The 115,343-nt window shown below is 47.2% G+C and carries 82 protein-coding genes and 5 pseudogenes (2 of these 87 cut by a window edge); 48 read left to right on the top strand and 39 right to left on the bottom strand.

The window, feature by feature from the left end; all coding sequences use genetic code 11:
• Window positions 1-1,226, top strand: partial view of a tetratricopeptide repeat protein gene (locus KO473_RS10575; protein WP_005821169.1) — the 3' portion only. It extends 973 nt beyond the left edge of the window; the window shows 1,226 of its 2,199 coding nt (coding positions 974-2,199); its start codon lies off the left edge, out of view; its stop codon occupies window positions 1,224-1,226.
• A gap of 218 nt (window positions 1,227-1,444) precedes the next feature.
• On the top strand, window positions 1,445-1,954 hold the full coding sequence (locus tag KO473_RS10570) for a DUF3836 domain-containing protein (protein WP_005821171.1): 510 nt from the start codon (window positions 1,445-1,447) through the stop codon (window positions 1,952-1,954).
• A 334-nt stretch (window positions 1,955-2,288) separates the two neighbouring features.
• Here the strand turns inward: KO473_RS10570 and KO473_RS10565 are convergent, their stop codons facing one another.
• Both KO473_RS10565 and KO473_RS10560 read right to left on the bottom strand, forming a co-directional pair.
• Entirely contained in the window at window positions 2,289-3,125 is an 837-nt protein-coding gene (locus KO473_RS10565; protein WP_005780598.1) for a glycoside hydrolase family 16 protein, read from the bottom strand.
• A 165-nt stretch (window positions 3,126-3,290) separates the two neighbouring features.
• Window positions 3,291-4,208, bottom strand: coding sequence for a hypothetical protein (locus KO473_RS10560; RefSeq protein WP_005821175.1), 918 nt, complete (start codon window positions 4,206-4,208; stop codon window positions 3,291-3,293).
• Between the two features lie 216 nt (window positions 4,209-4,424).
• Between KO473_RS10560 and KO473_RS10555 the strand changes: the two genes are divergently transcribed.
• The 5 genes from KO473_RS10555 to KO473_RS10535 are packed head-to-tail and all read left to right on the top strand — an operon-like array spanning window position 4,425 to window position 9,136.
• The gene (locus KO473_RS10555; RefSeq protein WP_005821177.1) at window positions 4,425-5,948 is read left to right on the top strand and encodes an amino acid adenylation domain-containing protein; all 1,524 of its coding nucleotides are present in this window, start codon (window positions 4,425-4,427) and stop codon (window positions 5,946-5,948) included.
• A 13-nt stretch (window positions 5,949-5,961) separates the two neighbouring features.
• Entirely contained in the window at window positions 5,962-6,204 is a 243-nt protein-coding gene (locus tag KO473_RS10550) for an acyl carrier protein (protein WP_005807656.1), read from the top strand.
• 3 nt (window positions 6,205-6,207) lie between these two features.
• Window positions 6,208-7,590, top strand: a complete 1,383-nt coding sequence (locus KO473_RS10545; protein ID WP_005821179.1) for an MBOAT family protein — start codon at window positions 6,208-6,210, stop codon at window positions 7,588-7,590.
• Window positions 7,591-7,608: 18 nt separating this feature from the next.
• On the top strand, window positions 7,609-8,700 hold the full coding sequence (locus KO473_RS10540) for a hypothetical protein (RefSeq protein WP_005821181.1): 1,092 nt from the start codon (window positions 7,609-7,611) through the stop codon (window positions 8,698-8,700).
• Window positions 8,701-8,743: 43 nt separating this feature from the next.
• The gene (locus tag KO473_RS10535) at window positions 8,744-9,136 is read left to right on the top strand and encodes a hypothetical protein (protein WP_005807659.1); all 393 of its coding nucleotides are present in this window, start codon (window positions 8,744-8,746) and stop codon (window positions 9,134-9,136) included.
• 152 nt (window positions 9,137-9,288) lie between these two features.
• On the opposite strand, the gene KO473_RS10530 is transcribed toward KO473_RS10535, so the two are convergent.
• From KO473_RS10530 to KO473_RS10505, 6 genes are all read right to left on the bottom strand, one after another.
• Window positions 9,289-9,870: a Maf-like protein gene (locus KO473_RS10530; protein ID WP_005821183.1), complete on the bottom strand. Its 582-nt coding sequence runs from the start codon at window positions 9,868-9,870 to the stop codon at window positions 9,289-9,291.
• 31 nt (window positions 9,871-9,901) lie between these two features.
• On the bottom strand, window positions 9,902-10,423 hold the full coding sequence (locus tag KO473_RS10525; protein ID WP_005807661.1) for an HAD family hydrolase: 522 nt from the start codon (window positions 10,421-10,423) through the stop codon (window positions 9,902-9,904).
• An 18-nt stretch (window positions 10,424-10,441) separates the two neighbouring features.
• Window positions 10,442-11,233, bottom strand: coding sequence for a Rossmann-like and DUF2520 domain-containing protein (locus KO473_RS10520; protein ID WP_005780614.1), 792 nt, complete (start codon window positions 11,231-11,233; stop codon window positions 10,442-10,444).
• Window positions 11,230-11,562, bottom strand: coding sequence for a hypothetical protein (locus KO473_RS10515; RefSeq protein ID WP_005780616.1), 333 nt, complete (start codon window positions 11,560-11,562; stop codon window positions 11,230-11,232). The genes KO473_RS10520 and KO473_RS10515 overlap by 4 nt, the downstream gene beginning before the upstream one ends.
• Window positions 11,563-11,564: 2 nt before the next feature.
• Entirely contained in the window at window positions 11,565-12,101 is a 537-nt protein-coding gene (locus tag KO473_RS10510) for a nitroreductase family protein (RefSeq protein ID WP_005780618.1), read from the bottom strand.
• A gap of 125 nt (window positions 12,102-12,226) precedes the next feature.
• Window positions 12,227-12,769 (bottom strand): carbonic anhydrase, encoded by a 543-nt coding sequence (locus tag KO473_RS10505; protein WP_005780619.1) that lies wholly within the window; start codon window positions 12,767-12,769, stop codon window positions 12,227-12,229.
• Between the two features lie 116 nt (window positions 12,770-12,885).
• On the opposite strand from KO473_RS10505, the gene KO473_RS10500 reads away from it, so the two are divergent.
• From KO473_RS10500 to KO473_RS10445, 12 genes are all read left to right on the top strand, one after another.
• Window positions 12,886-13,869: a GNAT family N-acetyltransferase gene (locus KO473_RS10500; RefSeq protein ID WP_005780621.1), complete on the top strand. Its 984-nt coding sequence runs from the start codon at window positions 12,886-12,888 to the stop codon at window positions 13,867-13,869.
• Window positions 13,870-14,080: 211 nt separating this feature from the next.
• Window positions 14,081-14,485 (top strand): methylmalonyl-CoA epimerase, encoded by a 405-nt coding sequence (gene mce / locus KO473_RS10495; protein ID WP_005780623.1) that lies wholly within the window; start codon window positions 14,081-14,083, stop codon window positions 14,483-14,485.
• Window positions 14,486-14,610: 125 nt separating this feature from the next.
• Window positions 14,611-16,164 (top strand): acyl-CoA carboxylase subunit beta, encoded by a 1,554-nt coding sequence (locus KO473_RS10490; RefSeq protein ID WP_005821186.1) that lies wholly within the window; start codon window positions 14,611-14,613, stop codon window positions 16,162-16,164.
• Between the two features lie 19 nt (window positions 16,165-16,183).
• Window positions 16,184-17,098 carry an OadG family transporter subunit gene (locus tag KO473_RS10485; protein WP_005780627.1) on the top strand — a complete coding sequence of 305 codons (915 nt, stop codon included), beginning with the start codon at window positions 16,184-16,186 and terminating at the stop codon, window positions 17,096-17,098.
• 25 nt (window positions 17,099-17,123) lie between these two features.
• On the top strand, window positions 17,124-17,555 hold the full coding sequence (locus KO473_RS10480) for a biotin/lipoyl-containing protein (RefSeq protein WP_005780629.1): 432 nt from the start codon (window positions 17,124-17,126) through the stop codon (window positions 17,553-17,555).
• Between the two features lie 2 nt (window positions 17,556-17,557).
• Entirely contained in the window at window positions 17,558-18,718 is a 1,161-nt protein-coding gene (locus KO473_RS10475; RefSeq protein ID WP_005780630.1) for a sodium ion-translocating decarboxylase subunit beta, read from the top strand.
• 152 nt (window positions 18,719-18,870) lie between these two features.
• Complete coding sequence (locus KO473_RS10470) at window positions 18,871-20,205, top strand: lipopolysaccharide assembly protein LapB (protein ID WP_005821189.1); 1,335 nt, start codon at window positions 18,871-18,873, stop codon at window positions 20,203-20,205.
• Window positions 20,206-20,225: 20 nt separating this feature from the next.
• Window positions 20,226-21,524: a tetratricopeptide repeat protein gene (locus KO473_RS10465; RefSeq protein WP_122130173.1), complete on the top strand. Its 1,299-nt coding sequence runs from the start codon at window positions 20,226-20,228 to the stop codon at window positions 21,522-21,524.
• A 166-nt stretch (window positions 21,525-21,690) separates the two neighbouring features.
• Window positions 21,691-23,541, top strand: coding sequence for a glycoside hydrolase family 13 protein (locus KO473_RS10460; RefSeq protein ID WP_122130174.1), 1,851 nt, complete (start codon window positions 21,691-21,693; stop codon window positions 23,539-23,541).
• Between the two features lie 123 nt (window positions 23,542-23,664).
• Complete coding sequence (locus KO473_RS10455) at window positions 23,665-24,105, top strand: MarR family winged helix-turn-helix transcriptional regulator (RefSeq protein WP_005780636.1); 441 nt, start codon at window positions 23,665-23,667, stop codon at window positions 24,103-24,105.
• A 14-nt stretch (window positions 24,106-24,119) separates the two neighbouring features.
• Window positions 24,120-25,187, top strand: coding sequence for an HlyD family secretion protein (locus KO473_RS10450; RefSeq protein ID WP_005807672.1), 1,068 nt, complete (start codon window positions 24,120-24,122; stop codon window positions 25,185-25,187).
• 4 nt (window positions 25,188-25,191) lie between these two features.
• A complete protein-coding gene (locus tag KO473_RS10445; protein ID WP_122130175.1) occupies window positions 25,192-26,787 on the top strand; it encodes an MFS transporter in 1,596 nt (531 codons plus the stop codon).
• Between the two features lie 485 nt (window positions 26,788-27,272).
• Here KO473_RS10445 and KO473_RS10440 read toward each other — a convergent pair whose 3' ends face one another.
• Together KO473_RS10440 and KO473_RS10435 are read right to left on the bottom strand one after the other, a co-directional pair.
• Window positions 27,273-28,277, bottom strand: a complete 1,005-nt coding sequence (locus KO473_RS10440) for a class II fructose-bisphosphate aldolase (protein WP_005780641.1) — start codon at window positions 28,275-28,277, stop codon at window positions 27,273-27,275.
• Between the two features lie 179 nt (window positions 28,278-28,456).
• Entirely contained in the window at window positions 28,457-29,476 is a 1,020-nt protein-coding gene (locus KO473_RS10435; RefSeq protein WP_005780642.1) for an endonuclease, read from the bottom strand.
• Between the two features lie 362 nt (window positions 29,477-29,838).
• Between KO473_RS10435 and KO473_RS10430 the strand changes: the two genes are divergently transcribed.
• Complete coding sequence (locus KO473_RS10430) at window positions 29,839-30,090, top strand: type B 50S ribosomal protein L31 (protein WP_005780644.1); 252 nt, start codon at window positions 29,839-29,841, stop codon at window positions 30,088-30,090.
• A gap of 286 nt (window positions 30,091-30,376) precedes the next feature.
• The gene (locus tag KO473_RS10425) at window positions 30,377-31,552 is read left to right on the top strand and encodes a peroxiredoxin (protein ID WP_250716564.1); all 1,176 of its coding nucleotides are present in this window, start codon (window positions 30,377-30,379) and stop codon (window positions 31,550-31,552) included.
• Here the strand turns inward: KO473_RS10425 and KO473_RS23450 are convergent.
• Window positions 31,512-32,672, bottom strand: coding sequence for a HAMP domain-containing sensor histidine kinase (locus KO473_RS23450; protein ID WP_250716565.1), 1,161 nt, complete (start codon window positions 32,670-32,672; stop codon window positions 31,512-31,514). The two genes, KO473_RS10425 and KO473_RS23450, sit on opposite strands and share 41 nt — an antisense overlap.
• Window positions 32,669-33,883 carry a hypothetical protein gene (locus KO473_RS23445; protein WP_250716566.1) on the bottom strand — a complete coding sequence of 405 codons (1,215 nt, stop codon included), beginning with the start codon at window positions 33,881-33,883 and terminating at the stop codon, window positions 32,669-32,671. Before KO473_RS23445 ends, KO473_RS23450 begins: the two co-directional genes overlap by 4 nt.
• 202 nt (window positions 33,884-34,085) lie before the next feature.
• Here KO473_RS23445 and KO473_RS10415 point away from each other — a divergent pair, with 202 nt between their 5' ends.
• Entirely contained in the window at window positions 34,086-35,612 is a 1,527-nt protein-coding gene (locus tag KO473_RS10415) for a M48 family metallopeptidase (protein ID WP_032540164.1), read from the top strand.
• A 109-nt stretch (window positions 35,613-35,721) separates the two neighbouring features.
• Here the strand turns inward: KO473_RS10415 and KO473_RS10410 are convergent, their stop codons facing one another.
• The 4 genes from KO473_RS10410 to KO473_RS10395 form a co-directional block, all read right to left on the bottom strand.
• The gene (locus tag KO473_RS10410) at window positions 35,722-38,580 is read right to left on the bottom strand and encodes an alpha-amylase family glycosyl hydrolase (RefSeq protein ID WP_122130176.1); all 2,859 of its coding nucleotides are present in this window, start codon (window positions 38,578-38,580) and stop codon (window positions 35,722-35,724) included.
• A 174-nt stretch (window positions 38,581-38,754) separates the two neighbouring features.
• Window positions 38,755-40,353, bottom strand: coding sequence for a SusF/SusE family outer membrane protein (locus tag KO473_RS10405; protein WP_005821207.1), 1,599 nt, complete (start codon window positions 40,351-40,353; stop codon window positions 38,755-38,757).
• Between the two features lie 34 nt (window positions 40,354-40,387).
• Entirely contained in the window at window positions 40,388-42,007 is a 1,620-nt protein-coding gene (locus tag KO473_RS10400; RefSeq protein WP_005821209.1) for a RagB/SusD family nutrient uptake outer membrane protein, read from the bottom strand.
• Between the two features lie 11 nt (window positions 42,008-42,018).
• Window positions 42,019-45,027: a TonB-dependent receptor gene (locus tag KO473_RS10395; RefSeq protein WP_005821210.1), complete on the bottom strand. Its 3,009-nt coding sequence runs from the start codon at window positions 45,025-45,027 to the stop codon at window positions 42,019-42,021.
• A gap of 490 nt (window positions 45,028-45,517) precedes the next feature.
• Here KO473_RS10395 and KO473_RS10390 point away from each other — a divergent pair, with 490 nt between their 5' ends.
• Both KO473_RS10390 and KO473_RS10385 read left to right on the top strand, forming a co-directional pair.
• Window positions 45,518-46,528, top strand: coding sequence for a LacI family DNA-binding transcriptional regulator (locus KO473_RS10390; protein WP_005780657.1), 1,011 nt, complete (start codon window positions 45,518-45,520; stop codon window positions 46,526-46,528).
• 151 nt (window positions 46,529-46,679) lie between these two features.
• Window positions 46,680-47,996, top strand: coding sequence for an SLC45 family MFS transporter (locus KO473_RS10385; protein ID WP_005821212.1), 1,317 nt, complete (start codon window positions 46,680-46,682; stop codon window positions 47,994-47,996).
• 166 nt (window positions 47,997-48,162) lie between these two features.
• Here KO473_RS10385 and KO473_RS10380 read toward each other — a convergent pair whose 3' ends face one another.
• Window positions 48,163-50,475, bottom strand: a complete 2,313-nt coding sequence (locus tag KO473_RS10380; RefSeq protein WP_005821213.1) for a PL29 family lyase N-terminal domain-containing protein — start codon at window positions 50,473-50,475, stop codon at window positions 48,163-48,165.
• 600 nt (window positions 50,476-51,075) lie between these two features.
• On the opposite strand from KO473_RS10380, the gene KO473_RS10375 reads away from it, so the two are divergent.
• From KO473_RS10375 to KO473_RS10360, 5 genes and pseudogenes are all read left to right on the top strand, one after another.
• Window positions 51,076-51,390, top strand: coding sequence for a hypothetical protein (locus tag KO473_RS10375; protein WP_005807684.1), 315 nt, complete (start codon window positions 51,076-51,078; stop codon window positions 51,388-51,390).
• A gap of 115 nt (window positions 51,391-51,505) precedes the next feature.
• Window positions 51,506-51,727: pseudogene (locus tag KO473_RS23670) on the top strand (Lin1244/Lin1753 domain-containing protein); the annotation flags it as partial.
• 72 nt (window positions 51,728-51,799) lie between these two features.
• The gene (locus KO473_RS10370; RefSeq protein WP_232303487.1) at window positions 51,800-52,483 is read left to right on the top strand and encodes a hypothetical protein; all 684 of its coding nucleotides are present in this window, start codon (window positions 51,800-51,802) and stop codon (window positions 52,481-52,483) included.
• A 401-nt stretch (window positions 52,484-52,884) separates the two neighbouring features.
• Entirely contained in the window at window positions 52,885-53,799 is a 915-nt protein-coding gene (locus KO473_RS10365) for an Rpn family recombination-promoting nuclease/putative transposase (RefSeq protein WP_216035116.1), read from the top strand.
• A 237-nt stretch (window positions 53,800-54,036) separates the two neighbouring features.
• Window positions 54,037-55,905 carry a bifunctional DNA primase/helicase gene (locus KO473_RS10360; protein WP_032543175.1) on the top strand — a complete coding sequence of 623 codons (1,869 nt, stop codon included), beginning with the start codon at window positions 54,037-54,039 and terminating at the stop codon, window positions 55,903-55,905.
• Window positions 55,906-55,923: 18 nt separating this feature from the next.
• Here KO473_RS10360 and KO473_RS10355 read toward each other — a convergent pair whose 3' ends face one another.
• Complete coding sequence (locus KO473_RS10355; protein WP_005780666.1) at window positions 55,924-56,169, bottom strand: DUF4248 domain-containing protein; 246 nt, start codon at window positions 56,167-56,169, stop codon at window positions 55,924-55,926.
• Between the two features lie 372 nt (window positions 56,170-56,541).
• On the opposite strand from KO473_RS10355, the gene KO473_RS10350 reads away from it, so the two are divergent.
• The 12 genes from KO473_RS10350 to KO473_RS10295 all read left to right on the top strand — a co-directional run bounded on the left by KO473_RS10350 (window position 56,542) and on the right by KO473_RS10295 (window position 77,806).
• Window positions 56,542-57,021 (top strand): HU family DNA-binding protein, encoded by a 480-nt coding sequence (locus KO473_RS10350; RefSeq protein ID WP_227559558.1) that lies wholly within the window; start codon window positions 56,542-56,544, stop codon window positions 57,019-57,021.
• 28 nt (window positions 57,022-57,049) lie between these two features.
• Window positions 57,050-57,145, top strand: coding sequence for a smalltalk protein (locus KO473_RS10345; protein ID WP_005807693.1), 96 nt, complete (start codon window positions 57,050-57,052; stop codon window positions 57,143-57,145).
• A gap of 140 nt (window positions 57,146-57,285) precedes the next feature.
• Window positions 57,286-59,601 (top strand): family 65 glycosyl hydrolase domain-containing protein, encoded by a 2,316-nt coding sequence (locus KO473_RS10340; protein ID WP_032537669.1) that lies wholly within the window; start codon window positions 57,286-57,288, stop codon window positions 59,599-59,601.
• 283 nt (window positions 59,602-59,884) lie between these two features.
• Window positions 59,885-60,937 carry an efflux RND transporter periplasmic adaptor subunit gene (locus tag KO473_RS10335; protein ID WP_005807695.1) on the top strand — a complete coding sequence of 351 codons (1,053 nt, stop codon included), beginning with the start codon at window positions 59,885-59,887 and terminating at the stop codon, window positions 60,935-60,937.
• 160 nt (window positions 60,938-61,097) lie between these two features.
• Window positions 61,098-64,133: an efflux RND transporter permease subunit gene (locus KO473_RS10330; protein ID WP_122130179.1), complete on the top strand. Its 3,036-nt coding sequence runs from the start codon at window positions 61,098-61,100 to the stop codon at window positions 64,131-64,133.
• A 26-nt stretch (window positions 64,134-64,159) separates the two neighbouring features.
• The gene (locus tag KO473_RS10325) at window positions 64,160-65,434 is read left to right on the top strand and encodes a TolC family protein (RefSeq protein ID WP_005780676.1); all 1,275 of its coding nucleotides are present in this window, start codon (window positions 64,160-64,162) and stop codon (window positions 65,432-65,434) included.
• 228 nt (window positions 65,435-65,662) lie between these two features.
• Window positions 65,663-66,955: an LruC domain-containing protein gene (locus KO473_RS10320; protein WP_122130180.1), complete on the top strand. Its 1,293-nt coding sequence runs from the start codon at window positions 65,663-65,665 to the stop codon at window positions 66,953-66,955.
• Between the two features lie 274 nt (window positions 66,956-67,229).
• On the top strand, window positions 67,230-68,549 hold the full coding sequence (locus tag KO473_RS10315; protein WP_122130181.1) for an LruC domain-containing protein: 1,320 nt from the start codon (window positions 67,230-67,232) through the stop codon (window positions 68,547-68,549).
• A gap of 238 nt (window positions 68,550-68,787) precedes the next feature.
• Complete coding sequence (purL, locus tag KO473_RS10310) at window positions 68,788-72,492, top strand: phosphoribosylformylglycinamidine synthase (RefSeq protein ID WP_005807706.1); 3,705 nt, start codon at window positions 68,788-68,790, stop codon at window positions 72,490-72,492.
• Between the two features lie 172 nt (window positions 72,493-72,664).
• On the top strand, window positions 72,665-76,660 hold the full coding sequence (locus KO473_RS10305) for a two-component regulator propeller domain-containing protein (RefSeq protein ID WP_005821233.1): 3,996 nt from the start codon (window positions 72,665-72,667) through the stop codon (window positions 76,658-76,660).
• A 29-nt stretch (window positions 76,661-76,689) separates the two neighbouring features.
• Window positions 76,690-77,232 (top strand): chromate transporter, encoded by a 543-nt coding sequence (locus KO473_RS10300; protein ID WP_005807708.1) that lies wholly within the window; start codon window positions 76,690-76,692, stop codon window positions 77,230-77,232.
• Window positions 77,233-77,257: 25 nt separating this feature from the next.
• Window positions 77,258-77,806, top strand: a complete 549-nt coding sequence (locus tag KO473_RS10295) for a chromate transporter (RefSeq protein WP_005780686.1) — start codon at window positions 77,258-77,260, stop codon at window positions 77,804-77,806.
• A gap of 143 nt (window positions 77,807-77,949) precedes the next feature.
• Here the strand turns inward: KO473_RS10295 and KO473_RS10290 are convergent, their stop codons facing one another.
• Window positions 77,950-79,458, bottom strand: coding sequence for a glycoside hydrolase family 10 protein (locus KO473_RS10290; RefSeq protein ID WP_005807709.1), 1,509 nt, complete (start codon window positions 79,456-79,458; stop codon window positions 77,950-77,952).
• Between the two features lie 169 nt (window positions 79,459-79,627).
• Here KO473_RS10290 and uvrA point away from each other — a divergent pair, with 169 nt between their 5' ends.
• The gene (gene uvrA, locus KO473_RS10285) at window positions 79,628-82,405 is read left to right on the top strand and encodes an excinuclease ABC subunit UvrA (protein WP_005780689.1); all 2,778 of its coding nucleotides are present in this window, start codon (window positions 79,628-79,630) and stop codon (window positions 82,403-82,405) included.
• Between the two features lie 85 nt (window positions 82,406-82,490).
• Here uvrA and KO473_RS10280 read toward each other — a convergent pair whose 3' ends face one another.
• Genes KO473_RS10280 through KO473_RS10270 form a run of 3 tightly spaced genes read right to left on the bottom strand, consistent with a single transcriptional unit; the run spans window position 82,491 to window position 84,658 of the window.
• Window positions 82,491-82,973 (bottom strand): outer membrane beta-barrel protein, encoded by a 483-nt coding sequence (locus KO473_RS10280; protein ID WP_005780691.1) that lies wholly within the window; start codon window positions 82,971-82,973, stop codon window positions 82,491-82,493.
• Between the two features lie 7 nt (window positions 82,974-82,980).
• Window positions 82,981-83,211 carry a hypothetical protein gene (locus KO473_RS10275; RefSeq protein WP_005780694.1) on the bottom strand — a complete coding sequence of 77 codons (231 nt, stop codon included), beginning with the start codon at window positions 83,209-83,211 and terminating at the stop codon, window positions 82,981-82,983.
• Between the two features lie 37 nt (window positions 83,212-83,248).
• Window positions 83,249-84,658, bottom strand: coding sequence for a carbon starvation protein A (locus KO473_RS10270; protein ID WP_122130183.1), 1,410 nt, complete (start codon window positions 84,656-84,658; stop codon window positions 83,249-83,251).
• Window positions 84,659-84,914: 256 nt separating this feature from the next.
• Here KO473_RS10270 and KO473_RS10265 point away from each other — a divergent pair, with 256 nt between their 5' ends.
• The gene (locus KO473_RS10265; RefSeq protein WP_122130184.1) at window positions 84,915-86,423 is read left to right on the top strand and encodes a glycoside hydrolase family 10 protein; all 1,509 of its coding nucleotides are present in this window, start codon (window positions 84,915-84,917) and stop codon (window positions 86,421-86,423) included.
• A gap of 6 nt (window positions 86,424-86,429) precedes the next feature.
• Here the strand turns inward: KO473_RS10265 and KO473_RS10260 are convergent, their stop codons facing one another.
• The gene (locus KO473_RS10260; protein WP_181996017.1) at window positions 86,430-87,611 is read right to left on the bottom strand and encodes a hypothetical protein; all 1,182 of its coding nucleotides are present in this window, start codon (window positions 87,609-87,611) and stop codon (window positions 86,430-86,432) included.
• 775 nt (window positions 87,612-88,386) lie between these two features.
• Between KO473_RS10260 and KO473_RS10255 the strand changes: the two genes are divergently transcribed.
• From KO473_RS10255 to KO473_RS10240, 4 genes are all read left to right on the top strand, one after another.
• Window positions 88,387-89,565: an ATP-binding protein gene (locus tag KO473_RS10255; RefSeq protein WP_005780701.1), complete on the top strand. Its 1,179-nt coding sequence runs from the start codon at window positions 88,387-88,389 to the stop codon at window positions 89,563-89,565.
• A gap of 18 nt (window positions 89,566-89,583) precedes the next feature.
• Window positions 89,584-90,144 (top strand): DUF4870 domain-containing protein, encoded by a 561-nt coding sequence (locus tag KO473_RS10250; RefSeq protein WP_122130185.1) that lies wholly within the window; start codon window positions 89,584-89,586, stop codon window positions 90,142-90,144.
• Between the two features lie 36 nt (window positions 90,145-90,180).
• Window positions 90,181-93,735 (top strand): pyruvate:ferredoxin (flavodoxin) oxidoreductase, encoded by a 3,555-nt coding sequence (gene nifJ, locus KO473_RS10245; protein WP_005807720.1) that lies wholly within the window; start codon window positions 90,181-90,183, stop codon window positions 93,733-93,735.
• Between the two features lie 201 nt (window positions 93,736-93,936).
• Window positions 93,937-94,440 carry an acetyltransferase gene (locus KO473_RS10240; RefSeq protein WP_032529962.1) on the top strand — a complete coding sequence of 168 codons (504 nt, stop codon included), beginning with the start codon at window positions 93,937-93,939 and terminating at the stop codon, window positions 94,438-94,440.
• A 41-nt stretch (window positions 94,441-94,481) separates the two neighbouring features.
• On the opposite strand, the gene KO473_RS10235 is transcribed toward KO473_RS10240, so the two are convergent.
• The 16 genes and pseudogenes from KO473_RS10235 to KO473_RS10170 form a co-directional block, all read right to left on the bottom strand.
• Window positions 94,482-95,339, bottom strand: a complete 858-nt coding sequence (locus KO473_RS10235; protein ID WP_101603398.1) for a glycine betaine ABC transporter substrate-binding protein — start codon at window positions 95,337-95,339, stop codon at window positions 94,482-94,484.
• A gap of 18 nt (window positions 95,340-95,357) precedes the next feature.
• Window positions 95,358-96,182, bottom strand: a complete 825-nt coding sequence (locus KO473_RS10230; protein ID WP_101603399.1) for a proline/glycine betaine ABC transporter permease — start codon at window positions 96,180-96,182, stop codon at window positions 95,358-95,360.
• The gene (locus KO473_RS10225; protein WP_101603400.1) at window positions 96,179-97,405 is read right to left on the bottom strand and encodes a glycine betaine/L-proline ABC transporter ATP-binding protein; all 1,227 of its coding nucleotides are present in this window, start codon (window positions 97,403-97,405) and stop codon (window positions 96,179-96,181) included. The genes KO473_RS10230 and KO473_RS10225 overlap by 4 nt, the downstream gene beginning before the upstream one ends.
• A 341-nt stretch (window positions 97,406-97,746) precedes the next feature.
• Window positions 97,747-98,082, bottom strand: coding sequence for an MGMT family protein (locus KO473_RS10220; protein ID WP_101603401.1), 336 nt, complete (start codon window positions 98,080-98,082; stop codon window positions 97,747-97,749).
• 30 nt (window positions 98,083-98,112) lie between these two features.
• Window positions 98,113-98,877 (bottom strand): annotated as a pseudogene (locus KO473_RS23785) (response regulator); the annotation flags it as partial.
• Window positions 98,878-98,967: 90 nt separating this feature from the next.
• A pseudogene (locus tag KO473_RS10215) lies at window positions 98,968-100,836 on the bottom strand (substrate-binding domain-containing protein); the annotation flags it as partial.
• Window positions 100,837-101,092: 256 nt separating this feature from the next.
• A complete protein-coding gene (locus tag KO473_RS10210) occupies window positions 101,093-101,983 on the bottom strand; it encodes a carbohydrate kinase (protein ID WP_005780717.1) in 891 nt (296 codons plus the stop codon).
• 172 nt (window positions 101,984-102,155) lie between these two features.
• Window positions 102,156-103,322: an MFS transporter gene (locus KO473_RS10205; protein ID WP_005780718.1), complete on the bottom strand. Its 1,167-nt coding sequence runs from the start codon at window positions 103,320-103,322 to the stop codon at window positions 102,156-102,158.
• A 31-nt stretch (window positions 103,323-103,353) separates the two neighbouring features.
• Window positions 103,354-105,222, bottom strand: coding sequence for a GH32 C-terminal domain-containing protein (locus KO473_RS10200; protein ID WP_122130216.1), 1,869 nt, complete (start codon window positions 105,220-105,222; stop codon window positions 103,354-103,356).
• Between the two features lie 125 nt (window positions 105,223-105,347).
• Window positions 105,348-107,636 (bottom strand): TonB-dependent receptor, encoded by a 2,289-nt coding sequence (locus KO473_RS10195; RefSeq protein ID WP_181996018.1) that lies wholly within the window; start codon window positions 107,634-107,636, stop codon window positions 105,348-105,350.
• A 250-nt stretch (window positions 107,637-107,886) separates the two neighbouring features.
• Window positions 107,887-108,243 carry a helix-turn-helix transcriptional regulator gene (locus KO473_RS10190; RefSeq protein ID WP_122130217.1) on the bottom strand — a complete coding sequence of 119 codons (357 nt, stop codon included), beginning with the start codon at window positions 108,241-108,243 and terminating at the stop codon, window positions 107,887-107,889.
• Window positions 108,244-108,388: 145 nt separating this feature from the next.
• The gene (locus KO473_RS10185; protein WP_122130187.1) at window positions 108,389-109,162 is read right to left on the bottom strand and encodes a BT1926 family outer membrane beta-barrel protein; all 774 of its coding nucleotides are present in this window, start codon (window positions 109,160-109,162) and stop codon (window positions 108,389-108,391) included.
• 53 nt (window positions 109,163-109,215) lie between these two features.
• A complete protein-coding gene (locus tag KO473_RS10180; protein WP_122130188.1) occupies window positions 109,216-110,907 on the bottom strand; it encodes a hypothetical protein in 1,692 nt (563 codons plus the stop codon).
• Window positions 110,908-112,250: 1,343 nt separating this feature from the next.
• A pseudogene (locus tag KO473_RS23435) lies at window positions 112,251-112,561 on the bottom strand (helicase); the annotation flags it as partial.
• Window positions 112,557-112,841: pseudogene (locus tag KO473_RS10175) on the bottom strand (helix-turn-helix domain-containing protein). The pseudogenes KO473_RS10175 and KO473_RS23435, both read right to left, overlap by 5 nt.
• A gap of 10 nt (window positions 112,842-112,851) precedes the next feature.
• Window positions 112,852-113,937, bottom strand: a complete 1,086-nt coding sequence (locus KO473_RS10170) for a YhcG family protein (protein WP_227560177.1) — start codon at window positions 113,935-113,937, stop codon at window positions 112,852-112,854.
• Window positions 113,938-114,548: 611 nt separating this feature from the next.
• Here KO473_RS10170 and KO473_RS10165 point away from each other — a divergent pair.
• Window positions 114,549-115,343, top strand: the 5' end (the start) of a protein-coding gene (locus KO473_RS10165; RefSeq protein ID WP_122130189.1) for an ABC transporter permease. The gene runs 1,515 nt beyond the window's last position; only the first 795 of its 2,310 coding nucleotides appear in the window; it begins with the start codon at window positions 114,549-114,551; its stop codon lies beyond the right edge, outside the window.

Below are 115,343 nucleotides of genomic sequence, written 5' to 3'. Positions count from 1 at the left end.
CCGGACTGGGTGACAAGTTGCGTGAAATGAACGAATTGCAACTGGAAGGTGCCGATGTATATATGAGCACATTTGCACAACTTAAAAGCTATCCGTTCTTCAGAGAAATCTCCAATTGGTTCTATCCTTTCGACAGACAACAATCGGCTGTCATTAAAGAGTTTCGTAACCGGGAAACAGAAGGAGGAAGTCTGTTGGAAATCATCCTGCAGTCGGGTTTCTTCTGTAACAGTGACAAGTATTCGCTGTTCTTCACCATGCAGCAATTACCGCAATCACAGCGTGACATGATGTTGAGCCAGCTCACGGAACAACAAATGGAAGAATTGGCAGATCAGTCGAAAGCCGAAACACTGAAGAAATTTTCCGAACGCCCCGATACGGTAAGTAACCAATATCTGCACGACTTATACCGCTTCTTCAAATTGAATATGCGAAGACAGGAATTTCGCGACTTGTTCAAAGAGGCCATCTGCCTGTACAGCAATCCGGCATTGGAAGACATGTTGTTCAACCCGGATGCTCTGCTGGCTTTAGCCAACTTTCACTTCAGAAAAGAGCACTGGGAAAAAGCAGCCGAAGCCTATGACAAAGTCGCCTACATGGTCCCACGAGAGAATGAAGCTGAAGTTTACCAAAAGCAGGGCTACTCTCTGCAAAAACTGAAACGATATACACAAGCCATCGAAGCCTATCGGAAAGCAGATACCCTCAAACCGAACAACTTATGGACTAATCGCCATTTAGCCATTTGTTATCGTCTCGACCGACAATTCCGCAAAGCTTTGGAATATTACCGAAAAGTGGAAGAAGTATTGCCGGAAGACACTAAAGTAATTTTCTATATTGGCAATTGCCTGGCAGAGACATGGAATTACGAAGAAGCACTGAACTACTTCTTCAAACTCGATTTCCTGGAAAGTGATTGCATCAAAGCATGGCGTGCCATCGGTTGGTGTTCGTTCATGACAGGAAAACGTGAACAAGCCATGAAGTACTATGATAAAGTGATTGCCCAAAAGCCGATGCCGGTAGACTACCTGAATGCCGGTCATGTGGCATGGTCATTGGGAGATATAGAGAAAGCCGTGCCTTTCTACTCCAAAGCCGCAGAACTCTATGGCAGTAAAGAGCAGTTCCTTGAGATGTTCCGCAAGGACGAGGATATCATCATAGGAAAAGGTATTACCCCCGATGATATTCCATTGGTTCTCGATCTGATTTAAAACAAACAAGAAAGAAAAAACGAACAGGGTGTCCGATTGTGGACACCCTGTTTTTTTTATAATCTATTAATAATGAAGCTTCTAAATTCTGGCATACCTATTGATTCTTACTCTACAGAAAATAATCTGAAAAAAGATTGTATACCCGTGCAACTTAAATTCAAGTAACAACGTCTAACAAACAAAGAAAGATATAAACTAATTAAATAATAAAGGATATGAAAACAATTACATTTTTCAAAAGAGTATTAGCCTCTGCAGCATTAGTTTCGGTATGTGGATTTGCTTGTGCAACAAACAACGGTAAACAGTTTGTCCATAACGATACGATGGAGAAGGGAAGACTCGTCTGCCGTGAAATATATTCTATGGACAATCCTGTTTCAGGCATACTCAGTCCGGTAAAAATGCATAAATACAGCTACGATACCGACCATCAGAGAACGGTGAAATCCACCTATACATGGAATGTATTTAAAAACGCATGGGAAAAAGAATCTTTGACGGTTGTCTCCCGGTATGAAACAGAAACTTCGGTAGAGTATTCTGTATGGAATAAAGAAAAAGAATCATTTAGCCCATCAGAAAAATATATATACATCACCAACAGTAATAACCAACTGATAGCCCAATACGCATACAAAATGAACTCCCGCACCAACCAATGGATATTGGAGAAAGATGCCTTAGTACCCATTTACGAGAACATTTATGCAACAACCCGTTAATGGAGATTCCGGATTTCACAGATACGGAAAACTCAGGTAACATAATCAAAGAAACCAGAACATCAAAGAGAAAGAATTTAAATCCGGAAGTTGATAAAAAAGTAGTTATCCCCATCTCCTCTTTGCCAAGACTCTCTTGGGAGTTCAGAACATCGAATCAAGACAAAGCATTTATAACCAAACAGATAAATACACTTGGTATCTGAGTATAGAAAGTTAGTTTTAACACTGTATTAAAGTTGGTTCTTCAAACGCAAACAACAAGTCTTTTGCATGCAAAAGACTTGTTGTTTATATTCGGGAAAGTAAAAACGGAAATTATGTATTAACAATGTTAACGATCCACAGGTTGACTTACTTTTACCCAGTCTATCTCCATCTTCGCAGGCAGTTCACTATCCGTTATGGTACCAGGCCAAGTACCTGCACCGCCCAAAGCATAATTTAAAATCAAATAAAAAGAAGTATCGAACGGCCATTGCTTTTTGACGCTCTCATCGGCCAAATGTAAGTTAGGATAGACTAAAGTGGTAGCTCCATTCACTTTAAAAGTAAGAGACTCGGGAGTCCACTCGATACCAAATACATTGAATTGCCCTTTATTGTAAGGAACTGTTTTTGTTGGAACAGGCTTAGTGAATCCCAAGTCATTTTTGTAGTGGCTGTGAATTGTTTGATATACAATGCCGTCATGATTCAACTGCTCCATAATATCTATTTCACCGCAAGCAGGCCATCCACTGTAAACGGGTTTGGCAGGCATCATCCAGATGGCAGGCCATCCACCCTTTGCCGTCTTGGTGAAACGGGCACATATCTCTATTTTACCATATTGAAATTCTGCTTTACCTAATGACTGCACCCCTCCCGTCTTATATACTCCATTCACTTTCTCGGCAATCAGTACTAACTTCCCATCGTGTACATAAGCCTGATCATAACTTTCGGATAAATATTTGCTCCAGGCAGGACTACCTTTTTTGCACAAGCCCCATTTTGTTTTGTCGGGAATACTATCTGTCTGATTGAAGTCATCTTGAAAAACTATCTTTTCCGAAACAGCATCTGACCTTGTCAGAGGTGTAACCATCGAATCATCAGAAGACGAACAAGCATAGAAAGAAAGTACCGACATGACAGCACCGCATGATAAGACAAGAGATCTTTTCATAATACTAAGGTTTTAGAGTTAAACATAAAATTACTGATAAATAACAAACTGTATATTTATTTAGTTCATCAACTCTCTGTGATTTTTTATACGATTTAATAGGGACAATCTAATCTGACTTACCAGAATCCATAAAAGGTATCAATAAAGAGAGCGTCGTTTATGTCATTCAAAACTATAAGAAACATTACACCAAGCTATTTCATCATTCTCAGATGTCATCTGATTAAGATCTTCAAATACAGGATAATAATAAAAAAAATCAGAATAGTTGGCTATAAAGCCGCCATCATGTCCCCTCCCAAAAGAAGTGAAATGCCCGGTCGAACTGTAAGTCCAGAAATGAATTGAGTAGGTCAGCTGTAATTGATCACTATTGACATTATGATTTACCTTACCATAAAATTCCCAACGATTTTCGGCATGGGAACGCATGAAAAGAGAATCATTCCGCATCTGAAAATACTTTTCGTATGAAAGTGAAGTACCATCTTCAAAGTCGGAAGAGAATCTCAACTTATCAACAGATATAAACTCAATCTTATCATTTGGAAAACCCTTAATAAATCCATCCGAACTATTGAAACGGCTTTCCCAATAACTGTCTATCTCCGGAAAGATTTCTACACCTCCTTTACTACTGCCTTGATAGCATCTGAAACCTTCAAGTCGGTATTGTCCGCTATAAGCCACAGACCGGGACGCAACAACCACCGGAATAATATGCTCTTCTCCCCGATAAGATACACAGATATGAGTTTTTCCAACCCCAGCCACACGAACTTCAATGCATCTTTTTCCTAAGTAATACGGATTATACGTAGCGTCGACCACCGCAGTATCTTCCGAACGGACTTTTATCTGATCTCCGGATGCAGCTTTCAGAAAAATCATAGCCGGTGTTTGCAAAACATCCATCAAGAGTCCCTCTTCTCCCAGGAGACGCTCTTCAGAACCATTACCGGTATAAAAACGAATTTCATTTTCATCATCTTTCTCACAACCGCTAAGCACTATCACAACTACCGTAGCAAAGAGAACATAGTACAGACTTTTAAGTAAGGGTAAGGTTACAGGTTTCATATTATTTTCAGTTTTAGTAAAATCCCTATTCGGATAAAATGCAAATATAACGAATTAAAGAAGGAAAGCAAGGTTAAGAATACGTTATCACACAATTAACGTTCTTTAATTCATTGCCCGTAGGGAGATTAGTTCATTTCTCTGTCTTTTTAATAAATGATCTCAAGAAGATAGAAGGAATTCCTAACCCCAAAACATGAATAAAAACTAATGGATATGACAACATCTCCCCGGAAGGATATTACCAATGATATTCTTTCCGCCATGCAACGTTATCCCGAAAACGAAGCATTTATCATTGACGGTAAACATTATACTTATGCCCAACTTGGCAAAATAACAGCCTCCGTCGCCCATTCGCTATCAGAGATAGAAGATGAAAGAATCGGGATCATTGCGGAAAACCGGATTGAAACCTACGCAGCCATTCTGGCGGTACTGGCCAGTGGAAAAACATATGTCATTCTGCATCCTGCTTACCCGGAAGAACGTAATCTCAAAATAGCCGGACTGGCCGGATTGCATACTTTGCTCTGCACAAGCCATGTCGAACGCCCGGCATTCGGAACCGACCTCTTCAGAGTAATCAACACAGACAAGCTGTCGGGAAAAGCACCGTCGGAATTGTCAAGGCTGCAATTCTACCCGCCGGAAGAAGAAAGAAACGCTTATATCATTTTTACATCGGGAAGCACAGGCGAACCCAAAGGAGTCCCCATCACACGTGCCAATCTGAACACTTTTTATCAGGCATACGATTCCCTTAACTGGAACCTGGATGAACACGACCGCATGTTACAAATGTTTGAGCTGACATTTGACGTATCCGTCGTATCATTACTTTATCCCCTGACTTTAGGAGCTTCCGTTTATACAGTGGCCCATCAGGATGTAAAGCATTTCAAGGTGTTCGAACTTCTGGAGAAGTACGAGCTGACCTTCGCCACGGTCACCCCCTCTCTATTACAACTTCTTTCACCCTATTTCGATGAAATCAGCCTGCCTGCTCTGAAATATCTGGGAGTATCGGCAGAGGCTTCGCAAACCGAACTGTTGGAACGATTCAGAAAATCGGCACCCAACGCAGAGTTCGTCAACCTGTACGGCCCGACAGAGGCTACGATTTACTGTACCTGTTACCGTATTCCGGCTTCCGGTACATGCAAGCATTACAACGGAATGGTGGCTATCGGAAAACCATTTCCCGGTATCCGCGTCATCATTGTTAACGAAGAAGGAAATGGTCTGCCTCAGGGAGAGACGGGAGAACTTTGGGTATCCGGTCGGCAAGTAATGAAAGGCTATCTGGATGATCCGGAAAAATCGGCATCGGCTCTAATACACCGTCCTGACGGACAAATTTATTACCGAACCGGAGACCTGTGTATTTTAGACAACGATGGGGATATCATTTATTGCGGCCGTAAGGACTATCAAGTGAAAATACAGGGCTTCAGAATAGAACTAAGCGAAATAGAATACACTGCCCAGTCGTTTTTCAAGACTCCTTGCAACGTGGCTGCCCTTCCGTTAATCTGTGACGGAATTTGCAACGAACTGCATCTGGCAGTCGAAACGACCGAATGTGACCAAAACACATTGATAGAATATCTGAAAGAAAAGCTGCCACAATACATGTTACCGAAACAAATTCATTGTATCCCTCAGTTTCCGGTAACCAATAGCAATAAAACAGATCGAAAAAAAATTGTTGAACTGATAAGAGAGAAGGAACTCTAAAAACAATATAAATATGAACCGAGAAGAAGTATTAAAACAACTACAAAGCATTTTCCGTGATATTTTAAAGAAGGACAACGTCTGTATCAGCGAATCATCCACCTCTCAAGACGTAGATGGCTGGGACTCACTGACCCATATGCAAATTATAGCCCAAATCGAGAAACGTTTCGGAGTACGTTTCAACTTTCGGGAAGTAATTAAATTCAAGAATGTCGGCGACCTATGTAGTGCCTTATTAACCAAAATGGAATAAATCATGCAGTTTCTCTCCTTTAGTTTCCTGGCTCTGATTACTCTCTGTTTCTTTCTCTACTATGCAGTCAAAGGACGTGCCCGCAACTTCATACTACTGGCAGCCAGTTGCATCTTCATCGGATGGTATTATCTGCCATTCCTGTTGACAGCAGTAGTGGTGGCACTGTTCACCTTCTTCTGGGCACAATGGATGGAAAACAGGGCGAAATCCGGGAAAAAGACCAAAGTAATCTATATCGCAGGAATCATCGGTCTGATAGGCGGATGGCTCCTACTCCATGGCACAGTGATAGATAACATCATCTTTCCACTCGGAATGTCATTCTACACATTCCAGGCCATCGGTTATCTGACAGATGTGTACTGGCAGGAGCAACGTGCCGAAAGAAACTGGGTAGATTTCCTGATCTATATGCTTTTCTTCATGAAATTCCTCTCCGGCCCCATCGAACGGGGTGGAGACTTGTTGCCACAACTGAAAGATCCTCGCCCGTTCATCTACTCGAACGCAGTGACCGGACTGAAATATATTTTGCTGGGACTGATAAAGAAACTGCTTATAACCAATCAGATAGCCCCGCAGACGGATATCATGTTTCATTCGATCCATGACCTTTCGGGTGTCCAACTACTGATGACCTGCCTGCTCTATCCTATCGAACTATATGCCGATTTCTCCGGCTATACGGACATCGCCATCGGAGGAGCCTACCTGTTCGGCATCAAGCTATCGCCAAACTTCAACCGCCCGTTTGCCGCACGTTCCACCGCCGATTTCTGGCGCCGTTGGCACATGTCACTCTCTTTTTGGGTACGCGATTATCTCTATGTGCCGTTAACCGCCGGTACCCGTAACTGGGGACAGTGGGGAGTCTACTTCAGCCTTATCATCACCTTTCTGGCATTGGGATTATGGCATGGCTCCGGATTAACCTTCGCCATATACGGACTGATTCAGGGCATATTGATCTGCTGGGAAATGAAAACCTCTGCTTTTCGCAATAAGTTGCCCCAATATATCGGGAAATATGCATCCGACAGCCTGTTGATAATCCGTACCTATCTGTTGTTTGCGCTCTCACTTATTTTCTTCCGTGTACAATCATTGAGCGATGCCTGGTATTTTTTACGGAACATCTCGTTCGAAGTACATTCTTCCTGGAAGGAAATGAACATCGGCATACGCGACCACAATTGCATTGTAGCAGGTTCGGCCCTGTTACTGGTATTGATCTATGAATATTATGCATCTAAATATAACCTGATGGAAACACTCGAACGCCAGCCCGCATGGCTACGGTGGAGTGTTTACTATCTGCTGGTATTCGCCCTGCTGATGTTAGGTAAGTTCGATACGGAAACTTTTATCTATTTACAATTTTAACCGAAACCAATTACACCTATGCTACATTCACCGAAAATCTCTCCCAAAACACGTTTCTGCCTGAAACTCCTGTTATTGGCATTACCGCTTTTCCCGATAGTGGCCATCTATTTCATTTTCGACCCTTATATGGTGCTGCACTCCTACAAACGATTCGATAACTCTCCCGTGCTGCTCAACGAAGCGCATGTGGGATGGCAGAATTATCTTCAGAATCGTGATTCGATAGCCTATAACTCGTTTATACTCGGCAACTCCTGTACCATGGCATTCCTGACAGGAGAATGGGAGAAGTATCTGGATAAGGACGATCATGCCGTGCGCTTTTATGACAACTGGGAAAGCCTGGGCGGTGTGCGCCAGAAGCTTCAAGCACTCGATTCCGTAGGTGCCCCTCTGAAAAATGTATTAGTCGTTTTGGATAAAAAAGCACTGGATAGAAGTAAGCCCCTGTCAGGCAACGACCATCTGTTTTCGGCTGAGGCAGCCGGTATCAGCCAGTTGGGATTCCATCTGAGATTTTTGCAGGAATTCCTCTATCCTGACAAAACAATTCCTTACATAGGCTACCTGATCGGACATAAGTATGCTCCTTACATGAAAGGGGTCATAAATCCGGGAGATCCCATTCGGGAACCTTACACGAACAACTTTATCAATCCCAGAGAAAAAGAGATCGGACAGGATGGCGAATTGTACTGGACCCATCATGAAAAAGAATTCAAAAAACGAACGGATGCAGGCAAAGAAGAACTACCGGCTGTGTCTGTCAGCCAGATTCAAGTACTTCGTGCCATTAAAAAAATTTGTGATAAGCATCATACAAACCTGAAATTCATTATTGGCCCGGATTATTTTCAGAAAAAAACGAACCGGGAAGACATCAAAAGAATGAAGGAGATACTGGGTGCTTCTGCCGTATGGGATTTCACGGGAACTAATGAATATACAGCCGATATACATCATTACTATGATCCCGGTCATTATCGTCCTCTGCTGGGGGCACGCCTGCTGAAAGTTATTTATCAAGATTCGGCACCTGCCGGCTATGAAAACAACCCCATAGCAACATCAAACAACCCCAAAACATCTTTTACACCAAACAGATAAATATATCAGAGAAAATAATTATATAACATCAAAAACTTAATTTATGAAAAAGATTTTATTATTAGTATCCATCTGCATTTCATGTTCATCTTGCTGTACACTATTCAGCAGTTCCAAACAAGACATCACCTTTACGGGAATGAATGGAACTAAAATCTACGAAGCATCGACCAAACAGAAAATAGCGGAAATCAAAGAAGACAACAGTGTTACCGTCCAGATCAAAAAGAAAAGAGAAGACAAACAGCTATTGGCCAAAAAGGAAGGATACCAAACCACTCCCTTTGTCCTGGAATCTACTTTCAACAATGCCTGCCTGTGGAATATTTTATTCTGGCCGGGCTTCTTAGTCGACCTGGGCACGCAAAAGATGAACAAATGGGACAACACGATTATCAACATCGAAATGGAGAAAGAGAATACAGAAAACAAATAATCAACTCTCAGGATAGTGACCGTTACACAACTCAAGTTACCATCCTGATCCCTCCAAGGCAATAAACACGTATGGCATTCTCCTCCTTCCGATGAACGAGGAAAATGCCATACGAAATCAAGCGATATGAAGTTAGCGTCAGAAACAGCCTCCTACAGTTGTTTCAACTCCCGGTATAGCCTCTGGATAGGAAGCCCCATTACATTGAAGTAACTGCCGGAAATGGATTCAACCCCGACAAAACCGATCCACTCCTGCACGCCATACGAACCGGCTTTGTCCATTGGCTGATAGTGATCGACATAATAAATAATTTCGTCTTCATCAAGTGTTGCGAAACGGACATCTGTCACAGCAGCGAAACTCTTTTGCCACTCACAGGTGGTGAGGCATACCCCGGTGATCACCTGATGAGACTTACCGGAAAGATTTCGCAACATCTCTATGGCATCTTCACGTCCGGAAGGTTTCCCAAGTGCCTTACCTTCGTGCCAGACTATGGTATCGGCAGTTATCAAAAGTTCCTCCGGGTGCATCGCAGACTGATAAGCGGCCGCTTTCTTACGGGCTATGAACAGCGGAATCTCTTCGCCTTGCAGAGAGTCGGGATAAGACTCATCGACATCAAGCAATGTTTTTACCACATAATCTACCCCCAAGCCGGTCATCAACTCTTTCCGTCGTGGAGAATTAGATGCCAATACGATTTTATAACGATTCAAGTTAGCAAGCATACTAATAAATTAAAGAGTTATATACTAAAAATCACCACCCGAAAGCATCATCCGACAACCACTTGCCTTGCGCTTTAAGTACTTGCTCCACCACATCACGTCCGCAACCGTATCCGCCGTCGGCATATGAAATGTAGCGGGCAACGGCTTTCACCTCGGGAGCGGCATCTTTGGGACAACAGGGCAATCCGCACTCACGCATCACTTCCATATCGGGAACGTCATCGCCCATGTAGAGTATCTCCTCGTCCGCGAGTCCATGCTTGTCACGGAAATCACGATAATCGTGTATCTTTATGGCAGAGCCTAAATAGAGATCGGATACCCCCAATCCGGCAAAGCGCTTCCGCACCGCATCGGTCCGTCCACCTGTGATAATGGCAATATGAAGACCTTTTTTCACAGCCAGCTGGATCGCATAGCCGTCTTTTATATTTACCGTACGCATCGGTTCACCCGACGGATGGAGTGGAATCACATCTGCACTCAACACTCCGTCTACATCAAAAGCAAGTGCTTTAATCCGGGTGAGGTCGTAATTGATAGTACTCATTCTTATTTATATTTGGGGTTAATGTCTTTCGTGGATACTTCGGCTAAGTAATTCATATAATTGTTGCATCCCGGGATCATCGGCAAGCATCCGCAAATGATTGCCGATGACGTTCTCGTCATAACGGATCGCAGGTCCCGTCTGTGCTGCTTTAGGTTCCAATTCGTGCACTTTACGAGCCGTTTCATCAATTAGCGGCAACATCACGTCGAACGGCAAGTTATATTTCTTAAGCAGTTCGGCGGCAAGGGCATACATGTGATTAGTGAAATTGCATGTGAACACAGCAGCCAGATGAAGGCTCTTGCGTTGTTCCGAATCGGCATCATATACACGGTTCGACAAGGTAGACGCAATAGCTTTCAGAAATGCGGCATCTTCGGTCGACGAAGCTTCTATAAAGAAAGGAATCTCCTTAAAATCGACTTCCCGTTGCTTACTGAAAGTCTGCATAGGATAGAACACCCCATAATGTGACGCATGTCCTTCCCAAATACTCATCGGAATGCTGCCTGCCGTATGCACCATCAATGCCTCTTTCCGTTTACCGGCTACGATAGCGGGAAGAAGTTCGGCAAAGGCGGAATCTTTGAGCGAAATGATATACAACTTTGCATATGGATTCACCTCTTCAAGGCTCGTCGTATACTCAGCTTCTACTTTCTGCGCCAGCTCACGGGCCGACTCTTCCGTACGGCTATATACCTGTACGATACGGAATCCTTTCCGATAAAGAACCTTTGCCAGATTTGTGGCAAGATTTCCGGCACCGATAAACACAATCGGTGTATCTTCTATACTTCTTTTCATCGTGTTGAAATCAAATACAATATACCTCCGATTATCAATAAAGCCAAGGGCAGCAGGTAACCGGACATCGAACCAAGCAGTGAGACAATCAAGCCGATATTCAGCACCAGCCACAATCCGAGCAGCACCAGACCGACGGATTTGTCCCGTTTGATAAACAGGAAAATAACCGCAGTGTAGAGCAAAAGATTATCTTTATTCATCACCCAGGGTATACCCAATGCAGAAAAGTGTATCAGTTTGTCTATCAGATAGAGCATCCCTATCACAATAAGGGTGACTGCCGTGGCTTTATATGTATCTTTATTGTTTGCTTTTACCGCACTCACCGCTACTTGCCTCCAAACTTATTAATATGGATTTTCTCCCATTGCAGATTATCTTCATTGAAGGGCTTGCGCTCCATGCCTTTGTGCCCGATCGCAATAATGGACAACACCTGTAATTGCAAAGGAATGTCGAGCACACCACGCACAAACTCATCGGAAGGCATTCCGGCAGCAGTATAACGCTCGCGTACCTGCACCCAGCAACTGCCCAATCCCAAGTCTTCGGCCTGAAGCTGAATCATGATGGAAGCAATGGAAGCATCTTCAATCCAAACATCGCTTGCCAAAGGATCGGCAGTAACCACAATTGCCAGCGCAGCATCGGCAATGAAAGCAGAAGCCTGCTCTTTACAGTGCGAGAGTTCGCCAAGCAGCTTTTTATCATCGACCGCGATAAACTGCCAACTATTGCTACGTTTAGAAGTGGGAGCCATCAGAGCCGCTTTCAGCAAAGCGACTACCTCCTCCTGAGAAAGTTCTTCTCCTGTAAATTTCCGCATACTGCGGCGTTTCTTTATCAGTTCACTGAAATTTTCCATATACTATAAATGCATTGTTTTTAATAAACGAACATTTACCGCAGACTTATACAGAACCATAATAAAAAGTCCGATCTGTATGAATCTGCATAACCGGTAATGATTTCCCTGCAAAGATAGGCAATTTATTCCACTCTCGTCAATTCACCGGTCAGTGAATCGATGATAAAGCCATGCACCCGGACGTCTTTCGGGATCAGCGGATGGTTCTCGATAGAACGGACCGTCCCCCTGACAGACTCAACCGGATCGTCGAAACCTCCCAGCCACGAACTGAAATCAACACCGCAGTAGCGTATCATGTCGATCGTTTCAGATTTGATTCCCCGCTCTTTCATGTGGGCAATCATTTCATCACTGTTCATGTGGCAAGCACCGCAATCCGAATGGGCAATGACCATAATTTCTTCCACCCCCAGTTCGATGATGGCTACCAACAAGCTACGGATGACACTGCCGAAAGGATGGGAAATGACGGCACCGGCATTCTTTATAATCTTCACGTCTCCGTTGTGGATTCCCAAAGCAGCAGGCAGCAACTCAGTCAGACGGGTATCCATACATGAAAGGATGGCGATCTTCTTATCGGGGTACTTGTTAGTAATATACTTTTCGTATCCCTTGTTCTCAACGAACTTTTTGTTGAATTCAAGAATTTCTTCTAACATAATCGAAACGGATTTTATTGTAGTATATCTACAAAGATAATCACAAAATAACAGGTCAACAAAATAAGCCCCGCAAATGTTGTAAAGAGAAATAAAAAATGTAAATTTGTCCCGATATGCCATTAAAACTGACTACATATTACCGAGGGAGTGAAATTCCGGATTTTCCCGGAACCAATACATTTCATTCAAAGGAGTTATTTCAGATTTATGAAGAAACTCCGGGCTACACTCCGCTCCTGATCATGGCTTCGGAAGATGGAAAACCAATTGCCCGGCTGCTTGCCGCCATCCGCAAAAGCATACGCATGTTTCCTCCTTCCCTTATCAAGCGATGTGAAGTTTATGGCACCGGCGAATATCTGACAGCAGAAGCCGATAAGGAAAAAATATTCGGTGAAATGCTGGAGCATCTCACCACAGAAGTATTGCGGAGTTCGTTCCTGATAGAATTTCGCAATCTTGAAAATGCCATGTTCGGTTACAAATACTTCCGGTCGAACAAATACTTCCCTGTCAACTGGCTGCGGGTACGCAATTCACTACACGGCACCGAAAGTGCGGAACAGCGTTTCAGCCCTTCCCGTATCCGCCAAATCAAGAAAGGCCTGAAAAATGGCGCATCGGTAGACGAAGCACACACGATAGAAGAAATCCGCGAATTCTCGAACATGCTGCGACATCTCTACTCGTCCCGCATCCGTAAGCACTTTCCCAATATCATCTTTTTCCAGCACATGGACACACGGCTGATCCACAGCAAGCAAGGTAAAATTTTCATTGTCCGCTACAAAGGAAAAATCATCGGAGGATCTGCCTGTATCTATTCAGGCAACGATGCCTACCTGTGGTTCTCGGGAGGTATGCGGAAAACCTATGCTCTGCAATACCCGGGTATACTGGCTGTATGGAAAGCTTTACAAGACGCACATCAAAACGGGTTCCGTCACATGGAATTCATGGATGCCGGACTCCCCTTCAAGAAACACGGTTACCGCGACTTCGTACTCCGCTTCGGCGGCAAACAAAGCAGTACCCGACGCTGGTTCCGCTTCCGCTGGCAGTGGCTGAACAATCTGCTGATCAAAATATATGTCTAAAAATCAAGCATCCTCTGGGTTTAAAACCAAAGAAGAATTGGCTTGAAACCAACAATGCCTACCTTTTAAAGTAACGCCCCTTGGGTTTTAAACCTATTTTCACCATAATTAATTGCAGAAAAATTTCTTTATTAAACAAGAATTGATTTTCTTTGTGCTGTTTTATACCATTCCAAAAAGACGATTAAAACCAAAATTAAAAAATATAGTTATGAAGATTTCACACATTGAACACTTGGGCATTGCCGTAAAAAGTATCGAGGAAGCCCTTCCGTATTATGAAAACGTATTAGGTTTGAAATGCTACAACATCGAAACTGTAGAAGATCAAAAAGTAAGAACAGCCTTCCTGAAGGTAGGTGATACCAAAATCGAATTACTGGAACCGACATGTCCGGAAAGTACCATCGCCAAATTCATCGAAAACAAAGGCGCAGGTGTTCATCACGTTGCATTTGCCGTTGAAGACGGTGTGGCTAACGCTCTGGCAGAAGCCGAAAGCAAGGAAATCCGCCTGATCGACAAAGCCCCGCGCAAAGGAGCCGAAGGCTTAAATATCGCTTTCCTTCACCCGAAATCAACTTTGGGCGTACTGACCGAACTCTGTGAACACTAAAAAAGAGATACGACTTGACAAGCACAGAATGTATGATTGAAAACACCTTTGGTTATCAATTTTCAACCGTACATCGCAAATCGTCTAATCGTAAATATTATAACCCTTTAAATTAAGAAAAACTCATGAGTAACCAGCTTGAAAAAGTAAAAGAGCTTATTGAACTTCGCGCTCAGGCTCGTTTAGGTGGTGGCGAAAAGGCTATTGAAAAACAACACGCCAAAGGCAAATATACGGCCCGCGAGCGTATTGCACAGTTGCTTGACGAAGGTAGTTTCGAAGAACTGGATATGTTTGTTCAACACAGATGTACTAACTTCGGACAAGACAAGAAACATTTCCTCGGCGACGGTGTAGTAACCGGTTATGGAACAATAGAAGGTAGATTAGTATATGTTTTCGCACAAGATTTCACCGTATTCGGTGGTTCACTGTCGGAAACCATGGCACAGAAGATCTGTAAAGTAATGGACATGGCCATGAAGATGGGTGCTCCTGTTATCGGTATCAACGACTCGGGTGGCGCACGTATTCAGGAAGGTATCAACGCTCTGTCCGGTTATGCTGAAATTTTCCAGCGTAATATCATGGCGTCGGGTGTTATTCCACAGATTTCGGGTATTTTCGGTCCGTGTGCCGGAGGTGCGGTTTACTCTCCTGCCCTGACAGACTTCACGCTGATGACCGAAGGTACATCTTACATGTTCCTCACCGGACCTGCTGTAGTAAAAACAGTAACAGGTGAAGACGTATCTCAGGAAGACCTGGGAGGTGCAAGCGTACATGCCAGCAAGTCGGGTGTAACCCACTTCACAGCCGAAACCGGAGAAGAAGGTCTGGCGATCATCCGCAAACTTCTCAGCTTTATCCCGCAAAACAATCTGGAAGAAGCCCCATTGGTGAACTGTACCGACCCGATCGACCGTATGGATGACCTGTTGAACGAAATTATCCCCGACAGCCCGAACAAACCGTACGATATGTACGAAGTGATCGGTGCCATCATCGACAACGGTGAATTTCTGGAAGTACAGAAAGACTACGCGAAAAATCTTATCATCGGTTTTGCCCGCATGAACGGACAGTCGGTAGGTGTGGTTGCCAACCAACCTAAATATCTGGCAGGCGTGCTCGACAGCAATGCATCACGCAAAGGTGCCCGTTTCGTTCGTTTCTGCGACGCATTCAACATCCCGCTGGTAACATTGGTAGACGTTCCGGGATTCCTTCCGGGCACAGGTCAGGAGTACAATGGTGTGATCCTGCACGGAGCCAAATTACTGTATGCTTACGGCGAAGCCACTGTACCTAAAGTGACCGTAACCCTGCGTAAGTCTTACGGTGGTTCACACATCGTAATGAGTTGCAAGCAACTCCGCGGTGACATGAACTATGCATGGCCGACAGCCGAAATCGCCGTAATGGGTGGTGCCGGTGCAGTAGCGGTATTGTATGCCAAGGAAGCCAAAGATCAGGAAAACCCTGCTCAATTCCTGGCAGACAAGGAAGCCGAGTATACCAAACTCTTCGCAAACCCGTACAATGCGGCCAAATACGGCTACATCGACGACGTTATCGAACCGAGAAACACTCGTTTCCGCGTGATCCGCGCTTTGCAACAGCTGCAAACCAAGAAATTAACCAACCCTGCTAAAAAGCACGGTAATATTCCATTGTAACAAATAAAAATCGATTGTTATGAATAAGAAAAGAATCGGGATATTTATCGCTCTGCTGGCAATGGTTTGCATGGGGCTCAGGGCGCAAAGTGCCACCAGTCTGAAAATCAATGAAGTTTTGGTCATCAACGACCAGAACTATCAGGATGATTACGGACTGCACAATGCGTGGATAGAGATATTCAATACCTCTTTCGCTTCGGTAAATCTGGAAGGTTGCTTTCTGACGAACGATAAAAACAATCCGACCAAATATCCTATTCCCAAAGGCGACGTGCTGACTTTAATCAAGCCACGCCAACATGCTTTGTTCTGGGCAGACGGGATGCCTAACCGGGGTACGTTTCATGTAAACTTTACGCTCGATCCGGACAAAGAGAACTACATTGCTCTGTATGATTCCAACGGTAAAACTTTGATCGACGAGGTAACCATCCCTGCCGGTCAGCTTGCCGACCGTTCATACGCCCGTGAAAAAGACGGAAGTGCTAACTGGGTAGTAAAAGGTGGTGGAGAACATAGCTATGTCACTCCAAGCACCAACAATATGACTATCGACAAAAACCCGAAGATCGAGAACTTCAAAAAGCACGACTCTATCGGTATTGGTATGGCCATCATTGCCATGTCAGTCGTATTCATTGGTTTGGTACTTTTGTATCTTTCATTCAAGGCGGTAGGTAATATCGCTGTCAGACTGGGTAAGAAAAACGCAATGAAAGCCACCGGTATCACCGACAAGACGGAAGCGAAGGAGAAGAACCTGGGTAGCCACACAGGTGAAGAGACCGCCGCTATCGCCATGGCTTTGCACGAATACCTGAATGACGCTCACGACGTTGAAGACATGATTCTGACTATCAACAAAGTGAAACGCACCTACTCACCGTGGAGTTCGAAGATCTACACACTGCGTCAGACTCCGAGAAGATAATTACTAACCCTAATAAAATGAAGCAATGAAACAATATAAATATAAAATCAACGGCAACCTTTACAACGTTACAGTGAACGATGTAGAAGATAACATAGCCAATGTTGAAGTAAACGGAACCTCTTACAAAGTAGAGTTGGATACTCCTGTCAAAGCTGCTCCGAAACCGGTTACCCGTCCGGCAGCCGCTCCGAAAACCGAATCGGGAGCTCCGGTAGTGACCAAACAGCCGACAGCTTCCAAGAGAGACGGCGTGAAATCTCCGCTGCCGGGTGTCATCCTCGACATCAAGGTGAAAGCAGGAGACACTGTCAAGAAAGGCCAGACTATCATCATCCTTGAGGCTATGAAGATGGAAAACAACATCAATGCCAATAAAGATGGAAAAGTAGCAGAAATTAAAGTTAATAAAGGAGATTCTGTACTTGAAGGTACAGACCTCGTAATCATTGAATAATTATGGGAGATTTCGTATCATTCTTAGGGAATAACCTTGTTGACTTCTGGGGATACACCGGTTTCGCAAACGCGACACCCGGACATCTTTTCATGTTGCTAATCGGTCTTTTCTTTATCTACCTTGCCGTAGCCAAAGAATTTGAACCGATGCTGCTGATCCCCATTGGCTTCGGTATTCTGATCGGTAATATTCCATTCAATATGGAAGCCGGATTAAAAGTGGGTATTTACGAAGAAGGTTCGGTACTGAACATCCTTTATCAAGGTGTAACCTCCGGTTGGTATCCGCCGCTTATTTTCTTAGGCATCGGAGCCATGACGGACTTCTCGGCACTGATCTCCAACCCCAAACTGATGCTGATCGGAGCTGCCGCACAGTTCGGTATCTTCGGCGCTTACATCATTGCCCTCCTCATAGGATTTGAGCCTAACCAAGCCGGTGCTATCGGTATCATCGGTGGTGCCGACGGACCGACGGCGATCTTCCTTTCGTCTAAACTGGCTCCGAACCTGATGGGTGCCATCGCCGTATCAGCCTATTCTTACATGGCACTGGTACCGGTGATACAACCGCCCATCATGCGTGCGCTGACCACTAAACACGAACGCCTGATCCGCATGAAACCACCAAGAATCGTATCGCATACCGAAAAAGTGATTTTCCCCATCGTGGGTCTGTTGCTCACTTGCTTCCTGGTTCCGTCGGGTCTGCCTTTGCTGGGTATGCTGTTCTTTGGTAATTTATTGAAAGAAAGCGGTGTAACCCGTCGCTTGGCAAATACTGCCAGCGGTCCGTTGATCGATGTCATCACTATCCTGTTGGGACTGACTGTGGGAGCTTCTACCCAAGCCTCACAATTCCTCACCTGGGATTCTATCCTGATCTTCATCCTCGGTGCATTCTCTTTCATCATTGCCACTACCTCGGGCGTCTTGTTTGTGAAGTTCTTCAATCTCTTCCTGAAGAAAGGCAACAAGATCAATCCGCTGATCGGTAATGCAGGTGTATCTGCCGTACCCGACTCGGCGCGCATCTCACAAGTGGTCGGTTTGGAATACGATCCGACTAACTATCTGCTGATGCACGCTATGGGTCCGAACGTGGCGGGAGTAATCGGTTCAGCCGTAGCTGCCGGTATCCTGCTCGGATTCCTTATGTAGTTTAAAAGCTTTTTCATAAAATAGAACCGGGGCGTCTCTCTTTGCGAAAAGAGAGGCGCCTTGCATTTTACGTTAATCTATCTAAAAGACGTTACGAACTCTTCGTAGAGACGATATTTTTACTAACTTGCAGGCAATAAAACATACGCCCTATGAAAACAAAAGCTATGAAACCACTCATCTTTATCTTTTGCTTGTGTCTTAGCCCCATACTAACGGCACAGAACACGAATCAAAACAAGATTCAGGAAGCAATGGCAAACTATGATTACGAGACTGCCATTGAACTGATCAACAAAGAGAAGCCTACCATCCCGCTATTGATGCAGCAAGCCAAAGCCCTGAAAGGAATCGGCAACAACGCCGAGGCTCTCCGTGTCATCCGCCAAGTAATTACGGCAGATTCTACCAACCAACAGGCACACATCGAAGCCGCGGAATGTTGCAAAGCAATGGCTAAATATAACGATGCATTGGACTATTACCGGAAAACCATCACCTTGAATCCCAAGAACAAGTATGCCCGCTTGCAATTTATCAACTTGCTTTGCAATACGAAAAATTATGCCGAAGCTTTTGGAGAGAGCTCAATGATGTCCGAAACAGACAGTTCGGCCGTGGTACTCCACCTACAGGCACAGAGCCTTGAAGGAATGCAACAAATACTGCCTGCCATCGGCTGTTATGAAATCATTCAGGACAAATACCCGGACGACTATTTAGCAGCGGCCAAACTGGGAAATCTGAACATAGCGGCAGGATATCCCGAATACGCGATCAAAGCGACCGAACGCTACAGAGAACGGGATTCAACCAACCTGATCGTAAACCAGCAAAACGCACTTGCCTATTGTCGTGCCCAACAATACCCGATGGCCATCAAACGTTACGAAAATCTATGCCAGCAGGGAGACAGCAGTACACAAACATTATACTATCTGGGAATCAGCTATTACGCAGATGAATATTATTATGAAGCACACACATGCTTCAGCAAACTGTACAAAGATATGGAAGAAGATCCGAACTTGCTCTATTATCTGGGACGATGTTGCGCCAAGACTTCCTGGAAAAAGGAAGGCATAGAACATCTGGAGAAAGCCATCGAACTTACCATCCCCAAAGACAGTACCATGATTCGTCTTTACAAAGGCTTGGTCGATTGCTGTAAACTGGCAAGAGACACACCCAAACAAATCCAGGCCCTCAAAGAGCTGTATAAATATGATAAGACGAACCATAAACTACTTTATGACATCGCCTGGAATTATTCATATCAGCTAAAAGACCACAAATCAGCCGAACGTTATTTGCAGGCCTTCTTAAAGACCCGGAACAAAGACGCCAAAAAGGAGGAAGCCACCGCCGAAACAGGAGAACTCGTTCTGGGACTTGAAAACTACTACAACGCTGCCGATAAGTGGCTGAAGGACTTACAGAAAGAAAAATTCTTTAACGAGGGAATACCGGAACAAAGCCCGAAATAACAAAACCTATATTTACCCATATGAAATACCTCCTGATCCTCCTCTGTCTGGGCTTCAATGTAGCATTGTCCGCTCAGAACGTAACTTCTATCCAGGAAGCAATGGCAAACTATGACTACAAAACGGCCATCAGACTGATCGATGGAGAAACTGCTTCATCGCAATTATTGTTACAAAAAGCCAAGGCTTTAAAGGGATTGGGACACACTGCCGAAGCCTTGTCCACTTTACAACATATCATTTCCGAATTACCCGAAAACCAGCAGGCATTGATAGAAGCCGCTGAATGTTGCAGGCAACTGAGCAAGTACAACGAGGCCTTGGAATACTATCGGAAAGTTTTGAAGTTAAATCCGGAACATACTTACGCACACCTGCAATACACCCGTCTACTATACAACCAGCAGCGATATGGAGATGCACTGCACGAAAGCGTCACATTGGCCAAGAAAGACAGTTCCGCTACCGTATTACGATTAATGGCAGAAAGTATGGAAGGACTTAACATGCCGATAGAAAGCATGTTATGTTACATTTCCATCATCAGAAAATATCCTTCCGACTATCTGTCTGTTGCCAGATTGGGCAACATACTCAATACGATGCAGGATTATGAAGGGGCAATCTCCCTGACAGAAGGATATCGCCAAATGGATAGTACCAATGTAGAGGTAAACCGACAGAACGCCCTGGCTTATTGTCTGCACAAAGACTACCCCATGGCAATCAAACGTTATCAAGATCTGACAAACCAGGGAGACAGTACCCTGCTGACATGTTATTATCTGGGGGTCAGCTATTATGCCACGAAAGAATACTTTAAAGCACGCGATTGGCTGCTTAAAGCAAAATCCCGCCAGTCCCCCAGCGCCAACCTGCTCTACTACTTGGGACGCTCCTGCTCCAAGACTTTATGGAAACAAGATGGGATTGAGTACCTGAATCAGGCCATCGACCAGACTATCCCCACCGACAGTATAATGGAACGTCTCTATTTCGGACTTGCGGATTGTTATAAAGAGGCCAAACAGACCCGCGAGCAGATAAAAGCAATCAAAGAACAATATAAGTATGCCCCCGACAGGCATATATTGCTTTATAACATGGCCTTTCTATCCGATAAACTCAAAGATACAAAAGCCACAGAGCGCTACTTGCAAGCTTTTCTACGAACAAAGTCCCAACAGAAGGCAATAGAGCTGCAACAAGACGGCGATGTCGAAGAAGAGGAGCCCGCACCTCGCATAGACTATTATAAAAGTGCCGCCAATAAACTGGAAAGTATCCGAAAGGAAAAATTCTTCAAAGGAGAAAAGTAGGTATCCAAAGTGGCTTTTGTGCACATTACAAACGCCCGATTCAGGCTTAAGCATCTCCTATGAAAACGTTTGCATAAATAGATGGCGGACAGTAAGGAAGAAAACAGGAACCAATCCGATGATTTATCCTATATTAGCAGCATCTAAATAATAACGAGCTAATATCATGAAAAAATTATTGTTCTTCTTAGGTTCTCTCTTACTTTCATTAAGTACTTATGCAGCCATGAACGTATCAAAAATCGATCCGCCCTTCTGGTTCACCGGCATGAACAATCCGGAACTCCAGTTAATGGTATACGGCGAAGGCATCGGCCAGGCATCCGTATCAGTAAACTATCCCGGAGTATCACTCAGCAGCGTCGTGAAGCTGGAAAGCAACAATTATCTGCTTGTCTATCTTCATCTCGATAAAGATGTTAAACCGGGGAAAATGCCTATTACATTCACTCTCGGAAAGAAAAAGCTGGTTAAGGATTACGAATTGAGAGCACGTAGCAAAGCAGGAGCCGACCACAAAGGCTTTGACGCATCGGATGCCCTATATCTGTTAATGCCGGATCGCTTTGCCAATGGAAACCCGGACAACGACCAGATAGAAGGCATGGCAGAATATAAAGTAGACCGCAATGACCCGAACGCCCGCCACGGCGGTGACCTCGCCGGTATTGCACAAAACCTGGACTATTTTACCGACCTGGGAGTGACCGCACTCTGGTTCACCCCGGTACTTGAGAATAATATGAAAGGCGGTTCGTACCACGGCTATGCCACGACCGATTATTACAAGGTAGACCCACGTTTCGGTACCAACGAAGAATATCGTTCGCTGATAGACAAAGCTCACAACCGGGGCATTAAAGTCGTAATGGATATGATCTTCAACCATTGCGGAGTAGAACACCCCTGGATCAAGGATATGCCTTCGAAGGACTGGTTCAACCACTCCGATTTTAAAGACAACTTCGTACAGACGTCTTACAAACTGACTCCTCACGTAGATCCGTACGCCTCACAGTATGACTTCGACCAGATGAATGACGGTTGGTTTGTGGAAGCCATGCCCGACTTGAACCAGAAGAACCCTCACGTATACAAATATCTCCTGCAAAACAGTTTGTGGTGGATTGAATATGCCGATATCGACGGCATCCGGATGGATACTTACCCGTATGCCGACTACGATGCCATGAGCAACTGGATGAAGGAACTGAATGAAGAATATCCCAACTATAACACGGTAGGCGAAACCTGGGTAACCGAACCTGCCTACACAGCCTGGTGGCAAAAAGATTCCAAACTCTCCGCCCCACGCAACAGTAACCTGAAAACTGTGATGGACTTCAGTTTCTTCGACAAAATCAACACTGCCAAGAATGAAGAGACCGACACCTGGTTCAAAGGTCTGGATCGGGTATACAACAACTTTGTATACGATTATCTGTATCCCGATCCCGCATCCGTGCTGGCTTTCATAGAGAATCACGATACCGACCGCTTTCTGGGTGAAGGTGAAAATCTCAACATGCTGAAACAGGCCTCTACCCTTTTGCTGACCACCCGGCGCATTCCGCAGCTTTATTACGGAACCGAAGTCATGATGAACGGAGTAAAGAGCAAAAGCGACGGTTATGTCAGAAAAGATTTCCCCGGCGGATGGGCCAATGATAAAGAAAACGCTCTTACTCCGGAGGGACGTACCAAACTACAGAACGAAAGCTATAACTTCTACCGCAATCTGCTGAACTGGCGCAAAGGCAACGATGTGATTGCCAAAGGCAGCATGAAACAGTTCATGGTTCAGCACGGTGTATATGCCTATGCACGCGAATATAACGGAAAAACAGTATTTGTCCTGTTGAACGGTACGGATAAGGAGGTGAAACTCCCTCTGAAATATTACGCTGAAGTACTGAAAGATAAAACTCAAGGCAAAGACGTCATTAGCGGAAAAATGATAATGCTGAACGAGGAACTGACAATGGCTCCACGCCAGTCAATGGTCATAGAGCTTTAGCCCCGTTCACCCCAAAGCAGGCTCGGGGTGTCAAAAGTCTTTTTGTCACGAATAATAATAGTCAAACATTTGACTATTATCAAAGAATATTGCTACCTTTGCACCGACTAAAAGAATACAACGATGACAAACAACGAATCGGCACGCGAGCTTATTCTACAAATCCTGCGAACCCGGATGGCTTTCCGTCAAACCCTTCAACGGGTGCTCAAACGGCACAACGTAGATATGACCTTCGAAATGCTGCAAGTAATGAATTGCCTGTGGAACGAACAAGGCATCAGCCAGCAGTCTCTGGCAGAGAAAACGGCAAAAGACAAAGCTTGCCTGACTAACCTGATCAATAACCTGGAGAAGAAGAATTGGGTGATACGGAAAGAAGATTCATCCGACCGGAGAAACCGGCTGATTTTTCTTACAGCACAGGGCGAGGAACTTGCCCTTACAGTGAAACCGCTGATCAACGATATCTATACCCAAACGGGAATAGAGATGGAGGTCAGCCGGATAAACGAATGTACCGAAGATTTAAAAAGACTGTACGAAGTTCTCAACGAAATCTAAAATCAACTCAGGCCATGTCCACCCATCAAGCGAAACAAAAAGAATTAAGAAAGCTGAAGTACAGAAACATCTTTCTCAACACGGTATGCATATTATTAGCACTGGCAGGTATCTCGTGGACAGTAAACTATTTCTGGAAATATGCCCGCTACGAAATAACCAATGATGCCGTAGTGGACCAATACATCGCTCCGCTCAACATCCGGATACCGGGATATATCAAAGAAGTACGTTTCACCGAGCACCAGTATGTACATGCCGGCGACACGCTCCTGATTCTGGATGACCGTGAATACCGGATCCGACTCAAAGATGCGGAAGCCGCTTTGATGGATGCCTTAGGCTCCAGAGAGGTTTTGAACTCCGGCATCCGGACCTCGGGAGTGAACATTGCCGTACAGGACGCCAACATAGCCGAAACCCAAGCACGGCTTTCACAGCAGGAAGCCGAACTGAACCGATACACCCGGCTCCTGAAAAAACAGGCCATCAGCCAACAGGATTACGAACTGGCAAAAGCAAATTTTGAAGCGACCCGGGCACGTTACAATGCCCTCCTGCGCCAGAAAGAAGCCGCCCAATCGCAGTACTCTGAAACCAGTAAACGCAGTACCAGTGCCGAAGCCAATATCCTCCGTAAGGAGGCCGAAGTGGATATGGCTAAACTGAACCTGTCATATACCGTCGTCACCGCACCTTATGACGGATACATGGGACGGCGCACCCTTGAACCGGGACAGTTCGTACAAGGGGGACAGACTCTCTCGTATCTGGTACGAGGCAATGATAAATGGGTAACTGCCAACTATAAAGAGACTCAGATAGCCCACATCTACATCGGACAAAAGGTTCGCATTAAAGTAGATGCTTTCAGCGGCCGGACTTTTCATGGAACCGTCACGGCCATTTCCGAAGCTACCGGGTCAAAATACTCCCTGGTGCCTACCGACAATTCGGCCGGGAACTTTGTCAAAGTACAGCAGCGCATTCCTGTCCGCATTGACCTCAACGATGCCTCACCCAAAGAGATGGAATGCCTCCGTGCCGGAATGATGGTAGAAACGGAGGCGGTCCGCCCATAAGCCTATGGTAAAGCTCAACCTCCCTACCCGCCCCTGGGTGCCCCAATGGTTGGGCATCGCAACGATGTTCATCGTCATTTTTCCCATCACCCTGCTCAACGGAGCTTACACAGGCAGTATGATCGAAGTGTCGAACACGCTGGGAGTGATGAGCGAAGATATCACGATGGCCTATTATTCAGCTTCGGTGGGGATGGCTGTAGCCTACCCCATCGTACCGAAAATACGTGCTATAGCCACTTCGAAGACCTTGTTGCTCACAGACTTATTGCTACAGGTTTTCTTCAGTCTGATCTGTGCACAGACAGGCAGCATGGACGTCATCATGGGATGCTGTTTCTTCATGGGATTCCTCAAAGGTTTCGTCATGCTCGAGTTCATCATCCTGATCCGTCCACTTTTCAGTCCCAAAAACATACGAAGTGAATTTTACGCCTACTTCTATCCCATTGTCTTCTCCGGAGGACAGTTGTCAATGGCTATCACGGCACAATTGGCCTATCATTATCAATGGCAGCACATGTACTATTTCGTCACCATCCTTCTACTGGTTGCCATTCTGTTTGTATTGTGTTTTTTCCGTTACGCACAACGTCCCGTCCACATCCCGTTCAAGGAGATGGACGGAAAGAGCATGTTCATCATTGCCTCTGCCTATCTGCTGACACTCTATACCTTCACTTATGGCAAAACACTCGACTGGTTCGCATCCCCTAAAATAAGAGTATACGTATTCATCATCCCTCTCCTGATAGCTCTTTTCATCTACCGGCAACGGACACAGCCGAAGCCTTTCGTCAGTCTGAAACCACTTACTCTGCATAAATCCATCATCGGATACGGCTTCATGGTACTCGCCATGTTTCTGACAGCCACCAGTTCACTGGTGACCAACTACATGAACAGTATTATCCGGGTAGACAGCATTCACGCCAATTCACTCAGCCTGTGGCTGTTGCCCGGCTATGTCGTGGGAGCGATTATTTGTTTCTGGTGGTTCCGATGGCAACGGTGGCGGTTTCGCTTTCTGATTTCAGGCGGCATGTTCTGTTACGTCATTTATCTGGCAATTCTCTACTTTGGCATAACCCCGTATGGCACTTACGAAATGCTCTACCTCCCTATTTTATTCCGGGGAGTGGGCATGATGGTCCTGTTTATCGCATTCGGCGTTTTTGTCGTCGAAGATTTAGACCCGCGCCTGACACTGTCCAACGCTTTCTTCCTGATTTCCTTCCGGTCGGCACTGGCACCGGTCCTGTCGGCCTCGTTTTTCAATAACATGCTCTATTATCTTCAGGTGAAAGGCATGAATGTTCTTTCGGAAAATATGACGCTGACCAATCCAATAGCCGAACAGAAATATAACCAGGCACTGAACAGCGCCCTGGCACAGGGGCACGAATTCAGCGAAGCCGGCCAGTTGGCAACCAACAGCCTGTACTCCACTTTGCAACAGCAATCTCTGTTACTGGCACTGAAAACACTGATCGGTTATGTGCTGATACTGGCACTGGTGGTTGCAGTCGTTGCAGCTTTTATCCCTTTCCATAAGACATTGAAAGTGGCTGTCGTAAAGACGGGAGACGATATGGTATAACGAACGAGGAAAGAATAAAGATTCCTCCGGCAAATATGTAGTTTGACAACCGTCCCGATAAATTTGATAATCAACAGATTATATTTTCCAATATTTTTCTTTCAATGTAAATCCATTTATCCCGGTATGTAAAGACATTATCTCCGGTATGTAAAGGCTTTTATCCCGGCATGTAAAACCATTTACCCCGGTACGTAAAACCATTTATCCCGGCATGTAAAACTTTGATAAGCCAGTCCCGAAAACCCGGTGGATCTGATTATTCACCACAGAAGAGAATAACGTCTCACAGAAGAGAATTTCTCTCCGGAACCTTTCATAAACAAAAGATGAAAACTCTGTGCCTTCTGTACCCCTTCGTAGTGAATCAAAACCCGAACCGGATGGCAACCGGATTTTCGGACCGGCCTAAAAAAAGCCACTCAATCGCTTGAGTGGCCTTCCAAAAATGTAAATTAAATAAACATGAACAACATCATGTTTTTTTATTCAGCCAACTTATTGTCTGAACCCAGCACATTGATGATTTTGTGCTTGTAGAGTTTTTCCATGTTGTCGCGAGCCGGTCCCAGGTATTTACGTGGGTCGAACTCAGCCGGTTTTTCTGCAAATACCTTACGGATAGCAGCAGTCATAGCCAAACGAGAGTCTGAGTCGATGTTGATTTTGCAAACAGCAGAAGCAGCAGCTTTACGCAACTCGTCTTCAGGAATACCGATAGCAGCTTTCAGCGCACCACCAAATTGGTTAATGGTTGCAACTTCTTCTTCAGGAACTGAAGATGATCCGTGAAGAACGATAGGGAATCCCGGAAGTTCTTTCATTACGCCATCCAATACGTTGAATGCCAACGGAGGAGGAACCATACGGCCAGTTTTCGGATCGATGTGGCACTGTTCCGGAGTAAATTTATAAGCACCGTGAGAAGTACCGATAGAGATAGCCAATGAATCGCAACCTGTTTTAGTTACGAAATCAACTACTTCATCCGGTTCAGTATATGTGTGGTGGTCTGAAGAAACTTCATCTTCTACACCGGCCAATACGCCGAGTTCACCTTCTACAGTTACATCGAACTGGTGAGCGTAGTCAACAACTTTCTTAGTCAGAGCAACGTTTTCATCATAAGGAAGGTGAGAACCGTCGATCATTACAGAAGAGAAGCCTGAGTCGATACAGCTTTTGCAAGTTTCGAAAGTATCTCCGTGGTCGAGGTGCAAAACGATTTCAGGTTTTTTGCAGCCCAATTCTTTTGCATATTCTACAGCACCCTGAGCCATGTAACGCAACAGTGTAGCGTTAGCATACTGACGAGCACCTTTTGATACCTGCAAAATAACCGGAGACTTAGTTTCTACAGCAGCCTTGATGATAGCCTGCATCTGTTCCATATTGTTGAAGTTGAATGCAGGGATTGCATATCCACCCTTGATAGCCTTAGCAAACATATCTCTAGTGTTTACCAGACCTAAATCTTTGTAATTAACCATTTTGTTTAAAAGTTTATTGTTAGTGAATCAAAAATTCTACGCAAAAGTAAGAATAATCCTTTGAATAGAGAAACCGTCGGACGGAAATATCCGCCCGACGGGTGCAATTCAATCCTATTTCAATTTATTTCCCATCCTTTAAGAGCCGTTTGTAATGTCTACGTGGCAAATAAAGGGTTTTATTGTTTCCTCATATATATTATGGTAGGCAAGTGGTCACTGTAACCGTCCAACCATACCTTACCGCCGTAGGTGCGCAACGGTGAACCCTTGTATCTGCCCTCCTGCTGGAACAGGTATTCACGCAGAAAGACTTCGTTATGATCATATTTCAGTCCTTTTGCAGCCTGAAGCAGACTGGGTGAAATAATAATCTGATCGAACAGATTCCATTTGCCGCGATACAGCAAAGTGCCGACTCCTTTATCTTCCAGCGTCACCCACCAAGGATTATAGAGGTCATCCTCCGTCATATCTTCGACGTGTTTCTTAGCTCCCAGCACGGCAAGGCTCTGATCCATCGGGTCGTCGTTAAGATCGCCCATAATAATCAGTTTCAGGTCTTTGTCCGAACGCATTAACGAATCCTTCAATGCCTTCACCTGCATGGCGGCATGCATACGCACAGGCTCTTCCGCCCCACGGGATGGCCAATGGTTTACAATCATACATACCTTATCGCCTGCCAGTTCACCACCGACGATCAGGAATCCACGGGTCTTGTGAATCGTATCTCCTTCGAACGGAGTGGAAAGAACCAATGCCGTCGTACGGGGAGTAAACTGTTTGGGATCATACAGCAACGCACAGTCGATTCCCCGTTTATCGGGTCCTTCGTAATGTATGTAGCGATAACCTCCCGCAGCCATTTCCGGTTGGCGAATCAGGTCTTCAAGTACATTCCGGTTTTCAACCTCGGCCACCCCAATGGCGGCAGGTCCGGCAGGTACTTTATCGCGCGATAGTTCACCCAGCACTTTGGACAGTTTTTTCAGTTTGGAGTGATACTTCTCCGAGTTCCATCCCTTAGCAGCATCCGGCAGATATTCATAATCGTTTTTTCCGGCATCGTGAATGGTATCAAACAGGTTTTCAAGATTGTAAAAGGCAACGCTGTACAGCCCGTCTTTGTGCTCCTGCGCACGGACACCGACAGACAGCAACACTAAAAAGCCGAATGCAATAATCAGTTTCTTCATAATTTTGTTTTAAGTTTGATTCACCACAGAGCAACACAGAGCCTTAAGTTCTTGTTATCAGGATATTGGAAAGAAGAAAAAATCTCTATAAAACTCTGTGTTGCCCTGTGGTGAATTTAGTTCATTTCTTAACTATTTAATGTCCTTTTGGGATTTCAAACCAGCGGGACCTTGACTTTAAACCAACGGATTTTCTCCGTCAACCCTGCAAAAGTCTTAAAAAAAAGCGAGAATACGACTTTTTTTCCGAAACTTTTTTCCTAAGAAACAAAAAAGCATTATCTTTGCACTCTGAAAAATGACCATTACACTATTCTTACCAAATAGTAAACGATATAATAATTTAAAAAACAAATATTGAAATGAAAAAAGGTCTTCATCCTGAATCATACCGTCCGGTAGTATTCAAAGATATGTCAAACGGTGATATGTTTTTGTCTAAATCAACTGTGGCAACTAAAGAGACCATCGAATTCGAAGGTGAAACTTATCCGTTGCTGAAAGTCGAAATCTCAAGCACTTCTCACCCGTTCTACACAGGTAAATCTACATTGGTAGATACAGCCGGACGTGTTGACAAGTTCATGAGCCGTTACGGTAACCGTAAGAAATAATCAAACGGACTTCCGATTGATAAAAATAAGCTGCCTCCGCAAAGGAGGCAGCTTATTTTTTTGCCCGTTAGCTACCTTTCAAGGATAATTATCCAAACAACGACCTGTTTTAGTTTATTAACTATCAAAACACGTCACACAACTAAAACATTTAGTTAATTTGTCCCAACGAACAAAAGTTACCCAATTCCCCCTCCCCCCTTAAGTAACAAAGAGACTGAAAGAGAGTGGAGCCGGACGAGAGTAACCGGATAATCACAACCCAAAAACGGAGGAGGGAGTAACTATGAAATATCAACGAGTATGGCTTTTATTTTTGTTTTGTCTTTCTTTCTGGAATATGAATGCACAACATTTCGTTATCGAAGGGCAAACGAATGGATATATCCCGGACGGCTCCATTCTTTATCTGGGACATTGGAACGGAATGGGCCCGACCTTTTGTTTCACATCCGATGTTGTCCACAACGGTACCTTCCACCTGGAAGGAGAAAGAAAGAAAACACCGGATCTCATCTACCTGTATGGAACGGAGAAAGCAATCGGCACACTTGGCCTGCGTTTGTGGGTCGGTGATGATACGATAAGGATATCCGCCAATTCGGAAGTACCCGAAACATGGATTGTGAAGAACAATATGCCACAACAATCGGAAGAAGATTTATACCGGCAATTGAAGGGAAAGAACAACATGGTAATGACGAGCCGGATGAACAGCAGGCAATTATGGGATAAATCTCTTTCGCCGGACAGCATCCGGATACTATCGAGCCAGATGATACAGAATAATTTACCCGGACAGATTCGTATACTCTACAATCTGCATGAACAGCCGCAATTGACAGATGTCGGCTTAGTGTGGCTGTTTTTAACGAGTGCTTATGCCTCCTGGATGACAAGCCCGGAACATCTCCGCACAGGGAAAGAGACCTATGCCAAACTAACAGGAAAACAAAAACAAACCTATTATGGGAAATTAATCAAATCTTGTTTTTACCCTAACAAAGCACCCGAAAGGGGGGATCAATACATCGATGCAGAACTGACCGACTTGGAAGGAAATTCCTGCAAACTGTCAGATTACCTGAATAAAAACAAATACATTCTACTGGATTTCTGGGATCAATATTGCGCACCTTGCGTAAAATCTGTTTCCGGATTAAAAGAACTGGCATCTTCGTGTCCGGACAAACTGGCGATTATCAGTATAAATGTAGGCAGTCGTGAAAGTTGGGAAAAGGGTAGCCGGGATTTTCTATGGTACAACCTCAGCGACGGGCAGGGACTGGCAGGCATTGCAGCTCGTTACGGAGTAAAATCCATACCATTTTTTATCTTGATAGCGCCGAATGGCCGGATAGAAGAATGCTGGAAAGGCTATGCCATACACCGCTTCCATATGGAAGAAGAGATTATGGAAATCATCCTTCCGAATTCCTCATTAACGGAAGCACGAGAGTAAAACGACTGCCTTTTCCGACCTGAGACTGCACTTCGACACGTCCGGACAGCCGTGTGGCAATCACCTTGCAGATAGACAATCCCAATCCGGTGCCCTGCGCAAATTCATCCGCTTTATAAAAACGGTCGAAAATGGCGTTCAGGTGTCCGGTGTCGATCCCTTTGCCGGTATCTTCCACATAAATGCCTACTTCGGCCCGCCCGGGATCCACTTCACATCCCAGCGTAATGCTACCCTCCGCAGTAAACTTGTTCGCATTGCTGAGGAAGTTGGAAATGACCTGTATCAGGCGGAGCTTATCCACTGCCACATACACAGTCCAGCTATCGTCCATCTTCAACCGGAACTCTACAGGAGGATGGATGATCACCTGATGGGTACGATAAATTTCAGAAACAATCTTCGCCAGGTCATACCGTTCTATGACAAATTCCTGATTATTGGAGTCCAGTCGCGAAATATCCAGCACATCACTGATCAGCTTGAGCAACAACTCACTGTTATGATTCACAATTCCGATCATATCCTTCTTCTCCTCCTCGTCAAGCTCCCCGGCCGTCTCGTCTACCAGGATGTTGGTGAAGCCGACGATGGCATTTAGCGGTGTACGTATTTCATGGCTCATATTAGCCAGGAACGACTGCTTCAGTTCAGCGTTTTCCGCAATCTCTTTCGCCTTGATCAGTTCGTCCTCCCTTCGTACCAGTTCCTGTACATTCTGTATGACACCTGCTATCACCAATTCTCCCTGATTATCCTTCAGGCTGTCGCAACGGCATTCAAACCACTCGTACCCTTTCGCCTCATCAAAGCAGAACCGCAGCCGCTGCAGAGCCATCACCTGCAACTCTCTCGTCTCCCTGAATAATTTCTCAATGCACTGCATGTCATCGGGATGCAGATACTTTAAGAATTGCCTGAAAGCATAGCGCCGGCACTTGATACCGGTGAGTTGTACAAAGTTCTCGTCCAGATTCAGCTCTCCCCTGCGTATATACCACAAAGAGATATTTCCTCCCGAGGTGGAAAGAGACAAATGCTCGTGTGCGCTCTTCAAAGCCTGTATATCTTCATGTTCACGACGGACTTTGCGCCGGATGCGCAGCAGGGCAACGATCAAGCCAACAAACAGGCAGACAAAATAACCCCGGAAGCATACATTTCCCGGCGATATTTATCGTAGAAAGGCCGATTGAGTATCTTTACATTCTCCGGCACCGTGCCCACGTCGAAAACCTTAAAAGCAGAAAAGGGGGTCCAGTCCAATACATATTCCTTGGCAAGCTCCCGGCGTTTAGGCTCTTTGGCACCATTCCCCGACCAAAGGCCTTCTACCAAAGAAGCTACGGCTTCTGCCGATATTTCATCGGTAGCCATATATCCACCCACAATGCCGATATTTTCGTTAAAACCCTCACGGATGCAACTGAATGAAGGAATATTCAGCGTACGGGAAACAGGCATGGTAGAGACATCCCATTTATCCAGCAAGAAAGCCGTATCGTACTGCCGTTCTTCGGGCATGGAGGTGATCCCGAGCAGAACCAATCCTGCCATATAGCGGAAAGGGAACATTCTTATCGTAAAATCCCGGGGTTCTTTATTTTGAGGAAAATAGTCCTGTATGGTCAGATTTTCCTTTTGGGCCATATCATACAGTGACTGATAGATGTTTAAACTGAAAATACCGTTCTGTCTTCTCCACATCACAATATTCTTTTTATCCGTATCATCCAGTAACTTCTTCATTGAACATTTTCCCAGAAAAGTCAGATCCTGATTATAGACCACAGTGATATTGTCACGGTCAAACAACCGTTTCATAAATTCGATGTTCGACTTGAAATCGGGTTCGTCGGAAAGCAAATATACCGGAGCATCCGCATATTGCTTCAACTGCCCCTCGTTGGGAAAATGAATATTACTCAGCACCACAGGATGCTTCCACAGTAAAGGGTGTGCCGACTTCAAGACCGAATAAGCAGCCTGATCTCCCACAACCAGCAGCATATCCACACTATCTTCGCCAACTGTGTTGAGATAATCGCGCATACGTTCCACCTCTTCCTGCTCTCTATAGAATTCACAATTAAGATAAAATTCTGTAATCCGTGGAACAAATCCCCTTTCCTTCAACTCGTCTTCCAGATTCTGCCGGAACTTACCATACCCTATATCATCCGCGGCAAACGAATAAACCAATTGTATATTCAGTTGTATATTCTTCTTCCTCTGTTCCGTCCGCCGACTTTGTGCAGAATACACCCAACCGGCTGTTAAAATCAGAAGAAAGCCGATAACGGCGATGTATAGAATTCTGGAACGTTTCATTAAGACCCTTGCTGACGTTTGTTTTCCCTTTCAATTTTAAAAACTACAAATATAGACTATATTATTTATATATAAATACAAAGAGGCACATTCTTTATAGGGAAAATCCTATTGCACAATAGGGAAAAAAGCTGTGACAGAGGGAACTTCTTTTGTATCTTCGTAACATCTAAATAATAAATTTACTAAAAAAGATACGACTATGAAACGACTTGCTATTCTGTTTGTGCTTGTTCTGACATCGTGCATCCTGTATGCCAGAAGTGGAAAAGGGGATAATCTCAGCGGTCCTATCGCGCTGAAAGGCGAATTGACGGAGAAATATCAAAACTACTCAAAAGGGACTCCGGTCGTCATACGCGGAGTGCGAAAGATGAGAATTTCACCCAACGATGCGGTGGGCATCACTTACGGAGTGGAAATCGACGGACTGCAATATCCTATCGGAGAGGAAGAAGCCAACAAAATCATCCGGTTGAAACCGGAAACGGTCCTTGAGTACTGGCAGGGGATTTACCTGTCACAAGGCATGTACGATTACTACGACCGGAAAGGATACCGCTATGACATGCGGCAAGAGCTGGACGAGGAGTGCCTGGACTATCTGGACAAATTAAACGAAATCAGTTATAAAGACGCTTACATCGAGGATTACGTACAAGCCATTTTTGCCAAAGTCAATCCGGGAGAGGTGGATTCCAAACGTCCGGAACGCCTGAATGTACGCATCATCCAGTCGCCCGAACCGGATGCTTATATGTTGCCCAACGGCGCTATGCTGGTAAGTACCGGTTTACTGTGCACACTCGACTCCGAAGAGGAACTGGAAGCCGTCATTGCCAACGAAATGGTTCACTTCATCCTCGATCATCAGGTGAACAACGTGTCACGTGCCGAAACCCGTGCCAAACGTGCCGCTTTCTGGGCAGACGTGCTCGGTACGGTAGCCATGGCGGCCGATGACACCAACTGGATGTACGGATACGACGAACGGGTGGGCGCCATTGAACTGGCCGCCAGCATCGGAACCATTGCGGCATTGGTCAACGTACGGACAGTAAACCGCCTGGGAATGGATTACAACAGCAAACAAGAGATACAGGCCGACCGGATTGCAAGAGACTATCTGGCGTTCAAAGGATTGAACCCCGATGCATTATCTTCGGCTATCGCAAAAATAAAAGATTTCTATGGTTCAACGCACCGTTACAACAACCTGACACGATATGACAGCTATGCACGACTGAAAGAACGACTTGCCAAACTGGGAGAAAAAGAAAGCATCCACAGCCATGCTTATCAGAAAGCGACATCGGATATCGTGACGTTCAACGCAGCCATGTACCAGGGAGACAAACGCTACAAAATGGCCGAACAGCTTGTATGCAAGAACATAGACAACAAGGTGGCTTCGGACCACGATTACGTAATTCTGGTGAAAGCACGCATGGCACAGGAAAACACTCCCGAAAGCAATGAATCCTGCCTGAAACTGCTGGAGAAAGCCAAAGAGATCGCTACCGCCCGCAACCTGGACATCAACAAACAGGAGATCCTGCTGCTGATGCGCATGAACAAACAGGTAAAGGCTGCCGATAAGCTGAAGGAATACAGGGATCTGCTGATGCAATACCAACAGCAGAACGCGCTCGGTTCGGAAGAATCCGGATGGATCGGTGAAGAGATGAACTGGGCAGAGAAGATGCTGTCGAAGATCAGCCTGCTGTAAAGCCCAGTCACCAATATTTCAAAGGGTGTAGCCATCCGACCGCCGTGGCTACACCCTTTGCTGTGTATGGCTACACCTTCCGGAACAGAGGGTGTAGCCCTTTTTATAATCAGAAGTTAGTATAGACGCGACATCCATGGGCAGGTATCGTCAGGCCGGTCTGCATCGAGGTCACATGGAGTTTCGTACCATTCAGATACTCCGTCCAGACTCCCGTTGCCGGGAAGGTAGTGATTGCCTCTATCGGCTTAGCGGTGAAATTGCCCACCACCACCAACTTCTTGCCGTTGGCTGCCTCGAGGGTGAGAAAACGTCCTCCGGTCCAGTTGGCCGTCTTCACCAGCCAGGAGAACGTGGCTCCGGGATCAAAGAGTTCAGCATGTTCCCGCCGCAGTCTCAACAGCTTTGCGTACGTATCACACAATTCTTTCCGGGCTCCATTATCCAGATATTCCCAATGCAGGGGTTTCTTACCGGTCCGCCCTCCCTCTTCAATCGATACATCATATCCCATTTCACCAAACTGCCAGACCATCTTAGGCCCGGGTGCCGTGAAAAAGAATGAAGCATTCGTGGCAAGCTGTTTCATACGGGCATTCAGATCCGATTTTAAAGGCTCCCCGCTGTAAGCAATCTGCTTGAAGGCTGTCCGCTCTTCGTCATGGCTTTCCATAAAACCAACCCATCCTCCGTAGGGCATGGTAGTTCCGAAAGTGACCAACGGAGTAAAATCACTGTCCGACTGATAGCCCATTGCCGACTGGCAATAAGCATTGTTCAGGTTGCGCCAAAGCTGCATGCCTTCTTCCGCCAACTCGCTCTCCTCTTTTTCGTCACAGAAATGCTCAAGGATGACGACAGCCTGCGGATTCACTTCACGAATTGCCCCGTTATAATCTTTCAGGATGGCAATACGCGAAGCATCATATTTTCCGGCGGTGGCCTCCGTACTGCTGTTCTGCGTGAACCCTTTCGTCATGTCGAAACGGAAACCATCGATGTGATACTCTTCCAGCAGGAACTTCAGATTCCGTTTTACAAATGCACGCACCAAGGGCGATTCATGGTTGAAATCGTGGAAGACACCGTAAGGATGGGGCTCTTTCACATTAAACCAGGGGTTATCGGCTGCCGTACGGTTGTTTTTGGTATCCCAATACAAACGGGCAAAAGGATGCGAACCACTGGCATGGTTGTAGACAACATCAAAAAGGACAGCCATACCCGCTTCGTGGCATTTATCGATGAAAGCCTTATACATGCGGTCCGTACCGTAAGCCTTGTCCAGAGCGAAATAGAAACAAGGATTGTATCCCCAACTGTCGTTTCCGTCGAACTCCTGCACCGGCATCAGCTCGACGGCATTGAAGCCCAGACTTTTCAGATACCCTATCTTCTCCATCGCCCCGTTCAGGTCGCCTGTAGCAGTGAAGTCGCGCAACAACAGTTCGTAGATCATCAGGTTCTCTTTATCGGGTATCCGGAAGTTTTTGACCTTCCAGTTATAAGCATCCTCCCGTATCTTGAACACAGAAGCAATGCCGACAGCCCCCGAAGGATACTCTTTCGCATCGGGATAGGTAGAAGAGGAAATGTATTTATCATTATCCGGATCGAGTATCTTACGGCTGTAAGCATCGGCCAGACGAAGGGTCTCCCCTTCCCTCGTACCTACATAATACTGAAAAGCATATTCACGGGCGGGCTGAAGTCCGGTCAGCGTAATCCACCAGCACCCCGCAGCGTCATCCCGGTTCATCTGGCTGTTGCTTTCATTGCTCAGCTTCCAGTCATTAAAGTCGCCCACGACATGTGCAAAGTCCTTATGTCCTCCCTTTTTGTCTTTATCATACAGCACCAGTGTGACAGTCGACGGGTCCACCGGATTGATGCCTTCCTGCAAACCGCCGGGCATGGAGGCATATTTGACAGCCGCCGGCTCAAAAGGTTTGTACAAACGATCGGTAACAGTGACAAACGAGTCCCCGTCCAGTCCCTTTTTGCTGCCGTCGGCACTGCGGATGACGATGCCCAGCTGCCGGACCGGAGTCTCGCCCGAACCGAACCATTGGCGTATCGAAGGCTCCAGCTTAATGCTCCAGATATTATCTGCCACCCGGTTCATTTTGCATTTGTCCACATTGGTATTCCAGTCCACAGGCACATGCATCCAGCTCCCTTCCGACACCACTCCCGCATGTACATAAACATCACCCGTATAGTCATAAAGCGGAGAATCCTTCGTTGCTTTAAAGTACAGGGTCAGTGGGAGATCGGCATCCGGAGCCCCGGGCCGGAAACTCAGCCCGTCGTCACAGCTCCCCTCCTGTGTGATCCGGAGCTTTTCCGAAAGGCTGCCGCTCCTGATCACAATCTCTCCTTCACGCCCGGCCGGCCCCTGATTGGGAGCCACCGCAAAAGTCAGGTTTGCAGACACCAACCCGCGGGTATTGACCTGAGAAATCCAACTACGGTCCGCTTCCGGGATTTCGACCTCAAATGCGATATTGGCTTTTACTTCCACCTGCACATTTCCTCCTTCTTTGCCTATTTCGAAGCGGGAGGCCGTCAGTGTCAGCGCATCTTTCTGCTTTTGTGAAACGGTAAAGCTCTTTTCAATTCCTCCTGTCACCAAGGTCAGTTTCACGCTCCGGCTGTCATAACCGGTGTTTTCCTGTGTACTGACAGTGACGGAAGCGTCGCCCGCCCCACCCGAAGACGGGGTCACCGTACACCAGTCTGCCGCCGTACGTGTATCCGCACCGGTCAGCGAGATCCGCCACGGACGCCCTGCCGAGAACGACAAAGTCCGTGTTCCCGAAACAGCGGGAAAGTCAATGCCTTGCTCAAAATAAGTTTCACTATCAGACGAAAGGATCAGAGAATCGGTTTCTTCTTCATCCGACGAACAACCGAAACCAATCAGCGGAAGCAGGAGAAGCAGAAACGGAAAAGATAAATATTTCATAGATTAAAAGGTATTATTGTATATAAAAAGAAGAGAGGGATATATAAAAATTCACCACAGAGGGTACAGCGTAACACAGAGTCGATTTTTATGTCACTGATTATCGACATGAATACTCTGTGTTACCCTGTGTTCTCTGTGGTGAGAAAATTACCTGTGGTAAAAAATACAGGATTATTTCTTAGTCATGGTAGCCGTTTTGGCATCCGGATTCAACACAATGGTATAAGTTCCGGCTGTCACCTTCATATTGTCACCATCCTGAGTCAGTGCTCCCAGAGCGCCGCCCAGATTGACAGTCCATGCACCATCCCATCTGAACTTCATCTCACCGGCCACCAGAACAACATCCACCGACCAGAGTTTGGTTGCCGGATCATAATTCATCAAGGTTCCTTTATCCCATCCACCGGGCGTGGCGTCACCGATCACTTCCCATCCGGTCTTGGTCAACGAAGCTGTCAGCTTCTTCATATCGGCACCTACCCGATAGTAACCGGCTGTTTCAATCTTGATGTTATCGCCATCGCTGGGTTTCAGAATAAATGTCCCTACGTTCTTATCTCCATCCCAATTGATAGAGCCTACTATACCGATCCATACTCCGGCATCCCAGAACTTGAATTTGGTATCGGCATCGAAATAGTGTGTCCCGGTATAGATAAAGTCGCGGGCGGCAGACACTACTTTGTAGCAATCCTCTTTGGTAGCGTCCCATCCCTGATAGCTTCCCGGCAGCGCCATTTCCGCACTGGACAGTTCAACGGTGGTTTCCACCATGCTATAAGAATATTTACCGGCATTTGTCAGATTCAGGGTAATCACGTACGGGCTGGCTTTCAGCACCTTGAAGTTAGTAGGCCCTGCCACCAGTTCGCCTTCAAGCTCAGACTCCTTACCGGGCACTGCTCCGTAGTTATCGGAATCCCAGCTATTGTTCGACCTGAATTTAAACTCTTTGTCAAGCAACGGAGTAGTCACCGTCCATAAGCGGGTGGTGGCGTCATAGTCCATTTGCGTATCTTTATCCCAACCACTGGAAGTAGCGTCTCCTACCACTCCCCATACAAGGGGCCCGCTCTGTTCTGCCTTACCTCCGGCATCTACCTTGATTCCGTAAAATCCTTTTTTCGCAACCGTCAGGTCCTTTGCCAGAACCTTGGTAAGATCACTTCCGTCCACAATGGCATACGAAGCGCCGTCCGCGTCAAAGTTGGCATATCCCTGATATACCCCGTCGCCATCCGGGTCGCCCAGGAGGTAAGCATTCATATAGTCCCAGTCGGGATAACCCACGGCCACATAAGCAAATTTCCAGTCAACCGCATTCGGATCAAAAGGAGTAGCCTTGAAAGTAATCGAGTTCGAAGCCGGATCAGCTGTCACGTCATACGCTTTAGAAGTCAGCGTAATCGTAAAGTTATAAGTCTGTCCCGGATAAGCGCCCACTTTGGCCATCATAGCGTTCATCTGTGCATTGGTAAACTTCAGGACGGTAGCCCCGGTTTCACCTAATAAAACGGTTTTCGCATTCGCGTCATTCGTCAGCGTAACGTCATAGTTCACCACTGCCTTCACTCCATAGTCCGCCGGCGTCCACTTAATCTCAGGAAACTCCGCCGCAGCATTTTCATCGTTGAAAGTAAAGTCGCTTTGAGAGAAAGGCTCAAAAGCAGAGGCTTTCTGCAACTCCATGACGGGCGACTTCTCGTCTTCGCAAGCCGTAAAAGCCAGGAGCCCTAACAACAGTGTATAGAAATATATTTTTTTCATAATCTTATTCGTTGTTTTTAATGGTCATTCGATTTTAGTATCCTTCATTCTGCTTAAGATTGGTGTTAGAACCGATATCGTCTGACGGAATCGGGAACACGTTGTAGAAGTTCTCTACAGCCTTACCTTTAGCAGCGCCGCCCTTCCAGGGCCATACATAACCGGCAGTAGTAAACAGTCCGAAACGTACCAGGTCCGTACGGCGTTGTCCTTCGAAAAAGAATTCACGTCCCCGCTCGTCAATGATGAAGTTCAATGTCAAATCGGAATCGGAGATAGGAGCCAGCGTTTTATCACTGTAAGCTCTTTTACGCAGATCGTTCACATAACGGAGAGCAGTAGCTCTGTCGCCACCCTGACCGCCTCTGAGCACAGCTTCCGCATACGTCAGGTAGATCTCACCCAGACGGAAGAGCGGGAAGTCAACGTAAGCTTCCTTAGAAGGAGGCAGCGTTCCGTCCTTGTTCACATTGAAGTATTTGGTAACAGGAATACCATTATTCTGGAATGTATTTTCGTCAATAATTTCAATACTGGTTGTCAGATCGGTACGAAGCATTGCCTTACGGGTATCCGCATCGCTGCTGCTCTCTTTAAGGAACAGGTTGTAGAGTGAAGATTTTGCCCTCACACCCTGCCATGCTCCTTTGGCGTTGACTTCATCCTGAGTTGCCGTAGCCCCCCAACATAAGAAAGCGGTCATACCACCCCAGGTCATCGTCTGGTCGCCTTCATAGCGTACAGGGAAGATCATTTCGTTAGACAAGTGATTGTCTGCCTTGAACATATCCACATAAACAGGTTCCAACTGATAGCCCACTTCGATCACCTTCTTTGCATACGTGATACATTCGGTGTATTTGTTCAGGCCGACGTAAGTCTCCGCATTGAGGTACAAGCGTGACAAGAGTGCCCATGCGGCAGCCTTGTTGGCATGTCCGTAGTCCTGGCTGTATCCCACTGTCGGTTCCGACATATCTTCCACACACTCAGTCAGCTCTTTCTCAATCCAGTTGAACAGGTCGGCAGCTATGATCTGCTTCGGCGGAATGCTTCCGATCGGGCTGTTTTCGTCTACAAACGGTACATTGCGATACAGGTCGAGCGCATACTCATAGCTCAGTGCACGCAGGAAACGGGCTTCGGCACGCCATGTCTTGATCGAGGCTTTCAGTGAAGCGTCGCAACCGCGGGCATCCAGTTTATCTTCGGTCGTCTCGCGCAGATAGGCGTTGGCTACGTTGATCTGATAGAACAGGCGGTAATATGAACCCTTGATCCACGGACTGGATGCACCCCAGGAGATGTGGTTGAATTCAGGGATACCGGGGTCGTTCCATGCACAGTGTGCGATGTCCGAAGGCAGATCCTGCATATTCCACAATACACGGAGGAAGGAAGCCTGGCTACCGCCGTCGATACCTACCACATCCTGATCGGAGTCACCTCCGCTGTTACCACCGATGGCCATACCCGCATAAATCTTAGCAAGGCTCTGTTCATAGGCTAAAGGCTCGTTCCCGAAAACAACGTCGGAAACCAATTCGTCTTTGTCCAGTGGAACCGTATCGAGGTCGTTTACACAAGACGCTACTCCTAACATCATTCCCAGCAATGCACAGGGAAGAAGATATTTAAATTTTATTGTTTTCATGTTTTACAGATTTAAAAATTGAGATTAAGGCCGATCATGAATACACGGGGGCGAGGATAGATGTTGTTATCGATTCCTTCACCACTGATTTCCGGATCCAGTCCCTTGTACTTAGTGATGACAAACGGATTCTGTACCGTAGCATATACGCGTGCACTCTGTTTATCATTGAAGAGCTTGTTGAACGTATACCCTAAAGAGATGTTGTCCATACGCACGAACGAAGCATTCTGAACGTAATAGCTCGAACGGTATTGAGCGTTCTTGAAGTCGGTGCTGCGGGCAGAGGTCAGACGGTTCTTCAGGAATCCGGTCTGGTCATACATATTGGCGCCTTCGTATGCTTCACGGTTGGACTGTACGTTGTTGTAAACATAGTTACCAAAGCTGCCGCGCAAAGCAAATGAAAAGTCCCAGTTTTTATAAGAAAGTTGTGAGGTCAGCCCCATGAACACGTCGGGAGCAGCTTTCTTGAAGCAGATCAGGTCGGCGTCGTTAATCTGGTTATCGCCATTCTGGTCTACATAAGCACCTTCGATAGGTTTACCGTCGGGACCGTAAATCTGCTCGAACACGTAGAAGGAGTTGAATGCCTCGCCTACCCGGTGGATCAGGGCGTTGTATCCTGTACCACCGTCGATACCGCCATGGATGACACCGGCATAGTTGGGGTCGTCGTTGAAGGTCATCTTGGTGATCTTGTTCTTATTGTAAGAGATGTTGTAGCCGATGTTCCAGTTCCAGTCTTTGGTTGAAACGGCATGGGCATTGATGCTGAATTCAAAACCCTTGTTCTCCAATGTACCTACATTGGTCAGCAGTTGATTGCTGAAGTTGGTTCCGGCAGGAGCCGTAACGGTGTTCAGCAAGTCCTTCGTTTTACGGAAGTAATAGTCGATTGTACCCGTGATGCGTCCATTCAGGAAACCGTAATCAATACCTACGTTCCAGGTAGTGGTTTCTTCCCACTTCAGGTTCTGGTCGTAAGGTTGCGGAGCAATCAGAGAGTATTCGGTGTCACCGAAATAATAGTTGGCACCTGCCTTGGAGTACATATAGCGGGCCATATACGGATAATCTCCGTTACCCAGGTTCTGCTGTCCGGTCACACCATAGCCCAAACGCAGCTTCAGGTCCGAGATAGCGTTCACATTCTTCAGGAATGACTCCTCGTTCAGTTTCCACGCCAGTGCTACGGACGGGAACAATCCCCAGCGGTTGTCCGGGCTGAAACGTGAAGAACCGTCGTTACGCAAGGTGAATGTCACCAGATAACGGTTCAACAATGTATAGTTGAGACGTCCGAAGAAAGAAACCAGGTAGCTTTCGCTCGCATAGTCATCCCCCTTCTTATAGAATTCTTCCCCGGTCTTCTCTGCATAAGCGGCCGAGTAGGGATAAGAGTTGGTAGTCGAATTATAGAAATGCTGCCAGGAGTAACCTGCCATGACGTCGATGTAGTTGACTCCGAACGTATTGGTATAGTTCAAGTAGAAATCGAGCAAGGTGTTGCGCTTCAACTGTGTATAATGGCTGTTTTCACCAAAACCGCTTTTAAAATTACCCGTACAGTAAGTCAGCGGTGAATTGTCGGCGATAATCACGTCACCCTTACTCTTCGATACGTCATAACCTAAATTCAGGTTAGCGCGCAGTTCGGGCAAGAAGTGGAATTTATAATCGATCTGCGCGTTGCCGATACTGCGGTAAACGGTCGATTTGTCATCTTTCTCTTCAAGCATGGCAACAGGGTTGGCCAGACCGATATCAATCGGAGAAACCTTCTCTCCCTCCTGCTTCATATACATAAAGTATCCGTTTCCGTAAGGGTTGCCTTCCATATAGACAGGCTGTGTGGGGTCATACTGGGTAGCCAGACCGATAGCTGCACGGTCGGCAAAACGGTTCTTGTTGTACACTCCCTTCACATTCAGCTGGATGTTGAGCTTCTTGTCGAAGAAGTTGGGGTTCAGGTTAATGGCACCTGTCAGACGTTGCATGTTCGAAGTCTTCAGGATACCGTTTTCGTTTGTATACGCCACAGACACACGATAAGGCATATGCGGAACGGCTCCGGATACACTTACATTATGGTCGGTGCTGAAAGCCGTGCGGAATATTTCATCCTGCCAGTCGGTAGAGGTTTTGCCCAAAGCGTTGGCCTGAAGACTATTCTCGCCAAACTTCTCGATCACGAAATTACGGAAATCGTCTGCCTTCATCACATCGACCGTATTCGACTTCGTACTGATAGAGAACGTGCCGCTGTAGTCCACCTTCACGCGTCCCGACTGTCCCTTCTTGGTGGTAATGATGATAACACCATTGGAGGCACGCGAACCGTAAATAGCAGTAGCAGAGGCATCTTTCAGAATCGTAAACGTCTCGATGTCATTGGGGTGGACGGTAGAGAGCGGATTGCCCATACCTTTGATTTCGGTGTTATCGACAGGCACCCCGTCAATAACGATCAGCGGGTCGTTGCTGGCCGACATGGACGAACCTCCGCGCACACGGATCGTAGCCCCGGCTCCCGGAGCGCCGCCGTCGGTAATCACGCTGACACCTGCGGCCTTACCCACCAACAGGTCGGAAGCCGAAGTAGCCATACCTTTTACCATCTTGTCCGCATCGATTGCCATCACCGAGCCGGTCACGTCATTCTTCTTCACGGTACCATAACCGATCACCACCGCTTCCTGAAGCATCACCGCGTCATCTTGGAGGGTTACCGTCACACTGGGAGCAGCTTTCACTTCAACCGGCTTGTAACCGATGAAAGAAATCACGAGGGTAGAATGTTGAGGAACACTCAGAACAAAGTTTCCGTTCAGATCGGTAATCGTACCGATAGAAGAATTATCCTTCACAACCACATTCGCGCCGATTACGGGTTCACCCGTTGAATCTTTCACATGTCCCTTGACAGAGACTTGCTGTGCATAAGCGCTCAATGACAAGAATAGCCCAAACAACAGGGGCAGAATCATACGACAGATTCTAAGATTAACTTGCTTCATGCATTTAAAAATTAAAGTTAACAATATAAATATTAATATGATTTCTAAACTTTACATAGAGAATGAACGACTCCATTCCCGTTCTTGATTACGTAGCAAAAATAGTATATTAAGCAACAGCCACTTATTTAATGTCCGACAAATCCGCTCCCGCAACTACGCAAACGATTGCACCGTAAAAGCGGGGTTATAGCACATTGTCACCGAACTTTTTAGCCTCCTTTACACTATTTTTGTATCATATTAAACAAATCCGTAAATACATTGGTTTTGTTTTTATATAAAATCATTTACCTTTGGGTGAAAAACGAATCGAGTTCACCACAGAGGGACACAGAGTTTCACAGAGATTAATCAGCTGCGCTCTATTTGTTTTCAGACAAAAGAACAGATAAACAAATAAAGGATAGTATGTCCTTTGGTTCTTATGTCTAAAAAAAAACTCTGTGCCCTCTGTGTCCTCTGTGGTGAATTTCAAAACCAATCAACCATGAATAAACCGCAAATCACAATCAAAGACATCGCCCGCGAACTGGGAGTCTCCCCCTCCACCGTATCGAGGGCCTTGAAGGACAATCCCGACATCAGCCAGGAAACAAGGGACGCTATACATAAGTACGCGCGCGAACATAATTATAAGCCTAATGTATTGGCACTGAACCTGCGCACGAGCCGTTCCAACACCATCGGGGTCATCATTCCACAACTCGTGCACCACTTTTTTTCGTGTGTGCTGAGCGGCATCGAGGAGACGGCGGCAAAAGCCGGATACAACATCCTGGTGGCACAGAGCAACGAAGAGTATGAACGGGAAGTGAAAATCGTCCACTCTTTTCTCGCGGCACGGGTTTGCGGGGTCATCACTTCCCTGGCCAAAGACACCTCCCAATACGACCATTACCAGGAGTTGCTGGACAATAATATCCCCATCGTGTTTTACGACCGTATCTGTACCGGAATCAATACCGAACGGGTGGTGGTGGACGATTACGCGGGCTCGTTTGCGGCGGTGGAGTATATGATACAGACCGGATGCAAACGCATCTTTTTTTACAGCGCCGCCCCTCACCTCGAAATCTCCAAGAACCGGCGGAACGGTTATCTGGATGCCATGAAGAAGTACCGGATTCCGGTAGACCAGAGCATGATCAAGCTGTGTGATACCCGCGAAAAAGCAATTGCCATTACTCCCGCCCTGCTGGAAGGCCCCGACCGTCCGGACGGTTTCTTTGCCATCAACGACGAAACGGCATCGGGCATCCTCTATTCCTGCAAACTGGTGGGACGGAAAGTGCCGGACGAAGTGTCCATCTGCGGGTTCACAGACGGAGCCATTGCCCAAAGCACAGACCCGAAACTGACCACGGTAGAGCAGCACGGCGAGGAGGTAGGCAAAAGTGCCATCAAGCTGCTGATAGAAAAACTGGAGGGAAACGATGAAGGAAAAAGCAGCAACAAAATCGTGCGGACCAACCTGGTGGTACGAGGAACAACGAAATAAACCGGGTTCACCACAGAGGACACGGAGGACACAGAGGATGCAGAGTTTTAATCTCTTGTTTGTCGGATTATTTTAAGAGAAAATCTTCTCTGTGCCCTCTGTGTCCTCCGTGGTGAATCCATTTCTAACGAAATCATTTATCATAAATATCATGAAAGTAAAACCTGACTTAAGTTTTTGGAAGCTGTGGAACATCAGCTTTGGTTTTTTCGGCGTACAGATTGCATACGCACTGCAAAGCGCCAACATCAGCCGCATATTTGCTACATTAGGCGCCGATCCGCACAGTCTGAGCTATTTCTGGATACTCCCTCCGTTAGCGGGAATCATCGTACAGCCCATCATCGGTTCGGCAAGCGACAAAACCTGGACACGCTTCGGCCGGCGCATCCCTTACCTTTTTGTAGGTTCTCTGATCGCGGTGCTCGTGATGTGCCTGCTGCCCAACGCAGGCAGTTTCGGCATGGCAGTGGGCACGGCGATGACCTTCGGACTGGTGTCGCTGATGTTCCTCGATACTTCGATCAACATGGCCATGCAGCCTTTCAAAATGCTGGTGGGCGACATGGTAAACGAGAAGCAGAAGGGACTGGCCTACTCCATCCAGAGCTTCCTATGCAATGCCGGCAGCCTGGTAGGTTATCTGTTCCCGTTCATCTTCACGTTTATCGGCATCAGCAATACGGCGGGCAAGGGGACGGTACCCGATTCGGTGATTTACTCGTTCTACATCGGTGCCGCCATCCTGATCCTGTGCGTCATCTACACCACGGTAAAAGTGAAAGAGATGCCCCCGAAAGAGTTTGAAGAATTCCACGGTATCACAGCCGACGAAAAGAAAGAGAAAACCGACTTCATCTCTCTGCTGAAGCATGCCCCGAAAGTATTCTGGACGGTAGGCCTGGTACAGTTCTTCTGCTGGGCGGCCTTCATGTACATGTGGACGTATACCAACGGTGCCATCGCAGCCACCGTATGGGGCACCACCGACGTGCAGAGCGCAGGCTATCAGGAAGCGGGCAACTGGGTAGGTGTCCTGTTTGCCGTACAGGCCATCGGCTCGGTCATCTGGGCAGTGGTGCTCCCCCTGTTCAAGGCACGCAAGCAGGCCTACGCACTGAGCCTCGTGCTGGGTGGCGTCGGATTTATATCCACCCTCTTCTTCCACAACGAATACCTGTTGTTTGCCTCCTACCTGCTGATCGGATGCGCCTGGGCAGCCATGCTCGCCCTGCCGTTCACCATCCTGACCAATTCTGTTTCGGGCAAGAATATGGGTGCTTACCTGGGATTGTTTAACGGGACCATCTGCGTTCCGCAAATTGTAGCGGCACTCGTCGGCGGAGGCATCCTCCACCTTGTCGGCGGACATCAGGTGAACATGCTGGTATTGGCGGGCGTACTGCTGATCGTGGGAGCCGTTTGCGTCTATTTCATCAAAGAGACGGTGGTGCATCACGAAAAGTAAGCGGAAGAGGAGTGTGTGTCGAAACCCACCACAGAGGACACAGAGTAACACAGAGGCGATTTAAAGTTGTTGATTATTAATAAAAAGACTCTGTGATACTCTGTGTTACTCCGTGGTGAAAAGGGTTCTGACACAACCTCCTCTTCCGGCCGCTCAGCCTTGCCTGTCACTCCATAGATATGATCTTAGCGTTTTCGTCATACTGATAAGGATACCTCTTTGCCGCCCGGTTCATATCACTGACCTTATCGGTGACAGGACCCGCGATAATTTCCACATCGGTCAGCGTCAAACGGGTTTCATCAGACCCGGTCCCAAATCCATACGTTCCTTTATTGCAAGTGGTATAGCACCCGGTCATTCGGGCTACTCCATCGTAGAGTTCATATTCCCCGAACAGTCCGCCTACATTTTTATCATAGCTGCCGGTCGTGCTGACGGTTCCCGTAGCGTAACAGGCCAGTATAGATTGCGTAGATTGCTGCCGTGAAGCGCCGATAAGTCCGCCCAAATAATTCTCCCGATTATGGGTAGCGGACGACACGTCCCCCGTGGCGTAACACAGCACAATGCTTTGTGTAGCGCCATTCATGTCATTGCGCCCTATCAGCCCTCCCAGGTTAACTGGGCCGTTTCCACCGGAAGTAACCGTTCCGGTAGCATAACAGGCCATAATCGTCTGCGCACTAAAACTACTGGAGTTCCCCCCGATCAACCCACCGGCATAGGACCCTCGCACACCGGTCAGAATTACATTGCCCGTGGCGGAACAGTCCGTAATGGTACCGACTTGCTGGGCCAAGCCTATCAATCCGCCCACAACATTTTCGGCAGCCACAGCGCAGGCAGCCCTGCTATGAAGAACGGTACCTGCATTGACATCCCCTATCAGTCCGCCTACATAACTCTGTCCGATAATTTCTCCGCCAAGCACCGTGCAAGATTCTATGTCGCTATTTTCCGCCACTCCTATCAGGCCGCCGATATTTCCACAATTCTCACCGTTAACTTCTATATCCGTCACCTGACAACCGGTAACCGTACTGCCCTGGGCTCCTCCGATCAGTCCGCCTATACGCTCCCCTTGAAGCACCTCGAATTTCGGAGATTCAATCCGGATATTCTTTATCTCCGCCGACACGGCGTAGCCCACTAATCCATAGTAATAAAAGACATCCGCTTTTTCTATTTTCAGGTTCGACACCGTATGCCCCTGTCCGTCCAGCACACCGCTGAAGCCGGCCGAACCCAATTCCCCTCCGACAGGCGTCCAGCGGGTCCCGTTCAGGTCGATGTCCGCTTCAAGCCTGAAATGCCTGCCGCTGTACGCATCGCCCCGGTTCACACTGTAGGCCAGCCCCATCAGGTCCGCTTTGTTCCTGATCCGGTAGGGTTTGGCTGCCGTACCGTCATTTTCGGCGTTCTTCGTCAGGCTCAGGAGGTAGAAAGTGCTGTGTCCCGCATTGTCCGTAGCCATCAGCGTCACGTCATTCTTTCCGGTGATGGCGGTGGCATCGATCTTCCTGTTTGTCTCGTCAACAGTCACAAGCCATCCGTCATTGGTTTGCCTGAACAGCGATACACGCACTTTACCGGCATCTCCCTTTATTTGATAGGTGATTCCGTCCATCTCGTCCATGGCGATGGTCCGGCTCAGGTCTATCGGAGTGGTCCCCGAAAAGAAATCCAGCCCCAGCGCGATATACTTAGGGATGCGCAAAGTGGGATTGTCCGTCAGATCGTCCGGAGTGTTATCAGACAGAATGAACACGACGTAATCCGGATCCGAATTGTCCATGCCCGCGAAAACAGCGTCTTTTCCATCGGTTCCGTTGGTTCCGTCAACCCCGTCAGTTCCATTAGTTCCGTTATCGCCGGATACCTTCGTCCATGTCCCGCCGCCATCTACCGAAAGATACACAGCGTCCGCCTTGTACCCGTCCCCCAATTCCGACCCGGTTTTCAAAGTCGGGGAAATTGCCTTATCACCTTCATCCCCGGTGGTACGTATCTTGTCTCCATTGGCATCCGTCATCCAGGCCGGAGCACCTGTGCCCGTCTGCACGGTCCAGTAGTACAGGCCGTCGGCGGCTTTGGCCACTCCTATAACCGGGCTTACTCCGTTGACTCCGTCCTTGCCATCTTTGCCATCCTCACCGTCTTTGCCGTCTTCACCATCCTGACCGTCCTTGCCGTTCTTTATGGTAATATTGCCTCCTTTCGAGAACGTGATGACATACCCCTCTTCTGACGGCGTCACCCCGGTCACAAAATCATTATTTTCCAGAGCTTCCACCAATCCTTTCAATGATAGAATCTCTTGGTTTACGGTAGTACACCACTTTTCCAGTTCGGCTACCTTACCTTCCACCTGATCCAGACGCCCCCTTAATTCGGAGTCGTCATAATAGCAAGAAGACACTGCGAATAAGGATATTCCTATCAGCGCAGTTCTAATACATAAAAATGACCTTTTCATAAATATTCAATTATCATATTAATAAAACGAATTAGCAGCCAAATGCTTACAAAGTTACTCTTTGTCCTATTTCAAGACACGGGCACGATATAATCATTTTATTATCAGCACATTGCAATCTCCAAGCAGTATCTTTCATTACTATTTGTGTTTCAAAAAACGTACGTCTTTTGGCACTCCACTTTTCAAGTTTTAATTCACATTTCATTGTATCAGCTTTTCAACCTTCTCACCCGATGGTCAAAAATGCCTTGAAACCACGATAAAAACGCCTTTTGACAAACATAAATACATTTTATCCAAAAATATTATTTATAAATTATTTGGATAAACAAGAAGAAGAGACTATTTTTGTGCCAAAAGACGTACGTTTTTTGAAACAGATAAATAAGCATATTCTTCTTATAATCAGTAATATATTCCAAACATCACCAGACATTTCTTATTTATTAAAGAATGTTATCAAAGCCTCTAAACCGTTCGTTTTTCACTAATATACCTTAATTTTGCAGCTTCATTTATTGTAAATAATAATAAAATAATGAAGAAAGAATTTTTTTTAAATGTGAGGCTGAAATCAACGAAGGAAGCCTGAAATTAGTGTTTGAAGACCCGGAAGAGATTCTGGAAGTATGTAACAAGATTTACTCTACGAAAGAGGATCGCATTGTCATACAAAGAGAAAGAAATCAGTTACTTACGTTTGCTCTCCGGAATGCGGTCAGTCTTGATACCTTCGATCCGGACAAGCCGTTCATCCCCCATCTGACACACCAGCTATGCCGTGCCTATGACTTCCGGAGCATCTACCGTCCTCAACAGTCCGTATCGGAGGAATACATTGAAAGAGAGCTATTTAAGCTCTGGAACGAGATGAAAGAGAAAAACAATGAAGAAACACTCCGGAAGGCGTAGAACGCCTCCGGAGGATTATATGGAAATACGCACCCGAAGCCCTACCTTTGCTGCTGCAGAATAGGTTTGAAAGAAAGCATTCTGCACAGAATCAAATCATTTAACTTGCACTATTATGAAATACGAATTATTTTTCCGCTATCGCGTCAGCATGATGTCCGACGACCGGGTGATCGCCCTATGCGAACAGAACGGCATAGAAGGCATAGGCATCTATACCGTCCTGCTGGCCGAGTTACGACAACACGAGGGGTATCGCTGCGCCTTTGCTTCACTGCCTGCACTGGCACGCCGCTGGAATGTATCCCTGGAAAAGCTGCAAAAGATAGTGTGCGACTTCCGCCTGTTCCGCCTCTACGCGGAAGACGAAAGCGGGCGCAGCTTCTCAAGCATCTATCTCGACGAAGAGATGAACACCGAACCGGATACCCCCGTCCGGAACCGCATTTCAACCGGGACGGACCGTCGAGAATCCGCTGCAACCGGGACTGCGGTTGCCGGAGCCACCACCGCGGGTGGGGTGAAAGTCACCGTGAAACGTGCTGCCAACGGGCGTTTCACCGCAACACGGTGTAAGAAAAAGAATATATTAAAAGAAAAAGAAGAAGAAGAGATAATCAGGACTGCCCCCGAGCCTCCTTCCGTCCCAATAACGGAACCACCCCGACAGCCCTCGCCGCAAAGATGGGAAACATACGTGGAGAGTGCTTTCGGCGAACAGTCGTGGCTGGAGGTGCAGGCCATGCACTCAGGCATGGGCTTCCGCTTCATGGAGCTGCTGCCACACATCCGGACATTCTTCAAGCAACATATCGTGACGTATGGCAAAGAGCAAACCCTCTTCTCCATAGCCGACGCCAAAAGTTACTTCAGCAACTTCATCCGTCGCGGCTCTGCCACCCGGCAGGCGCTGGACACTGTGCTGAACCGCCTGGAAACAACCGAACGCCGAGCAGACGCTTACCGCTTTGAGCAGCGCGACCCGCTGACAGGAGCCCGCTCTTATTGCGGAGAGCACATCCCGGACGAAGCACCGCCCCGCCCGTCGGAGAACGCCGTGTGGAGCTCCGAGTCGGGGAAGTGGACGGAATGACGGCACCACCGGAGACTAATGGCGGCAGGGAGAACGGTCTCTGCCGGCAGGAAACGTAAAGAAAACCAATATCGCTCTTTGACTTATCGGAAACGGACATTCACCACAGAGGACACAGAGGACACGGAGTTTTTTTAGACAGATGAACAAAAGAACAAATTATTCTTTATGTGTTCATCTGTTCTTCTGTCTGAAAACTCACCACAGAATATCACAGAGTTTTTTTAGACAGAAGAACAAACGATTCTTTATGTGTTCTTTTGTTCTTCTGTCTGAAAACAGGCAGGGCGCAGCCAATTAATCTCCGTGTGAGACTTTGTGATAAATTAAACAGGCTCTAATTTGGAATCATCCCTTTTAAAAGCTATATTTGCGGGATATGAATACAAAGAGGAGGTACGATAATGGATTATACAGACAGATATATCCGATTTGACTGGGCGGTGAAACGGCTGTTGCGCAATAAAGCCAACTTCGGCGTGCTGGAGGGTTTCCTCACAGTGCTGCTGAACGAACCGATACGCATCGTAGAGATACTGGAAAGTGAAGGAAACCAACAGCGCGAAAACGAGAAATTCAACCGCGTGGACATCAAGGCACGGAACAGCAAAGACGAAATCATCATCGTAGAGGTGCAGAACACCCGCGAAATCTATTATCTGGAGCGAATCCTCTTCGGAGTGGCAAAGGCCATCACAGAGCATATCGAACTGGGAGAACTCTACTCGGAGGTGAAGAAGGTGTACTCCGTCAGCATACTCTATTTCGACATCGGACGGGGAAACGACTACCTATATCACGGGCAGAACACTTTCGTGGGGGTACATACAGGCGACTTCCTTGAAGTGACCACTAAAGAGAAGAACGCCATCATACGGAAACTGCCTGCCGAAATCTTCCCCGAATACTTCCTGATCCGGGTGAACGAATTCAACAAAGTAGCCGTCACTCCCCTCGAAGAATGGATTGAATATCTCAAAACCGGCATCATCCGCCCGGATACAAAAGCACCCGGACTGGAAGAGGCACGCCGGAAACTGATTTATTACAACATGGATAAAAAAGAACGACTGGCGTATGACGAGCATATCAATGCTGTCATGATACAAAATGACGTGCTGAGTACAGCCGCACTGGAAGGCAGACAAGAAGGCAGACAGGAAGGGCTGGCGGAAGGCAGACAGGAAGGATTTAAGAAAGGACGGATCGAAGAGAAAAGAGAAAACGCCCGAAAGATGAAATCACTGAACCTCCCGCCCGAAACCATTCACCAAATAACGGGCCTGCCCATTGAAGAAATAGAAAAGCTATCTTAAGGATACTCACCACAGAGGACACAGAGGACACAGAGTTTTTTTAGACAAAAGAACAAAAGAGCAAATTATCCTTTATTTGTTTGTTCTTCTGTTCTTTTGTCTGAAAACTTACTACAGAGCGCAGCCAATTAATCTCTCTGTGCCCTCTGTGTCCTCTGTGGTGAAATCAAAACCATTACCCAGATTTCCGTTTCCGGCAAGTTTAGAGAAACGCCTAAAAACAAATGGAAATCGACCATGAAATCATTTAATTTTCGTGAACTCGGCATCGAATTTGATGCCTACGGCCGCACAGCAGGCCACATCAAGACCAAATGCCCCCGATGTATCGGGCAGAGAAGCAACAAAAGTGACAAGTCCCTTTCGGTGGACCTGGACTCAGGACTCTACAAATGCCATTACTGCGGATGGAGCGGAGTGGCAGACGACGGAAGCGGAAAGCATGGCGGACGAAAGACAGGAGATCCGCTGGTGGACTTCCCCGCCGAAAGAAACCGGACAAGCCCCCGGCCAACAGCCCCGGACGGCACCGCTGTCCCCCAACGTCCCCAAAAACCTGCCAACGAAACCCCTCTCACTCCGGTGCAACTGAAATGGCTGGCGGACGAACGCCACATCAGTGCACACGCGGCGGAACAACTGCACATCACCTCGTCGGTGCAATACATGCCCCAAAGCGGACTTGAAGAACCCTGTCTCTGCTTCAACTATCTGGAAGAGGGACGGCTGGTAAACATCAAGTTCCGTGCCACGCTCCATAAACACTTCAAAATGCTCACCGGAGCGGAACTGATTCCCTACAACATCGACGGCATCAAAGGCACCCCGGAATGTATCATCACCGAAGGAGAGTTGGATGCAGCCGCCTTTGTCACGGCAGGGCGCACTGACGTGATATCGGTGCCCGGAGGTGCCAACCGTAACCTGAAGTGGATGGACCGCTTTGTGGACAGCCATTTCGAAGATAAGCGGGTGATCTACATAGCCGGCGATGCCGACCCGAAAGGGGAAGAACTGAAACAGGAGTTGCTCCGCCGCCTGGGACGCGAACGTTGCAGGGTGGTCAGCTACGGCGAAGGGTGCAAAGACGCCAACGAGCTGTTGGTAAAGGCGGGTCCGGAAGCATTGTCGCAGGCACTTGCCGACGCCCCGGAGATGCCGTTGGAAGGCGTATATACAGCGGCCGATGTGGACGAAGAGATGCGCATACTTTTTGAAAACGGACTGTCACGGGGAGCGGAAACGGGACTGAAGAACCTGGACGACCTCTGCACCTTCGAGACCGGAAGGCTCTGCGTCATCACGGGACACCCGGGCGACGGAAAATCGGAGTTCACGGACGAACTGGTGCTGCGCCTCTGCCTCAACCACCAATGGCGGACAGCTTATTTCAGCCCCGAAAACCAACCCCTCCCCTATCACCTGGCCAAACTGACCGAAAAACTGACCGGACAGCGTTTCCGCAAGGGACTGATGACCGAAATGCTCTACGAGAAAGCGCAACGCTATCTGGCGGAAAACATTTCGAGCATCCTGCCCAAAGAAGATTTCACCGTAGAATCGATACTGGAACGGGCACGCCAACTGGTGAGGAGGCGGGGCATCCGCATACTGGTACTGGACCCTTTCAACCGGCTGGAACACCGCATCCCGGGCGGACAGACGGAAACGCAATATATCTCGGCATTCCTCGACCTGCTGGCAAACTTCGCCCAAAGGCACCAATGCCTCGTCATCCTCGTGGCGCATCCACGCAAGATGCAGACAGACCCGCTGACGAAACGCCTGCCCGTACCCACGCTGCAGGACATCAACGGATCGGCGGCATTCGTCAATAAATGTGACTTCGGACTGGTGGTGGAACGCGACCGGCAGGCAGGGGTGACACGGGTACATGTGAAAAAGGTGAAGTTCCGCCACCTGGGAAATATCGGCGAGTGCAGCTTTGTGTTTAATACCGTGAACGGGCGCTACTCGCCCTGCGAAGAGGACGCCACGGCGGAACGCCCCGGCGACCGGATACGAAACACACAGTTCGACTCCAAACACTGGTTCGGAATGGGCGGAAACGCGGAGACCGAAAAAACGCTCGATTTCCTGCCGTGAAAGACCACCCCGCCATCGTCATCCCGGTTCGCCGATTGCCCCTACGATCAACTCCACCTGGGCGGGCGTATAGCGCTTGTCTTTAGTACGCAGCCCGGTAGCGGAAAGGGCCTCCGTCAGACCGGGAGACTTGCCGATCCATTTGCGCAATTCGCTTGCGGCACTCTTAGGACTGATTTCGGGCATATAGAGCGAGGCCAGTTCGGACTTGCCATAACTCTTTATCCGGAACTTTTTCTCTGTGGTTTCTGGTTTCTTTTCCATACTGTTTTTTTGAGTTGGGTTCACCACAGAGGACGCAGAGGACACAGAGTTTTAAATTCTTGTTTATTAAGATATTTAAGAGAAAAATATTCTCTGTGTCCTCCGTGTACTCTGTGGTGAACCGGATTCATTTTTGCTTTGTGACACTTATTGATTCAGAGTACTAAGATACTAAAAAAGCAGGGAACGGGCAAGGCTTCTTGTCCGTTTTTATCTTCAAAAAGGCACTTACGGGACCAAAGAGCCGCCAATGCCCGCATCTTGCCCCGGACAGCCTGTGGGATAAAGCATAAGTACTACCTTTACATCGTAATCAGAAAGGCCTTGATGTATTACAGAAAGAAAACATTTTATGAATCCAAAAAACATTTTATTATGGCAGTACCTGTGATGCGCTATCAGCGCTACAAAGATCTGAGCGACAAATCGTCGCCCCAAAAGTATTATCTGAAACAAGAGCCGGGCAGCTCCAAAACAGCTACCATCGCCTCCATCGCCAAAGAGATAGAAATCACCGGAGCCCTGAGCGCGGAAGACGTGACACACGTCATGCAGGCATTCGTCCGGCAACTGAAAAAGTCGCTGGTGGAGGGAAACAAAGTGAAGGTGGACGGGCTCGGTACGTTCTACATCACGCTGACTTCCGCCGGAACGGAAACGGAAAAAGAGTGTACCGTAAAGGGTATCAGGCGTGTGCATATCCGCTTTGCCGTGGACAACAGCCTGCGACTGGCAAACGACAGCACGGCTACCACCCGCGGAGGAGAGAACAATGTGTCGTTCTACATCAAGAGTGAAACGCCCTCCGGCGACGGAGGCGACGGAGATATTGTAGATGATCCGACGGCATAAAAATGAATATTTTAAAACACACGAAGCAATGAAAAAAACAATCTGGCACAAAGTGCTGAAAGTGGTGATAGCCGTGGCTACTGCCATACTCGGAGCATTGGGAGTCAACGCAATGAATCCTTAGACGATCGATTATCGACATGAATACCCTGCGGGACCCTGTGTCCTCCACGGTAAAAAAAGACTTTTGATGCACAATGATTGTGCATCAGAAGTTTTTTTTGTATCTTAGGTGCCGATCTAAAAAACACAATCCCAATGACCATGAAAAAATTCCTCAAGGTAGACGAATGGAACATCATAGAAGAAGGTTTTCACGCCGACAACCTTCGCGCTTCGGAAAGTATATTCAGCCTCGGTAACGGACGTTTCGGACAGCGAGGCAATTTTGAAGAGTCCTACAGCAGCGACTCCCTGCAGGGATCATACGTAGCAGGAATCACTTTTCTGGACCGCACCCGTGTGGGATGGTGGAAAAACGGTTACCCGCGATTCTTCTCACGCATACCGAACACTCCGGACTGGAGCGGCATCTACGTGCGCCTGATCGACGAGGAACTGGATCTGGCACACTGGGATGTGGAGAGCTATGAACGCAGGCTGGACATGAAGGCGGGAATCTCGTACCGTGACTTCAGGGTGACTTCGCCCAAAGGCAACACGCTGGAAGTGCACATAGAGCACATCAACAGCATGGACAACCAGAACCTGTGTCTGATAAAATACAGTGTGACATCGGTGAACTATGAAGGCAAAATCTCGCTGGTACCCTATCTGAACGGCGACGTGAAGCACGAAAGCGCCAATTTCGACGAAAAGATGTGGAACATCCTGCGCGCCGAAACCACCAACGACTACGCTTACCTCTGGGCGCAAACCCGGCGGGAAGATTCACAAATCTGCTGCGCACTGACGTACCGGTTCTTCAGGAACAGCAAACAGATAAGCGTCAGCCCCATCAAGATAGAAAAAGAAAAACTGACAGGATTCAGCGCCGGAGCGGACGTGAAGCCCGGCGAGAAGGTGACTCTTATCAAGTATACCGCCATCGTGTCGTCGCTGCAATGTGACCGTCAGGAGTTGGTAGAGCGCGCTGTGAACGAAGCCAAAGCAGCCAGGGAGCAGGGATGGGAATCGCTGACGGCAGCCCATAAGGAGCGGTGGGCAAAAATCTGGGAGGAGACGGACGTGGAGATCAAAGGAGACCCGGAAGCACAGCAGGGCATACGGTTCAACATCTTCCAGCTGAACCAGAGCTATCAGGGAGACGACGAGCGGCTGAACATCGGTCCGAAGGGATTCACGGGAGAAAAATACGGCGGCAACACGCAATGGAACACAGAATTGTGCTGTGTGCCCTACTTCCTGCTGTCCACCCCGAGAGAAGTGTGCCGCAAACTGTTGCTCTACCGCTATAACCAGTTGCCCAAAGCCATCGAAAACGCACGTAAACTGGGATTTACCGACGGGGCGGCACTCTATCCGATGGTGACCATCCACGGAGAAGAATGCCACAACGAGTGGGAAATCACTTTCGAAGAGATACACCGCAACAACATCATAGTATATGCCATCATGCAGTATGCCAGGGTGACAGGCAACAAAGAGTACATTGCCCGCTACGGACTGGAGGTGATGATTGCCATCTGCCGGTTCTGGAGCCAGCGGGTATCCTACTCGCAGGCACGGCAAAAATTTGTGCTGTTGGGAGTGACGGGGCCTAACGAATACGAAAACAACGTCAACAACAACTGGTACACCAACTTCTCCTGCGTGCAATGCCTGCAAAGCACCATAGACAGCATCGAGATGGTGGCCCACGAATTTCCGGAAGAGTATGCACGGGTGCGCCGTGTCACCCGCTTCAATTATGCCGAAGAGACTTCGCGCTGGCAGAAGATTATCGACGGAATGTATCTCCCCCGGGACGAACAACAGGGCATCTTCATACAGGATGACGGCTATCCGGACAAGGAGCTGACCACGGTGGACGATATCCCGGCAAACGAACGGCCGATCAACCAATGGTGGTCATGGGACCGTATCCTGCGTTCGTGCTACATCAAGCAGAGCGACGTGCTGTTAGGACTGTTCCTGTATTACGAAAACTTTGACCGTGAAACGATTCTCCGGAACTTCCGGTTCTACGAACCCCGTACCGTACACGAATCATCCCTGTCACCTTTTGTCCACGCCATTCTGGCTGCCTGGATAGGCGACACGGAAGAAGCCTACCGCCTCTTCCTGCATGCCACGCGCCTGGATCTGGACGACTATAATAATGAGGTACACCAAGGGTTGCACATCACAAGCATGGCGGGAAGTTGGCAGGTCATCGTACGCGGATTTGCGGGAATGAAAATACTGGACGGACAGCTCGACTTCAACCCCATCATCCCCCAAGCGTGGGACAGCTATACATTCAAAGTAAATTTCCGTGGATGCACCCTGCAGATGAAAGTCGAAAAACAGGCGATAAAAATCTCTCTTTTAGAAGGATGTGAGTTGAACATCCGTATCTCCGAAGTTGTTTATAACCTGAAAAAGGGTAAAGATTTGACTGTACCGAGGCAGAAATAAACGATCAACGGTTTTCAACGATGAACGAGGGCTCACCACGGAGGACACAGAGGACACAGAGAAGATTTTCTCTTAAAATAATCCTATAAACAAGAGATTAAAACTCTGTGTCCTCTGTGTCCTCCGTGGTGAGTTCTCGTTCATCGTAACCAAGTCTCGCCACACCCGCCTCAGGTTGTTAATAATATTAAATTATCAAACCGGAAAACTGTTTATAGTTTTTCAGTTTCATATCTTTGCCCCCTCAAAATGAGACTAAACAGACTCTTAATCAATGGGAAATATGAGAAAAAACTATGGATGTATCCTCGCAGCACTTATTCTATTAACGGCTTGCGGACAAAAAAAAGAAGACAATGCGGCAACAGTACGCCCCGTAAAGACGGCCAGGGTAGAGTCCCGGTCGGAAATCAGAAAGGACTTTTCGGGCATTGTAGAAGCTGTAGATTATGTGAAACTGGCCTTCCGCGTGAGCGGACAGATCATCAACCTGCCGGTGGTAGAAGGACAACGGGTCAAAAAAGGACAACTGATTGCGGCCATCGATCCGCGCGACCTGGCCTTACAGTATGCAGCAGACAAATCGGCTTACGAAACCGCCGCTGCCCAAGTGGAACGTAACAAACGATTATTGGCACGGCAGGCTATCTCGGTACAAGAATATGAAATCAGCGTATCGACCTTCCAACAAAAGAAATCGGCTTACGAACTTTCGAGCAACAATATGCGCGACACCAAACTGACCGCCCCTTTCGACGGGTCTATCGAGAAAAGGTTAGTGGAGAACTATCAGCGCGTGAACTCGGGCGAAGGCATTGTGCAGCTGGTCAACACCAAGAAACTGCGCATCAAGTTCACCATCCCCGATGCTTACCTTTATCTGCTCCGTTCCAAAGACCAACACTTCCGCGTGGAGTTCGATACATACCGCGGACACATCTTCAATGCCAAACTGGAGGAATATCTCGACATCTCGACGGACGGTACGGGTATCCCGGTGACGATCACCATCGACGATCCCGCTTTCGACCATGCCCTGTATGAGGTGAAACCGGGTTTCACGTGCAGCATCCGCTTCTCGGCCGATGTAGGTCCGTTCCTGGAAGAAACCATGACGGTAGTGCCCCTGAGTGCCATATTCGGTGAAAGCGAAGGAAACAAAACCTACGTGTGGGTACTGAACGGGAATCAGGTAAACCGCCGTGAAGTAACCGTTTACTCTCCGACGGGAGACGCACAGGCCTTTATCTCGAAAGGACTGAAAGCAGGGGAAACGGTAATAATAGCCGGCGTAACACAACTGGTGGAAGGCGAAACGGTGAAGGAACTGAAATAAGAGTGCCCGCTCAACGCAATAGAAATGAATACGATTCACCACGGAGGCCACAGAGGACACAGAGTTTTAATCTCTTGTTTATAGGATTATTTTAAGAGAAAATCTTCTCTGTGTCCTCTGTGTCCTCCGTGGTGAATCAAACTCAAAACCATATACAATCATGAATTTAGCCAAATATTCATTAGACAATACCAAAGTCATCTACTTTTTTCTGGCTGTATTGCTGATCGGAGGTATCTCCTCTTTCAGCAGCCTGGGCAAGAAGGAAGATGCTCCTTTTGTCATCAAATCGGCCGTCATCATGACGCGCTATCCCGGTGCCGAGCCCGCCGAAGTGGAACGGCTGATCACCGAGCCCATCTCCCGTGAGATACAGAGCATGAGCGGAGTATACAAGATCAAGTCCGAATCCATGTACGGCATTTCCAAAATCACGTTCGAACTGCTCCCCTCGCTACCGGCCTCCTCCATCCCCCAAAAATGGGACGAACTGCGGCGCAAAGTGCTCAACATACAACCCCAATTGCCAAGCGGAGCTTCGGTACCCACAGTATCGGACGACTTCGGTGACGTATTCGGTATCTACTACGGACTGACAGCCGACGACGGATTCAGCTACGAAGAAATGAGGGACTGGGCCGAACGCATCAAGACACAGGTGGTCACTGCCGACGGGGTGATGAAAGTCGCACTGTTCGGCACACAGACCGAGGTGGTGAATATATTCGTCTCGGTGAACAAGCTGGCAGGCATGGGTATCGATCCCAAACAGCTGGCAAGCCTGCTGCAATCGCAGAACCAGATTATCAACACCGGAGAAATCAGCGCCGGCGAACAGCAGTTGCGCATAGTAGCCAACGGTATGTATACCACGGTGGACGACATCCAGAACCAGGTAATCACCACCCGCGCCGGACAGGTAAAACTGGGTGACATCGCCGTCATAGAGAAAGGATACATGGACCCGCCAGGCACCATCATGCGTGTCAATGGCAAACGTGCCATCGGTATCGGCGTATCTACTGACCCGCAACGCGACGTGGTGCTGACGGGTGAGATGGTAGACCAGAAACTGGCCGAACTCCTCCCACTGATGCCTGTGGGACTGAACCTGGAAAGCCTTTATCTTGAAAACGTCATAGCCAAAGAGGCGAACAACGGATTTATCATCAACCTGATTGAGTCGATCCTGATCGTAATTGTCATCATCATGCTGGTGATGGGGATGCGTGCCGGAGTATTGATCGGCTCTTCACTGGTCTTCTCCATCGGAGGTACGCTGCTTATCATGTCCTTCATGGGTGTAGGACTCAACCGTACGTCACTGGCGGGATTTATCATCGCCATGGGTATGCTGGTGGACAACGCCATCGTGGTGACGGACAATGCGCAGATAGCCATCGCCCGCGGAGTGGACCGCCGGAAAGCATTGATCGACGGAGCCACCGGACCACAATGGGGATTGCTGGGAGCCACGTTCATCGCTATCTGCTCGTTCCTGCCGCTTTATCTGGCACCTTCGTCCGTGGCGGAAATCGTGAAGCCGCTTTTCGTCGTACTGGCCATCTCACTGGGATTGAGCTGGGTACTGGCACTGACACAAACCACCGTATTCGGAAACTTTATCCTGAAAGCCAAGGCCAAAAATGCAGGCAAAGATCCGTACGACAAACCGTTCTACCACAAATTCGAAAAGATACTGAGCGTCCTGATCCGGCGCAAAATTGTGACGTTAGGGTCGATGATCGTGCTCTTCATCGTCTCACTGGTGGTGATGGGAATGATGCCGCAAAACTTCTTCCCGTCACTGGACAAGCCCTACTTCCGCGCCGACGTGTTTTATCCGGACGGATATGGGGTGAACGACGTGGCACGGGAGATGAAGAAAGTGGAAGCCCATCTGCAAAAACTGCCGGAAGTGAAAAAAGTATCGATCACCTTCGGAAGCACTCCGCTGCGTTACTACCTGGCGTCTACCTCCGTAGGGCCGAAGCCGAACTTTGCCAATGTATTGGTGGAACTGAACGACAGCAAGTATACCAAAGAGTATGAAGAACAGTTCGACGGTTACATGAAAGCCAACTTTCCGAACGCCATCACCCGTACGAGCCTCTTCAAACTGTCGCCGGCTGTGGATGCAGCCATCGAAATCGGTTTCATCGGGCCCAATGTGGACACGCTGGTGGCACTGACCAACCGGGCACTGGAGATCATGCACCGGAACCCTGACCTTATTAATATACGTAACTCGTGGGGAAATAAAATACCCATCTGGAAACCGATCTACAGCCCGGAACGGGCACAACCCCTGGGAGTCTCCCGCCAAGGCATGGCTCAAAGCATCCAGATCGGGACAAACGGCATGACTCTCGGTGAATTCCGCGAAGGAGACCAGGTGCTGCCGATTCTGCTGAAAGGCAACAGTGTGACGGATTCCTTCCGCATCAACGACCTGCGTACATTACCGGTATTCGGCAACGGGCCGGAAACCACCAGCCTGGAGCAGGTAGTGTCGGAGTTCGACTTCCGCTATCGCTTCTCAAATGTGAAGGACTACAACCGCCAGATGGTGATGATGGCGCAATGCGATCCCCGGAGGGGAGTGAATGCCATCGCGGCCTTCAACCAGATATGGTCGCAGGTGCAAAAAGAGATCAAGGTCCCGGAAGGATACACCCTGAAATACTTCGGCGAACAGGAAAGCCAGGTGGAATCGAACGAAGCTCTGGCAAAAAACCTGCCGCTGACCTTCTTCCTGATGTTCACCACCCTGCTGCTGCTGTTTAAAACCTACCGCAAGCCGACGGTAATCTTGCTGATGCTGCCGCTGATATTTATCGGTATCGTACTGGGATTGCTGCTGTTAGGCAAGTCATTCGACTTCTTCGCCATCCTCGGTTTGCTGGGACTGATCGGTATGAACATCAAAAATGCCATTGTACTGGTGGACCAGATCGACATCGAAAGTCAATCGGGACTCGATCCGCGCGAAGCCGTGATAAAGGCAACCGTCAGCCGTATCGTACCGGTGGCCATGGCTTCGGGTACAACGATCTTAGGTATGCTTCCGTTGCTGTTCGACGCCATGTTCGGCGGAATGGCGGCTACCATCATGGGCGGACTGCTTGTGGCTTCGGCACTGACACTGTTTGTGCTTCCGGTAGCTTATTGCGCCATCCACAGGATTAAGGGATAAAGAAATGAACTAAAATTTAAAAGTATATGATGAAGAATAAACTTATACTTCTGTTTGCATTGGGACTTTGTACACAAGTGCAGGCACAAGCCCCGCATCTGAGCCGTGAGGCATATCGTGACCGTGTGGAAGCTTACAGCCAGGTGCTGAAACAGCAGCATCTGAAATCAATGGCAAGCACGGACGCACGGAAAATAGCCTTTACAGGATTCCTGCCCAAAGTGGACATCTCCGCCGAGGGAACACTGAACCTGAAAGAGATGGACTCCTGGGACGGACCGGCCGGACAATACCGCAACCACACTTATCAAGGGGTATTCGTCGTGTCGCAGCCACTCTATACAGGCGGTGCCCTGCAAGCCCAAAACCGTATAGCCCAAGCTGACGAAAAACTCGATCAGCTGAGCGAAGAGCTGACACGCGACCAGATTCACTATCAGAGTGACGCCTTTTATTGGAACGCCTCTTCAGCCCGTGCCATGCTCAATGCTTCGGCACAATATCAGGAAATCGTAGAGAAACAATATGAAATCATCCAAGACCGTTTTAAAGACGGCGCTATCAGCCGCACCGACCTGCTGATGATTTCGACACGCCGTAAGGAAGCCGAACTTCAATACATCAGCGCACGCCAGAATTATACACTGGCTCTACAGAAACTCAATATCCTGATGGGAGAAGAACCCAACGCTCCCGTAGACAGCCTTTGCTCCATCGGTGTCGTGTGTCCGCCTGTCACCTTGCTCCCACTGGACGATGTACTGCAACGCCGTGCCGACTTTGCCAGCACAGAAGTCAACATCCAGAAAAGCGAGGCGCAACGCAAGGCAGCCCTGAGCCAGTACAATCCGCAAGTAAGCATGTACGTCACCGGCGGATGGGCCACCGCTTCTCCCAACATGGGATATGACGTGAAGTTTACACCCATCGTAGGCATGAGCGTAAATATCCCCGTGCTACGCTGGGGAGCCAGGTTCAAGACCAACCGGCAACAGAAAGCCTACACGGGTATACAGAAGTTGCAGCAAAGCTACGTAGTAGACCAGATCAACCAGGAACTGGCTGCCGCACTGACCAAGCTGCAGGAAACGGAAGAGCAGGTGAAGACAGCCAAAGAAAATAAAGAGCTGGCAGAAGAAAACCTGGACCTGATCACCTTCTCCTACAACGAAGGAAAAGCAAATATGGTCGACGTACTCTCGGCACAACTTTCGTGGACACAGGCACATACCAGCCTGATTAATGCTTACCTGGCAGAGAAAATGGCAGTGGCAGAATACAGAAAGGTTATCAGCGAATAAACGAAAGCTCTATTTTATACAGACAGAGGCTCTATTCCGGGTGAATAGAGCCTCTGTTTCGTATATACGCAGCCTCTATTCTGCCAAAAGTTGACTATTCCAACCACATATACACATAGAAAATCAACATTTTATATAAAAACAAGACACAAAGTAACATAATATACAACTTTTCATTGTATATTGCAGTCACAAACGAACAAGTAAATAATCCTAATCACAAAAATAATGAAAACAACGCATTGGATGATGTACACCCTACTGGGAGCAACACTTGCTTTAACAGCATGTGTTGAGGATGACAAAGACCTCTCACAACCCCAAGAATCGAAAAAAACAACAGACCTAATCATACCGGATGATGCGGACTGGACCACTACAAGGAGTGTCAATCTCTCCATTACTTCGCCCGTGGCAACACGAGTGGCGATTTATACCGACGAATCATGCACCGACGCAAGTTTACTGACAGAACTGCCTGTATCCGAAGTTGCCAAAAACATCCGGCTGGATGTAGCCAAGGCAGACCGGGCATTATACGTACAGTATGCTACAAGCAAAGGGAAAGAAATGATGAACATCCCCCTCAATACGGCTTCTACACGTGCAGAGACCTTGGTCAAACTGCCGGAAAACGTGAGTGGATTTGACACAAACGGAGGAGAGGGTGCATACAGACATCAATGGTATCCCGCAAAAGGAGAAACGGCAACCCTGATGATGGAAGATAACTGGCCCGAAATGGGAGATTATGATTTCAACGATTTCGTTATCTGGTATCACACGCAAGCGACCTTCTTTGACGGCTACAACACAGAGGATAAAGATAAATATGAGGCAGACGGAATTGAATTTGAAATCACTTTCCGTGCAATGGGAGGCTATCTGCCTTATCGCCTGGGACTGCAATTGGACCAAACATCTGCCAAATATATCGACGAAGTGGTCGAAATAAACGGGAACGACCTTGTTAAGATGGAACTTCAGAATCCCGGAAAAGACGCTCCTGCTATCTTCATATTCACCGGCACCGATCAATTACGGAAACAGAATAACGGCGGAACATTCTATAATACCGAAGCTGACCATCAGATAGCAGCCAATGACCTGGTAACGATTAAATACAGATTAAAGATCAACTGCTTCAACAGCTTAGAAAGAGCAAAGGCATTAGGGGCAGCGGCAACCTCAGAAAATCAGAACTTCTTCCTCCAGAAAGAAAGGAACGGAGGACGTGAAATTCACCTGAGAGGTTACGAACCGACTGCTTACTACAGCGATTCATACGCCGGTGAAGCCGGAAACAATATGCGCAGTGACATCAAATATTGCAGTACCGACAATTTCGTGTGGGGTATCAAAGTGCCTGTTAAGCTTGCACATCCACGCGAAAAGAAAGATATCATGGAGGTTTACGGCAAGTTCAGAAGCTGGATCACTAATCCGAATCTCTCACCGGACAGTCCGGACTTCAACGAAAACTGGTTCAAATATCTCGATTCATCTCAAGCAATAAAATAAGCCATCAAACATTTCATACCCTAATCCTATTATTCAAATAGGTATTTGTTTGATTTATTTTTCAGCCTGTCCGGTCATTCCCCCCTTGACTGTGGCAGGCTGAAGTTTTTCTTTATTGATTCTCTTCGCACGAATAGACTATCAGACCCTTAAAAGTTGAACATTTCAACCACTTTTGCCACATTCTTTGCGTGATTTGACAATATATACAATAAGTTTGTATCAGGATTCAAACAGAACACACAGCAAACTTACATGAATATACAATAAAATTATGAAAAGAATGAAAACCGCAATGTACACATTAGCAGGACTAATGTGTCTTTTGACATCTTGTGTAGACGACGACAAAGACCTTTCGGTACCACCCACCGGAAACACCACTGACCTGGTTATACCGGATGGTTTCGACTGGTCTACAACACGCACCGTCACCCTTGCGACCAATGCGCCGCATGCCGTTTCCGCTTCCATCTATCTGGACGAAGCATGTTCCGAACAGATAGCAGACCTTGCGATCCCGGAAGGAGACAACAACACTTCTTTGGAAGTGCCGAGCGCCAATAATGCCATCTGGATCAAATATCCGGTAACCAACGGGGGATACGAGACTCAAAAGATAAGCATCAAGTCAAAAACCCTCACACGAAGTGAATCGCACCGTTGGGAAGCCGACTGCTTGTTTCCGGACAGCGCAACCCCAATAAAAGGGGGTGATTATTCAACACACATATATAAGCCCGCCAAAGATAAATACGGTACACTTATGTTTGAAGACATGTGGCCTGAATTGGGAGACTATGATTTCAACGACTTCGTGATAAACTATCAGACACAAGTGACTTGGGGAATGAATGGCGGTTGGTCTAATAACTATTTGGATATTACCATCAGCCTGAAGCTACGTGCAATGGGAGGGAGTCTGCCATATCGTTTCTGCATCCAATTGCCGGGTAAAGCAACGACCATGCAGGGAAATCTCATTGCTTCCCCGACAATAACCAATAATCAGATCACAGATTTTAACATTGAATCGGCTACCAAAGGCATTGGTGTAGAGTTTCTCGCAAATGCTTCAAGCCCCATATTTGCCTTGACAGGACTTGAAAAACTAAAAGGACCGGACGGAACCCAATTCTACAACACACAAGTTGGTAAATTGATCGCATCCAGTGAGGAAACACCGACTGTCGTTTTTTCATTCAAATTGAGTATAACGCCAGATAACTATAGTTTTATACTTTCTAATTTCTCTTCCTCATACGACTTTGACTATTTCCTCCAGAACCCCGAGAACGGACGTGAAATACACTTCGTCGGATTCAAGCCTACTGAATTATATAAAGGTTATGAAACTGACCGGAAAGAGGCTGGAAAGAACTATTATTGCAATAAAGACGGTTTTGTATGGGCACTGAAAGCACCTGTCGAAATGGGATGGGCAGTAGAGAAACAACAGTTGCTGAAAGTTTATCCACTCTTTAAGAATTGGTTGGAGAGCGGAGGATATGAGTTGGAAAATGCCACACAAGAACTTCAATGGTATAATCACCCCGACATGCGTTTTCCCTACATCAATCCCCAAGAACACTAATCCTTCATCTCAATAGTAAAAATTAGTATCGGTTTTCTAAGGATTGCGCGAAAGTTGTTGGCAGAATTCGCCCTCAAGCCGGCAACTTTCAGAATCACAAATCAGATTAGTTTTTGCCTTCAGCCTGCCCGTTGTCTCATTCCACGGCAGGCTGAAGTTTTTTTATTGCATTTCTTTCTCACCACCAACGAATTTGCTTATCTTTGCACGCAAAGAAAACAAAATCGTATATACACACATGATTCTTTTTTTCAGAACCCCTTCCAAGAGCGTGATTGCCGTAGAGAGCAACCACGAACTTAACGCGAACGACAACAACAAACTCTGCTGGCTTTTTGGTGAAGCCGTGCCGGAAAGTGAAGAAAACCTGCAAGGCTGCTTTGTTGGGCCACGACGTGAGATGATTACTCCATGGAGTACCAACGCAGTAGAAATCACCCAGAACATGGGACTCGAAGGTATCAGCCGTATCGAGGAGTATTTCCCTGTAAAAGATGAAAATGCCGACTATGACCCAATGCTGCAACGCATGTACAAAGGTCTCGACCAAAACGTATTCACGACCAACCGCCAACCGGAAGCCATTATCTATATCGACGATCTGGAAGCCTACAATGAAAAAGAAGGTCTCGCCCTGTCAAAAGAAGAAATGGACTACCTGAAAAAGGTAGAATCGGATCTTGGACGCCGCCTGACTGACTCGGAAGTTTTCGGATTCGCACAAATCAACTCGGAACACTGCCGTCACAAAATCTTTGGCGGAACATTTATCATCGACGGCGTAGAGCAGGAATCGTCCCTCTTCCAGATGATTAAAAAGACTACTCAGGAGAATCCGAACAAAATCATCTCAGCTTACAAAGACAACGTGGCTTTTGCCGAAGGTCCGGTAATTGAACAATTTGCCCCGGCAGACCACTCCAAACCCGATTTCTTCCGGATAAAAGATATCAAAAGCGTCATTTCGCTGAAAGCGGAAACCCATAACTTCCCCACCACAGTAGAACCTTTCAACGGTGCATCGACAGGCACAGGAGGAGAGATCCGCGACCGTATGGGCGGAGGTAAAGGCTCATGGCCGATTGCCGGAACAGCCGTCTACATGACTTCTTATCCACGCACGGAAGAAGGACGCGAATGGGAAGAAATCCTGCCGGTACGCAAATGGTTATACCAGACTCCGGAACAGATCCTGATCAAAGCTTCCAACGGAGCGAGTGATTTTGGCAACAAGTTCGGCCAACCATTGATCTGCGGTTCGGTACTGACTTTTGAACATACGGAAAACAATGAAACTTATGGTTACGACAAAGTAATCATGCTTGCCGGAGGCGTAGGTTACGGCACACAACGCGACTGCCTGAAAGGACAGCCGGAAGCCGGAAACAAAGTAGTAGTGATCGGCGGTGACAATTACCGTATCGGATTGGGCGGCGGTTCGGTTTCGTCGGTAGATACAGGCCGTTACAGCAGCGGTATCGAACTGAATGCCGTACAGCGCGCCAATGCGGAAATGCAGAAACGCGCCAACAATGTGGTTCGTGCCCTTTGCGAAGAGGACGAAAACCCGGTAGTATCTATCCATGACCACGGTTCGGCCGGACACGTAAACTGCCTCTCCGAACTGGTGGAAGAGTGCGGCGGGCTTATTGACATGAGTAAGCTGCCTATCGGTGACAAAACGTTGTCGGCCAAAGAAATTATAGCAAACGAAAGCCAGGAACGCATGGGACTCCTTATTAAAGAAGAGGCCATCGAACACGTACGCCAAATTGCCGAACGTGAACGCGCTCCGATGTACGTGGTAGGTGAAACGACCGGAGATCATCGTTTTGCTTTCCAGCAAGCCGACGGCGTCCGTCCGTTCGACCTGGCCGTAGACCAGATGTTCGGTTCTTCTCCCAAAACTTACATGATAGACAAGACCGTAGAACGTCACTATACAATGCCGGAATATGAAACATCCAAACTTCACGAATATCTGACCCGGGTGTTGCAGCTGGAAGCCGTGGCTTGTAAAGACTGGCTGACTAATAAAGTGGACCGTTCGGTTACGGGTAAAGTAGCCCGCCAGCAGTGCCAGGGAGAAATCCAGTTGCCTTTGAGCGACTGTGGTGTCGTTGCACTCGACTATCGTGGCGAGAAAGGTATCGCTACTTCTATCGGACATGCTCCGCAGGCCGCACTGGCCGATCCGGCAGCAGGTTCCATCCTTTCCGTATCCGAAGCGCTGACCAATCTGGTATGGGCTCCGCTGGCCGAAGGTTTGGACAGCGTATCACTTTCCGCCAACTGGATGTGGCCTTGCCGCTCTCAGGAAGGGGAAGACGCCCGTTTGTATACAGCCGTTAAAGCACTGAGCGATTTCTGCTGTGCATTGCAGATCAATGTTCCGACCGGAAAGGATTCTTTGTCTATGACTCAGAAGTATCCGAATGGAGAGAAAGTAGTTTCTCCGGGAACGGTAATCGTATCAGCCGGCGGTGAGGTTTCGGACGTGAAGAAAGTGGTTTCTCCCGTCCTTGTCAACAATGCCAAAACTACACTCTACCATATCGACTTCAGTTTCGACAGCCTGAAACTGGGCGGCTCGGCATTTGCGCAGTCATTGGGTAAGGTAGGTGACGAAGTGCCTTGTGTACAGGATGCCGAATACTTCCGCGACGCTTTCCTGGCAGTACAGGAGTTGGTGAACAAAGGACTGATTCTTGCCGGACACGACATTTCGGCAGGTGGTCTGATCACTACGCTGCTTGAAATGTGCTTTGCCAACGTAGAAGGTGGCCTGGAAATCGAACTTGACAAGATGAAGGAAACGGATATCGTGAAGATTCTGTTTGCCGAAAACCCGGGTATCGTTATCCAGATCAGCGACAAGCACAAAGACGAAGTGAAGAAAATCCTCGAAGATGCCGGCGTAGGCTTCATCAAGTTGGGTAAACCGACGGACGAACGTCATATTCTGGTAAACAAGGACGGTGCTACTTACCAATTCGGTATAGACTATATGCGTGATGTGTGGTATTCTTCTTCTTACCTGCTCGACCGCAAACAGTCAATGAACGGATGCGCCAAGAAACGTTTTGAGAACTACAAGATGCAACCACTTGAATTCGCATTCATGCCGGGCTTCAAAGGCAAACTGTCTCAATACGGCATCACTCCGGAACGTCGTACTCCGAGCGGTATACGTGCCGCCATCATCCGTGAAAAAGGTACGAATGGCGAACGTGAAATGGCATACTCGCTCTATCTGGCAGGTTTCGACGTGAAGGATGTCACCATGACCGACCTTATCAGCGGACGCGAAACACTGGAAGATGTAAATATGATCGTTTACTGCGGAGGGTTCTCTAACTCAGATGTATTGGGTTCTGCCAAGGGATGGGCCGGAGGTTTCTTGTTCAATCCAAGAGCAAAAGAGGCACTCGATAAGTTCTACGCACGTGAAGACACACTGTCATTGGGTATTTGTAATGGTTGTCAGTTGATGATGGAGCTGGGATTGGTAAATCCGGAACACGAGAAGAAAGGAAAAATGCTGCACAATGAATCACATAAGTTCGAATCGACCTTCATCGGTGTCACTATCCCTACCAACCGCAGCGTTATGTTCGGCTCACTGAGCGGCAGCAAACTGGGTATCTGGGTAGCACACGGAGAAGGAAAATTCTCTCTGCCATACGATGAAGACCAATACAACGTAGTAGCCAAATACTCCTACGACGAATATCCGGGCAACCCGAACGGTTCCGATTATTCGATAGCTGCCTTGGCCAGCACAGACGGCCGCCATCTGGCAATGATGCCTCACCTGGAGCGTGCCATCTTCCCATGGCAAAACGCCAATTATCCCGCCGACCGCGTACACAGCGATCAGGTAACTCCATGGATTGAAGCTTTCGTAAATGCACGTAAGTGGATCGAAGAAAAGACTAAATAACAGGATATGCAACAATAAAGAAGGGCGGGTCTCAAAGTGAGGTCCGCCCTTTTTCGTCATTCAGCGTCCGTAACAAATCCTTTCGTAAAGTTTGCACTTCTCCACTCTTTTTATTAATTTTGTAAAATCATTCGCCCCCCGAAAGAATAATCATTAAAGGATTCCAGCTTGTATGAAAAAAATTCTTTTTCTTCTGCTCTTATTGCCTCTTATGGTCTCTGCACAAACCTACAAATATATCGGTGTAGAGGATGGGTTAAGCAACCGGAGGGTATATTACATCCAAAAAGATAAAAAGGGATATATGTGGTTCCTTACCCATGAAGGTGTGGACAGATATGATGGCAAAGAGTTCAAACGATATAAATTGATGGATAACGGTGAAGAACTGAATTCACTGCTTAACCTGAATTGGCTATATCTGGACCACGAAAATACCTTATGGGAAATAGGAAAGAAAGGAAAGGTGTTCCGTTACGACCCGTTACGGGATGAATTCACACTTGTCTACAAGCTACCGGAAGACGTGGTCAAAGACCGCCCCGCTCCCATCAGCTACAGCTTCATCGACAAGAATAACAACATCTGGCTGTGCAACGATGAATATCTTTATCTATACAACACCCATACGCAGCAAACCCTGCAGATCAGAAATGAAATTGAAGAAGATATCACTGATATCGAACAAATAGACGAAACACATTTCTTTATCGGTACGGAACAAGGCATTCATCACGCCGAACTAAAAAATCGGGCATTGCATCTGCTTCCGTGTGACAAACTGGACAATCTCCCGATACAGATCAACGAACTTTATTTCCACCGCCCTTCACGCAAATTATTCATCGGTACTTTCGAACGCGGCATATATGTCTATGACATGAACACCAAACGAAGTACCCAACCCCGAATGAGCCTGACAGACGTCAGCATCACACGCATAAAGCCACTGAACAATAAGGAACTGCTTGTTGCAACAGACGGTGCAGGAGTATATAAGATAAATGTAAACTCTTATCAGACCACTCCATACATCGTAGCCGACTACAACCAACACAACGAAATGAACGGCAACAACATCCCCGACTTTTATGTGGATGACGAACAGCGCATCTGGCTTGCAAACTATCCAATCGGCATCACGGTACGCAACAACCGCTATTCGGGCTATAACTGGATAAAGCATTCCATTGGCAACAAACAATCACTAATCAATGACCAAGTAAACTCAATCATTGAAGATAGTGACGGAGATTTATGGTATGGTACCAACAATGGAATCAGTTACTACAACTCCGCCAACGGGACATGGCATTCGTTCATGAGTTCCTTCGAAAAGGACGAACGTAATAAGAATCATATCTTCCTTACTTTGTGTGAGGTAGAACCGGGGATCATCTGGGCTGCCGGCTATAGTTCGGGGATTTACCAGATAAACAAACGGACCCTGTCTGTGGAGTATGTTACTCCGTCTTCACTGTATGGAATCAATATCCAGCCGGACAAATATATCCGTTCTATCATGAAAACAGCCAATGGCGATATATGGTCGGGAGGTTATTACAACTTGAAGCGCATCAACTTTAAAAACAGAACTCTCCGCCTGTACCCAAGACTCAACTCCATCACCTCCATTATCGAAAAAGACAGCAAACAGATGTGGATAGGTACGGCAACCGGGCTTTATTTACTCGAGAAAGAATCCGGTAAGTATCAACGCATCGACCTGCCGGTAGAGTCTATGTATATTTATTCGCTGTACCAAGCAAAGAATGGACTTTTATATATCGGGACAAGTGGTTCGGGGCTATTGATATACGATCCGGAAAAGAGAAGCTTCACCCATTACCACAGAGATAACTGTGCGTTGATTTCCAACAATATATACGCAATCCTCTCGGACGCGGATGAAGACATCGTCATGAGTACCGAAAACGGGCTGACCAGTTATTATCCGGCAGAGAAGCTATTCCATAACTGGACCAAGGATCAGGGACTGATGGCCAGTCATTTCAATGCCGGAGCAGGCACGTTGCGTAAAAACGGAAACTTTATATTCGGCAGTTCCGACGGTGCCATCGAATTTAGCCGAACGATGAAGATACCCAGAAAGTATAATTCCAAAATGGTACTCAGCGATCTGAAGATTTTCTACCAGACTGTTTATCCCGGCGAAGAAAGTTCTCCGCTAAATATGGATATTGATGACACCAAGGAGCTGAAACTGAGCTATAGCCAGAATATATTCTCACTCAAAGTATCGTCTATCAACTACGACTATCCGTCGAACATTTTATACTCGTGGAAACTGGAGGGGTTCTACGACCAATGGAGCCGTCCCGGAAATGAAAACATCATTCGCTTTACGAACTTGAGCCCGGGTGAGTACACCCTCCACATCCGTGCGGTATCCAATGAAGACAAACGCGTCGTACTTGAAGAGCGTACCATGGAAATCAGTATTGCCCAACCCATCTGGCTCAGTTTTTGGGCTATGCTGATTTATGCCGTCGTACTGGCGGTGATAGCCATCATTGCCCTACGTATGATCATCCTCCGGAAACAAAGGAAAATATCGGATGAAAAGATCCACTTCTTTATCAATACGGCACATGACATCCGTACTCCGCTGACACTGATCAAAGCTCCGCTCGAAGAGATACGCGAACGGGAAGCATTGACCAAAGACGGTATCAGCAACATGAACACGGCTTTACGAAACGTGAATGCACTGTTGCGCCTCACCACTAACCTTATCAACTTTGAACGGGCAGACGTATACTCGTCGGAACTTTATATTTCGGAATATGAACTGAATACTTACCTGACGGAGACCTTCAATGCGTTCCGTCCATACGCTACCGTGAAACACATCAACTTCACTTATGAAAGCAATTTCCGTTACCTGAATGTATGGATCGACAAAGAAAAGATGGATTCAATCCTGAAAAACATCATCTCGAATGCCTTGAAATATACTCCCGAAAACGGCAGCGTACACATTTACGCTTCCGAAACGAACGATACGTGGAGCGTTGAGGTGAATGATACTGGTATCGGAATCCCTGCCAATGAACAAAAGAAGCTATTCAAGATACATTTCCGGGGAAGCAACGCAATCAACTCCAAAGTGACCGGAAGCGGCATCGGGCTGATGCTTGTATGGAAACTGGTTCATCTGCACAAAGGAAAAATCAACCTTAACAGTGTAGAACATCAGGGTTCGTCTATCAAAGTGACTTTCCCGAAGGATAACAAGCATTTCCATAAAGCACATCTGGCTACCCGCGCACGCGAACTCAGCACGGAGCAAGTACCTCCTGTTTCTCCCGCTGATATTTACGAAAAGGCGAAAAAGCAGCATGACCAGAACCTGCAACGTTTACTGATCGTTGAAGACAATGATGAATTGCGTAATTACCTCACCCACACGTTATCGGATAATTACACCATCCAAACTTGTTCCAATGGCAAAGAGGCACTGACTATCGTAAAAGAGTATATGCCGGAATTGATCATTTCGGATATCATGATGCCGGAAATGCGGGGAGACGAACTTTGCGCCGCCATAAAAAATGACATTGAAACGTCACACATTCCCATCATCCTGCTTACGGCGCTGAATGATGAGAAGAATATCCTGGAAGGACTGAAAATAGGAGCAGACGAATACATAGTCAAGCCGTTCAACATCGGCATTCTGAAAGCAACCGTTGCCAACTTGCTGACAAACCGCGCACTGCTGAAAAGCAAATATGCCAACCTTGAAGTCAGCGAAGAGGAAGAGGCCTCTCCCAATTGTGCAACAGATCTCGACTGGAAATTCATTGCTACGGTCAAGAAGAGTGTCGAAGAAAACATAGACAATCCCGCCTTCAATGTAGATGTACTCTGCAACCTTTTGAATATGAGCCGCACGAGCTTCTATAATAAGCTAAAGGCATTGACCGATCAGGCTCCCGGAGATTATATCAGACTGATCCGCCTGAAACGGGCTGCAACATTATTAAAGACCGGACAACACTCCATCACCGAAATATCCGAGATGACGGGATTCAGTGACGTCAAGTATTTCCGTGAAGTATTTAAGAAACATTTCAATGTGAGTCCCAGCAAGTACTCTAAAGAGGGCGGCAAAGAGGATAAGGAAGAAGACCCACAAGAGTAAGAAAAAAGAGAATAAGAGTAACATATCAAATGAATATTTATCTTGAAGCGTTCGGCATCTTTTTCAAGATTGGTGCCTTTACTATCGGAGGTGGCTATGCCATGGTACCTCTGATAGAAAACGAAATCGTAACCAAACGGAACTGGATTTCCAAGGATGACTTCGTTGATCTGCTTGCCATATCCCAGTCGGCACCGGGCATCCTGGCGGTAAACATTTCCATCTTTATCGGATATAAACTGCGCGGTATACGCGGAAGCCTTGTAACTGCCCTTGGAACGGTGCTCCCGTCGTTTATCATCATACTGGCCATTGCCATGTTTTTCCATAACTTCAAAGATAACCCCATCGTAGAACGTATCTTCAAGGGTATCCGCCCGGCAGTGGTCGCACTGATTGCGGCACCCACTTTCAGTATGGCGAAATCTGCCAAAGTCAACCGGTATACAATCTGGATTCCGGTTGTTTCTGCCCTGCTTATCTGGTTACTGGGCTTCTCTCCTATCTGGATTATTATCGCGGCAGGCGTAGGTGGCTTTTGCTGGGGAAAATGGAAACAGTCACATCGCTAATCATCCACTTTGACATTTAAACATTATGATCTACCTGCAACTCTTTTATACATTCTTCAAGATCGGACTATTTGGCTTCGGAGGCGGATATGCCATGCTCTCAATGATTCAGGGTGAAGTCGTGACACGCTATGACTGGGTTAGCACTCAGGAGTTTACCGACATTGTAGCCATCAGTCAATCCACTCCCGGACCTATTGGTATCAATGCCGCCACTTATGTGGGTTTTACGGCTACGGGCAGTGTCTGGGGATCTGTCATCGCCACGTTTGCAGTAGTGCTCCCCTCTTTTATCCTGATGCTCACCATCAGTAAGTTTTTTCTGAAATACCAAAAACATCCTGCCGTAGAAGCTGTTTTCAGCGGACTCCGCCCTGCTGTGGTAGGACTGCTGGCGTCGGCAGCACTGGTCTTGATGAATACGGAGAATTTCGGTTCACCGACAGGGGATACTTATACATTTGTAATCAGCATTATCATCTTCTTAGTGGCCTTTATCGGAACGAAAAAGTACAATGCCAACCCGATTCTGATGATTATTGCCTGCGGAATAGCAGGACTGATATTATATTAGGAGAGGATTGATGAACCACAGGATGACACATTGATGAACCACAGAGTTTTCAGACAAAAGAACATAAGAACAAATAAAGAATAGCCTGTTCTTTTGTTCTTATGTCTAAAAAAAAGCTCTGTGTTACTCTGTGGTGAACTACTTTATAATTTCACCTTCTTACTTACCGATTTCGATTCATTGTGCAAGCGGTCGAGTGCTGTCACAACATAACGGTATTTGGTCTTTCCGTCATCGTAGGGAAGTTTATAGAAATTGTTTCGGGTAATGGCAACGATATGCGAAGCGTCATCAATGTTCACTTTCTCTTTTCCATCAAAACGGTAAACCACATATTGCACGGCACGGTCCATCTCGTCTTTTGCTTTCGGAGCAGTCCAGAAAAGCATATAGCCATCTTCCGTCCACACTTTTTTCACTTTACGCACCTTGCCCGGAGCCTTATCGTCCATAAAATCGAAGACAGGAACCAGAGCAGGATACTTATGATACTCTTGCACAAGTGCGTCCCGATACTTCCCGGCATTTTCCACCACAGCGCTTGCCGGCCATTGGCAACTTCCGCCGATAGTCTGATAAGCTCTTTCCAGAGCCATCTTGCGAGGCAACTGATTGATGGACGGATTTTTCGGATCGGCATTCTGAACCGTATTCATTACGGATTGGCCGATGAACAAAGGACGGTTCTCCGTATTCTTTGCCCACCACTTCACCAAGGTTTCATAATCGGCAGCGGGATGACCTATCTGCCAGTATATCTGCGGGATATTATAATCCACCCAGCCATTACGCGCCCAGAGCAATACATCGGCATACAGGTCATCGTAATTCTGCAAACCATTTGTTTTACTACCCAACGGATCGTTCTTCTCGTTACGGTAAATACCGAACGGACTGATACCGAATTTCACCCAGGGTTTCAAGCCACGGATGGTTTCATGAATCTTCTGGATCAGTATGTTCACGTTGCTTCGGCGCCAGTCGGCACGGTTGGTGAATCCTCCGCCGTAACGGGCAAAGCTCGCATCATCGGGGAAGTCGACACCCTTTGCCGGATAAGGATAAAAGTAGTCGTCCATATGGATGGCATCCACATCGTAACGCGAAACAATGTCTGCCACCACCATACAGATGTGACGGCGGCTCTCGGGCAATGCCGGATCAAAATACAATTGATTATTGTAGGTGACAAACCATTCAGGATGGATATTGTACAGGTGATTGGCTGCCAGTTCACTCTTGAGCGATGTCTTTACCCGGTAAGGGTTGATCCACGCATGGAACTCCATTCCCCGTTTATGGCATTCGTCAATCATAAACTGCATCGGGTCCCAATAAGGCGAAGGCGCCTGTCCCTGCACACCGGTCAGGAAACGGCTCCACGGCTCCAATTGCGAAGCATACAAGGCATCCGCTTCGGGGCGCACCTGAAATATGATTGCATTGATACCTGCTCCCTGCAAAGAGTTGAGCTGATCAATGAGTGTCTGTTTCAGCTTCTCGGTAGGTATGCCACGGAACTGACCATTCACTGCCTGTATCCACGCTCCGCGGAATTCTCTCTTCGGATAAGGGCTTTGTTGTTGGATTTGTGCCCCCACTCCTGTTGCAAGGAAGAGAGCTAAAAGAAGAATCAATTTTCTCAGGTTCATAATCGGTTTCATAAAAATGTGGTGCAAAGATACAATTTTGCTCCTCATTTGCAACGGCTAAGCGAGCAATTCACTATTCGCAAGGTGTTTTTAAGATAAAAGTTCCTTTCTCTGTTAGGTTAAACGTTTCCGACTCGTTATCTTTGCAGTCCAAGTAACGAAAACGCTTATGACTGACAGTAAATACATCTCCATAAAGGGGGCCAGAGTCAACAATCTGAAGAATATTGACGTAAACATTCCCCGCAATAAACTGGTGGTGATAACCGGCCTTTCCGGTTCCGGAAAATCATCGCTTGCTTTCGACACCCTCTATGCCGAGGGACAGCGCCGCTATGTAGAAAGCCTCAGCAGTTATGCCCGCCAGTTCCTGGGCCGAATGAGCAAACCGGAATGTGACTTTATCAAAGGGATTCCGCCTGCCATCGCCATCGAACAGAAGGTAAACAGCCGCAACCCGCGCTCCACGGTGGGTACTTCGACCGAAATCTACGAGTACCTGCGCCTGCTTTATGCCCGTGTGGGCAAAACCTACAGCCCTGTCAGCGGTGAAGAAGTGAAAAAACACTCCATCGAGGACATTGTAAACTGCATGCTCTCATATCCCGAAGGAACCCGCTACACGGTGTTGACGCAGATTTTCCTGCACGACGGACGCACACTTGAACAGCAATTGGAGATCGACCAGAAACAAGGTTTCAACCGTCTTGAAGTGAACGGTGAGATGGTGCGTATCGACGAATACGCTGCCGGCAAAGACGACGTAGTCTACCTTCTCGTCGACCGAATGACGGTGGCAACAACCAAGGATGCCGTCAGCCGCCTGACCGACTCGGCCGAAACAGCCATGTACGAAGGCAATGGCATGTGTATGCTTCGCTTTTATCAACCGGACGGATCGACCCGGCTTCACACCTTCAGCACCAAGTTCGAGGCCGACGGCATCATATTTGAAGAACCGAACGACCAGATGTTTTCGTTCAACTCACCGATCGGTGCCTGTCCGGTATGCGAAGGATTCGGCAAGGTAATCGGCATCGACGAACATCTGGTAGTGCCCAACCGTTCGTTGTCGGTCTACGACGGAGCCATCGTCTGCTGGCGGGGCGAGAAGATGGGTGAATGGCGCGAAGAACTGATTCACAATGCAGAAAAATTCAACTTCCCGATTTTCACCCCTTACTACGAGCTGACCGATGAACAGCGCCGGGTGTTGTGGGAAGGAAACCAATATTTCCACGGCATCAACGACTTTTTCAAGATGCTTGAAGAGAACCAGTACAAAATTCAATATCGTGTGATGCTGGCACGCTATCGTGGAAAGACGCTTTGTCCGAAATGCCACGGTACCCGCCTGAAACCCGAAGCGGGATACGTGCGCGTAGGTGGAAAAAACATCTCGGAACTGGTGGACCTGCCCATCACCGAATTGCAGAAGTTCTTCGATTCGCTTGAACTGAACGAACACGACCAAGCCGTGGCACGCCGCATCCTGACAGAGATCAACAGCCGCATCCGTTTCCTGATCGATGTGGGATTGGGGTATCTCACCCTGAACCGGCTCAGTAATTCGCTCTCGGGCGGCGAAAGCCAGCGCATCAACCTGGCCACTTCGCTGGGAAGCAGTCTGGTGGGCAGTCTCTACATCCTCGACGAACCCAGTATCGGGCTTCACAGCCGGGATACGGACCGCCTGATCCACGTACTCCGCCAACTCCAACAGTTGGGCAATACGGTAGTGGTGGTGGAACATGACGAAGAGATCATACGTGCAGCGGACTACATCATCGACATCGGCCCGAATGCCGGCCGGCTGGGCGGACAGGTAGTCTACCAGGGGGATATGAAAGATTTACAGAAAGGCAGCAACAGTTACACTGTGAAATACCTGCTGGGCGAGGAAAACATTCCCGTACCGGAACACCGCCGCCCGTGGAACAACTATATCGAGATAAAAGGTGCCCGCGAAAACAACCTGAAAGGAGTAGACGTACGCTTCCCACTCAATGTGATGACCGTCGTAACAGGGGTCAGCGGATCGGGAAAGAGCACACTGGTACGTGACATCTTCTACCGGGCGCTGAAGCGTGAACTGGACGAATGCACTGAACGCCCGGGTGAGTTTGCATCCATCGGAGGCGACCTGCGCAACCTGCGCAACGTGGAGTTTGTCGATCAGAACCCCATCGGTAAGTCCTCCCGTTCGAATCCGGTAACCTACATCAAAGCATACGACGAAATCCGTAAGCTCTGGGCAGATCAGCCACTGGCCAAGCAGATGGGCTATACGGCAGGCTATTTCAGCTTTAACAACGAGGGCGGACGCTGCGAAGAGTGCAAAGGCGACGGAACCATCACAGTGGAGATGCAGTTCATGGCCGACCTGGTGCTGGAGTGTGAATCATGCCACGGCAAACGCTTCAAAGCCGATACGCTGGAAGTGAAGTTCCAAGATAAAAACATTTATGACGTACTGGAGATGACGGTCAACCAAGCCATCGAGTTCTTCACGGAACACGGGCAAAAGAAGATCGTAAAGAAGCTGATCCCCCTGCAGGATGTCGGTTTGGGATATATCAAGCTGGGACAATCATCGTCCACCCTCTCGGGAGGAGAGAACCAACGCGTGAAACTGGCTTATTATCTGAGTCAGGAGAAAGCGGATCCAACTTTGTTCATCTTCGACGAACCGACCACCGGACTGCACTTCCACGATATACGCAAGCTGCTCGACGCATTTGATGCGCTGATCCGTCGCGGACACTCCATCGTGATCATCGAGCACAACATGGATGTCATAAAATGTGCCGATTACGTGATAGACCTCGGACCGGAGGGCGGAGACAAAGGCGGTAATATTGTGGCAGTCGGGACACCGGAAGAGGTGGCTGCCTGTGCGGCAAGTTATACGGGACAGTTCCTACAAGAAAAGCTTAATACACTGTAGTTCAAGCTAATTAGAGAGCTTCAAATAGGTTTAAAGGAGCCCCCGTTGGTTTAAAACCAACGGGGGCTCCTTTAAAATGCGACAATCAGAAGTAGAATCCGAAGCCTACTTTCAGTCCGAACTTCGACAAATCACTGTCTTTGAAACTCAAATCATAATAGACAGCCGGTTCGATGGTAACAGTCCGTGTCAGGAAAAACGCATAGCCAGCCTCCGCACCGAAGGCAAAGTCGGTCGTGTCTCCTACTTTCCAGTTATAGCGGTTCATCTTCAACCCGGCCCCCAGATAAATGCCGCACTTATCGAAATAATATCTGCCACCCACGCCCAGTGTGTATTTATCTTCCGGTTTGCTCCAATTGGCTCCGGCCGTGAGCATCAGCGCCACATTGTCCACCAGGAAAGCACCGCCTTGCGCCTGCAATCCGAACTGGGTTTTCTCAGACTTGCTGTACGAAAGTCCAAGTCCCGTCACCGAGGGATTCACAATCCACTTTCCTTTCTCAAACTGTGCCTGTGCCGTCACTGAAACGACAAGCAGACATACGATCCACATTAATTTCTTCATAACGTTTCTACTTTTTCAGGTTATTCATATGTTCTTCCTCCCGGCGGCGCTGCTGCATCTGTTCTTTTTTTCTCAGCACCAGCCAAAGAACCAGAACAATGACATACGAAGCAGCCAGGGTGAGATATTTCTCCGTGTCGCTCACCTCATGATTGCGAGGTAGCAGATAAGCCGCTGTTGCAGATACATAGATCAGCAAGGCGACAGTAACCCAGGTTGACTTTTTTACTTTCTTCATCTTTATACGAATATCGAGTTTATTTTTTATACGAGTATCAAATCCCTTTTTTCCAAACAATAAACCAAACGGCTCCAATCAGTGTACAAACACCTCCTGCCACATACGAAACCCAATGTGACAGTCCTAATCCTTCGGGGGCGATGCAGATATAAGTGGAACAGACAGCTGTCATAAACAGAGCGGGAACCAATGTCAAACCATACCACTTGCGGGTACGTGCCAAGTAGACTGTGATGGCCCAGAGAGTAAAGACCGATAAGGTCTGGTTGGCCCAGGCAAAATAGCGCCAGATCATGTCAAACCCGTCTTTATCACGCAAACTGTAAAGCAACAGCCCGATGGCGGCAACGAACATCGGCACACAAATATACAAACGGCGACGAATGCTTTTTTGTTCCAGTTTCAGGAAATCGGCTACGATCAGGCGTGCCGAACGAAACGCGGTGTCGCCCGACGTAATAGGCGCCGCAATCACTCCCAGAATGGCAAGCACCCCACCTACCGCACCGAGCCAACCTTTCGTTATGGTGTCTACAATGACAGAAGCATTGTTCTCTTCCATACCGTGTTCACGATAAAAATAAGTCGCGGCGGCAGCCCAGATCAGCGCCACGATACCCTCGGTAATCATGGCACCATAAAAGACAGGACGTCCATGACGCTCGGAAGTCATGCAACGTGCCATCAGCGGGCTTTGGGTAGCATGAAATCCGGAGATGGCTCCACAGGCAATACTGACAAACATAATCGGGAAAATGGGTAACGCTGCTGCATCCGGATTAGTATTCTGTAAGCCGTCCCACAACTCCGGGATGACCGGATGATAAACATAAAGCATCACCAGGATACCCACCGCCATAAACAACAAAGCTGCAGCGAACAAGGGATATATCTTTCCGATGATTTTATCGACCGGAAGCAGAGTGGCAAGAATATAATAGATGAACACCACAATGATCCAGAAAGTAGTGTCGAGACTGTCGGGAGTCAACTTCGCCAGCAGTCCTGCCGGTCCCGCCACAAAGACCGCACCTACCAGAATCATCAGGACAACGGTAAAACCCCGCATCACCTGCTTGGTAGTCATCCCCAGATAACGGCCGACAATTTCAGGCAAGCTCTCACCACCATTACGCAGAGAGAGCATTCCAGCGAAATAATCGTGTGTAGCACCGGCAAAGATACTTCCCAATACAATCCACAAATAGGAAGCGGTACCAAACTTCGCCCCCATAATTGCGCCAAAGATGGGACCGAGACCGGCTATGTTTAAAAATTGAATCATAAAGATTTTCCAAGTAGGAAGGGGAATATAATCCACTCCATCGGCATGTGTCAGTGCCGGGGTCTTTCGGTCGTCGGGGCCAAAGACACGCTCCACCAATCGTCCGTAAATGAAGTAGCCTGCAACCAATGCCAGCAGGCAAATTGTAAATGTAATCATGGCGTGTTGAATTGTTAATCAGCGCAAATGTAACATAATCTGTCGAAACTACACAACTTTACAAAGGGTTTTGCTAACTTTGCGGACTTCTGTTCACCACGGAAGGCAGTTTAAAAGACGTTTCACCGCAGATTACACAGATTAATACGAATTAATACGGATTGATACGGATTCTTTAACCGGATTCTCAATGAAATAAATTATCAATCTGTGTTAATCCGTGTAATCTGTAGTGAACATCAAAACCATTATATTTATGAATACCATCTATAAAAGCCATAACGACTCTTTCTCAGTGAAAAAGAGAGCCGGAAGAGGAACATCCCTCCTCTTTCTTTTTCTCCTCTCCTTACTTCCGCTCCATGCGCAGACCTCCCCGAAACACGAGGTACGGGCTGCCTGGATCACTGCCGTCTACGGACTGGACTGGCCACGCACCAAAGCAACCACTCCCGCAGGCATCCGGCGGCAGAAGGAGGAGCTGATCGACATCCTCGACCGCCTGAAAGAAGCCAACTTCAATACAGTCCTTTTCCAGACACGTACCCGTGGAGATGTACTCTACCGTTCGGACATTGAACCTTTTAACTCCATACTGACCGGCAAGGTCGGCGGCGATCCCGGATACGACCCTTTGGCCTTCGCCATCGAAGAGTGCCACAAACGGGGTATGGAGTGTCATGCCTGGATGGTGACCATCCCACTTGGAGGCAAGAGACACGTAGCCTCACTCGGCAAACAATCGGTAACCAAACGCCAGCGGGACATCTGCGTACCTTATAAAAACGAATATTTCCTCAACCCCGGACATCCCGCCACCAAAGAGTATCTGATGAAGTTGGTACGTGAAGTGGTCAGCCGCTACGACGTGGACGGAGTTCACTTCGACTACCTCCGCTATCCCGAAAACGCGCCCCGCTTCCCGGACAGTTACGACTTCCGCCGCTACGGTAAAGGACGTTCGCTGGCACAATGGCGCCGTGACAACCTGACGGACATTGTGCGTTACATCTATAACGGAGTGAAAGCCATGAAGCCCTGGGTGAAGGTGAGCACCTGCCCGGTAGGAAAATACCGTGACACCTCACGATACTCCTCCAAAGGCTGGAATGCTTTTTTCACCGTTTACCAGGATCCGCAGGGATGGCTGGGCGAAGGCATTCAAGACCAGATCTACCCGATGATGTATTTCCGCGGCAACGGCTTCTACCCCTTTGCGCTCGACTGGCAGGAGCAAAGCAACGGACGCCACATCGTGCCCGGGCTGGGAATCTACTTCCTTCATCCCGACGAGGGTAACTGGACCTCCGAAGAAGTGGAACGCCAGATACATTTCATCCGCGCCAACCACTTGGCAGGCGAAGCGCATTATCGGGTAAAGTACCTGATGGACAATACCCAGGAAGTATACGACATCCTCCGGGAGCAGTTCTATCAATATCCGGCACTGCAACCGCCCATGCCGTGGATCGACAACGCGGCTCCTACCGCACCGTCGGAACTAAATGTAGTTTCCACCGGCGACGGATATACCCGGCTCAGCTGGAAAGCTGCCACGGATAATGACAGGCAGAATGCACCGATGTACATAATTTACGCTTCGGACACCTATCCGGTGGACATTACGAACCCGGAAAACATTCTCGTACAAAACCTGCGGGACACGCACTACACCTATGCTCCCATCCGTCCGTGGATGGCCCGGAAATATTTTGCCGTCACGGCAGTGGACCGCTGCGGGAATGAAAGTGAGGCATGCAGATAGCACGTCTCAGTCCTCCACAAGGATATATGCCCGGTAACGGCTCGTCTTCAGGACGGGGACCAATGGCAGATACCCCTTCACCACCCTGCCGTCTTCCGTATGCAGCGGGTGCCCGGTCTTCATCGCATTGTGTTCCTGCAATGCCTGCCCGTCGGATGGATAATAAGAGACACGAAACACCCCCGAAGCCCCGGATTGTACATAACGGTCGTATATCAGGCGGGACACAAGCCCCATATTCATGCGCAAATTGATTTCCACACAAGGATGGATGCGAAACTCCGGAAGAGCCCCGGACCGGCAAATCATCATATCCACCCCCAGATAACCGGCATATTCATTCCCTAAAGAGGCGGACAACTCTTTTTCCAACTCCTTTTGAATCCGGAACAAAGCATCCACAGGCACGTAAGCCGACAATCGCCGTTCGATCTCCGCGTCGGACAGCAGACAGTTGCCTTCATAAGCTCCACCGACATTGGTGTGAAACAAAGAATATCCGGCAAAACGAACCTTCCCCTCCCCATCGGAGCAGAACTCCATCGCAAAATCTTCCACCTTATTATATATAGGTTCGCCAACAACGCCTCCCTCCCGGTCTATGATCCGGGCACACCAGCGCTCTATAAGAGGAGTGAACTCTCCCTTACACCAGTTCAGTCCCTTACCGCTTCCGGACAAGGGCGCTTTGAGCAGACAGCATTCCCGATCCTCTATAAATGTACGGCAATCGGACAAAGTCGTCAGGTAGAAAGACTCTCCGCAAAACCTTTCATCCACTTGCAGATGTGGCAACAGCTTCACAGCCTGCGACCGATGGGAGAGGTTGCGCAACCGCTCCATCTCGCCCACCGAAGGAAGAACAGCATCGGATATCCCCAACGAAAGCAAACGCTTCCGGAGTGCCGGATTCCATCCCCAGGGAATTACCGAACGAACGTCAGAAAAATCCTCTGCCTGAGTCCTTAAGGAAACAGGGAGTGGAAAAAGCCGGAGCATCTCTTCCAGAAAAGGCTGGTTATAAGCAGACGGAGCAAGCACACTGCACTCCCCGTCCGCAAACCATATCGGGAGCAGCGCCAACTCTTCTGCCATCTTGCGGGCAGAAGCAGGCGCCATATAATTGGTCTCACCACTGGCGAGAGCCAGATCCTGATCCGGATTAAACAGGTAAAGAAGGTTTGTCATTACAATCAATCATTTAAAAACAGGAAGTGCCATTAATCTTGTCAAACGGATGGTCTACTGTCCTTTTGTTTCCATTTCCGGTTTTTCACTTACAAGCCTTTGGGATACAAAGAGGCAACCGGCCGAAAAACCGATAAGTTTCCCGCAAATATATGCACAAAAACGCACATAAAGCCGGATAAACCGTCACTTTCTGCCGGGCAAAGGCTCACTTACTCCCGGGCAAAGGCTCTGCTATCCCCAGAGGGTGTGTCGGAATTCACCACAGAGGACACAGAGGACACAGAGTAACATAGAGTGAATTTTAAGTTATTGACCATCAATATTCTTATTCTGTGATAATCTGTGTAATCTGTGGTGAAAAGAATTTTGCCCCCCCCAAAGCAACGATTGATTATCCGCAAACAAAGGCTCTTCTCCCCTTCCCCGACTCTATTTCCTCTCTCCCAGCGAAGCATTTCAAACTAACAAAAGAAACCCTTTTTCAAACAAATACCGGCAAAAACTACCGAAAACAAAAAACAATGTTTATATTTGCAAGCAAACACTGAAGTAGACAAGCAAAAGCATAATTGCCCGATTGAACTGGCTGCGTTTTTTCAGAAGCAGCTTGCCGTTGACCCGAAATAACGCCTCTACCACCTATTAGGAATACCGTTTTGACAAAATGAAGCAAAAGATAAACTTGCTAAACGAAACTACAATTTTGCTATCTCTACTTTGCAATTTCTAAAAAAAGGCTTATATTTGCCCCCCGAAAAACCCAAGAAAAGAGATGGAAACATTCTACCGCACACATGCCTACCTTGTTGAGCACACCAATGCCCCGGTCCGCCGCGACTTAATGGACGAAATAAACTGGAGTGACCGACTGATTGGTATCAAAGGAACACGTGGCGTGGGAAAAACCACTTTCCTGCTTCAATACGCCAAAGAGAAATTCGGAACCGACCGTTCATGCCTCTTTATCAACATGAACAATTTCTATTTCTCCGGACACAGTATCGTCGACTTCGCCAATGAATTCCAAAAACGGGGCGGAAAGGTATTGCTGATCGACCAAGTATTCAAGCATCCCGACTGGAGCCGCGAATTGCGTATGTGCTACGACCGTTTCCCCAATCTGAAAATTGTATTCACCGGTTCATCCGTCATGCGCCTCAAAGAAGAGAATCTGGAGTTGCGCGACATTGTGAAGAGCTACAACCTCCGGGGCTTTTCGTTCCGCGAATTTCTGAACCTGCAAACAGGCATGAAATTCCGCCATTATACACTCGAAGAGATATTAAGCAGCCACGAACAGATAGCCAAGGGAGTACTTTCAAAGGTCCGCCCGTTGGATTATTTTCAAGACTACCTCCACCACGGTTTCTACCCCTTCTTCCTTGAGAAACGCAATTTCTCGGAGAATCTGCTCAAAACCATGAACATGATGGTAGAAGTAGATATCCTGCTTATTAAACAAATTGAGCTGAAATATCTCTCAAAGATAAAAAAATTATTATATTTGTTGGCTGTAGACGGGCCGAAGGCCCCAAACGTAAGCCAATTGGCAAGCGACATACAAACATCACGCGCCACGGTGATGAATTACATCAAATATCTGGCCGACGCACGACTGATCAACCTGGTCTATCCCAAAGGGGAAGAATTCCCCAAGAAACCATCGAAGATTATGCTGCACAACCCCAATCTGATGTATTCCATCTACCCTGTAAAGGTGGAAGAACAAGATGTGCTGGACACTTTCTTTGTAAACACGATGTGGAAAGACCATAAAGTGCACAAAGGTGACAAAAACACCTCGTTCATGGTAGACGAAGTGATGCCTTTCAAGATATGCTGCGAAGGGGCGAAGATCAAGAACAACCCCGGAGTGACGTATGCTTTGCATAAGGCCGAAATTGGCCGTGGCAACCAGATACCTCTCTGGATGTTCGGTTTTTTATATTAACATCTAATCTCAGTCATTATGGATTACGAAAAGCTTGAACAACTGAAACGCCTCCACGACAGCGGAGCGTTGAACGATGAAGAATTTGAAAAAGAAAAGAAAAAGATATTGGATGAAGAAGATGCGGGTAAACCCACAACCGTACTCCCCATGGGACTGACGGAAAATACTTATCTGGCACTGATGAACTTCGCCATGTTCATACCGTATGTAGGCTGGATTGCCCCCATTGTACTTTGGATCATGGGCAAAGAAAGTTCCGCACCCGTCAACCGCCAAGGTAAATACATCCTGAACTGGTACATCAGCTGGTTTCTGTACGGCATCGTGCTGACGGTACTCTTCATCATATTCATGTTCAGCGGCATAGTATCCATAAGCGATATGAATTATGAAAACGACCAGAGTTCTCCATTGGCGGTCCTCTTGGGCATATTCGGCGGAGGAGCCGGAATTCTGCTTCTCCTGATACTCGGAGTAGGCTGTTTCCTGTGTCTGCTGTTCCCTATCATCGGAGGCATCAAAGGGCTGAACGGAAAAACATGGAAGTATCCGCTTTCCATACCGTTTTTGAAATAAACAAATAAATTACTTACTTAAATATTATTTTTAGTTATGACTAAACAGAAGAAATTCATCACATGTGATGGTAACCAGGCTGCTGCGCATATCTCGTATATGTTTTCAGAAGTAGCTGCCATTTACCCCATCACTCCTTCTTCTACGATGGCTGAATACGTAGACGAATGGGCTGCCGCAGGACGTAAGAACATCTTCGGCGAAACAGTATTGGTACAGGAAATGCAATCTGAAGGTGGTGCGGCAGGTGCTGTTCACGGTTCTCTTCAGGCCGGTGCACTGACTACTACTTACACTGCTTCTCAGGGTCTTCTTTTGATGATCCCGAACATGTATAAGATTGCCGGTGAGTTCCTGCCTTGCGTATTCCACGTATCGGCCCGTACACTGGCTTCTCACGCACTGTGTATCTTCGGTGACCATCAGGACGTAATGTCTGCACGCCAGACAGGTTTCGCCATGTTGGCTGAAGGCTCTGTACAGGAAGTGATGGACTTGGCCGGTGTTGCACACCTTGCCACAATCAAAGCCCGCGTTCCTTTCATGAACTTCTTCGACGGTTTCCGTACTTCACACGAAATCCAGAAGATCGAAATGCTGGAAAACGAGGACCTCGCTCCGCTGGTTGACCAGGAAGCTCTTGCTGAATTCCGTGCCCGTGCGCTGAACCCGATGAATCCGGTTGCCCGTGGTATGGCCGAAAACCCTGACCACTTCTTCCAGCACCGCGAATCATGCAACAACTACTATGACGCTGTTCCTGCCATCGTTGAGGAATACATGAACGAGATTTCCAAGATCACAGGACGCAAATACGGTTTGTTCGACTACTACGGAGCCGAAGATGCAGAACGCGTAATCATCGCCATGGGTTCTGTAACCGAAGCTGCCCGCGAAGCTATCGACTACCTGACCAGCCAGGGCGAGAAAGTAGGTTTGGTTGCAGTTCACCTGTACCGTCCGTTCTCTGCCAAACATTTCATGGCTGCCGTACCTAAGACTGCCAAAACAATCGCAGTACTCGATCGTACAAAAGAACCGGGTGCTAACGGCGAACCTCTGTATCTGGATGTTAAAGACTGCTTCTATGGCACAGAAAATGCTCCGGTTATCGTAGGTGGTCGTTACGGTCTGGGTTCTAAAGACACTACTCCTGCCCAGATCATCGCCGTATTCAAGAATCTGGCTATGCCGATGCCGAAAAACCACTTTACTATCGGTATCGTAGACGACGTAACTTTCACATCTCTTCCTCAGGAAGCAGAAATCGCTTTGGGCGGCGACAGCATGTTCGAAGCTAAATTCTACGGTTTGGGTGCTGACGGTACGGTAGGTGCCAACAAAAACTCAGTGAAGATTATCGGTGACAACACTGATAAACACTGTCAGGCCTACTTCTCTTATGACTCTAAGAAGTCAGGAGGTTTCACTTGCTCTCACCTGCGCTTCGGTGACGACCCTATCCGTTCTACTTATCTGGTAAACACTCCGAACTTTGTGGCTTGCCACGTTCAGGCTTACCTGCATATGTATGACGTAACCCGTGGTTTGCGTAAGAACGGTTCGTTCTTGCTGAACACCATCTGGGAAGGCGAAGAACTGGCAAAGAACCTGCCTAACAAAGTGAAGAAATACTTTGCACAGAACAACATCTCTGTATATTATATCAACGCAACCCAGATTGCACAGGAAATCGGTTTGGGCAACCGCACCAACACCATCCTCCAGTCTGCTTTCTTCCGTATCACAGGCGTGATCCCCGTAGACCAGGCTGTAGAACAGATGAAGAAATTCATCGTGAAATCTTACGGTAAGAAGGGTGAAGACGTTGTGAACAAGAACTACGCAGCTGTTGACCGCGGTGGCGAATACAAGACTTTGGCTGTTGACCCGGCTTGGGCTAACCTGCCGGATGATGCTAAAGTTGAAAACAACGACCCGGCATTCATCAACGAAGTGGTTCGTCCGATCAACGCTCAGGACGGAGACCTGTTGCCTGTATCTGCATTCAAGGGCATCGAAGACGGAACCTGGTATCAAGGTACTTCGAAATACGAAAAACGCGGTGTAGCTGCTTTCGTACCGGAATGGAACGCAGAAAACTGTATCCAGTGTAACAAGTGTGCTTACGTTTGTCCTCACGCTTCTATCCGTCCGTTTGTACTCGACGCAGAAGAGCAGAAAGGTGCAAGCTTCGAACAACTGAAAGCTGTAGGCAAAGCATTCGACGGCATGACATTCCGTATCCAGGTTGACGTTCTCGACTGTCTGGGTTGCGGTAACTGTGCCGACATCTGTCCGGGCAACCCGAAGAAGGGTGGCAAGGCTCTGACTATGAAACACCTTGAAAGCCAGTTGGCTCAGGCTGATAACTGGACTTACTGTGCAGACAACGTGAAGAGCAAACAACACTTGGTAGACATCAAGGCTAACGTGAAGAACTCTCAGTTCGCTACTCCATTGTTCGAATTCTCGGGAGCTTGCTCAGGTTGCGGTGAAACTCCGTATGTGAAACTGATTTCTCAGTTGTACGGTGATCGCGAAATGGTTGCCAACGCTACCGGATGTTCTTCTATCTACTCAGGTTCAGTACCTTCAACTCCATATACAACAAACGCAAAAGGACACGGTCCGGCTTGGGCTAACTCACTGTTTGAAGACTTCTGCGAATTTGGTCTGGGTATGGAACTGGCTAACGAAAAGATGCGTGCACGTATCGTGAAGTTATTCAACGAAATCCTGGCAGCCGACAATGCTCCGGCTGAAGCTAAGGAAGTATTGAAAGCATGGATTGAAAACATGTACGATGCAGACAAGACCAAAGAACTGGCTCCGCAGATCGAAGCAATCATCGAACAAGGTATTGCGGCAGGTTGCCCGATCAGCAAAGAACTGAAAGGTCTGACTCAATACTTGGTTAAACGCAGCCAGTGGATCATCGGTGGTGACGGTGCTTCTTACGATATCGGTTACGGTGGTCTCGACCACGTTATCGCTTCGGGTAAGGACGTTAACATTCTGGTTCTGGATACAGAGGTTTACTCTAACACAGGTGGTCAGTCTTCTAAAGCCACTCCGGTGGGCGCCATCGCTAAATTTGCCGCTTCCGGTAAACGCGTACGTAAGAAAGACCTCGGCCTGATGGCTACTACATACGGTTATGTATATGTTGCACAGATCGCTATGGGTGCTGACCAGGCTCAGACTCTGAAAGCTATCCGCGAAGCTGAAGCATATCCCGGACCGTCACTCATCATCGCTTACGCTCCGTGTATCAACCACGGTCTGAAAGCCGGTATGGGTAAGAGCCAGGAAGAAGAAGACAAGGCTGTTAAGTGCGGTTACTGGCACTTGTGGCGTTACAACCCGGCGCTGGAGGCTGAAGGCAAGAATCCGTTCACGCTGGATAGCAAAGAACCGAACTGGGATGACTTCAAAGGCTTCCTGAAAGGCGAAGTTCGTTACGCATCGGTTATGAAACAGTATCCTGCAGAAGCAGAAGAACTGTTCCAGGCTGCCGAGGACAACGCTAAGTGGCGTTACAACAACTACAAGCGTCTGGCCAACCAGGCTTGGGGTGTTGCTGAATGATCTTTGATCAGATAATATAACTCTCAAAGGGGGAAGGGACTAAAATAGGTTCTTTTCCCCTTTTTTGCCAAATAGAAATGAATAGGTTTCACCACAGATTACACAGATTAACACAGAACTCTTAATTCGATATATTGACGAGATAAATTATCAATCTGTGTTAATCCGTGTAATCTGTGGTGACCCCCAAACGGAATAATTATGAACATAACCATACGACCAACCCGACTTGAAGAACTCGACCAAGTGATGCCATTCTACGAACGTGCCCGCCGCTTTATGGCTGCCAATGGCAATGCCAACCAGTGGATCAACGGATACCCCGCTTCCGACGACATCCGGCAGGACATCGAAAACGGGGACAGTTATGTATTTGTAAATGAAAACGGGGAGTTGGAAGGTTGCTTTACCTTCATCCGGGGAGAGGACCCCAACTATAAAGTTATCAAAGACGGCGCTTGGCTCAACGATGCCCCTTACGGGGTAATCCATCGCATCGCATCCGGCGGACGGGTAAAGGGATTGATGGACTTATGCCTGGAATGGTGTTCGTCCCACTGTCCGAACCTGCGTGTAGACACTCACCGTGACAATAAAGTTCTCCAAAACATTCTCTTGAAAAACGGTTTCACCTATTGTGGCATCATTTATGTGAAGAACGGTACGGAACGGCTTGCCTACCAACGCACCGCCGTTACCCGATAGACAGAACTCAGAAGTTGGATTCCCGGACACACATATACCGCTTATGATTCAGGAATCCAGCTTTCTATCAGTTCCCGGTGTTCATCACGCCATTTTCGGACAAGGTCTTCTTCGTCCATCCGTGCATCTTTCAATGCTTTCATCAACGAACTGATCTCTTCTGTAGTGAATTTAATATTGCTGAAAAACTTTGCCGCAAAAGGATCTTTCTCCGTAAATCCTTTCCATCCGACGACATAGATAGATTCCACATTCCCATAAGTACCTTTCGGATCATGCAGGAACTTCAGGGGATAGCGGTCGAACATCCAATGCGGTGTCCATCCGGTGATGACGATCCACGATTCTTTATCCATGGCTTTCTGCAAGGAAGCCAACATGGTAGAGCTACTGGAAGTAAGCAACTTATATCCATTGAGCCCATAGTCCGCAATAGCCTTATCCGTAGTTTTCATAATGCCCGCTCCGGCATCGATCCCGACAATCTCAGAAGAGAATTGCCCTTTATGGGAAGCGAGTTCTCCGATTGAGTCGATACTGACGTACTGAGGCACTACCAACCCGACCCTTGCACTGTCATATACCTCACCGATAAACTCGATCTGATCGCCATACTGACCCATGTAGTCTTTCATCGTCACAGGCAGCCAGGCATCCATAAACACATCCGCTTTCCGACGCGAAACCGACGCGAAGATGGGGGCCACATCCGCATTGAGCAGTTCTACCTCATACCCCTGCTCTTCCAGCACCACTTTGGCCAGATGACTCATGGCAATGCCCTCCAGCCAGTTGGCATAGGCGATGCTTATCTTCTTTTTCCCGGTATCCGGGTTACAGGCCGTACACATCACGGCCAGTAACAACAACAAACTTCCTATTATCCTATATTTCCGCATATCGATTCTTTCTCCTTTCTATTTTTTGTTCTTACGACGAACCATCCCTTGGGTAATCCGGTCCAAAATAATTGCCAGTATCACAACCGCTATACCTCCTTCAAAGCCCAAACCGATTTTCATCTGGGTAATACCCTTCAGAACGATTTCGCCCAAGCCGCCTGCCGCAATCATAGCTGCAATGACAACCATAGAAAGAGACATCATAATCGTCTGGTTCACTCCGGTCAGGATAGTGGGCAAGGCCAGAGGCAACTGCACTTTATAAAGCAGCTGCCACCGGGTGGCCCCGAACGAACGCGAAGCCTCTACCACGTTCTTCGGTACCTGGCGAATGCCAAGTCCCGTCAGCCGAATCACCGGAGGCATTGCAAAGATGATGGTGGCAAACACTCCCGGCACCACTCCCAGCCCGAAAAACAGGACGGCAGGTATCAGGTAGACAAAGGCAGGCATGGTCTGCATCAGGTCCAGTATGGGGTGTATCACTTTCTCCGCACGGTTACTGTTTGCCGTCCACACCCCGATGGGCCCCCCCACGATAAGGGCGAGACAGGTAGATGACAGCACCAGTGCCAATGTCTGCATGGTGGCCTCCCAAAAGCCCATACCGTAGATAAGCAGCAACCCTAAAAGGGTGAAAACCGCCACCCCGCGCCCGGCTTTCATCCATGCCAACAACACCATTGCAGCAATGGTCAGATAAAAGGGGATACCAAACAAGATATGCTGAAACCCATTGATAAAACTGCCGATGCCCAGATTCAGCGCATCGAAAAAAGCGGAGAAGTGTATCATCATCCAGTTGATGAGTTCTTCAATATATTGTCCTATGTTGATCATAATTCTATTGCATTTTGAATGATTTCATTGATTTCCTGTTTGTTCTTTCCGGTCACTTCGAAAATGAGCGATGACAAGGGGACGACTCCCTGAAATTCACGGCCTTCGTTCACTACCCAGATAGGCGAATTGGTTTTGGTCATCAGCGGCAGGATGTCTTCCAATATCGTATCTCCCAGCACCGAATGCACTTCTTCGCGAACGACCGACTCTATTGACTTCACCTGCTCTTTACGCAACCGGAGCAAATCCTTTAAACGCACCTCTCCCACCAACACATTGTTTGCATCTACCACAGGCAACACGGTCAGATTATGTTCGAACATTTTACGGATCAGAACTTCCGGCCCTTCTTTCTTCAACCGGGCCACGAGGGGTTTATCAACCATCACCGAAGAGGCAGTAATGATCTTGCTACGATCCACACTCTCCACGAAGCGTTCCACATAAGCATTCGCCGGCTCTGTCAGAATCTCCTCCGAAGTACCTACCTGCACCACTTCCCCATCCTTCATGATGGCAATCCGGTCGCCCAGCTTGATGGCTTCATTCAAATCGTGAGTAATAAACACAATGGTCTTTTTCATTTTAGACTGTAAAGTCAGCAATTCATCCTGCATTTGTATACGGATCAAAGGATCGAGGGCAGAAAAAGCTTCATCCATCAGCAGCACTTCAGGATCGTTGGCCAGAGCACGGGCCAGCCCGACGCGTTGCTGCATCCCGCCGGACAGTTCGCCGACCATCTGATTCTCGTAACCTTTCAAACCCACCAACTGCATACTTTCCATCGCTCTGTGCTCACGTTCCTGTTTTTTCACTCCTTGCAGCTCCAGCCCGAAAGCTATGTTATGCAACACCGAACGATGGGGCAACAGTCCGAAATGCTGGAACACCATAGCCAGTTCTTTTCTCCGAATACGGAGCAGCTCTTTATCGGTAACATTCGAAATATCTCTTCCATTGATGATTACCTCACCGGAAGTAGGTTTTATCAATCGGTTGATACAACGCAGCAAAGTGGATTTCCCACTCCCCGAAAGTCCCATAATCACAAATATCTCTCCCTCCCGGACAGAGAGGTTTGCATCTTTTACGGCAACCGTGCATCCGGTTTCCTTTAAGATCTCACTCTTGCTCTTTCCTTCTTTCAACATACGCAAAGCATGCTGCTTGTCGTTGCCAAAAATGAGATACAAGTCTTTAATCGTTATTTTACTCATACATAATAGGGTTTAGATTATTAAAAAACGGACCGGGCGGCCTACACACACGAAAACAAACACTTCTTTATAGTAAAAAAGTTGATACCGGAAAACAACGGTTGTGTTGTTCCCCCGGTCAAATATGATTTCTTAACCCGGTTATTACAGACAGGATTCCTGTCAACAGATAGTTACTATATCCCGAAAGTCAAATTCACATCCATACACAGGTATTACCCAAAGATGTGTGTACGGACAATTAAATAAACAAGCCGAGCGTTCAAATAGTTCATCACATTATTTTCGATGAACACGCCGCATGTACATAAACTGCCACAAGAAAGCCGGCATCACCCCACTCAAATACTGTCGCTCTTCCACCTGTGAAGTTTAAGGTCGACACAACCGTTTTTTCGGAATGAAACACCTTCATCGGACAACAGTTGCCGTTGTTCATCCCATCCGGGCACCAATCGTCCTATAGCATTGACTACCCGATGACAAGGAAGGCTTAAACCGGCAGGTACCTGCTTCAATGCACGCCCCACCATACGTGAATATTGCGGCATCTCGAGCAAAGCGGCAATATCACCATAAGTAACAACGCTACCGGCAGGAATTTCACGCACGACACTGTATACTTCATTGCAAAAAGTTTCGGACAAATTAGATTTATTTTCTTTATAATCTTTCATGGGTGTATCGCTTTTATGCAGCAGGTTCTTTTATAATCCGCTTCTTTTTAAAAACTCCGTCGGGCTTTCACCGAACTGTTCTTTGTAGCATTTCGTAAAGTAGGAAGGTGACGTAAAACCCACTTCATATCCAACCTCTGCTATCGTCATGTCCGAAGAGGCCAGCAGCGAAGCCGCTTTCTTAAGCCGTGCCATGCGAAGCAGTTCGTTCGGCGCAAAATTGGTGAGCGACTTGATCTTCCGGTAGAGCTGAACACGGCTCAGCCCCATCTCCTTGCCCAAATCTTCCACATTCAATTCCGAATCACCCATCTTTGCTTCAATCAGCGACTTGAACCGTTCGACAAAATCTTTATCCATATCGCAGATATCCTCTTTGGCCAATGTCTGCCGGTCGCCAAAGAACTGCTTCATGCGCCGTCGTGACTCAATCAGATTGCGGATACGGGTCAGCAGCAACTGCGAACTGAAAGGCTTGGAAATATAAGAATCGGCTCCACCGGCATATCCCTGAATACGCTGCTCGTCAAGCGAACAAGCTGTCAGCAGGATCACGGGAATGTGGCAGGTCTGCAATTCCCCCTTCAACCGCCGACAACATTCGATACCATCAATCCCCGGCATCATCACATCGGAGATGATGACATCGGGAACATACTTCATCGCTTTACGGATTCCTTCGGTCCCGTCCGCAGCTTCGATGACGGAGTACTCCGAATTGAGCAATGTGTGCACATAAGCACGGATGTCAGCATTGTCGTCGATCACAAGTACAGAAGGTTTGGACGGATCATTGAAGTTCTCCGCTTCATCCTCCCGGAGCAGGTTATCCACCTGGTCCGGAGCAGATGCCTCCACCGGAGCAGATGCCACGCCGGTCTCCGCTTCGCATGTCCGCACCGGCAAATCGACGATAAAGACAGTTCCCTGCCGTTCGTCGCTCTCCACCTCGATGATTCCGCCATGTATCTCGACAAACGCTTTTACCAGTGCCAGCCCGATACCGGAACCGGTATGATGCCTGTCGATCTTATAGAAACGGTCGAAGATGCTGCGGATATGTTCTGCCGAAATCAGACTCCCGGTATTGGCGACTGTAAAACGGAAGAAAGGAGTGCCCTCTTTCTGCAAAGCCGAAAGCCGGACAGTGACTTTACCATTCTCGGGGGTAAACTTGAACGCATTGCCCAACAGATTGAAGTAGATACGCTCCATCTTCTCAGCATCCGCCAGAGTGTGGTAATCGGCACCGGGCATGCTGTCGAACGAAAAATGGATATGCTTCCGCCGGGCGGCTGCCTGAAACGAATCGTTCCACTCTCCGAAGCACTGCAACAGATTGAGCGGGACCGGGGTAAACTCCATCTTTCCCGTCTCATATTTGCGAAAATCGAGTATCTGATTGACCAGACGCAACAGGATCTGTACGTTGCGCTGCACCAGCAACAACATCCTGCGCCGGTCACCCTCCAATGACGGGTCGGCCAACAACTGCTCCACCGGATCGGCAACCAGAGTGAGAGGGGTGCGGAAGTCATGTGAAATGTTGGTAAAGAAAACCAGTTTGGCATGTGTGGCTTCCTCCAGTTGATGGGAAAGTTCTATCAGTTGGTCTCTCTGCTCTTCCAGTTGCTCCTTCTGGCGGGAAAGTTCCCGGTACAGGCGATTCTTGGAACGGAGAGATTTATACACGACAATCAGCAATCCGACGATCAACAACAGGATGACAAAGCCCCCATACAGCACCACCTGCTGCGTGGCCACCCGCGAAAGATACGTCCCTACCCGGCTGTTGAGCGTCTCGATTTTTCCATCCAACTCGCTGATATGGGCTGTCTGCAATTCCATCACGTGCGCATTTACCGCGTCAACTACTGCTGTCTTCAGTTTTGTCTCCCGTTTAAAAGGTTTCTTTTGTAGAATATCCATCGCCAGCTGAACCACCTTGTCTCCTTCGGTGGGATAAATGAAGGTAGCATCCAGCACGCTGTCCAGTACCAGTTCCACTCCGTTACCCTTGCCGGGCAGAGCATCGATACCTACAAACAGCATCTCCTCCTCACGTCCCAGACGTCTGGCGGCCTGATAAGCACCGGCGGCCATACGGTCGTTCATCCCATACACGGCATCAATCTCCGGAAAACACTGCAAGAGAGAATCCATCTTTATTTCGGCAGGCTGCCTCAACCAACCCGCATCCTCCCGGGCAAGCAAGGTGATGCCCGGATACTGGCTGATGGCACTCATAAAGCCTTGGTGACGTTCGATGGCAGGAGTGGAACCGACAAGTCCGCTCAGTTCGACTACTTTTCCACGCCCCTTCAGGCGATGGGCTATGTAATTGCCGACGGCTTTGCCCAACTCGTAATTGTCGGCTCCGATGTATGCGGTATATTTATCGGAAAGTATCCTGCGATCCACCATAATCACCGGAATACCTCTATCGAAAGCTTCCTCCACAACGGGAGTGAGAGCCATTCCCTCGTTGGCAGCCACAATAAGCAAGTCTACCTTCTGCCGGATGAAGTGACGTATATCTTCTATCTGTCGCCGGCTGTCGTCATTCGCCGTACGCGTCTCTACCTCTACGCCTCCGTAAAATAAGGCTTCGCGCTGTATCTCGTCATTCATCTTATGCCGCCAGGTATCATCGCTGCATTGCGACACGCCGATGACGTACCGGGGAGCATCATGGCTACACGAGACAAGCAGTCCCGACAAAACCAGCCCAAGTAAGAAAAGTACACGTTTCATGGTTGGTTATTACATAAAAGGTTCCGGAGGCAAATATAACAATTTCCCCCCGAAATCTTCCATCCGATTGGTTTAAAACCAAGACGGATGTGTGTCAAAACTCACCACAGAGGACACAGAGTAACACAGAGATGATTTTAAATCGTTGGTTATTAAAAAGACTCTGTGATACTCCGTGATACTCTGTGGTGAAAAGAGTTATGACACATCCCCACGACTCTATCAACCAATCAATAACCCTATATAAACCAACACATTAATCATCTAAACGATTTCTCAGAGCATCCGGTAGTACGGGCATCGCACCGCTCTGTGTACACACGTAAGCCGACACTTCCACTGCCAGTTTGTGTGCCTCGGGTATACTCTTTCCTTTCAGAACAGATGAGCAGAAAGCTGCCGTGAACGAGTCACCTGCCCCCACGGTATCGGCAACCGGCACTTTCGGGGTTTCCTGGAAAGAGACCGCACCGGGGGTAAATACATAACTACCGTTCGTACCGCATGTCAGGATCAGCATCTTCAGGTTGTACTTGGCCAACAGAATCCAGCATTTATCCTGAAGGTCGATGCCCGGATAGCCGAACATACGGCTGATGGTAACCAGCTCCTCATCGTTAATCTTCAGCACGTTACACTTCAGGAAAGATTCGCGCAACACTTCCCTGGTATAGAAACTTTGGCGAAGATTGATATCGAATATTTTCAACTGTCCGTCCATGTCGGGCATGGTGTCGAGGAAACGGTTGATGGTGGCGCGGCTCACCTCGTTGCGCTGTGCCAGCGAACCGAAACATACGGCCCGCGTGTTCAGTGCCAAACGCTTCAAATCGTCCGTGAAGGGGATATTGTCCCATGCTACGCCTTCCTTAATATCATAACACGGCACTCCTTCACCGTCAAGAGTCACCTGCACGGTTCCTGTCGGATAATTGACCCGCTCAAGCTGGTGCTTCAACTGTTTTTCCCGGAATACTTCCAGAATTTCATCCCCCAGCTCGTCATTTCCCACCGCACTGACCACACGGCTGTCAAAGCCAAACTGCGACACATGATAAGCAAAATTAGCCGGGGCTCCCCCGATTTTCTTTCCTTCGGGCAGCACATCCCAAAGTGCTTCGCCCATTCCTACGATTATATTGTTCATGGCATGAATTGGGAAGCCTCACCTCAGGAAGGTGTGTCGGAACTCGTATTCACCATAGATTACACAGATAAATATCCATTAGCTATCAACAGATTAAGTTCTCTCTGTGAAACTCTGTGGTGAATTATAACACACCCTCAAGGTTACCGCTTCATTATGGTTATTAAATAAATTACTTTCTGATTCTCAATGTATAGAACATCAGATAGAGTACCCCGACCGTCATCACGGCCACGGCTCCGCTCTGTCCCACTGCATCCGAAGCCACTCCCATTGCCAGCGGGAAGATGGTTCCTCCGAAAAGTCCCATAATCATCAGGCCGGAAACCTCGTTCTTCTTGCCCGGCATATAAAGTAATGCCTGCGAGAAGATGATAGGAAATACATTGGAATTTCCAAACCCGATCAGGGCGATACAAACGTAAATCATCGTCTGATCCTGGAAAATAAACAACCCTGCCATAGCCGCCAGCATACACAACACGCTGATGGCGAAGAAGGTTTTGGCTGCCATCTTCTGCAAAACAAATGCCCCCAGAAAACAACCTGCCGTACGGAAGATGAAGTAGAGACTGGTTGCAAACCCGGCATCTGCCAGAGTCATGCCCAGACGTTCCATCAAAATCTTCGGTGCTGTGGTATTGGTGCCGACATCGATCCCGACATGGCACATAATGCCCAGAAACGAGAGCAGGATGAAAGGTTTGCCCAGCAAAGCCAGACACTGCCCGAAAGTGGAGGGCTTACCCTCTTCAGGCTCCTCGGTGATCTGCGTGGCATTGAGCATCAGGATGGCAGCGACTGCCACCACCATGTAGATGGGGAACAGTACCCGCCAGCCTAAATCGAAGGTAGGGATAGCCTGCGTAGCTCCCCACATAGCGATGTAAGGGGCAAGGAAAGAGGCAATGGCCTTTACGAACTGCCCGAAAGTAAGGGTGCTTGCCAGGCGTTCACCGCTCACGATGTTGGAAAGCAGCGGATTGAGTGATGTCTGCATCAGTGCGTTGCCGATTCCGAGCAACGAGAAAGAAACCAACATCAGCAGATAGCTGTCGCCAAAGACAGGCAGCAGCAACGATGCAAAGGTGATCAGCAGACTAAGCAACACGGTCTTTTTACGCCCGATGCGGTTCATCAGCATTCCCGTAGGCACCGAGAAGATCAGAAACCAGAAGAACACGAGCGACGGAAAGATATTTGCCTGTGAATCCGTCAGTCCTAAATCTGCTTTCACATAGTTGGAGGCAATGCCCACCAAGTCTACGAATCCCATGGCGAAGAAGCAGAGCATCACCGGGATAAGTTTCATGTAAGAGTTGTTTTTGGTATTTTCCATGATATGTTAATTTAAAAAAAGCAGATTTAAGCTACAGCCTGTACACCTTGCACTGGCTGACCTTGAAAGCTCCCCCACGGCTGTAGAAACTCATCTGGTTATAGGGAGTTGTGGGGAATATCAGGTTTGTCATGGCAATCTTTCCACCGTTCAGAAAGATTTCCACCGAACATTTATCAACAAAGATATCCAGTTTATAGCTGTCGGCCTTCTTCACCGGAGCCCAGGTACCCAAGGCAAAATCGTCCACATAGTTGATGGAGTTCTGCTTCCGACGGTCGTGTGCCTCGATGGCATGAGGGGCGCTGTCCTTTCCGAAATCTACAATGCCGCTCTTAGTGCGGTCCATCACCAGTTTCTTCTCCGGAAGGCTGATATAGATATCTACATTCTCCCCTTTCTCATTGAACAGTTTCAGTCCCATGATTTCCGCCGAACCGGCAGCCAATTCCAGCTCTATCTCGTAAGCTCCCCGGTTATCGGCCAGCAGTGAATCCACATGATAGGCGTCCGCCACCTCAAAGGCCGGGATCTCCCGCGACTCCTTACGCAACGACTTCGTCTCTTCCACCGGAGCGGCAGCCATATAGATATCTCCATCCTGAGTATAAAGGCTCAGTTCGCGAGGCAACGCATTGGCACTACGGAACTGGCGGGTAGGCACAATATTGGCATACTGCCAGTTGCTCATCCAAGGCACGGCAATCGTACGGTCACCCGTATTCGAGAAGCAGACAGTCGCATAGTGATCTTTTCCCCAGTCGAGCCACTTCACCGTTTCCGGCCTATTGTCGCAAACAAATTTCTCGCCGTCAAAATCACCTATAAAGTACTGAGTGGCACTTCCACCGAAGTAGCATCCCGGATTCACGTTGACTATCAACGCCCATTTCTTATGATTCGGATCACCGTCCACCGGAAGTTCCACCATATCGGGACACTCGAACTGACTGGGCTGAACACCGTAGCCTTCGCCCCAACCGCTCATATACGTCCAGTCCTTCAAGTTCAGTGACGAATAGAAACGCATCTCTTTATCGGCCGATACCACCATCACCCACTTCTGATCCGGAGCATACCAGAACACTTTCGGATCGCGAAAGTCCTTCAATCCGTCAAACGGAGTCAGGATGGGGTTCTTTTCATATTTGGTAAACGTACGACCGTTATCGGTGCTGTAAGCCATACACTGTATCTGTCCGTTCTTGTCACTGGCCGAGGTATAGAAAGAAACGATGGTACCTGCGCCGTAACCGGCTGTATTGGCATCGTCCACCACCGAACTTCCGGAGAAGATATGCCCTAACGTATCGCGGGCAAGCGCCGGTTCCAGATGTTCCCAGTGTACCAGATCCTTACTTACCGAATGCCCCCAGTGCATGTTGCCCCACATAGAGCCGTAAGGGTTATACTGATAGAACAGATGATATTCGCCATCCTTGTATACCAGCCCGTTGGCATCGTTCATCCATCCGTAAAGCGGAGTATGATGATAGACAGGACGATACTTGTCCGTATTGGCGGTATCAAACGTATCCGAGAGTTTGAGCTCTTTCCAGCACAAAGCGTCTTTGGGCAGGTGGCGGATGCGCACAGCTACTTTTTTCTCTCCTTCAGGTAAGGCATACGGGACGAAATAGTCCACTTTCTCCCTCGACAGGCGCACGTCCATCTCTACCGGAACGGAATCCGAAGCGATGCAGATCTGCGCTTCGGGAGTCTTCTCCTCGACAGGCAAAAGTAAATACTGCGTAGGATTTGTAATATGGATTACGGTAAGGCTGTCGCCTTCTTGTTCAATGGTCATTTTAGTTTGTGAGCTTTGGCAAGACGAAATTCCGAGAGAGAAAGCCAAAGCGCCGATCACTCCTCTACTTACATTCATAAAAGTTGTTTTCATGATAACAAGGTGTTTTTTATTAGTAATGTAATAGCTGTGTTTACTGATGGCAAAGATAGCGGAGATATCTGCCACCGGCTATTAATTTTGTTTCAAATTGTATAACGATTGATACCAAAGCCCCGTCAGAAGCGGATGCTGGCCGCAAACTCCACGGTAAACGGACGAATATAGCTGCCCGCCATCCAATGGCCGTTATAGGATGCCGCGTCTTTTTTGTCCACCAGTTCGGCACCGGCAATACTTCCTTTGGCTCCGGTCTGATTGAGGAAATTAACGACTGTGGCGCTCAATGCGAGATGTTTGTTCACCGTCCAGTTGATGCCCCCGAAAGTCTCCCAACGCCCGTTGAAGTAGTAAGCGTTTTTAATGTTGGCGTACGTCTTGCTGAAATAGCGGAAGCTGGCCCAGACTCTGAGGTCGTTCGTAATGTTGTAGCTGGGATCGAGCTCGACGAGCACTTTCGGAATCTCCGTCACAATATTTCCCGTGGCATTGATTTCACCTATCGTACCGTCCTTGAAAGTCACACTCGTTTCATATTTCTTGTAAGTCGGGCTTTGGTAGGTAAACAGGAAATGGAAGTTGAAGCCTTTGAACGGTTTGATCACTGCATCCGTCGTCCAGCCGATGGTCTTGATGTCATAACTCAACGGAGCGGCAAGAATCTCGGTCCGGTCGTTCGGGTTAATCAGATTGAGCGTCGAGTTATTGTTTGTTTTCGAGATGTAGGAGAACAGAGAAGTCAGGCTGATCCAGTCCGTGTTATAATAGACCCCGGCACGTCCCAGGGGAACGGATATTTTATCGGTATTGGGCATAGTGGCAGGTGAAAAGTTCGACAAACCGGGACGCTGTGTGTTGTAAGTGAAGTCGGCGGTGAAACCGAACTCCCGGGTCAGTTTATAGGTAGCGGCGGCGGTGAAGGCCATGTTCATCCAGTCGTAGTCGAAAGGGCGGGGTGTAATCCCGACTCCTTTATCGGATACGGCGCCCAGATAATAATCTGCGAAACGGCCTACGGCATTTCCTTCTGCGTCATACACAGCCGCATTCTCTCCTTCCAGATGCTGCCATTCCAGGCGTGTACCATAATATACATTCCATTGGGGAGAAATATCCCAGTCGTGGGTGGCATAAACAGCTAACTTGTTTTCGTGCCCTTTGTAGTATTCCGAAGCATTCTTATTGAAATCGTAGTACACGCCGTCCGTATTCCCCTCACGCACCAGACGTTCGGGGTACTCTTCTACCGTATGGTCATACATGGTTGTGTTCGAAGCATAATCCACTTTGTAGTGCCATTCGTTCACACCGAGCCTCCAGGTCATATTGCGATATTGGCGTGAAAGTTCGGAAGTGGCGAAGAACTCGTCAATCGTACCCCGGTTAAAGCAAGACATACGGCTTTGCACATATCCTTCATACGGTTTCAACGTACCGTCCGTTCCTTTCAGAAAATAGCCGGCGGAGGCATCCTTCTGCTCCATGGCCATCGGGGTCTGATAGACATACGAACCCAAGGCATGATCATACTTCAGGTTAACCTTCCAGCTCAGGCCGTTGTCCCAAGTGTAGGTATTGAGCAAAGTCAACTGGTTTCCTTTATTCAGAGTGGCATCATAAAGATTGGTCTTTTTCAGCTCTCCCGTACGCATATCACGATAAACCATTTCTCCCGTGGCAGGCAGGTAAGAACTTGTTCCGAGGCTGAATCCCGGTATTTCTTTCACGCTGCCGTCTCCAACATAGATGAAAGGAGCGGAAGTCGTTTCATTACTCGGCCAACGGCTGTTGCTGTAGTGATAGATGGCCGATAGCTGTCCGCGCCCCTCGCTGTAATTCTTGGTCAAGGCTGCTTTATAGATTTGAGTGCGGTCCTGATTGGAAGTAAAGCGCAGTTTAAAACTGCCCGGGTCAAAGTTCTGGTAGACACTTCCGCTATAAAACCAGCCTTTCCCCATACCACCGCTGATATTGGCATCGAACTGCTGCTTGCCAAAGTGGTTGGTGCTGTAATTGACGATTCCACGGAATTTCTCAGTTCCCAACTGAGTAAAAGAGTTTACGGCATAGCCGATGTTTCCGGTAGTAATAGCGGTTTCGGAGATTTTGAGCAGTCCGACGTGTCCGAGACTGCTGTCTCCACGCCAGTGAGTATTTACGTTATGCGGATTAGAGGTATAGACTACAGGGAGTCCGTTTTCGAGTACGTTTACGTCTCCACCCGGCAGGCCGATAGAGATTTCGCGGGGACCGTTGGCGCTCGAAGCGTTCAGCATAACGTTGCGATTGCCTTCTTCTTTCGATCCGGATGGTGTCCGGGAAGATTCTTTCTTTTCTTGTGCGGTTGTGAAGCCGGCCATCAGCAAGCAAGCCAGCAGCCAGACAGCTCTTTTTTTGTTCTTCGTCATGGTACTTAAATTTTTTAGTTGATTGAGATTGTTTTGATGCCGCAAAGGAACGCGGAATCCCATTTCTCAACTAAAAGATTTGTTTCAAAGGCTGCAAAATTTGTTTCGTCAGCCAATCATACATTGTATATCAGCAATTTACAAAACAAGAAAAGAGGCTTTTAAGAATAATAAAAACAGAGTAATCCTCTTCTTACTTCAATTGGTTGATAGCAAGAGCGGATAAAGGGAAGCTGTCAGATACGCAAAATCACTTTCCCTTTCCTTCCAGCAGATCTGCGATCTTCTGCTTCAGGTTTAGTTTCAACATTTCATCAGGACGCAACTCGATCTCTAAACTGATCTTTGCACTTCCCACTTTAAACGGAGACTCTTCGTCCGTAGCAAGGGCATGCTCCCTTTTTATGGAATATAGAACAGCGAAATCATAATCCAGCGCCAACGACAGACTATACAGTGTATCCGTATCGATGCTCTTTCGTGTCAGCAGATAGTCCACACTCTGTGGCCTCACCTCCAACCTACGGGCAAGTTCGGCTTTGGTCACCTGCCTTTCGGCCATGACCTGTTTTATCACTTCACCTATGTATACATTACTCTTCTTCATATTCCAAATACCGTTCAGTCGTCCCACATGCCAATCACGTAAAAAATCCCCGACAGCCGTCACGGACACCGGGGAGGTATAAATAAATGGACTTATTTATTTATAAAATCACCCACCCGGCCGAGAGGCCGGATGGAGATAGAGGTCAAAATTTAAATCCGATCTTAAACGTCGGAGCCGCCAAAACACTGTAGTTGTGGCTATCTGCCGACAGATCGCCAAGACCGGCTTGCGGATTATACGTAGTCTTGTTGTACGTATAAGCAAACGGATCGATCTGTGCACCGATGTAAAGGGCAGGAAGAACATAGTAATCGACACCGACAGTCAGGGCGCCACGAAGATTCCAGCTCTCGGCAACAGATTTGCCCATAGAGGTCTCTTCATCATACTTCATTTCATTTTCGCCGTAAGCAAAACCTACGCGAACACCTGTATACCACATCAGGTTAGGAACACGCTTGATGTTGAAATAACGATCAACACCTGCCGACACATTATAGGCGAACGACTGAGCACTGGCTACGGCACGGTAGTTAGGGATTTCTCCCATATTCTCGTCTGCCGAGTTATTCATATTCGAATCGTCTATCGTGCCGGGAACAGCCGGATAACCGGGGTTATTCGTGAAGCTGACACCGCCACCCAAATTTAGTTTCCACTGATCTTTGAAGAACCAGCCCCCTTCGAAACCAACCATCAGCTTTTTGTCTGCCCAGTTGGTTGAGAGCGCTCTGACTTCATAGTCAGTCAGCAGCCCCGAAGGGGCTGTGACGTTTGTGTAACTATTGTATCCAACAGTAGCTGCTACCGTAAAGTCTCCTTTTTTAGGAGTATTGTCTTTACTACAGTTCTGCGCATTTGCTGCAAGACACATCATGGGTAGAACGGCCAACACTAAAAGTCTTTTTATTTTCATACGATACTTTTTTTGATTTGTTGTTTATTTGCCGTTACTGAATATGAAGAAGATTACAAAGCAGCAATGGCATCATCCAGTTGCTTCTTATATTTCTCCACAATCTGTCCCTGACTTTCAATCTGAGCATTCAAAGCTGCAATACGATCTACCATATAAGCATGTAAAGCCTCAGCTGTATCTTCTCCCATATTATTTGGGTCAACAACATAACCTGGATACCATGTATTAGTCACACGGTCGTAATGAGCATAATCGTTCCAAACATAAATAGTTTTAGTACTATTCGCCTTAGCAATATCTTCTTTTGCGTTAGCAATCTGAACATCACAATCAGCAATCAGTTCATCAATATTGGCAGTTGAGTTCAAAAGAGTACTTACATCCTCTTGAGCTGTTTCGTTTGCATCTAACGGCAACTTCGCTGCATCATCAGCATCACTTGCTGCAACTAAAGCCTCAGCCAAAGTTTTTGCATCAGCGATATCTTTGTCGTATGCAGCTTTCGCATCTGCATTAGCAAACAATGCTACTGCATCTTGGAATGCTTTAAATTCAGCTTCAGCTTCAGCCAATTCTTCTTTTGCAGCCTCTAAAGCCTCGTCAGCTCTTTCAATATCAGGTTGCAATTCATCAATAGAAGCTTGAATATCAGCTTTTTCTGCGTCAGTAGTAGCTGCTGCTTTATCAGCCTCTAATTGTTTTTTCTGTGCAGCCATAGATTCTATATTAATATATGCACCTGAAGCCTGTATACCCTTATCTGCATTTGAAGGTACACCTACGATGTTCTCTTTAATATATTTTATTTTATTTTGGAAAGCAAGAGTTGCAGATGTAGTTTGGCTCTTCACATTCAACTCATAAAAGTCAACAGACTGAGCATTATTACTGTTCTCGCCAACTTCTACAGAATTAGAAGTAGTCACTGAGAATCTGTGAGTTTGGTTATTATATTCAACCTCAACATCTGTTAACTCCGCTCCTACTTTAGCTAAATCAGAAGATAATTTATCAGTATTGCCACTTTGGTTATAAATTTTCTCTTGTGCTTCGTCAAATTTAGCCTGAGCAGCTGTTTTAGCATCTGCCGTTTTTCCTTTTGCAGCTGTAAGTTCAGTAGATTCAACTCTAAGTGTCTGTAATTTTTTCTCTAATGCAGCACGGTCAGAAGCAATCGAAGATAATTTCGACAATTGATCTTTTCTCTCCGTCTGTTGTGCTATAAATTGATTCTTCTCTACAGCAATCTTTTCAGCAGCTTTCTGAGCAGAAACTACACCTGCTTTTAAAGCGATTTCATCAGCAGTAGCGTTGATTAACTCTGAGTTCAAGTCAATTAACCGACTACTTGCACTGGAATAATTCCCCCAAAGAGTACTGTTAATCCACTGATCCTGATTAGTAATAATAGCCATTTCCGCATTTTTCTGATCTCTTTGAGCCTCTGCTATATCACGAGCTGCCTCAGCTTGGATTACAGTTAATTTAGCTGCCCATTTTGCTTTATCAGCTTCAGTTTTCGCATCTTGATAAGCAGCTTCCGCTTCCTTCAATTTAGCTTCTGCATTTGCTCTAATCGTTTCAGCCTCTGCCTGCGCATTAGCCAATGCAGCAGCACCTTTCAGTTGTTCTGCTTTTGCGTTACGCACCGCTGTTACCGATGCCGATTCGTCGTTGTCTACGCAAGCTCCCAGTGACAAAGCACCCAGAAGCACTGCAACCATCATGAGTTTCTTTTTCATAATCTCAATTTTTAGTGTTAATAATATAATTAATTCAATATTAGTGTAATACCTTTATTTTTCTCTAATTCTATCAAAATTGGCTATATTTGCCAATGGTTAACATACTTTTCAAAGAACCCTTTAATAATTGGGTATATTTAATTGTTCGAAGCAAATGTAGATATTATAATTATACTAAGCAAGAGTTAAGAGAAAAAAAATTAGAGTTTTTTGTATAAGTCTGAGTTTTAATGGAATCCAAGTAAAAAGAAAAAGCCTAAACAGCTTCTTCATACCTATATAATAATAAAATAAGGAAATATCCACGTAATATAGAACTGTGAAAAGAGCCCTCGCTATAAAAGAAAAAACATAATCATTATATAATAATGTATATCATAATATATATTAAGCAAAAACACATGCAGATTGATATGATGAAAGCAATATTCCGAAATCCATATCAAAAAATCGCAAAAAGTCATTTCAGACTAACTGTTCATTTTTCCAAAAACTGTAAAATAGGAGTGAATCGGCAAGTCATATGCAAAAATTTGGCCTGTTTATATAATGAAATCCGAAAGCCGTCAGCAGGAAGTTAACATCGTAAAAACAAAGAACCAACTTCCTGGCAAGAGAAAGTTAATGTCCTGAAAGCAGGAAGTTAACTTCCTGCTTTCAGGACATTAACTTTCAGAAAGAAAAGCAAGGTTAAGTCGTAGAAAAGAGAATAAATTGACCCTGAAAAAGAACGTTTTCTTCCGGAAGCCAATCAAAAACGAGCATCATGCGAATAGCATTTTGAAATCACGCCAACATTTTGAGCTTCAATTTTATTACAATACCCGCCAATTTCCATTCATCTTGAGCAAAATATTCCCCAAACACAAGACGAATGAATTATGCTATCGCAAAATCTACGCATTTTTATCCTGTCTGTCTCCTTTGGGACCGTAAAAAAGCGTTTCTACGCATTTTCAAATACAAAATGACAGATTGTATAAGTGATCGTGAAAAACAAGTTGTATTGCCTTACCTCAATAAGATAAAAAGTTGAATTGAGAACATTAAATGGAGTGTAGACTATTCCAGTTGGCTTCCGGATAATATAACGGTTGCCTATTTAAAAACTAAAGAGAATAAACCTATCAATAACCAGCCAGAAAGCCCATTGCACGGACATCTATCAAATGATAGCGGGAAAGCAAATCCCTGGTCCCCTTCGACAAACGAGTGGTTCGGATTGATTATGTCCAACAGATAAACGATCATGCTAAGTTGGTAGGTTGCCTGCCGTCTCTTTCTGTACGGCTTCATTGTCAACGACTATCTGCGCATGGAAAATTGTCTGTTCTATTTGTAATAGATGTTTCAAAGAAAATCCAAACATGTGCTCCGTTGCCCGAACGAGAGCGTTCGATGTAACAAGGGATTTTCCATTCTTTGCAAACACAAACAAATGCAAGTACATCGTTTTGATAACCGTGTTCACAACTCTTGTCATCAAAGTCAGTACATAGAAGCAGGTGTTATCATACATTATCGGATACACACCTACAACATCTCTACCGAAACCATCTTTTCCCGCAAGATGGTTATAAATATACTCTTCAGTCAGTGATGCAAATAGACGATTGGGGCATTCTTCGTACGATAATGTTATGGTTTTAATCCAAGACTTTTTGAGCGACCTTTATTGCTTCTTTTTTCGAATTATCATTGTCCTCTTCAATAGCGTCAAGTACTTTGTCTGCAAGCCATAGCGTTAAGAGTTCCTTTTCATCAACCTTAAATTGTTTGGCAAGGGTGATTACCTACTCACGTTTTGCTCTTCTATCGCCACGTTCAATTTTGCTAAACATAGGAGTGTCTATTTCAAGAATAGCTGCTAATTGCCGTTGAAGCAGTCCTTGCTCCTCTCTTAATTCTTTTATTCTCTTTCCCAATAACATATGTAATGAATTAAAGAAGTTTTTCTAATTCTTCTACAGGAGGGAGCAGTCTCTTTAGACGCTCATCCATATCGGCAGTAGTCTTATATGTCGCCACTCCCATAGGCTTGTCATAGTCTTGGATTACATACTCAACAAATTTCTTATTGGCACTCTTGCAAAGAATGATTCCTATAGACGGATTCTCATTAGGCTTGCGTACTTCATCATCCAAAATACGCAGATATGCCGCCAATTGCCCTAAATACGAGGTCTTGAACGGACCATCTTTCAATTCCACACAAACAAGAGCAGCCAACTCTCTATTGAAGAATAGCAAGTCCGGAAACTCCTCTACACCGAATTTTTCCAAATGATATTGGTTGCCTACAAATGTAAAATCTTTGCCGAATGTCATAATAAACTCTTTCACATTCTGCACTATGCTTTGTTCGATTACCCGTTCATCTCTATCCTTGTCCCTAACGAACAACTCTTCGGTGTTGATAAAGTCAAGCAGATATTCATCTTTGAACATCGTGATTGCACGATATGCCTGTAGCTGATCAGGGATTGTTTTCTTAAAATTATTTGTCAACTCACCTTGATGACTATACAAATCGTCATTTATCATTCGTTCCAAATCCTCTACCTTTGCTTTTGTGTCAGCTACGAATTGAATGTAGAATTTTCGTTGCTCTGTATCCTTAACTTTGCTGATGATAACATAATGGTGGGTAAAACCAATGTCCATAAATGCTGCAATCGGGAAATTTGCATCTATCTTAAACTGCACTGTAGGCAATTCATTCGTTCCAACGAACGAATTATGCTTTTCGCTTATTAAATTGTTCGTTTCAACGAACGAATTGTCCGAAAGCATCTGCCACTCCTCATAGAATGTACGCATCTTTCGTAAGCTTGCTGCGGAAAAGCCTCTTAACCCGGGTAATTCTTTACGAAGTTGTTCGCTGATTGCTTCAATGAATCCCGTGCCCCAATTCTTATTGCGGGTATTCACAGAGACAAATCGTCCAATGCCGTAGTAAAGTGCTAATTGTTCTTGGTTAATTATAGCCAAAGCTCGTTGTTGGCTTTGCAAAATCGCACCTTTAATTGCTTAAACAGCATTGGCGAGTTCTGTATATTTCATTGTATTAATAATATTGCTCATTTTAATATCAAATTATTGTATATATCTTGAATAGTCAATATTTGACAACAAATTTAGTAAAAAGATTCTATAAGCAACCTTAGTTGTCCATTATTTTTTCTCCTAACCCAATAAATAGACTACTATCTTTTTCTTTCTGTTGGCATAAACTATTCAAAACCTTTAGCCTTATCTTGCTTGCCTCGTATGTTTTAAGCCTAAACGTATTGATATACAAAATGATGCAGAACGATGAAACGTAATGCCACAAAGAAAAATCAGACTCTGTCATCGGGTAATGATTTGAAAACTGTCCGCCTTCATTCCCTTGCTTTATTGCCATTGTTCCTATTTCCGAGCTTCTCTGTTTAATGCGTTATGAATCAGTTCTTAACGCATATATTCACTTTTTTGTTCCGAGAGGGGCAGCCGGATGTAATTGTGCGATAGTGAACTGCCTTTGTGCGTGTTCGCACAATAACAAGAGAGCGTTCGAGAATATATTGTATTATATAATAGCTATTTAGCGACATGGCATGATTCTTGCAAGCATAAAGAAAAAACAGTAATAGAACATGATTAAGCATTACTTGAAAGTAGCATTACGCAATCTAATGAACTTTAAAGTTCATAGTCTTATTTCGGCTGTTTGTTTGGCGATAGGCATCACCTGCTTCTGTATGATGAATCATTTTATTGATGCCGTATCCGGTAAGATTGAACTGTCCGATGATAATGAATACAGCATCCGGTTGCTCGGAGCATCTTCCCAGACAGCCGCCGATATCTATTTGTTTAAGGAGGATTTTGATTATCTGAAAGGGTTGCCTATAGCGGGCATAGATCCCCTTGTGGCCTCTTCTTATAGCAATGAAAGAGAAATTACGGCCATTGACAAAAAACAACGGGAACTGCCGTTTCTGGTGTCGTTCAAAGATGTATCATCTAATTATTTCACTTATAATTCGCTCCAATTGAAGTATGGCAATCAAGAGATAACAGCTCCCAACGAGGTGATCGTTTCCCAATCGTTTGCCCGGAAAGCATTTGGACAAGAAGATCCGATAGGTCACGTCATCCGTCAGGAGACAGAGGCTAACGACTCGTCTGATCTTGTGGTGTATAAAATTGTCAATGTTGCTTTGACAGAAGAAAAGGATCATCGTGGAAAAACAATCGATTGTTATTTTCCCCTGTCCGCAAAGTCCCGTACTCCACTCAGCATCAGATCACGTCTCACCGGACAAACCACGACGGAAAGCCTGAATAAACAGTTAAAGAACCTGACCTGGAAGCATGGAGAACAGGATATCTATTTATATGCTTTCCTGGAGTCGGAACAGAATGACAGTGTCCAAAGAACGATAAGT

Source organism: Bacteroides sp. HF-4919 (genome assembly GCF_018860125.1).
The sequence above is the reverse complement of the archived record's forward strand: the minus strand, read 5'-3'. Positions and strand labels throughout refer to the sequence as shown.

Excerpts from the sequence above, each read along its gene's own strand:
- KO473_RS10355 (WP_005780666.1), bottom strand. The coding sequence starts at position 56,169 with ATGGAAAAGAAACCAGAAACCACAGAGAAAAAGTTCCGGATAAAGAGT.
- KO473_RS10485 (WP_005780627.1), top strand. The coding sequence starts at position 16,184 with ATGAATAAGAAAAGAATCGGGATATTTATCGCTCTGCTGGCAATGGTT.
- KO473_RS10500 (WP_005780621.1), top strand. The coding sequence starts at position 12,886 with ATGCCATTAAAACTGACTACATATTACCGAGGGAGTGAAATTCCGGAT.
- KO473_RS10530 (WP_005821183.1), bottom strand. The coding sequence starts at position 9,870 with ATGCTTGCTAACTTGAATCGTTATAAAATCGTATTGGCATCTAATTCT.
- KO473_RS10330 (WP_122130179.1), top strand. The coding sequence starts at position 61,098 with ATGAATTTAGCCAAATATTCATTAGACAATACCAAAGTCATCTACTTT.
- KO473_RS10475 (WP_005780630.1), top strand. The coding sequence starts at position 17,558 with ATGGGAGATTTCGTATCATTCTTAGGGAATAACCTTGTTGACTTCTGG.
- KO473_RS10325 (WP_005780676.1), top strand. The coding sequence starts at position 64,160 with ATGATGAAGAATAAACTTATACTTCTGTTTGCATTGGGACTTTGTACA.
- KO473_RS10550 (WP_005807656.1), top strand. The coding sequence starts at position 5,962 with ATGAACCGAGAAGAAGTATTAAAACAACTACAAAGCATTTTCCGTGAT.
- KO473_RS10340 (WP_032537669.1), top strand. The coding sequence starts at position 57,286 with ATGAAAAAATTCCTCAAGGTAGACGAATGGAACATCATAGAAGAAGGT.
- KO473_RS10280 (WP_005780691.1), bottom strand. The coding sequence starts at position 82,973 with ATGAAGAAATTAATGTGGATCGTATGTCTGCTTGTCGTTTCAGTGACG.
- KO473_RS10400 (WP_005821209.1), bottom strand. The coding sequence starts at position 42,007 with ATGAAAACAATAAAATTTAAATATCTTCTTCCCTGTGCATTGCTGGGA.
- KO473_RS10465 (WP_122130173.1), top strand. The coding sequence starts at position 20,226 with ATGAAATACCTCCTGATCCTCCTCTGTCTGGGCTTCAATGTAGCATTG.
- KO473_RS10565 (WP_005780598.1), bottom strand. The coding sequence starts at position 3,125 with ATGAAAAGATCTCTTGTCTTATCATGCGGTGCTGTCATGTCGGTACTT.
- KO473_RS10210 (WP_005780717.1), bottom strand. The coding sequence starts at position 101,983 with ATGAACAATATAATCGTAGGAATGGGCGAAGCACTTTGGGATGTGCTG.
- KO473_RS10225 (WP_101603400.1), bottom strand. The coding sequence starts at position 97,405 with ATGAGTAAAATAACGATTAAAGACTTGTATCTCATTTTTGGCAACGAC.
- KO473_RS10235 (WP_101603398.1), bottom strand. The coding sequence starts at position 95,339 with ATGCGGAAATATAGGATAATAGGAAGTTTGTTGTTGTTACTGGCCGTG.
- KO473_RS10270 (WP_122130183.1), bottom strand. The coding sequence starts at position 84,658 with ATGATTACATTTACAATTTGCCTGCTGGCATTGGTTGCAGGCTACTTC.
- KO473_RS10525 (WP_005807661.1), bottom strand. The coding sequence starts at position 10,423 with ATGAGTACTATCAATTACGACCTCACCCGGATTAAAGCACTTGCTTTT.
- mce (WP_005780623.1), top strand. The coding sequence starts at position 14,081 with ATGAAGATTTCACACATTGAACACTTGGGCATTGCCGTAAAAAGTATC.
- KO473_RS10345 (WP_005807693.1), top strand. The coding sequence starts at position 57,050 with ATGAAAAAAACAATCTGGCACAAAGTGCTGAAAGTGGTGATAGCCGTG.
- KO473_RS10405 (WP_005821207.1), bottom strand. The coding sequence starts at position 40,353 with ATGAAAAAAATATATTTCTATACACTGTTGTTAGGGCTCCTGGCTTTT.
- uvrA (WP_005780689.1), top strand. The coding sequence starts at position 79,628 with ATGACTGACAGTAAATACATCTCCATAAAGGGGGCCAGAGTCAACAAT.
- KO473_RS10260 (WP_181996017.1), bottom strand. The coding sequence starts at position 87,611 with ATGACAAACCTTCTTTACCTGTTTAATCCGGATCAGGATCTGGCTCTC.
- KO473_RS10335 (WP_005807695.1), top strand. The coding sequence starts at position 59,885 with ATGAGAAAAAACTATGGATGTATCCTCGCAGCACTTATTCTATTAACG.
- KO473_RS10220 (WP_101603401.1), bottom strand. The coding sequence starts at position 98,082 with ATGAAAGATTATAAAGAAAATAAATCTAATTTGTCCGAAACTTTTTGC.
- KO473_RS10320 (WP_122130180.1), top strand. The coding sequence starts at position 65,663 with ATGAAAACAACGCATTGGATGATGTACACCCTACTGGGAGCAACACTT.
- KO473_RS10385 (WP_005821212.1), top strand. The coding sequence starts at position 46,680 with ATGAAAGTAAAACCTGACTTAAGTTTTTGGAAGCTGTGGAACATCAGC.
- KO473_RS10410 (WP_122130176.1), bottom strand. The coding sequence starts at position 38,580 with ATGAAATATTTATCTTTTCCGTTTCTGCTTCTCCTGCTTCCGCTGATT.
- KO473_RS10570 (WP_005821171.1), top strand. The coding sequence starts at position 1,445 with ATGAAAACAATTACATTTTTCAAAAGAGTATTAGCCTCTGCAGCATTA.
- KO473_RS10390 (WP_005780657.1), top strand. The coding sequence starts at position 45,518 with ATGAATAAACCGCAAATCACAATCAAAGACATCGCCCGCGAACTGGGA.
- KO473_RS10240 (WP_032529962.1), top strand. The coding sequence starts at position 93,937 with ATGAACATAACCATACGACCAACCCGACTTGAAGAACTCGACCAAGTG.
- KO473_RS10185 (WP_122130187.1), bottom strand. The coding sequence starts at position 109,162 with ATGAAAATAAAAAGACTTTTAGTGTTGGCCGTTCTACCCATGATGTGT.
- KO473_RS10470 (WP_005821189.1), top strand. The coding sequence starts at position 18,871 with ATGAAAACAAAAGCTATGAAACCACTCATCTTTATCTTTTGCTTGTGT.
- KO473_RS10395 (WP_005821210.1), bottom strand. The coding sequence starts at position 45,027 with ATGAAGCAAGTTAATCTTAGAATCTGTCGTATGATTCTGCCCCTGTTG.
- KO473_RS10505 (WP_005780619.1), bottom strand. The coding sequence starts at position 12,769 with ATGTTAGAAGAAATTCTTGAATTCAACAAAAAGTTCGTTGAGAACAAG.
- KO473_RS10230 (WP_101603399.1), bottom strand. The coding sequence starts at position 96,182 with ATGATCAACATAGGACAATATATTGAAGAACTCATCAACTGGATGATG.
- KO473_RS10300 (WP_005807708.1), top strand. The coding sequence starts at position 76,690 with ATGAATATTTATCTTGAAGCGTTCGGCATCTTTTTCAAGATTGGTGCC.
- KO473_RS10380 (WP_005821213.1), bottom strand. The coding sequence starts at position 50,475 with ATGAAAAGGTCATTTTTATGTATTAGAACTGCGCTGATAGGAATATCC.
- KO473_RS10275 (WP_005780694.1), bottom strand. The coding sequence starts at position 83,211 with ATGAAGAAAGTAAAAAAGTCAACCTGGGTTACTGTCGCCTTGCTGATC.
- KO473_RS10360 (WP_032543175.1), top strand. The coding sequence starts at position 54,037 with ATGAAATCATTTAATTTTCGTGAACTCGGCATCGAATTTGATGCCTAC.
- KO473_RS23445 (WP_250716566.1), bottom strand. The coding sequence starts at position 33,883 with ATGAAACGTTCCAGAATTCTATACATCGCCGTTATCGGCTTTCTTCTG.
- KO473_RS10265 (WP_122130184.1), top strand. The coding sequence starts at position 84,915 with ATGAATACCATCTATAAAAGCCATAACGACTCTTTCTCAGTGAAAAAG.
- KO473_RS10555 (WP_005821177.1), top strand. The coding sequence starts at position 4,425 with ATGACAACATCTCCCCGGAAGGATATTACCAATGATATTCTTTCCGCC.
- KO473_RS10440 (WP_005780641.1), bottom strand. The coding sequence starts at position 28,277 with ATGGTTAATTACAAAGATTTAGGTCTGGTAAACACTAGAGATATGTTT.
- KO473_RS10195 (WP_181996018.1), bottom strand. The coding sequence starts at position 107,636 with ATGACGAAGAACAAAAAAAGAGCTGTCTGGCTGCTGGCTTGCTTGCTG.
- KO473_RS10370 (WP_232303487.1), top strand. The coding sequence starts at position 51,800 with ATGAACACCGAACCGGATACCCCCGTCCGGAACCGCATTTCAACCGGG.
- KO473_RS10425 (WP_250716564.1), top strand. The coding sequence starts at position 30,377 with ATGAAATATCAACGAGTATGGCTTTTATTTTTGTTTTGTCTTTCTTTC.
- KO473_RS10560 (WP_005821175.1), bottom strand. The coding sequence starts at position 4,208 with ATGAAACCTGTAACCTTACCCTTACTTAAAAGTCTGTACTATGTTCTC.
- KO473_RS10250 (WP_122130185.1), top strand. The coding sequence starts at position 89,584 with ATGGATTACGAAAAGCTTGAACAACTGAAACGCCTCCACGACAGCGGA.
- KO473_RS10455 (WP_005780636.1), top strand. The coding sequence starts at position 23,665 with ATGACAAACAACGAATCGGCACGCGAGCTTATTCTACAAATCCTGCGA.
- KO473_RS10190 (WP_122130217.1), bottom strand. The coding sequence starts at position 108,243 with ATGAAGAAGAGTAATGTATACATAGGTGAAGTGATAAAACAGGTCATG.
- KO473_RS10415 (WP_032540164.1), top strand. The coding sequence starts at position 34,086 with ATGAAACGACTTGCTATTCTGTTTGTGCTTGTTCTGACATCGTGCATC.
- purL (WP_005807706.1), top strand. The coding sequence starts at position 68,788 with ATGATTCTTTTTTTCAGAACCCCTTCCAAGAGCGTGATTGCCGTAGAG.
- KO473_RS10200 (WP_122130216.1), bottom strand. The coding sequence starts at position 105,222 with ATGAAAACAACTTTTATGAATGTAAGTAGAGGAGTGATCGGCGCTTTG.
- KO473_RS10290 (WP_005807709.1), bottom strand. The coding sequence starts at position 79,458 with ATGAACCTGAGAAAATTGATTCTTCTTTTAGCTCTCTTCCTTGCAACA.
- KO473_RS10490 (WP_005821186.1), top strand. The coding sequence starts at position 14,611 with ATGAGTAACCAGCTTGAAAAAGTAAAAGAGCTTATTGAACTTCGCGCT.
- KO473_RS10450 (WP_005807672.1), top strand. The coding sequence starts at position 24,120 with ATGTCCACCCATCAAGCGAAACAAAAAGAATTAAGAAAGCTGAAGTAC.
- KO473_RS10180 (WP_122130188.1), bottom strand. The coding sequence starts at position 110,907 with ATGAAAAAGAAACTCATGATGGTTGCAGTGCTTCTGGGTGCTTTGTCA.
- nifJ (WP_005807720.1), top strand. The coding sequence starts at position 90,181 with ATGACTAAACAGAAGAAATTCATCACATGTGATGGTAACCAGGCTGCT.
- KO473_RS10520 (WP_005780614.1), bottom strand. The coding sequence starts at position 11,233 with ATGAAAAGAAGTATAGAAGATACACCGATTGTGTTTATCGGTGCCGGA.
- KO473_RS10445 (WP_122130175.1), top strand. The coding sequence starts at position 25,192 with ATGGTAAAGCTCAACCTCCCTACCCGCCCCTGGGTGCCCCAATGGTTG.
- KO473_RS10430 (WP_005780644.1), top strand. The coding sequence starts at position 29,839 with ATGAAAAAAGGTCTTCATCCTGAATCATACCGTCCGGTAGTATTCAAA.
- KO473_RS10540 (WP_005821181.1), top strand. The coding sequence starts at position 7,609 with ATGCTACATTCACCGAAAATCTCTCCCAAAACACGTTTCTGCCTGAAA.
- KO473_RS10295 (WP_005780686.1), top strand. The coding sequence starts at position 77,258 with ATGATCTACCTGCAACTCTTTTATACATTCTTCAAGATCGGACTATTT.
- KO473_RS10315 (WP_122130181.1), top strand. The coding sequence starts at position 67,230 with ATGAAAAGAATGAAAACCGCAATGTACACATTAGCAGGACTAATGTGT.
- KO473_RS10255 (WP_005780701.1), top strand. The coding sequence starts at position 88,387 with ATGGAAACATTCTACCGCACACATGCCTACCTTGTTGAGCACACCAAT.
- KO473_RS10435 (WP_005780642.1), bottom strand. The coding sequence starts at position 29,476 with ATGAAGAAACTGATTATTGCATTCGGCTTTTTAGTGTTGCTGTCTGTC.
- KO473_RS10305 (WP_005821233.1), top strand. The coding sequence starts at position 72,665 with ATGAAAAAAATTCTTTTTCTTCTGCTCTTATTGCCTCTTATGGTCTCT.
- KO473_RS10510 (WP_005780618.1), bottom strand. The coding sequence starts at position 12,101 with ATGGAAAATTTCAGTGAACTGATAAAGAAACGCCGCAGTATGCGGAAA.
- KO473_RS10460 (WP_122130174.1), top strand. The coding sequence starts at position 21,691 with ATGAAAAAATTATTGTTCTTCTTAGGTTCTCTCTTACTTTCATTAAGT.
- KO473_RS10545 (WP_005821179.1), top strand. The coding sequence starts at position 6,208 with ATGCAGTTTCTCTCCTTTAGTTTCCTGGCTCTGATTACTCTCTGTTTC.
- KO473_RS10205 (WP_005780718.1), bottom strand. The coding sequence starts at position 103,322 with ATGGAAAATACCAAAAACAACTCTTACATGAAACTTATCCCGGTGATG.
- KO473_RS10535 (WP_005807659.1), top strand. The coding sequence starts at position 8,744 with ATGAAAAAGATTTTATTATTAGTATCCATCTGCATTTCATGTTCATCT.
- KO473_RS10480 (WP_005780629.1), top strand. The coding sequence starts at position 17,124 with ATGAAACAATATAAATATAAAATCAACGGCAACCTTTACAACGTTACA.